Origin of the sequence: Paraclostridium sp., assembly GCF_051656405.1 — a bacterium.
GTDB lineage: Bacteria > Bacillota > Clostridia > Peptostreptococcales > Peptostreptococcaceae > Paraclostridium.
This window is the reverse complement of the sequence record NZ_JBOGBV010000056.1, coordinates 1-84519: the sequence shown is the minus strand read 5'-3', so window position 1 is coordinate 84519 and position 84519 is coordinate 1. Positions and strand designations below refer to the sequence as shown.

At 25.8% G+C, this 84519-nt stretch carries 101 protein-coding genes and 1 pseudogene; 49 read left to right on the top strand and 53 right to left on the bottom strand.

Features of this window, described 5'->3' with window-relative positions:
• Nucleotides 1-37 precede the first annotated feature (37 nt).
• A complete protein-coding gene (locus ACRDDE_RS08185) occupies nucleotides 38-643 on the top strand; it encodes a recombinase family protein (protein ID WP_438626788.1) in 606 nt (201 codons plus the stop codon).
• A 712-nt stretch (nucleotides 644-1355) separates the two neighbouring features.
• Nucleotides 1356-2972 (top strand): murein biosynthesis integral membrane protein MurJ, encoded by a 1617-nt coding sequence (murJ, locus tag ACRDDE_RS08180; RefSeq protein WP_438626787.1) that lies wholly within the window; start codon nucleotides 1356-1358, stop codon nucleotides 2970-2972.
• 67 nt (nucleotides 2973-3039) lie between these two features.
• Here the strand turns inward: murJ and ACRDDE_RS08175 are convergent, their stop codons facing one another.
• From ACRDDE_RS08175 to ACRDDE_RS08155, 5 genes are all read right to left on the bottom strand, one after another.
• On the bottom strand, nucleotides 3040-3258 hold the full coding sequence (locus ACRDDE_RS08175) for a hypothetical protein (protein ID WP_438626786.1): 219 nt from the start codon (nucleotides 3256-3258) through the stop codon (nucleotides 3040-3042).
• 136 nt (nucleotides 3259-3394) lie between these two features.
• Nucleotides 3395-4189, bottom strand: a complete 795-nt coding sequence (locus tag ACRDDE_RS08170) for a DUF3169 family protein (protein WP_438626785.1) — start codon at nucleotides 4187-4189, stop codon at nucleotides 3395-3397.
• Nucleotides 4182-4397, bottom strand: a complete 216-nt coding sequence (locus ACRDDE_RS08165; protein ID WP_438626784.1) for a helix-turn-helix transcriptional regulator — start codon at nucleotides 4395-4397, stop codon at nucleotides 4182-4184. The genes ACRDDE_RS08170 and ACRDDE_RS08165 overlap by 8 nt, the downstream gene beginning before the upstream one ends.
• A 247-nt stretch (nucleotides 4398-4644) precedes the next feature.
• Complete coding sequence (locus ACRDDE_RS08160; protein WP_438626783.1) at nucleotides 4645-6969, bottom strand: immunoglobulin-like domain-containing protein; 2325 nt, start codon at nucleotides 6967-6969, stop codon at nucleotides 4645-4647.
• A gap of 209 nt (nucleotides 6970-7178) precedes the next feature.
• A complete protein-coding gene (locus ACRDDE_RS08155) occupies nucleotides 7179-8495 on the bottom strand; it encodes an RNA polymerase sigma factor (RefSeq protein WP_438626782.1) in 1317 nt (438 codons plus the stop codon).
• 1559 nt (nucleotides 8496-10054) lie between these two features.
• On the opposite strand from ACRDDE_RS08155, the gene ACRDDE_RS08150 reads away from it, so the two are divergent.
• The 7 genes from ACRDDE_RS08150 (at nucleotide 10055) to ACRDDE_RS08120 (ending at nucleotide 16219) form a co-directional block, all read left to right on the top strand.
• Nucleotides 10055-11125: an amidase domain-containing protein gene (locus tag ACRDDE_RS08150; protein ID WP_438626781.1), complete on the top strand. Its 1071-nt coding sequence runs from the start codon at nucleotides 10055-10057 to the stop codon at nucleotides 11123-11125.
• A gap of 96 nt (nucleotides 11126-11221) precedes the next feature.
• On the top strand, nucleotides 11222-11521 hold the full coding sequence (locus ACRDDE_RS08145) for a hypothetical protein (protein ID WP_438626780.1): 300 nt from the start codon (nucleotides 11222-11224) through the stop codon (nucleotides 11519-11521).
• 588 nt (nucleotides 11522-12109) lie between these two features.
• Nucleotides 12110-12487: a hypothetical protein gene (locus ACRDDE_RS08140; RefSeq protein WP_438626779.1), complete on the top strand. Its 378-nt coding sequence runs from the start codon at nucleotides 12110-12112 to the stop codon at nucleotides 12485-12487.
• Between the two features lie 718 nt (nucleotides 12488-13205).
• Nucleotides 13206-14318 (top strand): hypothetical protein, encoded by a 1113-nt coding sequence (locus ACRDDE_RS08135; RefSeq protein ID WP_438626778.1) that lies wholly within the window; start codon nucleotides 13206-13208, stop codon nucleotides 14316-14318.
• Between the two features lie 15 nt (nucleotides 14319-14333).
• Nucleotides 14334-14555, top strand: coding sequence for a hypothetical protein (locus ACRDDE_RS08130; protein ID WP_438626777.1), 222 nt, complete (start codon nucleotides 14334-14336; stop codon nucleotides 14553-14555).
• Between the two features lie 71 nt (nucleotides 14556-14626).
• Complete coding sequence (locus ACRDDE_RS08125; protein WP_438626776.1) at nucleotides 14627-15622, top strand: CPBP family intramembrane glutamic endopeptidase; 996 nt, start codon at nucleotides 14627-14629, stop codon at nucleotides 15620-15622.
• A 393-nt stretch (nucleotides 15623-16015) separates the two neighbouring features.
• Nucleotides 16016-16219 carry a hypothetical protein gene (locus ACRDDE_RS08120; RefSeq protein WP_195418825.1) on the top strand — a complete coding sequence of 68 codons (204 nt, stop codon included), beginning with the start codon at nucleotides 16016-16018 and terminating at the stop codon, nucleotides 16217-16219.
• A 314-nt stretch (nucleotides 16220-16533) separates the two neighbouring features.
• Here the strand turns inward: ACRDDE_RS08120 and ACRDDE_RS08115 are convergent, their stop codons facing one another.
• Nucleotides 16534-17124 (bottom strand): hypothetical protein, encoded by a 591-nt coding sequence (locus ACRDDE_RS08115; protein ID WP_438626775.1) that lies wholly within the window; start codon nucleotides 17122-17124, stop codon nucleotides 16534-16536.
• A 249-nt stretch (nucleotides 17125-17373) separates the two neighbouring features.
• On the opposite strand from ACRDDE_RS08115, the gene ACRDDE_RS08110 reads away from it, so the two are divergent.
• The 5 genes from ACRDDE_RS08110 to ACRDDE_RS08090 all read left to right on the top strand — a co-directional run bounded on the left by ACRDDE_RS08110 (nucleotide 17374) and on the right by ACRDDE_RS08090 (nucleotide 19525).
• The gene (locus ACRDDE_RS08110) at nucleotides 17374-17595 is read left to right on the top strand and encodes a hypothetical protein (protein ID WP_438626774.1); all 222 of its coding nucleotides are present in this window, start codon (nucleotides 17374-17376) and stop codon (nucleotides 17593-17595) included.
• Nucleotides 17596-17697: 102 nt separating this feature from the next.
• Nucleotides 17698-18096, top strand: coding sequence for a hypothetical protein (locus ACRDDE_RS08105; protein ID WP_438626773.1), 399 nt, complete (start codon nucleotides 17698-17700; stop codon nucleotides 18094-18096).
• Between the two features lie 158 nt (nucleotides 18097-18254).
• Nucleotides 18255-18635, top strand: coding sequence for a hypothetical protein (locus ACRDDE_RS08100; RefSeq protein ID WP_438626772.1), 381 nt, complete (start codon nucleotides 18255-18257; stop codon nucleotides 18633-18635).
• Between the two features lie 109 nt (nucleotides 18636-18744).
• The gene (locus ACRDDE_RS08095) at nucleotides 18745-19059 is read left to right on the top strand and encodes a hypothetical protein (protein ID WP_438626771.1); all 315 of its coding nucleotides are present in this window, start codon (nucleotides 18745-18747) and stop codon (nucleotides 19057-19059) included.
• A gap of 61 nt (nucleotides 19060-19120) precedes the next feature.
• On the top strand, nucleotides 19121-19525 hold the full coding sequence (locus ACRDDE_RS08090) for a hypothetical protein (protein ID WP_438626770.1): 405 nt from the start codon (nucleotides 19121-19123) through the stop codon (nucleotides 19523-19525).
• Between the two features lie 69 nt (nucleotides 19526-19594).
• On the opposite strand, the gene ACRDDE_RS08085 is transcribed toward ACRDDE_RS08090, so the two are convergent.
• The 4 genes from ACRDDE_RS08085 to ACRDDE_RS08070 all read right to left on the bottom strand — a co-directional run bounded on the left by ACRDDE_RS08085 (nucleotide 19595) and on the right by ACRDDE_RS08070 (nucleotide 21386).
• Nucleotides 19595-20056: a YcxB family protein gene (locus ACRDDE_RS08085; RefSeq protein WP_438626769.1), complete on the bottom strand. Its 462-nt coding sequence runs from the start codon at nucleotides 20054-20056 to the stop codon at nucleotides 19595-19597.
• A 78-nt stretch (nucleotides 20057-20134) separates the two neighbouring features.
• On the bottom strand, nucleotides 20135-20770 hold the full coding sequence (locus ACRDDE_RS08080; protein ID WP_438626768.1) for a hypothetical protein: 636 nt from the start codon (nucleotides 20768-20770) through the stop codon (nucleotides 20135-20137).
• Between the two features lie 80 nt (nucleotides 20771-20850).
• The gene (locus ACRDDE_RS08075) at nucleotides 20851-21216 is read right to left on the bottom strand and encodes a hypothetical protein (protein WP_438626767.1); all 366 of its coding nucleotides are present in this window, start codon (nucleotides 21214-21216) and stop codon (nucleotides 20851-20853) included.
• Nucleotides 21213-21386, bottom strand: coding sequence for a hypothetical protein (locus tag ACRDDE_RS08070; RefSeq protein WP_438626766.1), 174 nt, complete (start codon nucleotides 21384-21386; stop codon nucleotides 21213-21215). Before ACRDDE_RS08070 ends, ACRDDE_RS08075 begins: the two co-directional genes overlap by 4 nt.
• Nucleotides 21387-21803: 417 nt before the next feature.
• Between ACRDDE_RS08070 and ACRDDE_RS08065 the strand changes: the two genes are divergently transcribed.
• Nucleotides 21804-21926, top strand: coding sequence for a hypothetical protein (locus ACRDDE_RS08065; RefSeq protein WP_257440349.1), 123 nt, complete (start codon nucleotides 21804-21806; stop codon nucleotides 21924-21926).
• Between the two features lie 60 nt (nucleotides 21927-21986).
• On the opposite strand, the gene ACRDDE_RS08060 is transcribed toward ACRDDE_RS08065, so the two are convergent.
• Both ACRDDE_RS08060 and ACRDDE_RS08055 read right to left on the bottom strand, forming a co-directional pair.
• On the bottom strand, nucleotides 21987-23108 hold the full coding sequence (locus ACRDDE_RS08060) for a hypothetical protein (RefSeq protein WP_438626765.1): 1122 nt from the start codon (nucleotides 23106-23108) through the stop codon (nucleotides 21987-21989).
• A gap of 211 nt (nucleotides 23109-23319) precedes the next feature.
• The gene (locus ACRDDE_RS08055; protein ID WP_438626764.1) at nucleotides 23320-23616 is read right to left on the bottom strand and encodes a hypothetical protein; all 297 of its coding nucleotides are present in this window, start codon (nucleotides 23614-23616) and stop codon (nucleotides 23320-23322) included.
• A 1041-nt stretch (nucleotides 23617-24657) separates the two neighbouring features.
• On the opposite strand from ACRDDE_RS08055, the gene ACRDDE_RS08050 reads away from it, so the two are divergent.
• The 5 genes from ACRDDE_RS08050 to ACRDDE_RS08030 all read left to right on the top strand — a co-directional run bounded on the left by ACRDDE_RS08050 (nucleotide 24658) and on the right by ACRDDE_RS08030 (nucleotide 29010).
• The gene (locus tag ACRDDE_RS08050; protein WP_257440363.1) at nucleotides 24658-25464 is read left to right on the top strand and encodes a ParA family protein; all 807 of its coding nucleotides are present in this window, start codon (nucleotides 24658-24660) and stop codon (nucleotides 25462-25464) included.
• A 2-nt stretch (nucleotides 25465-25466) separates the two neighbouring features.
• A complete protein-coding gene (locus tag ACRDDE_RS08045) occupies nucleotides 25467-25844 on the top strand; it encodes a hypothetical protein (RefSeq protein ID WP_419743350.1) in 378 nt (125 codons plus the stop codon).
• Nucleotides 25845-26195: 351 nt separating this feature from the next.
• Entirely contained in the window at nucleotides 26196-26450 is a 255-nt protein-coding gene (locus ACRDDE_RS08040) for a Mor transcription activator family protein (RefSeq protein WP_021431471.1), read from the top strand.
• A gap of 104 nt (nucleotides 26451-26554) precedes the next feature.
• Nucleotides 26555-27409, top strand: coding sequence for a GNAT family N-acetyltransferase (locus tag ACRDDE_RS08035; RefSeq protein WP_438626763.1), 855 nt, complete (start codon nucleotides 26555-26557; stop codon nucleotides 27407-27409).
• A 530-nt stretch (nucleotides 27410-27939) separates the two neighbouring features.
• The gene (locus tag ACRDDE_RS08030) at nucleotides 27940-29010 is read left to right on the top strand and encodes a linear amide C-N hydrolase (protein WP_438626762.1); all 1071 of its coding nucleotides are present in this window, start codon (nucleotides 27940-27942) and stop codon (nucleotides 29008-29010) included.
• Between the two features lie 732 nt (nucleotides 29011-29742).
• On the opposite strand, the gene ACRDDE_RS08025 is transcribed toward ACRDDE_RS08030, so the two are convergent.
• Together ACRDDE_RS08025 and ACRDDE_RS08020 are read right to left on the bottom strand one after the other, a co-directional pair.
• The gene (locus tag ACRDDE_RS08025) at nucleotides 29743-30255 is read right to left on the bottom strand and encodes a hypothetical protein (RefSeq protein WP_438626761.1); all 513 of its coding nucleotides are present in this window, start codon (nucleotides 30253-30255) and stop codon (nucleotides 29743-29745) included.
• A gap of 127 nt (nucleotides 30256-30382) precedes the next feature.
• Nucleotides 30383-30844 (bottom strand): GNAT family N-acetyltransferase, encoded by a 462-nt coding sequence (locus tag ACRDDE_RS08020; RefSeq protein WP_438626760.1) that lies wholly within the window; start codon nucleotides 30842-30844, stop codon nucleotides 30383-30385.
• Between the two features lie 555 nt (nucleotides 30845-31399).
• On the opposite strand from ACRDDE_RS08020, the gene ACRDDE_RS08015 reads away from it, so the two are divergent.
• Nucleotides 31400-32050 (top strand): YidC/Oxa1 family membrane protein insertase, encoded by a 651-nt coding sequence (locus ACRDDE_RS08015; protein WP_438626759.1) that lies wholly within the window; start codon nucleotides 31400-31402, stop codon nucleotides 32048-32050.
• Between the two features lie 121 nt (nucleotides 32051-32171).
• On the opposite strand, the gene ACRDDE_RS08010 is transcribed toward ACRDDE_RS08015, so the two are convergent.
• On the bottom strand, nucleotides 32172-33035 hold the full coding sequence (locus ACRDDE_RS08010) for an AraC family transcriptional regulator (protein ID WP_438626758.1): 864 nt from the start codon (nucleotides 33033-33035) through the stop codon (nucleotides 32172-32174).
• A 328-nt stretch (nucleotides 33036-33363) separates the two neighbouring features.
• Entirely contained in the window at nucleotides 33364-33765 is a 402-nt protein-coding gene (locus ACRDDE_RS08005; RefSeq protein ID WP_438626757.1) for a DUF6608 family protein, read from the bottom strand.
• Nucleotides 33766-33966: 201 nt separating this feature from the next.
• Here ACRDDE_RS08005 and ACRDDE_RS08000 point away from each other — a divergent pair, with 201 nt between their 5' ends.
• The gene (locus ACRDDE_RS08000; protein ID WP_438626756.1) at nucleotides 33967-34260 is read left to right on the top strand and encodes a YciI family protein; all 294 of its coding nucleotides are present in this window, start codon (nucleotides 33967-33969) and stop codon (nucleotides 34258-34260) included.
• Between the two features lie 136 nt (nucleotides 34261-34396).
• Here ACRDDE_RS08000 and ACRDDE_RS07995 read toward each other — a convergent pair whose 3' ends face one another.
• The 3 genes from ACRDDE_RS07995 to ACRDDE_RS07985 all read right to left on the bottom strand — a co-directional run bounded on the left by ACRDDE_RS07995 (nucleotide 34397) and on the right by ACRDDE_RS07985 (nucleotide 36855).
• The gene (locus ACRDDE_RS07995; RefSeq protein WP_438626755.1) at nucleotides 34397-34909 is read right to left on the bottom strand and encodes a GNAT family N-acetyltransferase; all 513 of its coding nucleotides are present in this window, start codon (nucleotides 34907-34909) and stop codon (nucleotides 34397-34399) included.
• A gap of 241 nt (nucleotides 34910-35150) precedes the next feature.
• Complete coding sequence (locus ACRDDE_RS07990; protein WP_438626790.1) at nucleotides 35151-35594, bottom strand: GNAT family N-acetyltransferase; 444 nt, start codon at nucleotides 35592-35594, stop codon at nucleotides 35151-35153.
• Nucleotides 35595-36300: 706 nt separating this feature from the next.
• On the bottom strand, nucleotides 36301-36855 hold the full coding sequence (locus ACRDDE_RS07985) for a hypothetical protein (protein ID WP_438626754.1): 555 nt from the start codon (nucleotides 36853-36855) through the stop codon (nucleotides 36301-36303).
• Between the two features lie 212 nt (nucleotides 36856-37067).
• On the opposite strand from ACRDDE_RS07985, the gene ACRDDE_RS07980 reads away from it, so the two are divergent.
• Nucleotides 37068-37712 (top strand): HAD family hydrolase, encoded by a 645-nt coding sequence (locus tag ACRDDE_RS07980; RefSeq protein WP_438626753.1) that lies wholly within the window; start codon nucleotides 37068-37070, stop codon nucleotides 37710-37712.
• Between the two features lie 183 nt (nucleotides 37713-37895).
• Here ACRDDE_RS07980 and ACRDDE_RS07975 read toward each other — a convergent pair whose 3' ends face one another.
• Together ACRDDE_RS07975 and ACRDDE_RS07970 are read right to left on the bottom strand one after the other, a co-directional pair.
• Nucleotides 37896-38318, bottom strand: coding sequence for a VOC family protein (locus ACRDDE_RS07975; protein ID WP_438626752.1), 423 nt, complete (start codon nucleotides 38316-38318; stop codon nucleotides 37896-37898).
• Between the two features lie 231 nt (nucleotides 38319-38549).
• A complete protein-coding gene (locus ACRDDE_RS07970; RefSeq protein ID WP_438626751.1) occupies nucleotides 38550-38756 on the bottom strand; it encodes a helix-turn-helix domain-containing protein in 207 nt (68 codons plus the stop codon).
• A gap of 354 nt (nucleotides 38757-39110) precedes the next feature.
• Between ACRDDE_RS07970 and ACRDDE_RS07965 the strand changes: the two genes are divergently transcribed.
• Genes ACRDDE_RS07965 through ACRDDE_RS07955 form a run of 3 tightly spaced genes read left to right on the top strand, consistent with a single transcriptional unit; the run spans nucleotide 39111 to nucleotide 40697 of the window.
• Complete coding sequence (locus tag ACRDDE_RS07965; RefSeq protein WP_438626750.1) at nucleotides 39111-39722, top strand: TlpA family protein disulfide reductase; 612 nt, start codon at nucleotides 39111-39113, stop codon at nucleotides 39720-39722.
• The gene (locus ACRDDE_RS07960) at nucleotides 39709-39852 is read left to right on the top strand and encodes a CD1871A family CXXC motif-containing protein (RefSeq protein ID WP_438626749.1); all 144 of its coding nucleotides are present in this window, start codon (nucleotides 39709-39711) and stop codon (nucleotides 39850-39852) included. Before ACRDDE_RS07965 ends, ACRDDE_RS07960 begins: the two co-directional genes overlap by 14 nt.
• A complete protein-coding gene (locus tag ACRDDE_RS07955) occupies nucleotides 39852-40697 on the top strand; it encodes a 4Fe-4S binding protein (protein ID WP_438626748.1) in 846 nt (281 codons plus the stop codon). The genes ACRDDE_RS07960 and ACRDDE_RS07955 overlap by 1 nt, the downstream gene beginning before the upstream one ends.
• A gap of 59 nt (nucleotides 40698-40756) precedes the next feature.
• Here ACRDDE_RS07955 and ACRDDE_RS07950 read toward each other — a convergent pair whose 3' ends face one another.
• Nucleotides 40757-41215, bottom strand: a complete 459-nt coding sequence (locus tag ACRDDE_RS07950; protein ID WP_438626747.1) for a GNAT family N-acetyltransferase — start codon at nucleotides 41213-41215, stop codon at nucleotides 40757-40759.
• Nucleotides 41216-41398: 183 nt separating this feature from the next.
• Between ACRDDE_RS07950 and ACRDDE_RS07945 the strand changes: the two genes are divergently transcribed.
• Nucleotides 41399-41785 carry a hypothetical protein gene (locus ACRDDE_RS07945; protein WP_438626746.1) on the top strand — a complete coding sequence of 129 codons (387 nt, stop codon included), beginning with the start codon at nucleotides 41399-41401 and terminating at the stop codon, nucleotides 41783-41785.
• A 485-nt stretch (nucleotides 41786-42270) separates the two neighbouring features.
• Here ACRDDE_RS07945 and ACRDDE_RS07940 read toward each other — a convergent pair whose 3' ends face one another.
• The 3 genes from ACRDDE_RS07940 to ACRDDE_RS07930 all read right to left on the bottom strand — a co-directional run bounded on the left by ACRDDE_RS07940 (nucleotide 42271) and on the right by ACRDDE_RS07930 (nucleotide 43968).
• Entirely contained in the window at nucleotides 42271-42582 is a 312-nt protein-coding gene (locus ACRDDE_RS07940; protein ID WP_438626745.1) for a hypothetical protein, read from the bottom strand.
• Between the two features lie 380 nt (nucleotides 42583-42962).
• The gene (locus tag ACRDDE_RS07935) at nucleotides 42963-43163 is read right to left on the bottom strand and encodes a cold-shock protein (RefSeq protein WP_438626744.1); all 201 of its coding nucleotides are present in this window, start codon (nucleotides 43161-43163) and stop codon (nucleotides 42963-42965) included.
• Between the two features lie 127 nt (nucleotides 43164-43290).
• Nucleotides 43291-43968: a hypothetical protein gene (locus ACRDDE_RS07930; RefSeq protein WP_438626743.1), complete on the bottom strand. Its 678-nt coding sequence runs from the start codon at nucleotides 43966-43968 to the stop codon at nucleotides 43291-43293.
• 262 nt (nucleotides 43969-44230) lie between these two features.
• On the opposite strand from ACRDDE_RS07930, the gene zupT reads away from it, so the two are divergent.
• Together zupT and ACRDDE_RS07920 are read left to right on the top strand one after the other, a co-directional pair.
• Nucleotides 44231-45052 (top strand): zinc transporter ZupT, encoded by an 822-nt coding sequence (gene zupT, locus ACRDDE_RS07925; RefSeq protein WP_438626742.1) that lies wholly within the window; start codon nucleotides 44231-44233, stop codon nucleotides 45050-45052.
• Nucleotides 45053-45376: 324 nt separating this feature from the next.
• The gene (locus ACRDDE_RS07920; protein WP_438626741.1) at nucleotides 45377-45721 is read left to right on the top strand and encodes a hypothetical protein; all 345 of its coding nucleotides are present in this window, start codon (nucleotides 45377-45379) and stop codon (nucleotides 45719-45721) included.
• A gap of 140 nt (nucleotides 45722-45861) precedes the next feature.
• On the opposite strand, the gene abc-f is transcribed toward ACRDDE_RS07920, so the two are convergent.
• The 5 genes from abc-f to ACRDDE_RS07895 all read right to left on the bottom strand — a co-directional run bounded on the left by abc-f (nucleotide 45862) and on the right by ACRDDE_RS07895 (nucleotide 49618).
• On the bottom strand, nucleotides 45862-47430 hold the full coding sequence (gene abc-f, locus ACRDDE_RS07915; RefSeq protein ID WP_438626740.1) for a ribosomal protection-like ABC-F family protein: 1569 nt from the start codon (nucleotides 47428-47430) through the stop codon (nucleotides 45862-45864).
• A gap of 549 nt (nucleotides 47431-47979) precedes the next feature.
• A complete protein-coding gene (locus ACRDDE_RS07910) occupies nucleotides 47980-48351 on the bottom strand; it encodes a hypothetical protein (RefSeq protein ID WP_438626739.1) in 372 nt (123 codons plus the stop codon).
• A gap of 57 nt (nucleotides 48352-48408) precedes the next feature.
• A complete protein-coding gene (locus ACRDDE_RS07905; RefSeq protein WP_438626738.1) occupies nucleotides 48409-48579 on the bottom strand; it encodes a hypothetical protein in 171 nt (56 codons plus the stop codon).
• Between the two features lie 305 nt (nucleotides 48580-48884).
• Nucleotides 48885-49136, bottom strand: coding sequence for a hypothetical protein (locus ACRDDE_RS07900; RefSeq protein ID WP_438626737.1), 252 nt, complete (start codon nucleotides 49134-49136; stop codon nucleotides 48885-48887).
• 170 nt (nucleotides 49137-49306) lie between these two features.
• Complete coding sequence (locus ACRDDE_RS07895; protein ID WP_438626736.1) at nucleotides 49307-49618, bottom strand: hypothetical protein; 312 nt, start codon at nucleotides 49616-49618, stop codon at nucleotides 49307-49309.
• Nucleotides 49619-49981: 363 nt separating this feature from the next.
• On the opposite strand from ACRDDE_RS07895, the gene ACRDDE_RS07890 reads away from it, so the two are divergent.
• Nucleotides 49982-50344, top strand: a complete 363-nt coding sequence (locus tag ACRDDE_RS07890) for a DUF3796 domain-containing protein (RefSeq protein WP_438626735.1) — start codon at nucleotides 49982-49984, stop codon at nucleotides 50342-50344.
• A gap of 5 nt (nucleotides 50345-50349) precedes the next feature.
• On the top strand, nucleotides 50350-50553 hold the full coding sequence (locus tag ACRDDE_RS07885; RefSeq protein WP_438626734.1) for a helix-turn-helix transcriptional regulator: 204 nt from the start codon (nucleotides 50350-50352) through the stop codon (nucleotides 50551-50553).
• Nucleotides 50554-50747: 194 nt separating this feature from the next.
• Here ACRDDE_RS07885 and ACRDDE_RS07880 read toward each other — a convergent pair whose 3' ends face one another.
• Nucleotides 50748-50936 (bottom strand): hypothetical protein, encoded by a 189-nt coding sequence (locus ACRDDE_RS07880; RefSeq protein WP_438626733.1) that lies wholly within the window; start codon nucleotides 50934-50936, stop codon nucleotides 50748-50750.
• A 125-nt stretch (nucleotides 50937-51061) separates the two neighbouring features.
• Between ACRDDE_RS07880 and ACRDDE_RS07875 the strand changes: the two are divergent.
• Nucleotides 51062-51604, top strand: a pseudogene (locus tag ACRDDE_RS07875) (DJ-1/PfpI family protein); the annotation flags it as partial.
• 384 nt (nucleotides 51605-51988) lie between these two features.
• Here ACRDDE_RS07875 and ACRDDE_RS07870 read toward each other — a convergent pair.
• The 4 genes from ACRDDE_RS07870 to ACRDDE_RS07855 all read right to left on the bottom strand — a co-directional run bounded on the left by ACRDDE_RS07870 (nucleotide 51989) and on the right by ACRDDE_RS07855 (nucleotide 53415).
• The gene (locus ACRDDE_RS07870; RefSeq protein ID WP_438626732.1) at nucleotides 51989-52189 is read right to left on the bottom strand and encodes a cold-shock protein; all 201 of its coding nucleotides are present in this window, start codon (nucleotides 52187-52189) and stop codon (nucleotides 51989-51991) included.
• A gap of 315 nt (nucleotides 52190-52504) precedes the next feature.
• Nucleotides 52505-52660, bottom strand: coding sequence for a YvrJ family protein (locus ACRDDE_RS07865; RefSeq protein WP_021430642.1), 156 nt, complete (start codon nucleotides 52658-52660; stop codon nucleotides 52505-52507).
• A gap of 181 nt (nucleotides 52661-52841) precedes the next feature.
• On the bottom strand, nucleotides 52842-53075 hold the full coding sequence (locus ACRDDE_RS07860; RefSeq protein ID WP_021434414.1) for a DUF2922 domain-containing protein: 234 nt from the start codon (nucleotides 53073-53075) through the stop codon (nucleotides 52842-52844).
• Nucleotides 53076-53166: 91 nt separating this feature from the next.
• Nucleotides 53167-53415 carry a DUF1659 domain-containing protein gene (locus ACRDDE_RS07855; RefSeq protein ID WP_438626731.1) on the bottom strand — a complete coding sequence of 83 codons (249 nt, stop codon included), beginning with the start codon at nucleotides 53413-53415 and terminating at the stop codon, nucleotides 53167-53169.
• Nucleotides 53416-53648: 233 nt separating this feature from the next.
• Here ACRDDE_RS07855 and ACRDDE_RS07850 point away from each other — a divergent pair, with 233 nt between their 5' ends.
• From ACRDDE_RS07850 to ACRDDE_RS07830, 5 genes are all read left to right on the top strand, one after another.
• The gene (locus ACRDDE_RS07850; RefSeq protein WP_438626730.1) at nucleotides 53649-54308 is read left to right on the top strand and encodes an N-acetylmuramoyl-L-alanine amidase; all 660 of its coding nucleotides are present in this window, start codon (nucleotides 53649-53651) and stop codon (nucleotides 54306-54308) included.
• Between the two features lie 170 nt (nucleotides 54309-54478).
• Complete coding sequence (locus ACRDDE_RS07845; RefSeq protein ID WP_438626729.1) at nucleotides 54479-54829, top strand: hypothetical protein; 351 nt, start codon at nucleotides 54479-54481, stop codon at nucleotides 54827-54829.
• 175 nt (nucleotides 54830-55004) lie between these two features.
• Entirely contained in the window at nucleotides 55005-55523 is a 519-nt protein-coding gene (locus tag ACRDDE_RS07840) for an NUDIX hydrolase (protein ID WP_438626728.1), read from the top strand.
• A gap of 210 nt (nucleotides 55524-55733) precedes the next feature.
• The gene (locus ACRDDE_RS07835) at nucleotides 55734-56051 is read left to right on the top strand and encodes a hypothetical protein (RefSeq protein WP_438626727.1); all 318 of its coding nucleotides are present in this window, start codon (nucleotides 55734-55736) and stop codon (nucleotides 56049-56051) included.
• Between the two features lie 664 nt (nucleotides 56052-56715).
• A complete protein-coding gene (locus tag ACRDDE_RS07830; RefSeq protein WP_438626726.1) occupies nucleotides 56716-57186 on the top strand; it encodes a GNAT family N-acetyltransferase in 471 nt (156 codons plus the stop codon).
• 138 nt (nucleotides 57187-57324) lie between these two features.
• On the opposite strand, the gene ACRDDE_RS07825 is transcribed toward ACRDDE_RS07830, so the two are convergent.
• Nucleotides 57325-57639 carry a DUF3784 domain-containing protein gene (locus ACRDDE_RS07825; protein ID WP_438626725.1) on the bottom strand — a complete coding sequence of 105 codons (315 nt, stop codon included), beginning with the start codon at nucleotides 57637-57639 and terminating at the stop codon, nucleotides 57325-57327.
• A 477-nt stretch (nucleotides 57640-58116) separates the two neighbouring features.
• Between ACRDDE_RS07825 and ACRDDE_RS07820 the strand changes: the two genes are divergently transcribed.
• From ACRDDE_RS07820 to ACRDDE_RS07805, 4 genes are all read left to right on the top strand, one after another.
• A complete protein-coding gene (locus ACRDDE_RS07820; protein WP_438626724.1) occupies nucleotides 58117-59253 on the top strand; it encodes a replication initiation protein in 1137 nt (378 codons plus the stop codon).
• A gap of 769 nt (nucleotides 59254-60022) precedes the next feature.
• The gene (locus ACRDDE_RS07815; RefSeq protein ID WP_438626723.1) at nucleotides 60023-61171 is read left to right on the top strand and encodes a replication initiation protein; all 1149 of its coding nucleotides are present in this window, start codon (nucleotides 60023-60025) and stop codon (nucleotides 61169-61171) included.
• Nucleotides 61172-61523: 352 nt separating this feature from the next.
• The gene (locus ACRDDE_RS07810) at nucleotides 61524-62327 is read left to right on the top strand and encodes a Fic family protein (protein WP_438626722.1); all 804 of its coding nucleotides are present in this window, start codon (nucleotides 61524-61526) and stop codon (nucleotides 62325-62327) included.
• Between the two features lie 76 nt (nucleotides 62328-62403).
• Nucleotides 62404-62595, top strand: coding sequence for a hypothetical protein (locus ACRDDE_RS07805; protein ID WP_142730759.1), 192 nt, complete (start codon nucleotides 62404-62406; stop codon nucleotides 62593-62595).
• A gap of 31 nt (nucleotides 62596-62626) precedes the next feature.
• Here the strand turns inward: ACRDDE_RS07805 and ACRDDE_RS07800 are convergent, their stop codons facing one another.
• Nucleotides 62627-63085 carry a DUF6773 family protein gene (locus ACRDDE_RS07800; protein ID WP_438626721.1) on the bottom strand — a complete coding sequence of 153 codons (459 nt, stop codon included), beginning with the start codon at nucleotides 63083-63085 and terminating at the stop codon, nucleotides 62627-62629.
• Nucleotides 63086-63087: 2 nt separating this feature from the next.
• Nucleotides 63088-63282 carry a helix-turn-helix transcriptional regulator gene (locus tag ACRDDE_RS07795; RefSeq protein ID WP_438626720.1) on the bottom strand — a complete coding sequence of 65 codons (195 nt, stop codon included), beginning with the start codon at nucleotides 63280-63282 and terminating at the stop codon, nucleotides 63088-63090.
• A 216-nt stretch (nucleotides 63283-63498) separates the two neighbouring features.
• On the opposite strand from ACRDDE_RS07795, the gene ACRDDE_RS07790 reads away from it, so the two are divergent.
• Genes ACRDDE_RS07790 through ACRDDE_RS07780 form a run of 3 tightly spaced genes read left to right on the top strand, consistent with a single transcriptional unit; the run spans nucleotide 63499 to nucleotide 65451 of the window.
• The gene (locus tag ACRDDE_RS07790; protein ID WP_438626719.1) at nucleotides 63499-64302 is read left to right on the top strand and encodes an ABC transporter ATP-binding protein; all 804 of its coding nucleotides are present in this window, start codon (nucleotides 63499-63501) and stop codon (nucleotides 64300-64302) included.
• Nucleotides 64296-65045 carry a hypothetical protein gene (locus ACRDDE_RS07785; RefSeq protein ID WP_438626718.1) on the top strand — a complete coding sequence of 250 codons (750 nt, stop codon included), beginning with the start codon at nucleotides 64296-64298 and terminating at the stop codon, nucleotides 65043-65045. Before ACRDDE_RS07790 ends, ACRDDE_RS07785 begins: the two co-directional genes overlap by 7 nt.
• A 10-nt stretch (nucleotides 65046-65055) precedes the next feature.
• Nucleotides 65056-65451 carry a YxeA family protein gene (locus ACRDDE_RS07780; protein WP_438626717.1) on the top strand — a complete coding sequence of 132 codons (396 nt, stop codon included), beginning with the start codon at nucleotides 65056-65058 and terminating at the stop codon, nucleotides 65449-65451.
• A gap of 132 nt (nucleotides 65452-65583) precedes the next feature.
• On the opposite strand, the gene ACRDDE_RS07775 is transcribed toward ACRDDE_RS07780, so the two are convergent.
• Nucleotides 65584-65796, bottom strand: a complete 213-nt coding sequence (locus tag ACRDDE_RS07775) for a helix-turn-helix transcriptional regulator (protein ID WP_053832887.1) — start codon at nucleotides 65794-65796, stop codon at nucleotides 65584-65586.
• A complete protein-coding gene (locus ACRDDE_RS07770) occupies nucleotides 65797-66207 on the bottom strand; it encodes a hypothetical protein (protein WP_438626716.1) in 411 nt (136 codons plus the stop codon).
• Nucleotides 66208-66758: 551 nt separating this feature from the next.
• On the opposite strand from ACRDDE_RS07770, the gene ACRDDE_RS07765 reads away from it, so the two are divergent.
• Nucleotides 66759-67094, top strand: a complete 336-nt coding sequence (locus ACRDDE_RS07765) for a hypothetical protein (RefSeq protein ID WP_438626715.1) — start codon at nucleotides 66759-66761, stop codon at nucleotides 67092-67094.
• A gap of 391 nt (nucleotides 67095-67485) precedes the next feature.
• Here the strand turns inward: ACRDDE_RS07765 and ACRDDE_RS07760 are convergent, their stop codons facing one another.
• The 4 genes from ACRDDE_RS07760 to ACRDDE_RS07745 all read right to left on the bottom strand — a co-directional run bounded on the left by ACRDDE_RS07760 (nucleotide 67486) and on the right by ACRDDE_RS07745 (nucleotide 70762).
• Nucleotides 67486-67923 carry a GNAT family N-acetyltransferase gene (locus tag ACRDDE_RS07760; protein WP_438626714.1) on the bottom strand — a complete coding sequence of 146 codons (438 nt, stop codon included), beginning with the start codon at nucleotides 67921-67923 and terminating at the stop codon, nucleotides 67486-67488.
• Between the two features lie 491 nt (nucleotides 67924-68414).
• Nucleotides 68415-68714 (bottom strand): hypothetical protein, encoded by a 300-nt coding sequence (locus tag ACRDDE_RS07755; RefSeq protein ID WP_438626713.1) that lies wholly within the window; start codon nucleotides 68712-68714, stop codon nucleotides 68415-68417.
• A gap of 372 nt (nucleotides 68715-69086) precedes the next feature.
• The gene (locus ACRDDE_RS07750; RefSeq protein ID WP_438626789.1) at nucleotides 69087-69311 is read right to left on the bottom strand and encodes a GNAT family N-acetyltransferase; all 225 of its coding nucleotides are present in this window, start codon (nucleotides 69309-69311) and stop codon (nucleotides 69087-69089) included.
• Between the two features lie 38 nt (nucleotides 69312-69349).
• Entirely contained in the window at nucleotides 69350-70762 is a 1413-nt protein-coding gene (locus tag ACRDDE_RS07745; RefSeq protein ID WP_438626712.1) for a metallophosphoesterase, read from the bottom strand.
• Nucleotides 70763-71292: 530 nt separating this feature from the next.
• On the opposite strand from ACRDDE_RS07745, the gene ACRDDE_RS07740 reads away from it, so the two are divergent.
• Nucleotides 71293-71784 carry a DUF4829 domain-containing protein gene (locus ACRDDE_RS07740; protein WP_438626711.1) on the top strand — a complete coding sequence of 164 codons (492 nt, stop codon included), beginning with the start codon at nucleotides 71293-71295 and terminating at the stop codon, nucleotides 71782-71784.
• A gap of 187 nt (nucleotides 71785-71971) precedes the next feature.
• On the opposite strand, the gene ACRDDE_RS07735 is transcribed toward ACRDDE_RS07740, so the two are convergent.
• The 7 genes from ACRDDE_RS07735 to ACRDDE_RS07705 all read right to left on the bottom strand — a co-directional run bounded on the left by ACRDDE_RS07735 (nucleotide 71972) and on the right by ACRDDE_RS07705 (nucleotide 78688).
• A complete protein-coding gene (locus ACRDDE_RS07735; RefSeq protein WP_438626710.1) occupies nucleotides 71972-72256 on the bottom strand; it encodes a hypothetical protein in 285 nt (94 codons plus the stop codon).
• A gap of 46 nt (nucleotides 72257-72302) precedes the next feature.
• Complete coding sequence (locus tag ACRDDE_RS07730) at nucleotides 72303-72815, bottom strand: ClbS/DfsB family four-helix bundle protein (RefSeq protein ID WP_438626709.1); 513 nt, start codon at nucleotides 72813-72815, stop codon at nucleotides 72303-72305.
• A gap of 62 nt (nucleotides 72816-72877) precedes the next feature.
• The gene (locus tag ACRDDE_RS07725; protein ID WP_438626708.1) at nucleotides 72878-73303 is read right to left on the bottom strand and encodes a hypothetical protein; all 426 of its coding nucleotides are present in this window, start codon (nucleotides 73301-73303) and stop codon (nucleotides 72878-72880) included.
• Nucleotides 73304-74251: 948 nt separating this feature from the next.
• The gene (locus tag ACRDDE_RS07720) at nucleotides 74252-76138 is read right to left on the bottom strand and encodes an ABC transporter permease (protein WP_438626707.1); all 1887 of its coding nucleotides are present in this window, start codon (nucleotides 76136-76138) and stop codon (nucleotides 74252-74254) included.
• Nucleotides 76125-76883 carry an ABC transporter ATP-binding protein gene (locus ACRDDE_RS07715; RefSeq protein ID WP_278633357.1) on the bottom strand — a complete coding sequence of 253 codons (759 nt, stop codon included), beginning with the start codon at nucleotides 76881-76883 and terminating at the stop codon, nucleotides 76125-76127. The genes ACRDDE_RS07720 and ACRDDE_RS07715 overlap by 14 nt, the downstream gene beginning before the upstream one ends.
• Before the next feature lie 124 nt (nucleotides 76884-77007).
• The gene (locus ACRDDE_RS07710) at nucleotides 77008-78003 is read right to left on the bottom strand and encodes a sensor histidine kinase (protein WP_438626706.1); all 996 of its coding nucleotides are present in this window, start codon (nucleotides 78001-78003) and stop codon (nucleotides 77008-77010) included.
• Nucleotides 77993-78688 carry a response regulator transcription factor gene (locus tag ACRDDE_RS07705; RefSeq protein ID WP_278633354.1) on the bottom strand — a complete coding sequence of 232 codons (696 nt, stop codon included), beginning with the start codon at nucleotides 78686-78688 and terminating at the stop codon, nucleotides 77993-77995. The genes ACRDDE_RS07710 and ACRDDE_RS07705 overlap by 11 nt, the downstream gene beginning before the upstream one ends.
• 423 nt (nucleotides 78689-79111) lie before the next feature.
• On the opposite strand from ACRDDE_RS07705, the gene ACRDDE_RS07700 reads away from it, so the two are divergent.
• The 3 genes from ACRDDE_RS07700 (at nucleotide 79112) to ACRDDE_RS07690 (ending at nucleotide 82688) form a co-directional block, all read left to right on the top strand.
• A complete protein-coding gene (locus tag ACRDDE_RS07700) occupies nucleotides 79112-79582 on the top strand; it encodes a ferritin-like domain-containing protein (RefSeq protein WP_278633352.1) in 471 nt (156 codons plus the stop codon).
• Nucleotides 79583-79886: 304 nt separating this feature from the next.
• Nucleotides 79887-80696 (top strand): FMN-binding protein, encoded by an 810-nt coding sequence (locus tag ACRDDE_RS07695; protein ID WP_278633351.1) that lies wholly within the window; start codon nucleotides 79887-79889, stop codon nucleotides 80694-80696.
• Nucleotides 80697-81719: 1023 nt separating this feature from the next.
• Nucleotides 81720-82688: a metallophosphoesterase gene (locus tag ACRDDE_RS07690; protein ID WP_438626705.1), complete on the top strand. Its 969-nt coding sequence runs from the start codon at nucleotides 81720-81722 to the stop codon at nucleotides 82686-82688.
• Nucleotides 82689-82809: 121 nt separating this feature from the next.
• On the opposite strand, the gene ACRDDE_RS07685 is transcribed toward ACRDDE_RS07690, so the two are convergent.
• On the bottom strand, nucleotides 82810-83802 hold the full coding sequence (locus ACRDDE_RS07685; RefSeq protein ID WP_438626704.1) for a S41 family peptidase: 993 nt from the start codon (nucleotides 83800-83802) through the stop codon (nucleotides 82810-82812).
• A gap of 111 nt (nucleotides 83803-83913) precedes the next feature.
• Nucleotides 83914-84105: a hypothetical protein gene (locus tag ACRDDE_RS07680; RefSeq protein WP_438626703.1), complete on the bottom strand. Its 192-nt coding sequence runs from the start codon at nucleotides 84103-84105 to the stop codon at nucleotides 83914-83916.
• Nucleotides 84106-84519: the final 414 nt, after the last annotated feature.

Genomic DNA, 84519 nt, shown 5'->3' with positions numbered 1-84519 from the left:
TTGAAAGAGAAAATGACACTTGAAAGGATAAACCTGTATGAGAAAATTTTTTTATGCAAGGATAAGTACAAAAGACCAAACTTTAGAAAGACAAATTGTAGAAGCAAAAAAATTAGGAATTGATGAAAGTTATATATTTCTTGAAGTTGCGAGTGGAAAAGATTTTAAAAGGCCTGAGTACCAACTTTTAAAAAGGATGCTTAGAGAAGGGGATGTACTATACATAAAATCATTAGATAGACTTGGAAGAAATAAGCAAATGATATTAGATGAATGGAATGAATTAGTAAAAGTTAAAAAAGTAGATATAGTAATTTTAGATATGCCACTTTTAGATACTACTAAATACAAAGATATGAACGGATTAGAAAATTTAATATCAGATATAATTCTTCAACTTTTAAGTTATATGGCTGAGGATGAAAGACTGAGAACAAAAGAAAGACAAAGAGAAGGGATCAAGATAGCAAGAGAAAAAGGTATTAAGTTTGGTAGACGAAAAATAGATCCAGGAGAAAAATTCGAAGAAGTTTATCAAGAATGGAAATCAGGACAGATTACTGCTGTAAAAGCTATGGAAATTCTAGGATTAAAGAGTAATACATTTTATAGAAGAGTTAAGGAATATGAATCGAAAAAATAAAAAACCGGATAGATCTATCCGGTTTTTTATTTTTTTATATTAACTATGTGTAGGGTAGTCAAAGTATTAAAATATATGTGAATATAACTACTAAAATCATAATTAAATGAATTAATAACATTTTTGCTTTAGAAAGCTTATTGTTTCTATAACTTAAGAAAACTCCTTTTGATATAGCTAATGAGGTTAGTATTTCTATAAAAATAACAAAAATTAAATAAAAACTCAAGTTTAAATTCCTCCTGATAATTAATTTAATAGCGGTATATAGATAATTCTACTTTCAACGGACGTATGGGATAAAGTGAAGTGAATTTTTTATATTGAAAAATTAGCATTGTATTTATAGTATATAAGTTTTTATTAATTTAGAAAATAAAAAATAAAGATATAAAGTAGTATGATTTTACATATTCCTATGGCTCATATTGAATTGATTAAAGCCTTATAAAAGGAATTAAGAAATCAAATGATGTAGTAATTGCAAGCGTAGAGAATATTTTATTATTTAGTCAAATGGTAAAAAATGTAAAAGTTGTAACTTGAAATGATATAAAAAGATGTATAATATAATTCTATTAAATTATATAGTTATAAATTTAACTTTTTTTAAGTGAAACTATATAATTAAAAAGCTTATATAAGTTAAAAAAACAGAGTTACTTAATGTTGGAATTTAAATTTATATAAGTTTAAAAAAGGAGAAATATTTATGTCAAAGGTAGCAAAAACAACGATAGGATTGATGATAGCTACATTAATAGCAAAAGTATTGGGATTTGGAAGAGAATTAACTTTAGCTGGAGTATACGGAACACAGGGGATAAGCGATGTGTTCAAAATATCTATGACTATACCAATAGTTATATTCGCAGCAGTAGGAACATCTTTAGATACAGCTTTTATTCCTTTATATCAAGAAGTACTTAAGAATAATGGAGAAAAGGAAGCAAATAAATTTACAAATAACGTATTAAATACAGTTATTTTAATTTGTATGGCATTTTCTATATTAGGATTGATATTTACACCTCAAATTGTAAAGGTATTTGCATTTGGATTTAAAGGCGAGATATTTGCTCAAACAGTATACTTTACTAGAATTATGATAATAGGATTAGCATTTTTAGGAATGAGTTATATTATGACAGCTTATCTTCAGGTAAAAGGAAACTTTGTAATACCTGGGCTTATGAGTGTGCCAAATAATATTATAGTTATAACATCTATAGTTTTAAGTTCAATAATAAATATACATTTACTTCCGTGGGGGGCTTTAATAGGATTATTATTACAATTCTTATTCCAACTACCATTTGCTAAAAAAAGTGGATTTAAATACAATCTATTTGTTGATTTTAATGATAAATATTTAAGGAAAATGCTGTGGCTTGTAATACCTGTTTTAATAGGGGTTGCAGTCAACCAAGTTAGTATTGTTGTAGATAAATCAATAGCATCTAAACTTGCTGAAGGGAGTATATCAGCACTAGATTATGCGGCTAAATTAAATCAATTTGTAATGGGGATGTTTATAGTATCAATTTCTTCTGTTGTTTATCCACTATTAGCTAATTTAACAACACAAAACAATAAAGAGGAATTTTATAAAGCTATAAAAACATCAGTAAACACAGTTACACTTTTACTTATACCTATATCATTAGGTGCGATGATACTTGCAACTCCAATAGTTAAAGTACTTTTCCAAAGAGGAGCATTTGATGCAAAATCTACACAAATGACAGCAATAGCAGTAGTATTTTATTCAATAGGTACAATAGGCTTTGGACTTAGAGATATAATTGGAAAGGTATTTTACTCATTACAAGATACAAAGACACCTATGGTAAATGGAATAATTGCTATTGTATTAAATATAGTATTAAACTTATTCTTTGTAATATTTACAGATATGGAGCATGCAGGGTTAGCTTTTGCAACTAGTATTTCTGCAATAGTTACCGTAATATTATTATTTATAAGTTTAAGGAAAAAAATTGGACCATTTGGCGGTAAATCAATTATAATCGTTTTAATAAAATCAATTGTATCAGCATTATTGATGGCTGTTGTAACACTATTTGTATATAATTCCTTAAATGAAGCGGTACCTACTTTATTAGATGGAGTATTGCCAGATTTATTACATAAAATATTACCTGCTTTCTTAGAGAAAAAAATAACTGCTGAAAAGATATATGATATTATTTCATTAGGTGGATCAGTAGGATTTGGGGCATTAACTTATGGTATATGCATAATTCTTTTAAAAGTAGATGAAGTGAATTTAATTTTAGATAGTATAAAAAATAAAATAAAGAAATAGCAAAAAACTGTCTTAAAATAAGTTAATATTTTAAGACAGTTTTTTATTTAGAAACTATTTTTATCATTTATTTATGAGAAATAGCTTTTTTGCAATAGACAATATATAAAGATTGAATGACTAGTAAAAGTATTACAATTCCTAAAGATATTAATAACCACTCAGGAAATTTTTGACCTATAGACATATACAATGTCATTGATGCTGCTCCGAAAAGCCATCCAAATAAATTAAAAGTTTTCCATCTTACTTTAGTAAGTTTTTCTATCTTATTTTTATCTTCCATGCCCATTACCCCTTTAGTAAAAACTTGTTTTACCAAATTCTAACACGAAAAGTATTTTCTTTCGATACTTTTTAATTTGTGTAACCATACTGTAATAAATTGGAATTAAAATTTTTATATTATAATATACGAATCCTTATTTTGCCTTTGAGTATTTAATTGATTCTAAACAATAAGAAATTGTTTGAACTAACCATATAATAGTTACTATTACTATAGGCATGATACCAAAGTTCCATAAATCATAACCTACTATGCAAAATAGCCAAAGTATAATACATGTTATATATACAGATTTAAATGCTTTATAAGCACTTTTGTATATACCTAACTTTATAGATTCGTCACAACTATCTACCCATTTTTTAGCAAGTTTTATATCATATACACTTCCTTTTAATAGCGGGTTAATTTCTTTTCGTAAATTTATTATTTTCTTTTGAATTAATATATTAGATGTAATACACAATATCAATCCTATAAAAAAGCAAATAAATTTTATGACACTAAAATTACCATTTATATCATCAAAAGGTAGTAACATGCATCCTATTCCAATAAAGAACATACCAATAATATTAATTACAGACGAAAATAGACATAAATAAGATAAATTTTCTTCAATTTTGTCTATACGGTTGTCATCTTCATTTGATTTTTTCCATAACTCATAACTTTTTCTTGAATCAGTGCATATTATTTTGCCTACTAATATCAACAATATAGAAAGAATAATGTTTGCAAATGGTGTAATATATTTAAGCATAGTTATTAATGAACTAGATAGATTCTTACCCATAATTTGTTTTAAATTTTCAGACATTCCCCCTAAGAAGCCTCCAGCAATAGTAGCTATTACTAGTATAACTATAAAATTTTTAAAAGCTTTCTTATCTTCTTTTTTAATTGCATCAATACATTTATTACTCATTAACCCCATCCTCCTCATAACTAAAAATATCCTCTACACTTACATTAAAAATCTTTGCTATTTTTAATGCTAAAGTAACCGAAGGAGAGTAATCCCCTCTCTCAATTTGGCTTATTGTCTGTCTAGATACGCCAACTAATACTCCCATTTCAGTCTGATTCACATTAATTTTAGCTCGATATTCTTTCAAGTGATTATTTAATGGCATATGATTCCTCCTGACTATTTTTATTGTCACTATGACAACTATATTTGTCAATATTAACTATAGCTTATGACAACTATATTTGTCAAGCTCATAAATCTTAAAAAAAGCTGTCTTAAAATAAGTTAATATTTTAAGACAGCTTTTTGGTAAATCAAAGTACTTTTAATTAGAAGTCTTTATCTTTGTTCAATTCTTTAATAATCTTGATAAGTAGTTCAACATACATGTATTTTATACTCCTTCAATATTATTTTCTATATTTATTTCTTCTATTTAAAAACAATCCTAATGCAGATACTACACCTACAAATAAGAATGTTTTTATACCTATATCTATTGTTTTAGGATTTAAACTAAGCACCTCTTTATTATCATCTAAACTAGAAATAGTTACTTCTAATGTCTTTTTATGTTCTTGAGGTGAATTAGGTTTATTTATAGCGGGTTTTGTATCAGTAGCACTAGGTCTATCTGTTGAATTAACATTATCTCCAACATTTGGAGTTTTATTATCTTCTTTTATTTCAGGTAAATTACCCATATCTGGATCTTTAGGAGTTACAGTTATAGTTCTTTTAGTAGTAGTAGAATTTCCATTTTTATCAGTTACAGTATATGTTAGTTGATATGTTCCAGGTTTATTAGTATCTACACTTCCAGTAACTTTCATATGCTTTGTTATATTGCCATCTTCTTTGTCAGTAGCAGTAACTCCTTTCATTGAATCAAATGGAGTTCCTTCCTTTAAACTAGTACTATCAGCCCCACTTATTACTGGTTTATCATCGCTTTTTACAATTACAGCTATAGATTTAGTTGTTGTAGCTCCATTACTATCAGTTACTTTATATACAACTTTGTATGCACCTGCTTTATTTGTATTTACTGTGTTTTCTATAACTTTAATATGTTTTGTTATATTACCATCTTCTTCATCAGTGGCAGTAACCCCTGTCATTGGATTAAACTTGTCTCCAACTTTGATAGTTTTATTCTTTGCATTTATCACAGGTAAATTATTTATATGTAATTCTTTAGGAGTTACAATTATAGTTCTTTTAACAGTATAAGTGTTTCCGTCTTTATCAGTTACTTTATATGTTAGTTCGTATTTTCCAGGTTTATTAGTATTCACATTTCCAATAACTTTGATATGCTTTGTTATATTACCGTCTTCAGTGTCAATGGCAGTAACTCCATCCATTGGATCAAATGAAGTTCCTTCTTTTATACTATTATCATCAGCACCGCTTATTATTGGTTTGTCATTACTCCTTACTGTTACTAATATAGACTTAGTAGTTGAAGCCCCTTTACTATCAGTTACTTTATATTTAACTTTATATATACCAACTTCACTTGTATCCACTGTATTTTTTATAACTTTAATATCCTTAGTGATATTGCCATCTTCTTTATCAATAGCAGTAACTCCATCCATTGGATTAAATTTATCTCCAACTTTAATAGTTTTGTTTTCTGCGTGTATCTCAGGTATCTTATTTAAAGTTAAGTCTTTAAGCTTTACAGTTACAGTTATGTGTTTAGTAGTTGTAGCCCCATTGCTGTCAGTTACTGCATATACAACTTTATATGTACCAGCTTTGCTTGTATCTACTGTGTTTTCTATAACTTTTATATCTTTAGTAATATTACCATCTTCTTTATCAATAGCAGTAACTCCAGTCATTGGGTTGAATTTATCTCCAACTTCTATAGTTTTGTCTTCTGCATGTATCACAGGAGCATGGTTTGGTGTTCTTTCATAAAAATGAATCATATTTGAATTTATATCAGAAACCCAAGTATCTCCGTATTTAGTTGTTTGATATCCTCCTATAATAAGATGTTCAGAATTTACAAAGTCTTTAGGAATATTAATTGGTTTAAAAGCATATTCAACATTTAATTTAGGATCTTCATGTCCTGAAATAGTAGATTTTAAAGTTACTCTAAAAGCTACAAGATTCTTTAATTCTGGAACATCGGTAGAGAAAGAACTTCCATCAGTTGAATATTCAAGAGTGAAAGCACCTTGTGAATCTTCTTTTATTACTGGTAGCTTAGTAAATTCTACATACTTTTTACCTTCTTGAGTATGGTTTGTAAATGTATAAGAGTATTCACTAAGCATCCCATTAGTTAAAGTGAAGTGCCAATTTGTATGGATATCTTCTCCTGTAGATAAATTATAGTGTAAATGTCCATGTTTATTATCAGAGTAACTAGTTTCAAACCTATATCCATTTCCATATGCAGTTTTTTCATTTTTATTTAATTCTTTATTATTTTCCGATGCAACTTCTGGTTTTTCCAGGGGTTCTGTTGTTATTGGGAGTTTATCTTTTTCCTCAACATTATTAACTTCGATATCTGTATTCTCTTTTTCAGTTGGATTATTTGTGATTTCATTTGTATCGTTTGTTACTGGATTAGTTTCTACGTTGTTAGTATCTTCCGTTGATACATCTGGTTTAATTTCATTTGCATAAATACTTAGAGGCATTGGGTTCATTAATATTGTGGTAGCCATTGCACCTGCTACTGCTTTTTTAATTTGCTTGTTTTTCATTTAAGATGTCTCCTTATTACAATGTTATATTTATATACCCTTACTTTTGTGTCTTCAACTTAAAAAAATTTATATACTAATTAATAAGGTAGAGTTTTGTTAAAAAGGTTCAAATTCTCTAAAAAAAAATACTATTTTAAATAGTATTTTTCTATAAATATAATAATTATTTTACATTAAAGTCAATTTACATCATATTAAATATATTATTATTTAAACTTTATATTAATCAAGTATTTAGATAAATTTCCAGCCTTATCATACAAGTACAATGTAAAGTTAGTGTTATATTTACTTGTTTTTAACTTAATTTCATTTTTATTTTCATTTGAAAATATTTCAACTTTATTTCCATTTCCATCAGTTATATATGTTTTCTCATAATCTATATTTGATAAATTATCAGTTACGTTTATAGCTATTTCCTCTTCATTATATTTATAATCTATAATTTGAGGCTTTGTTTTGTCAATACAATTAACATTTATATCTTTTTTATTTGTTTTATTAAAAATAGATTTAGTATATATTTCATAAGATCCATTTTCTGTTATAACCGCTGAAACTTTATTATGTTTTGATTTACTGCTATAAATTTTATTTCCATTGCTATCTAATATGTATATTTCATTTAAAAATGCAGAGTTGTTCAATGTAATTTCCAGTTCTAAATCTTTATTTATATATTTACTATCATTATAAGATATAGATTTTATGTTTGGAGCTATTCCTATAGTAGTTAATAAAATACCAGAAGTTACAATTGTTGAGGATACGGCTATAAATTTGAATTTATTGCCTATATTTATATTACTTGAGCCTCCTAAATAGTTTGTGCTTACAGTTGCATTTTTGGATAAATATATGTTTTTAGTTAGAGCAGGAATTGTAATGTTCTTTGTAGTATTATAATAATGGATATTTAATGACTTTGATATACTTGGAATAAAAATCATTCCATAGAAATTATCACTTAAATACATAGATTTTAGTTTTTTCTTTGCATAATGCAGTCCGCTTTTTACCGTTCCTAGAGGCATATCCATTATAAATGCTATTTCCTCACTTTTTAAGCCTTCATAATATTTAAATAGTATTAAATTCTTATGCTGCAATGATAATTTATCTATTAATGATACAAGATATGTGTGTTTTTCTTTCTTTTCATATGTATGTTCTATCACATTATCAACTTCAGAGAAATTATCATTTTTCAAGGTATCTTCATAATTGCAGTATGCAAGCTTTTTAGAAGAATTGATTTCTTGAAGACATCTATTATATGCAATTTTTTTCACCCAAGCTATAAACAATTTTGGATTTTTAAGATCATTTATAGACTTCATTACAATTAAAAATACATCTTGAGATATATCTTCTGCTAAGGTGTCATTTTTTAAAATAGATAATACATAAAAATATACATTTTTATATGTTGTACTATATAATTCTTCGAAGGCTTCATTATCCCCGCTCTTTGCTTTAATAACTAATTTTTCTATTTGCTTGTAATCATATTTTTTCATAAACCATCCTTTTCTAAAATAGTAGTTATTTTTTCTGTATTTGTCTAAAGCATTATATAATTAATTTTTGTAGTTTTTTTCTTTGATTGTATATAATATTATACCTTTAATAAGATCTGTTTTTATATAAAATAGTTCGAATTTCTAACATATTATTTCGATATCATTATTTATACTCTTTCTAAATTGATTTAAATCAGTTTTATATCAATTTTTAACATATATTTTCAACATATTTATAAAATAATATATGATGTAACTTTAAGTATATAGGCATAAATTATTGAACTATTTATAAGCTAAATATATTGGAATAACTATAAGTATAATATGAATGACTAAAAATTCCAATTATATATAGATAATAATTAGTTATATACATTAGGGATAAATTACTGTTTGATCATTTTTAGGATATTAAACTCTATAGATTTTGCATATTAAAAATTTAAATAAATACTATTATATATTTGAATTTTTATATATGCAAAGGTAGATGATATAATGATTACAGAGCAAATAGATACACTTATATACATTGTTTACAACTTATTTATCAAAGAAGTGCATGTTATTAAATTCCTTATGATTTTTTTATTTAACCAATAAAAAAATATTTGTTCATTTGTATAGTAAAAATTAATGAACAATAAACATTTTATATGTGTTGTTAATAAAAAGAGAGAGTACATAAATTAGAACGACATTTGCTCTATGTGCTCTTTTTTTTTACAAAAAATTAATAAATTTCTGAAAAATTTAAACTATATTTATGCGCGTTTAGATAAATATAACTAAGGTTATACTTGAAGAATTTGGAGGGATATATGTTTACTTTCCTACTGAAAATATTATATATAAATAATCTCGTGATAGAAAGATTATAGAAAAGTTTAATGTAAATGAATTAGTTATCAAGTATAGTATGTATGAAAGTTATATTAGATATATTATTCGCAAAAACAAGTAATCAAGTTGATTTTATAGTAATAGAAAAGGCGTTGACGACATGAAAGTATTGAGATTTAATTATATTATCAAAGACTAGATAAAGTTTCAGATTTATAACAAAATACAATAAAAAAGAAGAGTTTAATATAAAAGATTTAGGCATTTCTTTTTTATGTAAACCAAGTTAATTATCTACCTGACAATGTGACTTAGATGAAAGGACTGTTTTAAAAATATAAAACTTTTCACATAAATCGCATAGTTTTTTTACATGTAAAACTGTATAGCTAAAAGGTTTATACTGAAATATCAACTAGATTTTTTAAATACAAAAATGCATTTCTACTATTATAAATTCTTATTAATTACAAATAAATTTAAATGAATTTTATAATTAAATATGATATTTATACATTTCACTCCATTATATTACCATTTTATTCCATTTATATTGCTAAAAAAGAAAAATTTTGTATAATTATGATTAATCTAAAATGTGTTGATATTAAGAAAATTTTCATTTTAAAATAATTAAAGTATTTTATATGTATTTTTTAAGATTAGGACATATTGGTTTAATAAAAATTCGTATTAAATGGAGGAATAAAATGAAAAAAAAGTTTTTAAAAAGTACAGTTATTGTACTAACTATGTTTTTTCTTACACTAACGAGTGTAAATGCTCAACCACCGGAAAGTAATGATTTGAAAGATATTCTGATAAAATATTTTTCTCATACATTTGAAGTTAAAAAAAATTTAGAAAATGTAGACAATCAATATATAGTACCTGATAGTTTATTGAAAAAAGAAGATAATCTGAATTCAAAGTTCTTAGCTGATTATGCCAATCAAATAGGTGAGAAAATTATTAATTATAATTTAGATTTAGACATGAATGTTATTTCACAAGATAATGAATCTATAAAGGTAGATGTTGTTACCAAAACAAATTTTAATTATTTAGATTGTGAAGATGAAAGTTATTCCGAAGAGCATCATATAGTATACCTTAAAAATTATAATGGTAGGATGCTTGTTGAAAAAGATGTTTTTGATTCAGACAGAGACTTAAATAGTTTAGACACAGCTATTAGCTCAGATGATGCTTATACAAATTATATGAATGAAAAAATTAATAACTTAGAGAAAAAGATCAATGGAATGGACAGTATTTTAGAATCTGAAAAAAATGTTACTCCAGAACAACCTTCTAGATCTAAGAGAAGCGTTAGAAGTTCTTCTGGATACAATGGAAGTAAAGGTGCTCAATGGGCTAAAACTTATGCACATCCAGGTAGAGACAAAGAAAATAAATATAGTGCTGACTGTACAAATTTCGCATCGTGGACATTGTTTAGAGGTGGAATGAAGACTGATAAAGTATGGTATCATTATTCTAATGCATGGATACGTGTTATAGAACTAAGAAATTGGCTAGTAAATAAGGGGTACGCTACAGAAAGAGATAGTTACAAATATGCAAGACTTGGAGATATAATTCAATATAAAAGTAAAGCTGGTGTATGGAGACACTCTGTGGTTGTTACAAGTAAAACATCTAGCTACCCGTATGTTAGAGTAAGTGCGCATTCAAAGAATAGAAGTGATGTAAATGTTAGTGGATTATATTATCCAAATGGAGAATTTGTAGGATACAGAGTTTTATGTATTAGATAACATAGCTGCCACAATTTCTTTTGAACCAATATGGTAGCTATGTTACAAAGGGAACAAAAAAAGGATTTAAATCACATTAGGAAAGGAGGAATACTTTTGAATAATAAGGTTAAGTATATTACAGTTATATTTATAATTTTAGGACTACTTTTATATTTATTGGGGACACCAAAAGGAGCTTTAAGGCTAGCTCTTTTAAGATATGGGTATCCCCAAAATGCTTTACATCTTTCAATGACAACTGATTCATATAAAACCCCTGCTGATATTGGGAAAAATCAAACTATATATACTATAATTAATCCTCCAGTCGAAAAAGATACTCAATCACCTTTAGAAAATTGGATTATATCAAAATATGGACCTTTTTACTGGGGAGAATATTACGGATGGTAATTAACTTATATTGAAAAAAACATTTAAAGATATCTAGCAAAAAGGTGTATCAATTGAATTTAATTGATACACTTTTTATTTCTTATTATTTAATATATATACTGGAACTCAGTGAATTTATGATAGCACTTAAATTTTCAAGTGTATCTTTTATTATATTTAACAGGTACGTTGTAACTATAGTATAAAAACATAAATTTGACACTAGAGCATATTTACCCAAATAATTTTTAAAATTAGTTAGAAAACTTTATATTTATTACTATATAACTGAGTCATATACAGTAGTTGCAGTTTAAACTACTTTTACGTCTATATCTGGCTCAAGCTCTTATTCGAATAGCAAAATTTAGAGAAAGTATTAAACTGGACATTTTTAAATTTATAGTATTATGTAGCCAAAATGAGAACATGAAAGATTTTAACCCTAAAAAGTATGAAAATTTATTTGATAATGAAGACTTTAAATTTAAAGTCTTAGTTAGAGAAAATGGGTTATTTGATGTGAAATTAATTTCATTTTAAAAAATAATTGGCGAGTATCCTAATTTAACATATATGAATGTATATAGCTTTATAGAAAATATTATGGGTAGAGAAGTGGGCGATTATGAATTAATAAAAAAGTTATTTAATGAAAATAAAGAATGTATAGAAGATGATTTTATTATAATAGACAACTACTTAGTGGATGCTCTAAGTAAATTTTTTATAGAAAAAATACAGTATATAAATGCAGAAAAAGAAATATTTATATACACAATAAATATAAATAATAATGATAGTAAAAAAGTAGAAACTGATTATAAAACAAGAAAATATATTATTAAACAACTAGCTATAAACAATAATAACAATAAAGAATATATGAAATATGGACAAAATAAAGTTAGATGTTCAATTCCAGTTATAGAAGGATATGAAAAATTAGCTTTAGATAGAAATTTTTATAAAACATATTATTGAAAGACAAGACTATAAAAATTTAGTTGATATTGCATTCAATAATCAAATTTCTGATGAGAAGATTAATAAAGATGAAATTTCAACACTTTACCAGAAGTTAATTGGTGAGTTTTTTGAAACTATAAAATGTTAACAGTAAAATAATCTATTTTTAAGCACTTAGTAAAACTAAGTGCTTTTTATTGTATATTAAAAAAATTAATTAACCCTTTAATCATCAACATGTTCTAAAAATTTAAAAATAATTTAAAATTTTGGACGAGTAATTTGTATTAGAAAATATAATAAGCTCCTATTTTATATACGAAAATATCGATTTATGTTAAAATTTAATTAAAGAAATCGATATTTAAATGAGAAAAAGCCAGGACACACTAGTTTTTAGGCTTACTCCTGACTAAAAAAACACTCTAGATAAGAGAGAACTCTCATCAGAGACTTTTTAATTATTAATAATAGAATATTAACACAAAACGTTGCGAGACGACGAGCTCTCCTTATCCTTAGTATTGATTAAATCTTTAAGATGTTATTCGATTTACTAAAAATATAGGAGCTTTTTTACGTTCAAGGAAATTGTAATTACTAAAGTTTGTGTATTACATATGAAATTTAGTTTTATCAATATTGGATGTTTTTAACGTAAAAAAGCTTTTTGAGCAACGGACGAAGTCATTTGAGTAACGGGACACGAACTTGCTGAGTGCGCGTTGACGACATGGAATTTGAGCGACAGGAGCGAAGTGAGTTTTTTATGGGGATGAAAGAGTTTTGTGATCATTTATACGATGATAGCACAGATGGGTATATACAGATTTTAAAGTTAAACAATGAGGAAAATAAAGAAAGTTCTAACACAAATTCAACTAAAAGAACTATTGAAATATATAATACTAGGAATGAGGAGTTAAGAGACATTGTAGAAGTGCTTCATGAAGAAAATGATGTATTTGTAGCGCCAAACACAATGTACATTCCAAGGAGAAGGGTAAAAAACATAAGACAGTTTAGATCTTTGTTTCAAGATATAGATTGCCAAAACGTAGGTTTAGAAAAAGCTGAAACTGTGTATTTGGTTTGGGAATTATACTATGAAGGTAAAATTCCCAAACCAACTATGGTAACAGATAGCGGAAGAGGTATTCATTTATACTGGAGAATAAAAAATGCTCCATATGGAGCTTTAAATACATGGCAAGAACTAGAAGATTACATATATTACAACCTGAAACATTTAGGAGCAGATAAAAAAGCTACAGATAGTGCTAGGGTCCTTAGATTACCAGGAACTATAAATTCTAAGAACCAATTAAACTGCGAAGTTTTATATATAGATGATGAACTCGAATATACTATGTATGAATTAAGAGATAAGTATTTAAATTATAATCCTAAATCATATCAACTACAGATTCAAGACGCTAAAGGACAAGGTAACAAAGTCATTTCAAATAGATTCTTTAATTCATATAGCTTGCATATGCAAAGAGCCTGTGATTTACAAACCTTATGTAAACTCAGAAACTTTGATATGAAAGGTTATAGAAATATGATTATTCATTGTTATTCATATTGGAAAGGAATATATACTAGAAATCTAGATGAACTTAAAAATGAAGTTATTAAGTTAAATAATTCTTTTAAAGAACCTCTTAAACATACCGAAGTACAAGCTATTCTAAGGTGTATTTCAAAAGCTATTGAAAAGTTTATAGAGTATGAGCAAGGTTTAAGAAATGGAGAGATTAAAAAAGTATCTAAAAGAATGATGGATAAGGAAGGATATTGGTATAAAAATACTGCTTTAATTGAACTATTAGGAATTACGTGAAGAGAGCAAAAGCATATGATAACTATAATTAACAAGGAGGAAAAGTACTACAGAAATAATAAAAGAAGAAGGTTAGAGAGAAGAAATGAAGAAGGGTTAACTAAAAGGGAACAAGAAAAAGTTGATAATATAAATAAGATTAAAGAGTTTGTAGAACTAGGATTTAAAAATAAAGATATAGCTGAAAACCTAGGGTTATCAGTGCGGCAAGTTCAACGTTTGAAAAAGGACCCCTAGGGGTGACATGAAATGGCTCTTTATAAATATGTGGGGGTTTATTTTTAATATAATTAATTGGGGGATTCTATATGGATACAGATATTAAAACTATAAAACAGGAGATCAAATATTTCTTGTTAATAAATTTTGGACTTATTGCTTTTATATCTATTTTTCTATTTATATCAGCATCAAAGCCAGATAGTAGTAAGTGTATACATAACTTCACTGCAATGTTTATGTATATTCCGGCATTTTCGGGGATTGTTGTTTTAAAGAAAATCTCTAAATGTGAGTTTAATTCAAATGTAGAACAGTTTTTAAGGGTTTTTACCATATTTACATTAGTAAGAATAATTACATCAATAATAGATACATTTGTGTTTAAAAGTATATTTATATCATCATTGATAGATACATTTATATCTTTATATCTCGTAATGCTTGTTCTATTTAAAGGCTCTGACTTTGAAATACTTAATTTAACTTTAACTAAAAATCTTAAAAAAATTATATTCGTAGTATTACTATTTTTATTATTAACGATTGGGAGAATTTACGTTGGATCTATATTAGATGGGTCAAGCACTGTAGATATGAAAGCTAATTTTTTAGCAATGATATGTAGTTTTCTTCTGAATTTTTGCTTTGGATTTAATTTGTTTTTTGGAGAAGAATTCGGATGGAGATATTTCCTTCAGCCAAGGCTTCAAAAGATTTATGGAAAAAGATTTGGAGTACTAATCTTGGGGTTTATATGGGGGATTTGGCATTTACCACTTTGTTTTACTTTGTACAGTCCTAAAACCCCTGTTTATGGCGTAATTAACCAAGTAGCATTTTGTATATTATTTGGTGTGTTTTTTGGATATGCTTATATGCACACTAAAAATCTTTGGGCTCCAATATTAATACACTTAGTAAACAATGGGGTTATAATGCTGGGTGAAAGTTATGAGTCTGTAATTACAATAGATTCAATTTTAATATGTATTGTAGTTAATTCTATATTCTTTTTACCATTCTTATTTACAAAAGAATATAAATCTAACATTATTGAGGAAAGCTCAACAATGGATTTATAGCCTATTTATACTAAATTTAAGAAGTTAATTGAAATGGTGCAACAAATTATAAAACAAATTTATTGTATATTTGTTTTATAATTTGTTGCACCATTTGTTATTCAAGTTCTTGGAAACAGAGTTCAATACTAGTAATTTCAAGTATCTTTTATTTTAAGTTGATTAATTTTAAATATCCTAATATTAAAATTTCACATTAGAGATTTTCAAAACTAAATACACATTTATAAGTAATTTATAATCCAAATTAATATAGGAAATTTTTATGAAATATTTTTGGACAACCTTTTATATAAAATTATATATCATAATTTTTTCTAGTTAGCATATATATAATTTGTTGGCGAAAAAGCTAAAATTTATATGTGCAGAATGTATGGGGGAGTGATGTAAATGAACAATTTAAATTTAGATGAGTATGTAACTACAAGTCAGTTTAATAATATGTGTTTAAAGGAAAGGGTAGATGTAGTAAATGAGATGTTAGAGTATTATGATGTAAAAACTATAAGTAACTGTTTAGGGATAGATGTAGGCTTCTTATTTTGGCTATTTAATTATAGATTAGAAGGTAATAAGTTTGTAGAAAAGAGGTAAAGGGTTAGAAATGTAATGAATGATTATACAATTGATTTAGTACTTAAATACATTAAAAATTTAAATAAATACTATAAGATATTTGAATTTTTAATAACATAAAGATAGATGATATAATAAAAACATAGCATATATATATTTTTACAACTTATTATCAAAAGAGTGCATGTTATATTAAATTCCTTATTAGTTTTTTATGTGGTTTATAAAAAACATTTATTCAATTGTATCAACGAACGCGAAAAGTTAATATGTGTTGTTTACTAGTAAAAGTAGTGCATAAAGTAGATTTATATTTACTTTATGTACTATTTTTAGTTATAACCATTTAATTTGTGAGCATAAGCTTTGTCATATATTCCCTGCAACATTTTCATATCTTTATCATTGAACTTTCCTTTTAAATAAATATAAAGAGGTTTATTTTTAGATGATTTATAAATCTTTTGATAAAATACTCCATCATCATAAATATAACCTTCAAACAACTGATAGTTTGAATATAATGAATCACTGTCAACTGAAAAAACTACTTTATATTTAATTTTTGAGTAAATATCTTTATTTTTTGTAAAAAATGGCGCTCTAAATTCAGCTTTAGATGTTACACTTAACTTAGAATTTAAATACAACTTTTTCAACTTCTCATTATTGTTTTCATCTAAAATTTGAGCTTGAAATTTATTAAGCTCTTCTACATTTGCTTGCAAAGGATTTTTATTAGTACCCATTTTTTTTGCATCTAATAAAACCCCTACTCCGTTATCTCCAATCTCTTCTGTGAATTCTATTGGTTTAACGTTCCTTATAGATTCTTTATTTTCATTTTTAGATTTAGAAAATAGATGGTTTATACCTATAAATAAGATAATTAGAATTATCAAAAACATGCTTTTTCTTCTCATTAAATTCCCCCTCAAGCTTTTTATAAGCGTATATACCTACATTATTCGCTGTGATATATTACCATTTATTTACATTTAAATCTATGAATAATCTAATATACATAATTTTGAAAAAACTTAGTTAATGTATTTAGGGCTTATATTTTAGTAATCAGTACTAAAGTACACCTATTTGCTCAAGGTTTAGTATATAATATATATTACTGAATTAACGTAGCTTAGGATATAAATTAAAAGGAGATAAACACAATGAATAATGGTCAAGAGAGATTCTTTAATTTTATAATGGAAAGAGTATCTTTAGAAAATCAAGAAAAAGCAAAAGAATTACTAAATGAAAGTTTTAAAAAGCAAGATGAAGGAACTTTTAACAAAGATTATATGATGAGTTTTATCCCAAGAATGTTGGAGTTAATAAAACCTGAGTGTATAGAAGAAGTTAAAAATATAATGGCTAATCATAAGGCTTAATAAAACTAGGTATAATCTTATACCTAGTTTTTATAATTTATAGCATATATTTATTGAAACTTATTGATTTTCATATATAATCTATTTTACGGAGGATTATATATGGAAATTATTAACAAAATTCTAAAAACTTTAGTTTATTTAAGTAATACATATTGTATAATTGGGTATGCATTTATGTCTATTTATTTAGGATCTATAAGTGATTTCGATTTATATCTATTTATTGTATTAGGAGAAATTATAGTGGCTTTAGGCTACATTTATTTAACTTGTCTTTTTTATAAAAATATAAAATTAAATAAGAAAAATGATTTTAAGATAATTGTAATATCAATTATAACTACTATCATTGAAACTAGTATTTTGATTTTTTCATACAGGAATTATATAAATGTTATATCTTTAGTAATATATTTTTTATGGTATTGTTTACCAAAGGCATTAATGTTAATATCTGTAAAATTTAATGAATTATATATGAATAAGTTAAAAAGTTAGAAAAAATCTTATAAAAAATAGCCTTTTTCAAATGGAAATAATGATAAATCCATTAAAAGAAGGTTATTTTTATTTAGGCAAACCTATATTTTATAAAAATATTTACATATTGAAACTTATTAATTTTTATATATAATCTATTTTATGGAGGATTATATATGAAAATAATTAATAACATTTTAAAAACTTTAGTTTATTTAAGTAACACATTTTTTATAATTTCTTATATATTTTTATTTATTTGTTCAAGAGCTTTGAGTAATTTTGACTCATATCTATTTATTGCATTAGGAGAAATTATAGTAGTTTTAGGCTATATTTATTTGACCTATCTTTTTTATAAAAATATACATTTAAATAAGAAAAATGATCTTAAGATAATTATAATATCAATTATAACTACTATCATTGAAACTAGTATTTTGATTTATCCATACATGTGTGCATCTGGTATATTCCCAGAAATAAATTTCTTGTGGTATTGTTTACCAAAGGCATTAATGTTAATATCTATAAAATTTAATGAAACGTCCTCTTAGTATTGGGGGACTTTAGTCCTGTACCGCCTTTAGTTTCTACATAATATGAAATATACTATAATATAAGTAACTATATAGAATTTTATTTTACATAAAGGGGTGTGAATTATTGAAAAACATTACAAAAATCACTTTAGCTATAGTTTTATTATTTATACTTACGCTAGGGTATAAAGTATCTAAATTTAACTTTAGCTCCTTAGAGGATCAAGAGCCTCCTATCATAGAAGAAAGTGACAGTTTTAGTAATGCTCAGAAAATATTAGAGGACTATGGGTATAATTTAAAAGATGTTCAAGATAATGAAAAAATTCAAGATAATATGCCTGATTTAAAAACATACAGATATGAAAGAAAGAATGGAATTATATCTATATTAGCAAACGGAGATTATATTTACATGGTAAACTATTATGAAGAATAACTCTTAATTTATCACTTTCATTGCTTAACAATTAATCCATATAGATTTAGAGGGGAATAATATGAGTAAAAATAAAAAATCAAATAAATACATAAAGCTATTAATTGTATTACTCTTAATTAGTCTTACAATAGCAATTATAGGAAGCCTAATTAAACAAAATTTAGGATATGAATATGTATTTCATTCCTGGTTGAGTGCAGTTCATATGCTTTCATGGATTTTAGTATTTGGATTAATAATCCTAATACCTTTAACTTATATCAATAGTTATTTTGGTATTATAATTATTCCAATTATTTTATTTATAATGTTTACTGCATTTGGATTTACTTACACAAAAGAGGTTAAATCTGATCAATATATAGTAGTAGAAGTTCAGGGTCTAGGAGAAAAATTAGTTTTTTATTATACTGATATTAATAAATTTATAATGAAAAGGTCTCATGAAGAAATTCTAAGGTGATATGCCAATGCTCCGCAGTTAATCTAGAATTTCTAATTATACTAATAAAAATGGAAGGATTAATACTTTTTAAGTCATTAATCCTTCCATTTTTATTAGAAACTCATCTTTTTCTTTATCGTCTTTAAATACGCTAGTTGGTATTACTAAAAGTATTATATACTCTTCTCCAAATATGTAAATATAATTATTATCTTCAACAACTTTATAAATTTGACTAAATAAAATTTCATTTCTATTATTTCCTTGCTCGCACAAAAAGCTATTATCATCTACTGTACAAGTTACTTCTTTAAATTCACCATATCTAGCTTTAACTTTCTTTTTTATTGATTTTAATAAGTGTTTTTCACTTCTAAATAATAGTATTAATATCAAAATCAAAACTAAAGTATTTAAACAAGTCTCTATAGATAAAGAAGTTAGATAAAGTACTCTAAATCCATATACAATTTGTATAATACCTACAATACACACTAACTTTGGAAGTATATGAAATAGAAAAAAAAGATTTTTTCTGAGTCTAATCATAAGCTTGTATCCATTTACATACTCATCCATTGTATTAATAAATTTAAACTCGATAATAAACACCTCCCCGTAGTATCTTTATTTTATTGCTTTAAAGTATTCGATAGATTGTATCTTATTATCATCATAATCATACAAAATCATTGGAAAAGGACTTTTCTTAGATACAGTCTTTTTATATTCTAAAAAAGCTATAAAAGTATCTTTATCTGTTTTATATTTAATAAATTCATACTTCTCAAACTTAGTGTTATAAACTTCTTTTGCATTATCAGGTAAAATAGATTTAACTTTACTTATTGCTTCATCTTTAGTAAATGATTTATCTAAATCATAGTATGAATATCCTAATAAAATTTGTCCATATTTTTCATTATTTATAGGTTTTAAATCTAAGAAAGTATAAACTTTTTGAGCAAATGCATTTTCAAACTCAAAAAAGTAGTTTTCTTTTACATTCTTCCTTGCCAGTTTGTATGTTAAAACATTTTTATTTAGTACCTTATGTCTTCTGTTAATTATTTTATTATCTATAGAAGGTGTGTCTGTCTGAGATTCTGATTTACTATTAAATAATTTAGATTTAAATGGTATATCATTTTCTATGCTTTTAGAAAGGTCCATATTTAATTGAATTCCTCGAATAGATATTACTAATACTATTGATAACGCCATGAAAATACTTAATATCTCTTTATATTTTTTAAAAACCAAGTTTTTACACCTCCCCCCAGACTAAATGATTAAAAACTTAGCTAATTGTATCTTGGACTATAAGACATATAATAAAATGTCTATGATTTTGCTTTTTCCTCTTTTTTATAAATTTTTTCGATTAAATTAAATTCATCCTGGCTCATTTTACCTTTTAGATATATCGATTTTCCATTACTTTGGTTAAATGCATCTACATAAAATGTTAAATTATTTTCTATTATAATATTTGCAGGATAACATCCAGTTTTTTGTTTATTAGCATCCATAAAAATATATAACCAAAATCTATCTGTATTGTAAGTATTATCCCAGTATTGATCAAAAATGCTTTTTTCAATAGGTATAAGTTTGCCGTTGTTTAATATGTTTGTTATAGATTCAATATCTTTTTTATCCTTAGATGTTACTTTAATTTTAGCGTTTTCTAACTGAGTATAATTCATTGGAGATTTTTTTCAGTCCACTTATCTATATCTAAAATTCTATAGAATTCTGGATTTATAAAAGATTCGTTAAATATCTCTATATCTTCTTTTTTATTAAATCTCTTGTTAATTAATGAAAACACCAACAAACCTATTATTATACTTAATATTATCTTTTTTTTATTCATAAATAACCCTTTCGATATTATTTAATAATTGAAATATTCTAATTATTGTATTGGTAATTTTTACCTTTTAATCTGAATCTATAGTATCATTCATTCAAATACTAATCCAGTAATTTATTTAAAGTCATAATATTGAAAAAAGTTAAACTTGAAAAGTATGGAACTTAATATTTACACTTGAAATATTTATCTTATTATTTAAGTATCAAAGTATGTCTAAGGAGAGATGTAGAATAAAAATAGAAAATCTATATGATATTATAATTAATTCTAGTGTATGAAATTAAGATGCTGCGTTTAAAATTTAGATATTTGTAAGTTTATTTATGTTATAATAATAAATGGAAATTACAATCTAAGAGTGACTGTTTCTATACGAAGGATAAAACCTACTTCCAATAGGAAGGAGGTGGAAGTATGGAAATTTTAAGATTATTTTTAAACAATTCCGACGCTATATTTTTTAGCATAGTCGGATGTTTTATTTATGATAAGTTAAAAAGTCACTCTAACGGCAATAAGAGTGACCTAAATAAATAGATATTTTATTTACATAGAAACTTCGCTCTATACCACTAGATTGTAGTTTCTTTTTTTTTACTATTCTAGATTAGATATTCCATCACGCCCAGAGTAAAAAACTTCTCCAGTATACATATGAACGGCAAAAGCATCGCCTCCATCATATACAATTTGGTAGTAATCTCCTTCTAATGTGTTAATGACGCTACCAGGAGATTCAAATTCACGGAAATTTAGTTCTTTAAGTCTTTTATCGCATAGAATAATCGCTTCGCTTTCTGATATCTTCTTTCTTTCTGTTGTATCTTCATTCTCTTTGATTGTAGGCTCAGAATCGCTAATACTTTTATTGTTTGCGATATGTGTATCAATATCTATCAATTTACCTATATTAGCAGAGTCTTCATAGTATATTGATCCATCACTTTCTTTAACGCAGTATCTGTAATCAGCAGCTATTCCATCTATCATGTAATACACATATATGTATCTAACTCCATTGTATTTACCTCCTGAAGGCATACCAGGTGTATTTTTTCCTAAAGTAAGATAGTCAGCATTTATAAAGCCTGATAACTTGTTTTTACATAATTGTAATGCTTTTTCTGATGATATAGTGTTTTCATCAGAACTTGTGCTAGTTTGAACTGATCCAAAAGTTTTAGTGAACAACTCTTTTGTTAATCCTAAATCATCACAGTTTTGATCTTGAACATAATCAGGATTAACTTTAGCTATAGCTTTTACACTCTCTTCTGTAGTTAGCATATTTAAACTTTTAGATAGCCTTATAGCTGCATCATTTGTTTTTTCTATTTTCAATTTAGATTTAATTATAATTTCAGGGGAACCATGTTCATTACTTCCAAGTTCGAATAAAGCAGTATTTGTATCAGTGGATGTTTTTTTAATTTTATTTACATCCGCTTCATATGGGTATAGTGCTACTACTTCATCTTTATTGAAACAGAATACTGTACCTATTTCACTATCAACGCTATCATCATATAAGTACTTACCTTCTAATAATTTTGCTAATGTTTCTTCTTTATTTTTTGTAACCTCGCCAGTGTCTACTTCTTTTACAACCTCATCTTTAGTAATTTTTTTAGTTTTAGATATTGGCCTCAGAACTAGAGTACATCCAACTATTACAACAACTACTCCTAGTGCTATTAAAATTCCTTTTCTGCGATTCATTATAAATCCCCCGTTTCTTTTTATTGTGAAATTTAATTCACAATAAAGTGACGTTTCGCAACCTTAAAAATAACTACAAAGGATATTATACATATATAGTTTATCTAAATTTGTAATAATTTGTAGCCTACAAATAAAAAAATAATGCCTTGTTAAATTAACTAGAATTTAGCAAGACATTTTTTTAAAATAAAGTAACTAAAATAGGATGTTATTGATTTATATTTTGTTTGCAGTATTTACATATTGTAGCATCTTTTAATATACGTTCCTTACAATAAGGGCATATAATTTCATTCTTATATTTTGAGCATATTAAAAAAGTATAAATAAGTGCGACAGGCAATGCTAATAAAAGACCTAGCAAAGTACCACATATACCACAAACTATAAGGGCTTGTGTAGCCATTTTTATTTGATTTTTATTTTTACCTATGAAATATGGTATTAATCCTGCAATGATACCTGCTAAACCTCCAACGATAACAGTTTGTAGAAAGTCCATCATAATTCCCTCCTTATACATATGAATTGTATATATAAATTGTATGACGCAGCTTTTTTAAAAATACATGAGGACAAATTGTAATAAATCTCTAATGATATTTTGGAACCTTTTTATGGGCATGTGTATTAGGAGAATTAATCGTAAGTATCGCTGGTATAGTAATATCATCTAAAAGATTAAAAAAGTTAATTGTAAGACTTGCAAAATAGTTTATGGTTCTCTTTTTTAGCATAGTCTGATGTTTTATTTATGATAAATCAAAAAGTCACTCTAACGGCAATAAGAGTGACCTAAATAAATAGATATTTTATTTACATAGAAACTTCGATCTATACCACTAGATTGTAGTTTCTTTTTTTTTTATTTCTATATTTATATTATACTATAAAATTTAGAAAATTAAACACGAAAATTAAATAAACTATCAACACGTTAAATTTTTCAATAATTTAAGTTTAATTGTATTTTGCCTATCTTACAAATTTGTTCGGCAGTCTTACACTTTGTACATGATATCATATACTCAAATACTAAGCAGGAGAATTGAACATGAAACAAGATACGAAGGTTTTAATTATAGAGATAACAAAACTTATAGTATCTATATCTTTAATCATTCTATATCTTAATCAACTAATGAAATGATTAAAAGTGTATTTACTTTAAGTAAGACTTTTAACGTGAGGTGCCAAAATGAAAAAGAGATACAAAGAAAATTTACTTATAACTTATAAATTAATACTTCTATTAATTTCACTTATGATGGTTATATATTTAATCTTAAAAAAATAAAAATCATCTAAACTTAAATTTAATTAAAGGATTTTAAAGTATTATATCGTAATTACTATTAATAGAACTATTCCGAATACATTCGATTATTTTATTGACAAACCATAACTCAACTTGATAGACTAGTTATACAACAATTTCTAAATGAAATCTTGAAACAAATAAAATTACAAATACAATAACAATTTGTTAAACTAATTATTAAACATATTGTTATTGTATTTGTTCAACCATAGAGGAGGAAGTATTTTGAAAATATGTTCATTTTTTAATGTAAAGGGTGGAGTTGGAAAAACAACTCTAACAGCTTTAACAGCAATTAAATTAAGCAAAGAGGGCAATAAAGTTCTAATCATTGATGCAGATACACAAGCAAACTTAACTCAGTTTTTATATAAAGTATCACATAGCGATAAAACGATGTTTGAAGCATTAACAGATAACTCAAGTGCAGATGAGGTTATAATTAAGGCTCCACTTCCAAAGTATTCAAATATAGATTTAATACCATCTGATTTAAGTTTAAGTGTTCTTTCTGAGTTTCTTACAACTAAGACTAATAGAGAGAAGTCAGTTTGGAGATGGTTCAAATCTAATATAGAAACTTTAAAAAATTATGACTATGTATTTATAGATTTATCTCCATCTTATGATCTAATTGCTAGAAACTTTATGATAGTATCAGATTCAATTATAACTCCTTTAGAATATCAAGATATTGCATCGATAAGAGGGTGCGAATTATTTTATAAGAAGTTTAATCAAGACTTAGTAGATATGGAAATGGAAAACACAGCTAAAAGAGCTGTAATTATAAATTCATACACTGAAAGAAAACTTTCTACTGCAGATATATTTAATGATTATTTAGATCAATTTGAAGATATAAAACAAGATCTATTAGAAAGCAAATTAAGTGATACAACTTTAATTAAGAATGCGATACTAAATAAATTAGACATAGAAGATTATTGTAAAAAAATTAAAAGAAGCCATAAGGTTAGGGAAGAATTTGGTGAATTAATAGAAGAATTAAAAGAAAAGGAAGTGTTATAAATATGGGAATAGATAAATTTTTAGTAGATGAGGAAAAAGTTGAATTACCTAAAAAAAATTATAAGTCAAAAGTAGATGATAAGTTAAAAACTAAATTCGAAGAAGAAGAGGTAAAACCTAATTCAATTAACTTATTAGAAATGGAAGAAGACAAGAAATCAAGTAAGAAAGTTTCTATGTCTATATACTTTGAGGATGATGATTTAAAGCTATTAAAGGCTATATCAAAGTTTAAAAATACAACTGTAAACAAAACAGTAATGAGTATACTAGAAGGGCCTTTAGAAACAACTAAAAGCAATTTGCCAAGTGATTTTAACATAGATAAATTAGCAAAGGATTATGATAAAACTAGCAGAAACAAAAAGGCTAGAAGATAGTAATACTAATGATTTAATTACAAATTAAATAACAAATTCAAAATAAAATGGTGTAACAAATTATAAAACAAATATAAATGTATTTGTTTTATAATTTGTTACACCATTTGTTGTTTTAAAGCTTATTCAAATATATCTTATTAAGAGTAATATTATATAGATAAAATTAAGTAACTAGTAAAAGTATATTCCTCTTATTTAATGACTATTATTTTTAGAGATTTTTTCATAAAATATTTTATTTAGTAGGAAATCTAAAATATTTGTAGAATATCCATATAAATAGGCTTTTGAGCAAATGATACAATCTAAAGCTTAAAGTGAAACGAATTTTTACAGGAGGCTATTTTTATGGATTTAAAAATAAGTGATTTACCTCCACAATTTGAAAGTATAGCTATGAAGGTTGGAATGGATATAACCAAGATGCTATTTAAAGAATTTGGAGGAACATCTGTGTACTTTCCTACTGAAAAGATGATATATAAAGATGCTCGTGATAGAGAGATTATAGAAAAGTTTAATGGATTTAATGTAAAAGAGTTGGCTAGTAATTACAATATGTCTGAGAGTTATATTAGATCTATTATCCGTAATAGTAGATAGTTATAATATATTGTATAAACACCAGTGCTATATTTAAATAGGTAGTAATCGTTATATTTAGAAAGATAATATATACATAATTAGTTATTTAGGAGGATTTGATAATGGTCAATTACGACACACTTGAAAATGTAAGTATTGAAAGACTACATAATACATTCATGGAGGCTTTTTCAGATTATGAAGTAAAAATAGATATGCCTATTTTAAAGCTTAAGCAAAGGCTTCAGCGAACAGGTTATTTTACACAAGCCTCAATGGGTGCATCTGATAACAATGTATTAGTTGGTTTCCTATTAAATTCAATTAGAGAATGGGATGGTAAACTAACTGCCTATGATACTGGAACTGGTGTTATAAAGGAATATCGAAATAAGGGTATAACAAGTGCTATGTTTTTAAATGTACTGAAAAACCTTAAAGAAATGGAAGTTAAACAATATTTGCTTGAAGTGATTCAATCTAACACATCTGCAGTTCATTTGTATAAAAAACAAGGATTTGAGGTATCAAGAGAGTTTGAATGTTTTAATTTAGAGAAAAAACTATTTACTTGTACACCAACACATCAAGTCCAACACATTAATGACATTACAGAAATAGATTGGGTTAAATTAATGAGTTTTTGGGATTTTAACCCATCATGGCAAAATTCAATTGACTCAATAAAAGCTGTATCAGATGCATTCATATGCTCTACTGTTAGTATTAATGATGAAATTGTTGGATATGGAATAATTGATAAAAATACAGGAGATATCCCACAAGTAGCAGTTGATAAAAATTATAGAGGTAAGGGTATTGGAAGTAGTATATTGGTAGACTTAGTGAAAAATACAGAATCATCTACTCTTAATGTTGTTAATATAGATAGTCAATGTATTTCTGTGAAGGATTTCTTATTAAACTTAGGTTTTAAACTAGTAGTTAAACAATATGAAATGATTTTAGCCTTATAATAATGAAAAATAGCTCATTAATCTAAAATATTAGATCAATGAGCTATTTTTGTGTACATTTACTTAGCTACATAAAAAACTATTACTATAATTAACTTATTAGTTTAAATTTTATATAGCTAATTAGTAAGTGACTTATCTATATAAAAAGGGATTTGGGAATTTCGTTAAATACATTTTATCAATTAATTATCTATATAAAGTTTATTATTGGTTTGCAACTTCTAATTCTGAGCTTACTAGCCCTGCTCCTACTGCTAATATAAATGGACCTATCATTAAACTTCCTAAAATTATTGTCATTTGTAATTCCTCCTTTTAGTTATCTTTCATTTGATAAGTTTATTATACAGCTATAACATTAAAAGAGCCTGACACAAAGCTTAAATAATTCTTACATTTTTGATAGGTAAGGTTTCACATATAAATCTAAAGGTAAACTATGTTCATACTAATTTTGAATTTATTTTACATAGATTAAATAAAAACAGTAATAATATAACTATATTGCATAAAAATGGAGTGATTATATGTGTACAAATGTTACCGTTAAATATAATGATGGTTATGTTACAGCTAGAACTAACGAGTTTGGAGTTATAGTGAACTCTAATATATTTACTATGAAAAAAAATACTCCTCAGAGAGGGTTCTGTACAGAAAAAAATAAAGGATTATCATGGAAAAATAAATTTGGATTTGTAGGATTCGATGGTGGAATTCTTACCCCTGAATTAATAGCATTAGATGGTATTAATGAAAAAGGATTATCAGTCCAAGGACTATATTTTCCTAAATATGCAAGTTATCAAATTACTGATAATTATGATAATGCTATTACAAATTTAACTTTTACAAATTATGTGCTAGGTTGTTTTGACAACGTAGAAGATGTTAAAAGAGGATTAGATGGATTAGTAATATGCGGAGAAAGTATTCATGGTGATCCCAGTCCATTTCATTTTCAAGTAAATGATAAATATGGAGGATGTATCGTTGTAGAAATAGAAAATCAAATAAATATATATGATAATAAAATAGGAGTAATGACTAATAGCCCTAGTTTTAATTTCCACGAAACTAATTTCAAAAATTATATAAATTTATCACCTTATAATGTTGAACAAATTGATTTAAATGGATATATATTATATCAGGCAGGGCAAGGAAGTGGACAATTAGGATTACCTGGGGATATGACCCCTCCATCAAGATTTATAAAAGCATCGTTCAATCAATTATGTGCTATTAAATGCAGTTCTAATGAAGATGCTGTAGATATGGCCTTTCGTATATTAAATTCTTTTGATATAGTTCCAGGAACTTGCAGACATAAGGCCTCTAAAAGTGAGATTGATTTAATAGGTAGAGATAAGTTAATATTAACTGATAAGTATGATATATGTGAAATTACTCAAATGTTTGTAGTTAAAGATTTAAATAATTTCACTATATACTATAAAGATTATTTTAATATGAATATAAAAAAAATAGACTGTAATAAATTTGATTTTGAAGATGATTCAAATCCTATAAAAGGTAAACTGTATGATAATTATTGTAATAAATACATTGATATAACTGATAATTTAACTAATTAATAGCTATTCAATTTGATTAATAAAGAGTAAATAGAACAATCCCTGAGCGGATTCTCTTATTTGCTCTTTTGCTGTTTCTGTTCTTATTTTTTCATTTTAGTTCAAATTTTGTATATTTGGGTCCATTTTAAAATTAAAAGTTGTAATATATGCTATATTTAAATAAATAAGAAAGATATGTTCTTTATTTAATAGTCTTGAAGGTGAGTGAACGCAAATGTCAATTATAAATGTATTAATGGTTATTTGGTTTTTTAATAGAAGTTATAAGTTAAAAGAAACTAAAGATATAGAAAAATATGTATTAACATGCCCTAGAAAAATCAAAGATCGAGATGGATATATAAAATTTTACTCCAAAATATATTATAGAAGCGGAATTTCTTTAATTATATTCGAAATATTTTGTATGCTAAATAAATATTATTTTGATTTGCCTATTAAGGTATTATTTATACTGTTTTGTGTATTATTCATATTGCTTTTTATACAATCAATTTTAATTGAAAGAAAGAGTAAAAAATTCATTTATTAAAAAGTAACATCGTTAAATATAATAAAATGAATTTACGATAGTATAGGCTTTAATTACCATATTAGGCCTATACGCGTTGATATTACTTATAAACACTTTGAAAATTTATATAAAAATAAATTCAAAATAAGCTAAAAAGAGTGCTTATATTGAAATGTAATAATTTCAACGAAATCACTCTTTTTATATACAAAATTTTATAGAACTACTTCAAATTTATAATTATTATCTATTAGAATATAATCACAATTATATTTTTTACACATATTAAGATTTAACTCATTATCTTTTATAAGATCTTCTTTTATACAACTCGAATCATCTAAACGCTTTTCTATAATATTTGCATAATTTTTTATATCTGAAAAATTATCTTCTATATATTTTTTAGTCATTATAAGGCAAATATATTTTATTTGTTTAACGTAGTCTTTATCCAAGCTCTCTTTCCAATTAAATGGAATATAGCACCCTTCGATAATAAGATTTTGTTTATTTTCAATAGCTGTTTTTACTATTTCTCTAACAATGGGCCAAAGATAATCCGTTAATTTATCATCATCTTCAGGGGTTAAGTCAGTATTGCCACTTCGTATAAGTCCCATTTTTAAATGATCTATAGATATATACGGAAACTTATACTTATCAAGTAGTTTTTGAGATAATAATGTTTTTCCAGAATGCGAGCTCCCTGCAATTAAAACTATCATACTTCTAATCCTCCTAAACGTTTAATATGTAACAAACTCATTATTAAAAACTTATCTAAAGGTCATTAACTTTATCTCAAATACATAATAAATCTTTAAAGTAAAATTTTAAGACTTGTAAAAAAAATCAGATATTTTTAATCATTTTAAAGTTAGTAAATACTTGACCACGTAGTTCTACTTGTTGTTCTTTTATGACTTTATATCCTTTATTTTCAAAGAAAGGCTTAGCTGTTATTGACGCATCTGTTATTATAGATTTTACACCTTTATTAAATACATAATTTTCTAATTCAGTGATTAAATTTGATGCAACTTTTTTTCCTTGATGATTTTTATGAACATATAACCTATCTAGATAACCTGTTGAATCAATATCTCCAAATCCAATAATTTGAGTATCTTCCTCTACTACAAGGCTATAATTTTTATTTAATGATTCAATCCACTTTAATTTATCTAACTCTTTTGGGGCCCATGCTTTTAATTGCTCTTTAGCGTAATCTTTAGAGTTTACACTATGTACAGTGTCATAAAATAATTTCAATATTGATTCTATATCTTCATTTTTAAAATTTCTTACATTCATAAATATCCTCCTAAAATTTGATTATAGTTTATATATTATCATAATTGTATTCAAATAAAACTATGATAACTAATCCTTAAAAACTTGTTTAAAAAGTTGTAGTAAAAAGCCCTTAGAATCCATTTATTTAAATTCTAAGGGTTTTTTACTTATGTAAATACTAAATCTAAAGTGAAATTTTAATATGAGGTGAAAATTTTAAATAGATATTTTTATATAATTGTAGTATTATCTACTATAAGTAAATTAATTGTGAGGTGAAATAATGAGACCTGATATAGATAATATAATTTATATATTAATCTATGCGGCATTTTTAATTTCCATAATAGGCTCTCTAGTTTACTTCTGTAAAGAATCTATATGTTCTAAAATTAATGATACTTTTATAAAGACTGTTTTTTATAATAGGCTAGAGTATTTTTATAACTTAATACCAAAACAGTATTTTGTATTTCAAAAATACGATGTTTGGAGGTATCGTAGTCTATTCTAATTTGAAATGAAATTTTTTTAATCCAAAATATTAAATTACAATTAAAAGGAGAAAATAAAATGAATTTCATTTCAAGTATATTACAAGATTTATTAAGTATATTATTTAGTTTTACAGGAGATTTAGGGGTTGCAATAGTCGTTGTAACATTAATGGTTAAATTAATACTTATGCCGTTATCTATGAAACAAAAACTCTCTATGAGAAAACAACAAGACATGGCTGATACGATGAGTACATTAAAGGAAAAATATAAAAATAATCCTACTGAGCTTGAAAAGCAGATGCAATTACATGCAACTGAGAGCATGAAAAGTATGTTGGGTTGTTCTACTTTATTGCTTCAAATGCCAATAGTATTTGCGCTTTATAGAACATTTTCAAGTATGCCACAGGATTTTTCTAGTTCTATAGTTCCTTGGATAAATAACTTAAGCATGTCTGATAATTTATTTATAATACCTTGTATATATACGTTAATAATGTTAGCTCCAAATTTAATAAACTATATCCCTTATTTTAAGACTAGTTCTCAAGTAGCACTTAATAAACATATGGCTATAATCACAGTAGTTATGAGTTTTATATTAACTGCAAGAACACCAGTTGCATTAGGTTTATATTTTATAACTAGTGGTGCTTACGCATTAATTGAAGATATATGCTTTAGAATTTATTTTAAATCAAAAAATAAATTGGCATTAGAATAAATGAAAGCACTCCTAGGAGTGCTTTTTACTCGTTCCGAAAAACTTATTCCAAAAGTAGTATCAAAAATGCCGTTAGAATCCATTTATTTGGATTCTAACGGCTTTACCTTTATTCTAAATATTATTTTATAGCAACCCATATCTCACTGTAAACATTTGATAAATTAGACATGTCTCCATTAAAAGATATTCCTGGTGCATCTACTAGTTCATAACCTGAAGATGGTAACCACTCAGAGGCTATTTTAGCATATGTGTCCTGCATTAAATTTGGAAATTGACCCTCACATGAAAATATGGCCCATGTATGACTAGGTACTTCAACTACATCAAACTCTCCAAAGTCTAAATCTAACGTAGTTATTGACCCTATTAAATGATCTAAGTTTCCTTTTTCTTCATATACTCCATCATCAAGATTGAAAGACGCATTAACTACAGTTTTTACCTCTGTGTCTCTGTACGACTGTAATCTTTCCCTTTGCTCTTGTGTTATACTCTGAGCTATCTTCATTATTTCTGGATTTTGTCCTTCAAATACAATAGGAACTCTTTTTTTAACTCCTACTAGTTTAAATGGATTTTTCTTTTCTATGCGATAATTCATATTGCTTCCTCCTCTAATGGTTAATTGAAATGTCATACTAGGATAAATTTTAAAATCTTTATGATTCTTTAATTCTGATGGATTAACTCCAAACCACTCTTTAAATGCTCTTGTAAAGCCATCTGCAGAATCATATCCATACTTAATTGCAACATCTATAATTTTCATTTTATTATTAATTAAATCAAGACTTGCTTCTGATAACTTTCTTTTTCTAATATAGCTACTAAGTGTCATTCCCGAAAGGTAAGAAAATATCTTCCTAAAATGAAACTCGGATACACCTGCAATTTGAGAAACTTTTTTGAAATCTACTTCATTTTCTAAATTTCGATCTATATATTTCATAGCTTTATTAAAATCATTAATCATATCCATATACAATCACCTCTTATTAACATTATTATAATTTTAATTATTATCAATTTATCGATATTATCTATACAAAAATTATCGATTATATAATTAATTAACTAGTTTCTAAAAACATTTAAAGATAACTAGTTAAAATGACCTTAAAATATATTTGTTTAGATTTTAAGGTCATTAACTTTATGCAAAGTGCATGATTAAATTAAATTATATTATCTGATTTGAAAAAATTTAATTTTTCTCTTAAAAACGTAAAAAAGAAGAACTGAATTTAAGTATATCAATTCTTCTTTTTTATTTTCTTTGTTTTTTGAGAGCTAAGAAGCACCACCCATTAATGCTCCTTAGTTCTCGATATGTATACTCTTTTTTTAATTTTATTAACTATATCTATAATAAAATACACAACAATATATGCTATGGTATCATTTAAAAATACATCACGATAAGCATTTGGATGTAGATCGCTCCAAAAACCGCTTATAAAAACATATAAAAGTGCAATTGATATGAATACAGAATAAGGTGCAATAAATCTAATCAACTTATTTTTAAATTCTAATTGTGTCATTAAAATTAGAACTAATGCCCCAATTAACGTTAAAGCTCCTCTATCTAAAATATGTTCATTTGTATCTGTCATCCTACCCATTAACAACTGTAATGAACTACTCAATATAGTCACCACTGTAAATACTATACAAAATAGTTGTGCTGTTTTTTTCAATATATTCATTTAAGACTCCCCTTCGCAAATTCCTATTTATTTATATTGTATTAAAATAAGCTTTATTTAACAACTTGTACACTAAAATACATGTAAATCAATAACTTATTACCTATAGTGAAAGTTCAAGGATAGTTTAGTACTTGACTTTTAAACATAAAAAGATTAGTTTGAATACAGTAAATATATTTTATAAAAGGGGATGTACATATGGTAATAGTAAACATAACGTATACAGTTGAATTAGAGAAAATTGAACAAAATTTAGAGGAACACATAGAATTTTTAAATAAATATTACGCAAATAACAAATTTATATGTTCAGGAAGAAAGAGCCCTAGAACAGGTGGAATAATTTTATGTAACGCCGATAAAGAAGAAGTTAGTGAAATTATAAAAAAAGATCCATTTTATATCAATAAATTAGGTAACTATGAAATAATTGAATTTGAAACATCAAAAATCAATAAGGAATTAATAACTGAGGAACTAGAAAATTTATAGATAATGCAAATCAGTTGATTTATAAATTCAATGCCCTTAAACTCCATTTATTTGAATTTTAAGGGCATTAAATTTATCTCAAATACATAACTAGTCCCTAAAGAAAAATTCTAAAGATACTATATTTTGACTATGATTAATTATAATTTTTTAATCTCCACCAAAAACATTCATCATCTTCTTTATAAAGTTTCATTCCAATTTTCTTTAATAAATTTTGTGATGTAACATTAGATTTTAAAGTGTCTGCCACAATACATTTTACATCTAGATTTGAAAATATCCAGAGCATAAGGTTATTAATTGATTCACTCATGTAGCCTTTTTCTCTATAATGTTCTTGCATATAATAACCTATGTTTACTTCTCCTTGTTCATTTGGATACCCTTTTATCATTATATGACCTATAATTCGGTTTTCAGATTTTAAAATTACTATCCAAGTCGTATACCACATATACTTTGAGTTATTATTTTTAACATCATTGAGCCTTATTTTAAATACATTTTTTTCCCTTAACCCAATATTTTTATTAGTAACTGTCAGTCCTAATGATTTCTCCATTTTATTAAAATTAGTTATCGAAAGCTCTAAGTTATATTCATTTAAAGGTACTATTTTTAATCTTTCCGTATTAACTTCGAACATTTTAAAATCTCCTTTTAATTTCATAATATCAGATTTTTAACTAATCCTAAAAAAACATTTAAAGATGTCTAGTAAAAATGCCATTAGACTCCATTTATTTGGATTCTAAGAGCATTAACTTTATTTTAAATATAGCTAGTCCGTAGTCAGGAATTTTAGGACTTGTTGTTTTGAACGCAAAATAGAGTAATAATATTATTACTCTATTTATCTTTATTTAGTTATACTCTAATTTATATTATTATTTTAATTTCATATGCAGTATAGGGAATGGATTACCCTGTTCGTCGAACTCAGATTTTTTAAAGACTTTAAACCCCATATGCTCATAAAAGCCTAATGCTTGTGGATTTTGCTCATTTACATCTACATAATTTACATTTAATACTTCTATTGCATATTCTACAAGCCTTTTACCAACTCCATGTCCTCTACTTGCATTACTTACAAATAACATTTCAATTTTAAAATCATGTATTCCTATAAAAGCTTTTATAATACCGTTATTGTCTCTTACACATAAAAGTTTACTAACATATTTAGCACCTTCCATAACTTGAGGCTTTATTGATATTATATCTTCTTCACTTAAAAAGTCATGTGTTGCTCTTACTGATGACTCCCATGTATCTAGTATTTCTTCCATATCCTTATTATTAATAATATTTAAATTTTCAATTTTCATCACTTAACAATTCCTCCTAAGTAAGTATTTCACTTAATATTATATGTTAAATACGATTTGAAAAGTTTATTAAGAACATTTCTGTACTAACTATAAACAATTAAGTATTTTTATTATTTTTATAGCTATATAATATTCTCCTAATACTACTTTCAGATAAAAAGTAATCTGTAGACAATTGACTGCACAAAACATCTATTTTATTGCTCCTTACAAACTATGCTTTGACATTATTGCAGTTTTTGCTTGGAGCTAAATTAATTAATCTAATTTTACAAAACATGCTTACACCTATCTTTTTGCATAATTACATTATTATATCATAGTTTAAATTTTAAAACTAAATGTCCATTAAATAGGTGTTTTCATAGATAATTTTAACTAACATCTAATGTGAATTTTTAAGTTGAGTTCACTATAGATAGGTTTTATTGGATATACTTTAAGTATATTGTGCTTGAGAGGAGGTTTTAGTTATGGAATTAGTTTTAGAAATAGGCTTAATTGTTTCAGACTTTGTAATATCTATATTTTCAGGAGACGAGTGGAAAAAATTCGCCAAATGGATAAAATCTAGACTTTAATATTCTCATAATGTTAACAGCTTATTTCAAGATCAATATTAAAAGACCACTATAATACTTTCCTTAGAGTTATAGTGGCTTTACCTTTATCTAAAATACTTTAATAGTCTTTAAAGTGAAATTTAGTAACTAGTTAAATTTAAAATTTCATTTTTAATATATTCAGGCATTTGTAAATTCAGATTACGGATTAATATATTCTTATGACTCACTCCGTTCTTCTCGAAATATTTACTTATCAAATGAGTTCTATCCTTAGGATCACCTAGAACATGATAAATTACAAACCAATCTTCAAGTGACATTAGATTAATTTTAACTTCATCATTCATAACCGTTGAAACTATTGATTCTTCATCAAATATAACTTCATATAAACTATCTTCACATTTTATTCTAAATCCAACCATAAACTCAACTTCTGTACCATCTACATCATATCTAAAAAAATCATCAGACTTAAATTTATCACTGTTATTTACGACCTCAAGCGGTCTACCTATTTTATTCATTGCTAATTTCACATTTTCTGTATCTTTAGGATTAATCAATATATCTATATCTTTAGGCTCATCTACTAGTCCATAATGATTCAATAGAGTAGACCCGCCAATTGCCCACATACAGTTAAAATCATTTAGAGACTTTGCAACCTTCTTTAAAACTAAATTATTCATAAGTTCCTCCAGTAAATTTCTAGATTTCATATACTCTTAATTATATCAAACCTGCTTTATAACATTAATTTAATAAATGAAAAATTTGATTAGTATTTAAAGTATACATTTTGCGTGCCCTAAGCTATATTTCTATACCAAGATATAAGGTTATGATATAGTTATCTTAATAAAGGAGTTTACAAACAACAATTTACAGGGGGACAATCGATATGAATTTAAAACATTATATATTTGATTTAGATGGAACATTAATTGATACAGAACATGCTATATTAAAAACATGGCAAGATACATTAAAAGAATATGGATATGAGCACACATTAGAGGAAATAAGAGTAGTTTTAGGGGTTACAACAGATATAGGTCTTAAAAAATTAAATGCTAACGTTGATGAAAATTATATAGGTAAATGGCAAGTAAATTACGAAAAGTATTGTTCTAATGCAGACTTTTTTGATGGAGCAAAGGAAATGCTTGAATTTTTAAAAGAAAATAATTGTTCTTTAGGAGCTGTATCATCAAGAAGTAAAAATGAGTATGATAAGTACTTTAGAAAGTTTAATTTAGAAGAATTTTTTACAACTATTGTTTTAGAGGATGATACAGAAAATCATAAGCCATATCCAGATCCACTATTTAAATATCTGGAGTTAACAGGAGTAGATAAAGATTCATGTATTTATATTGGTGATATGCCAACTGATATTCAATGTGCAAATAATGCAGGTATTATATCAGGATTGGTAACTTGGAATAATTCAGGGGTTTCTTGTTCAGATGCAAAAATGAGCTTTAGTGATCCAAAAGAAGTTTGTGATTTAGTAAATGCTACAGTTTGTAGTTCTTCATACTAAAAACAAAAAAATATTTATTAAAAACTTATTATAAATATCAATAATAAAATGACCTTAAAACCCAAATAAATGGGTTCTAAGGTCATTACCTTTATGTATTATACATAACCTAATTCTTAAAGTTAAATTTAATTACTAGTTTCATATATGCTGTATATTTATCCGTACAAAAATATACTTATTCTACTTTACTCTTTTAAACATGGGATGATTTTCTCTAAATTGAAGTAAATCCCATAAGTTTCCGTATAAATCTTTAAATACTGCTACAGTTCCATAATCTTGCTCTTGTGGCTCTCTAACAAACTCTATACCTTTTGCTACCATGTCATTATAGTCTCTCCAAAAATCATCTGTACCAAGGAATAAGAATACTCTTCCCCCTGTTTGATTTCCTATAAAAGAAATTTGTTCCTCTTTTGATGCCCTTGCAAGCAATATTGCAGTTCCGTTTGAACCAGGTGGCGAAACTACAACCCAACGCTTATCTTGTTCTGGTTGATATGTATCTTCTATCAAATTAAACTTAAGTTTCTTAGTGTAAAAGTCAATAGCCTCATCATAATCATTAATAACTAAAGAAATATGTACTATAGATTGTATCATTATTTTATCACCTCTATATAATTTTGTTTATTAATACTATCATAGCATTATGAAAAAGTTCAATAGTTTATAGATGAATGTTTATTAAGTAAATTAATAGACAGTGATAGTTCAAAAAAATAACTATTTTTTAAAAACATATCTAAAATATATTTAATAAAAGAGCCCTTAGAATCCATTTTTTTAGATTCTAGGGGCATTAATTGTATCTAGCCTATAAAAAGTATTTTTTTAATCTTCAACATATTTCAATATATCACCTGGCTTACATCCTAATACATTGCATATATTGATTAACGTAGAAAGCCTAATCGCTTTCGCTTTATTTTTCTTCAATATTGAAAGGTTTGCCATTGTAATCCCTAGTTTTGCGGATAACTCAGTTGAATTCGTTTTTCTTTTTGCCATAATAACATCTAAATTAATTATAATGCTCATATTTTACCTCCTATACGGTTTTATAATTTTCATATTTTATTTCAATAGACACATCAAATAATCTTGCTAATACAATACTTAAAAATCCGATATCTATAGAAGTAAATAATACAAAAACCATTGAAATTATATTTAATGCATATAAGTACATTCCAATTATCTAAATAATTTTTTCATATATTAACATCTCCTATTTAAATTAAGATATATATATTATACAACAATATATATTGAAATAAAATACTTTATTATCGAAAAACAATAAAAATATATTGACTAAAATAAAAAAGCATTATATCATAATACATGGAAAATCAATTTTAAAAATAAGAATAGATTAAAGAGGAGAAAAAAATGAAAAAAATAATAAAAGTATTAACTATAATTGGAATCTTGCTTGTAGGAGTATTAGGAACTCTAAGTCTAATGGCTCCGGATGATGTGGTTGTACTTTCAGAGGAAGAAGAAAAGAAACAACAACAAATGCAAGTTGAACAATTTAGTGATGTTAATCTTTCAGGATTTAAAGCAACCGATTTAAGTGGAAATCAAGTAACTTCAGATATATTTTCTAAAAACAAATTAACTATGGTTAATATATGGGCGACATGGTGTGGGCCTTGTATTGACGAAATGCCTGAAATATCAAAGTTATACAATGAATTACCAACTGGAACTAATGTAATATCTATATGTACAGATTCAGGAGATGATAATGAGAGTTTAGACCTTGCTAAGGAGGTTATGAAAAAGTCTAATGCCAAGTTTAAAACATTAATACCAGACAAGGTTTTAAAGAAAAATCTTACTAAGAAAATACAAGTCTTCCCAACTACGATTTTTATAGATAGTGAAGGAAAGGTTATTGGATCTCCACACTTTGGAGAGCCTACAGCAGAAGGATTTAAAAAATCTATAGATGAAAATTTAAAACTAATGGAAGAAAATAAAAATGAAAAAAATTAAACATTTTACAAAATTTTTTTTGTTACTTACATCTATATGCTTTATATGTATAGGTGCTATAAGACAAGAGCAGTTTACAGTTTTTAAGAAATCTATAAAAATTTGTCTTGAATGCATAGGAGTCGGATAATGAGAAGAAGTTATATACAAATTTTGTCAACAGCACTTTCAAACAGTTATATTTTAGGTTTTTTTAAAGGCCTAATATATACAGGTAAAACTAAATTTATTTGTACACCTGGGCTAAATTGTTACTCTTGTCCTGGGGCGATAGGTTCTTGTCCCATAGGATCTTTACAGGCTATTCTAGGGGGAAGAAGTTTTAACTTCTCATACTATGTATTTGGATTGATGATGTTGCTTGGAGTAGTTTTAGGTAGATTTATATGTGGGTTTTTATGCCCATTTGGCTTTTTACAAGACTTACTATATAAAATAAAAACCCCAAAGTTAAAGATTAAAAGGAAAATTGATGAACCTTTGAGGTTTTTAAAATATTTGTTTCTTATCATACCTGTTATAATTTTGCCTATTTTTTTAACTAATGAATTTGGAACTGCACAGCCATTTTTTTGCCAATGGATTTGCCCGGCAGGAACCTTAGAGGGTGGAATACCTCTTTTAATAAAAAATGAATGGCTAAGGAAAATGGTAGGGTTTTTATTTAATTGGAAGTTATTTTTACTTGTGCTAACTATAGTCGGATCTGTCCTTATATATAGGCCGTTTTGCAAGTATATTTGCCCTTTAGGAGCATTTTATTCGATATTTAATAAATTAAGTTTTTACCAAATGAGTATAGAAAATAGTAAGTGCAATGGGTGTAAGGCTTGTGAAAGAGCTTGTAACATGCAAGTAGAAGTAACTAAAGATTGTAACTCAATAGAATGCATTCGTTGCGGAGATTGCAAAAAAGCATGTCCAAAAGGGGCTATATCATCAACGTTTAATATGAAGTTTAAAAATCAAGAATAAAAAACTATCTATGAAAAAGCGCTTAAAATCCTATAAAATGGATTCTAAGCGCTTTAATTTTATTTATTAAGTGTTGCTTCATATATACGAGATTCCTCTCCCCATGGGTGGTACCCAATACCTATGTAATCGAAGTGATAACGTTCATAATATCCTATGTGGTCAGTGCATAAATATAGTTTATCAAAGCCACCCTCTTGTGAATCCTTCTTTGCTTCATCAATCAGCAGCTTACCGTAAGAATTCCCACGATATTTTTCTTCAATATATAATGCACACACCCAAGGATATAAATCCATTCTACTGATAAAATCATTAGTAATTAAACCTGCACACCCAACAATTTCATCATCGTTATAAAGAAGATACCACTGCGGAAGTGGCCCCTTTGCTGTTATACAGTTATTTATACAATTTTCATATACTTTTAGACTATCTTCACTTGCCCACTTTTCTTGAAAGTATTTTATTGCGGCCGAAGCATATTCTGGCTGCTTTTTAACAGATATAATATTCATTTTTCCCCCTATTAATTTCTATTGTTTAATTCATTTCTTTCAAAAATCTCTATTTGCAAATCTATTAAATAATATACTTATTAAGTCAATTATATATTACTTAATTGAAATTAACTATATTTGTACTTTTTGTATATTATTAGTATTATTTGTATTGAATATATAAATAGGGAGATTTTGCAAATGAGTAAAAATAAAGCTGAGATAAAAGAAGAACTTAACGATGCCAAAATTCAATTAAAAGAGGGAATTGAAAAAGTAAATAAAGATTATAAAATGAACGTTCAAGAAAGAAAGAGAAAAATAAAAGAAAAGAAAGATAGAGAAAGAGAAGAATATGCAAAAACTAAAAAAGTAAATTATTGTAGTGATACTGCTTGGGAAACTATGAGTTCTAAAAAATTAAAGATAATTAACATATTATTAAAATGTCTTGGTGTAGTTTTTCTTTCATTTGGACTAATCCTTTTATTTAGTGCAGTAGAAATGTCAGGTATTCTAATTTTAGCAATTGGTTTATATTTTTTATGGTTTAACCCTAGAAATTTTTCTGATCCGTCTAAAAAGTAATACGAAGCACTACTTATGGTCATAAATTGATTTTTTATCAATAATATAAAAACAATATGAATACAAGGATAGATTTTATTATATAATGATCCAGTTCGTAAGAGTAACTTATCTAAACCGTAATACCTAAAGCCTATAAAATCCATTTATATGAAGTTTATAGGCTTTACTTTTATTTTTAAAATAACAACAAGCCTTAAACTCAAACTTTAAGGCTTATTATTTTTAATTCCAAACACTTTATTTATCTTTAACGATAGAGTTAAAATTACTAATGGGATTAACGATATAATTCCTAAAAGAATAGTACCGTTTATGTATAAAGAATATACCCCTATAGCAATATAAGCTATTCCTGAAATAAAAATCAAAAAAAATGATAAGTTAATACACTTATGAGAGTCTGAATATTTACTAAAGTACATTTTACTAAGTATGTATTTAAATTCAATACTACTTATTATGAATCCAAATACTTTTGCACTTTACATCCCTGAATTATATGCAATAATATATAGCATAACCATTGATATATATAGTGTTGCTACTAAGCAATAATGAACTACCCTATTTATCTTTTTATTTATTATCCAATATACTCCTGCTAAAAAACAATATATTAAAAATACACCCGCTATAATTATAGGAATATTATCTGGATAATCATAAACTGTTGCCATTATAGGAATAGTATATGGTTTGTTTTTAAGAAACCAATCAGGTATTTCTAAAAAAGATATTGCTACTATCCCTGCTATAATCCAATCTATCATCTTCCAATCATTATACTTGATCATTCTAAATATCACTCCATTCAAGTTAATTTATTCTATCTAGATTATTGACCTTGTGTACTCCAAAGTTTTAACTCATATGGGGCTACAATTCCATATTTCTTATAAATTACTATTGAAAATCTAAATATATAAAATCCGGTACATCATCTAATCTCATATTGTGTAAGTTAAAAAGAACTTAATTTTCAAGTCTAGCTAGTAATTATACAAAATAAAGTACAAAAAAAGTTAAAAATGGACTAAGATTAGTTTATCCAGGAGTAAAATACAAAAGATATATTTAAGTAAATATACTTATTTTAGGTTATGGGGAGTATTCAATCTTAAATTTTGCATAAAAAAAAGACACACGATGTGTCTTTTTTCCGAACATATATATATTATAATACAGTTACATTCTCTGCTTGAGGACCTCTAGCACCTTCAACTACATTAAAGTTTACTCTTTGACCTTCTTCTAATGATTTGAATCCATCAGTTTGTATAGCTGAGAAATGTACGAATACGTCTTCTCCACCTTCTACTGATATAAAACCAAATCCTTTTTCATTGTTAAACCATTTTACTGTTCCATTCATCATTTGATAATACTCCTATGAACCTATTTCTAGGTCTCTTAAATTTATTTGTGTATTTCTACAAATATTATTATATCACAGATTTATAATAATAGATAGCATTTTATTAATAAACCTGTTTATCTGATCCTTAATCTTTATTTAATTTATATTTTAATTTTGATTCAAGCTCTGTAATTTCATTAAAAGTACTCTTTAGCTCCTTGATTAGTGGATTGTTTCGAGTATCATATACCTTTTTTAAAATTACCTCTTTCTCCGCCATCTTGAACATATCATTGCCATACATTTTTTTATACATAGATATTTTATCATCAATGATCTCAGACTGTTCACTTAACTCTTTAGCTAAAACTTTGCTGTCCTTTAATTCACTTTTAGTTTCAGATATCTTTTTATTTATATCTTCAAGATTAATTTGTTCTTCGCTAAACAAATTCTCTTCTTCACTGAGAGATGCTTCTTTTTTAGATTTAATTTTTTCTGTGCTCTTGATATTGATATCAACTTTAGTATTTTCTGTTACATCATTCTCTTTATCTTTATTTTCAATCATACTTTTTATTTCAGTAAGTTTAGATAATTTATGCTCTAAAGATTCTTGAAATTTGTGATTTATACTTGAGTTATATGTAGCATCTAAGTTTTCTCGAGCTAACTGTTTCCCTTTACTAAAAATATGCATTTCTTTTACAGGTATACCTATATCTTTTTTATTAGTAGTCCCATTAATTTTTATATTTTTTAAAGAGCTACTGTTGTAACTTTTTAATATAGAACTCCCACTACTTAAGTTTAAAATATTCATATATTCATCCCCTTATTTAATAACTCCCTTTTAAACATAGTTCATTATAAATGTACGACTTATTAAAGCTCCACCTTTAGCTAATTTACCTAAAACATAAAAATAATAAATAGTTTCTTAAATGATAAAACAGATTGTTAATCAAATAGGGTTTTATTTTGTATATTGAAATTTTTAATATACTTTATAGTATTATCATGCTATAATTTTATAAATGATAATAATTATCATTTATAAATCACTTTCAATTCAAGGAGGGCTTATGGATAACGTTGGATTTGCTTTTTTACTTACATTAATTGCAGGATTATCAACTGGAATCGGAAGTTGCATTGCTTTTTTTTCTAAGAATACTAATAAAAAATTCTTGTCTTGTAGCCTAGGTTTTTCAGCAGGGGTTATGATATATGTTTCAATGATTGAAATATTTGTTAAGGCTAAAGATTCTTTATCATTATCATTTGGAGATAAAATGGGAACTGGCGCTACCATACTAGGTTTCTTTGGAGGGATTTTAGTTATAGCCTTAATAGATAAATTTATACCAAAGGATACTAACCCTCATGAAGTAAGAGATGTTGAGGAGTTAGATCAAATCTCTTCAAATAGTTTAAATACATCAAAAGCTAAAATGAAGTTAATGAGAACTGGAATTTTTACAGCATTAGCAATAGCTATTCATAATTTCCCTGAAGGTCTAGCAACTTTTATTGCTGCACTTCAAGATTCAACTATAGCTATACCTATAGTTGTTGCAATAGCTATTCATAATATTCCGGAAGGAATTTCTGTATCTGTTCCAATTTATTATGCAACCGGTAGTAGAAAAAAAGCCTTTTTATATTCATTTATTTCTGGATTAGCAGAACCTGTAGGAGCATTAGTTGGTTATATGATTTTAATGCCAATTATGAATAACACCGTATTCGGTATATTATTTGCATCTGTTGCAGGCATAATGGTATTTATTTCTATTGATGAATTATTACCTTTAGCTAAAGAATATGATGACGCCCATTATTCTATATATGGCTTAGTTTTTGGAATGCTAGTTATGGCGATAAGTTTATTTTTATTTATGTAAAAATTCAATACAATATAAAATAAAGGAAAACAAAGTAAAAGTATATAATTTGAAAAAATTGATATGGTTAAGTTAACTTTCCCTAAAATGTATAGATAGTAACTAATTTTTAAAATGGTAAAACAAATTGTTAATAAATTTGTTTTACCATTTTTCAATTCCAATTTAAATAGATCTTCATTGTAGGTTATATTGTTATATTAGGCTTTAAAACTTTTAATTTGATATCACCTCTTGTATATCAATGACCAAATGTTAACTTAAAGTCTCTATGATTTTTATAAAAAAATATGTAATATATAGTTAACAGGGGTGATGTATAATATGAAAAATGTATTTAATGCTTTTAAATGTCTATTGATTATATTTGTACTAATATTATTAGTTTATGATAAAGTAAAAGTAAATTTCATAAAAAAATCCAGTTATATTATTGAGAAATCTGTTACTTATACCGTCTATGATAAACACAGGCTAAAATCTGGAATGTATTTAGACTTACACTATAATAATTATTCGCTGGACATTAAAATTGAAGATTTAAATCAATATAAAAATTCAGAGAATGGAGATGAGCTTACATTAGATTCTAATCTATACTATGATAAGAAATCCGATAAGCTTAAGTTCATTGAAGTAAAAGGTTTCAAAACTGAATTTTACAATTAGATTTACTTGCAATATATAATCAAATCTAAAAATGGTGTAACAAATTATAAAACAATTTAAAATTGAATTTGCTACACCATTTGTTTAAATTTCTATAACTTTCAATTGCTCTTAATCACTATAATTGAAAGATAATTACTTTACTGTTTAAGCTCAAGTACTTTAGTTGAAATTCTTTCCCCAAAGAACTCATCATGTTCTACAAATAACATAGTAGGTTTAACCGATAAAATCAAATCCTCAATCTGCATACGACTTATAACATCAATAAAATTTAAAGGTTCATCCCAAATATAAAGACTAGCTCTATCACAAAGACTCTTGGCAATCAAAAACTTTTTCTTTTGGCCTTCGCTCCACGTACTTACATCTTTTTCAAACTGAATACTTTCAAATCCCATCTTATAAAGATTTGATTTTAAATGATTTAAATCTACACTATACGTTCTTGCTAGTTCATCCACATTACCTTTTAGATAAGATGTATCTTGAGAAATATATGATATATTTTTACATTTATAAATATCCCCATCATAAGAAATATCTTCACCAAGAATTAGTTTTATAAGACTTGATTTACCAGATCCGTTACTACCTTTTAACCAAACCCTATCTCCTGGATCTATCTTTAAATCTACTTCTTTAAACAATACTTTGTCATCATATCTGATACTTAAATTGTTTATCCTCAAGATTTTCTCTTCCATATCCTCACTAGTTTTTAATATGAGCTTATCATAATTCTCTAAGTTTTTAAGTAACTTAGATTTTTCTTCAATAGCATTATTTTGCCTTTTCTCAATAGATTTAGCCCTTTTCATCATCTTAGCAGCCTTATGCCCAATAAATCCTCTGTCAGTAGGTCCATTTCCAATCTTTGATGCTTCTGTTTTATCTGACCACATAGCTTTTTGTTTTGAAGCCTCTTGAAGTCTTTTAATATCTTTTTTAAGTTTTTCATTTTCAAGTTTTTCAAATTCATCTTGTCTATCCTTGTTAAGTTGCCAAGTTGAGAAATTACCTCTTTGAACTTCTATATTTGCCTTGTTTATAGACAGCACGTGATCAACTATCTTATCTAAAAATGATCTATCATGAGAAATTAATATAAACCCAGATTTTGATGCTAGATAATTTGATATGACCTCTCTTCCTTCTATATCCAAATGATTTGTTGGTTCATCAATTAGTAAAAAGTGATTTTTTCTTAAAAACAATCCAACAAGAAGCAACTTTGTTTGTTCTCCAAAGCTTAGAGTAGAGAAGTTTCTTTCAAGTATTTCAACTTCTAATTTCATCTTTCTTATTTCTTTTTCTATTAATTCATTTATTATATATCCATCATTTTCAATGTATTTTTCTAAAATATCGCCATACTGATCTAACTTTTCTTCGTCATTTACATACTCATCCATTAATTCCTCCCAAGCTGTAAATGGAGCTATTGTGTTTCTAATTACTTCAAGAGAAGTCCTATCTTTATTTTCTATATGAAATGGAAAGTACTCAAAGTCTACAGAAGAAGATATAGTCCCTAAATATTTAAACTTCTTCATAAATAGATTTAAAAGCGTGGTTTTACCTCTTCCATTTCTTCCTATAAGTCCTATTTTCCAGTTTGTATCTATAGAAAAAGATGCATTTTTGAAAATATCATCTACGTGTGTATCGTAACTAAAAGTCAAATTGACTACGTTTATTTGTGCCATATATATTCCTCCTTGCGAAAGTTTTTTGCATAAAAAAACTTCCTTAAATTTAAAGTAAATTACACTTAAATTAAGAAAGATTGATTTTAAATATGAAACACAAATCATTTTATTGAAACTATATAAATATAAGTTATATAGCTGAAAGTTAAAAATAAGAAATATAATATAAATTTTATGTAAGCAAATTAAGCTTAAACACAATATATATCAAAATATAAATCTTTATTTTAATACTCTCACAAAACAATTTCATAAAGAAGTTTGATTTAAGGTTTCAATGAATTAATCTTATTCTTAATTTAAGACAGTTTATAAGCTCAAAAATAAAAGTATCTAAAAATACTTTTTAAGATTTATAAACTTTTTAAATAATTGAATAAAATTATCTGTTCATTATACCTAATCACCTCTTATATGTTTATTTATTAATATAATATGCCTATTTAAGTATGTTGTCCATAGGTTTTTTATTTTATGCACTAAAAAAGCCCTTTACATCCACTTGTTTAGATTATATGGGCTTTAAATTATAACTATTACTTAAATTTATTTTGAAGTCTCTTTAGATTTAGTTTTTTTCTTTACTAAGATTTTAAAAAATAGTTGTAGTAATATACTTAATATAGTTATAAAAATTATAAAATCATTATGCCAAAATGGTTTAAAATACCCATCCCATCCATCACTTGGTATTCTATTAGCTAATAAATATGATAATACAAATGATATGATGTTTCCTAAAAAAATAATAAATTTGTTATTATTAAATATATGTATACATGATAAGAATATATAGGCTGAAATCATAAGTAAATATCCTAGCATTGATCTTTGTGTATAATCCAAATACATTGATATAAATGCAAATGGAGTTCCATATATAAGTAAAATTAAAATACTTATTATGTGTTTTTTCATTTGTAACCCCCTTATATGAAACTAATCTCTAAATTGAAATTTTAAGACTAGTATAAATTAATTACATTTGTTTTTTGATGTGAACATAATCCTAATAAAAATAAATAGTGATATCAAACACAATGCAATTCTTGAATTATTTTCAGAAGAAATAATTAAATATAAATCTATTAGTATAAACCCTATTATTCCTAATTTTGACTTAAGATTTTTAGAAATATTTTTCATAAAGACGCCTCCTGTAAAATTTAAATGTAATAACTCATATTAACATTTTAAATTTAAAAAAAGTGTAAATTGGATTAATATCTGCTTATTCTGGATTAAAATATATAGCAAACCCCCTTAAAATACTATTATCTAGATTCTAAGGGGGTTATTTGTATTTGTTATGCAGTTTTTAAATCAAATTGTTTAACAAATATAAATATAATTACATCTACAATTTGTTAAACAATTAGTTATTGTATTTATAACTCTATTTGTTTAATTCTCTATATCTTTTTATTTTAATTTATAGTGTTATATAATAGCTACAATTTTATTTTCTTTCTACAACTTAAATAAATTCCTAAAAGAAAAATTGTTGGAATGTTACTAGAAATAAAAGCTTTTAATCCTATCTGAAATGTTGTTGCCTGAAATAAACATACAAGTGAATTTAAAAAAGCTACACCAGGCAAAATAAGCCCTGGCACTTTGCTTTTTTTCTTAGATAGAAATTCTTGTAAACAATATATACACCATATAATAAATAAAAGTATTAACAAAGAAACTATTACCATTTTATCCCCCTATTATTCTAACCTGTTTTTATATTTAAATTGATTTGAGTATAGATATATATACAACTAAACCAATTATAATTATCATCTCTATTAGCAAATTTCATGATAAATGCCAAGTATTAATTCTCAATATATTAATATTGTACATTAAATAAATCTAAATTATATTAACTGTTCCTAGAAGATACTTTCTTCTTAACTAAAAAACTTATTATACCTAAAATATTATATGCTATTAACAATTCAATACAACTTCCCATATTAAACCATAAATTTATAGGAATAATAAATGCTATTGAAGATAAAAGAAATCCTAAAAGTAGTTCCTTTTTAAAGTTCGAATACATTATTCCTTGTATAATAAATATAATTGGAAATAGTAAAAACAATCCAATTAATATATTCTTATCAGCCCTCCCCCATAAAGTTATTGCAAGTATTACAATACTTGGAAACATTATAGACAATATTTTTTTCATAAAATCCCCCTCAAAAATACCTCAATTTATCCAATAAGATATCTGTTTTCTTTAATATAACAAAAGCAATTATAAATCAAATATATAAGAATAAGAACTAAACTTATTATAATATAACTGCTCATATATCCCCCTTTCAAATTTAGTATATTACGTTACATCCTATAACAATCTTAGCCTTTGACTATATTATATATAATATTAAATTTTTTCTTGTAGTTCTATTTAAATATTTTAAAATAACTACCTACAAACAACTGAAAATGTCATACGTCTGTTTTATTTTTAGTCATAATATAAAAACAGCTGTGATATATATGTAATATAAAGATATAAATATATCACGTTTATGGAGGGATATTTATGAAAAAATTAAACAAGTATTCAATTTTATTTGCATTCTTTGGCTTATTAGGCATAAAACATATAAATAGTGACCCCTTAGGTCTTTTATGGTTTATGTTCTTTGCACAACTTTCTCATATTTGGTGGAGTAAGCTCGGAGATTGTGAAGATGAAAGATTAATTGCTAATAAACATAGAGCTGGAACTATAGCACTTTATACAGGATTTGTTGTATCAATTGTATCAAGTTATGCAATTAGACTATATACATCAGATTTATTAGCACTTTATAAATTGCAAATATTAATACTATCACTTACTTTTGCAATATCAGTAAATTTATGGGCATTTTTAACTTATAAATTTGATACAGGAAATTAAAATTTATGGCAACATTCATTAGTAATTTGAAAAAATATCGTCAATTTAATGAGTTAACTCAAGAGGAATTGGCTAAGAGAGTTAATGTAAGAAGAGAAACTATAGCTCGTTTAGAAAATGCTAAGTACAATCCTTCACTTGAATTAGCTGTTAGAATTTCAAAAGAGTTAAGTACTCCTATCGATGAGTTATTCATATTTGAATTTTAATTATTAGTAAATGTTAAATCAAATCTCTATATTTAAAATATATGCTAATTTTAAAATGGTTAAACAAATTATATAACAAATACTAATTTTATTTGTTATATAATTTGTTTAACCATTTGTTTTTATATGTGTAATTCAGATTAATATTCACCCTAAATATCATTGGAATTTCAATAAAAAACAAACTACTAACATTATAATTTTAGTCTATTTTTTATATTTAAAATCAATTTAGGTGTCAATAAATATGCAACTAATCCTACTATAATTATTAACTCAACAGATATATTTTTAAAGTAACTAAAGTACGTTATAGCAAAAAAACCTATAAAGAAAAGTCTAGATTTAACTATTATTTTTTTTATATCATTAATACAGTTCATTTTATTTTTATCCGCCATTAATTTTAGTAGAATATTTCAACACAAAATATTAGTATTAAAATATGCATATTTTAAAATATAGGAGGTAATCAGTATGGAAGTAAATGTTTTAGTTTGAAACTCTAGATGCTTTTGGACCAGTAGGAATACTATCTCAAATAAAAGATTTCAAGATAAATTATATCTCAAAAGATGGTACAGTTGTACATAGTTATCAAGGATTTAAAATTATTACAGAAGACGTTAAATCTATAGATAAAAATAGAATACTTGTTATTCCTGGAGGAATCGGTGTAAGAGATTTAGTTAATGATACAGATTTTTTAAATATGTTAAAACATTTAGCTGAAGAATCTCGTTTTTGCCTATCTATATGTACAGGCTCTGCGCTACTAGCAAAATGCGGAGTTCTTAATAATAGAAAAGCAACATCAAATAAAAAGGCCCTTGAATGGGTTAAACAAACAAATGAAAATGTAATTTGGATAGATAAAGCTAGATGGGTATTGGATGGTAAATTTTATACCTCTTCAGGTGTATCTGCTGGAATGGATATGGCTTTAGGCTTTTTATCTGATCAGTTTGGAAAAGATAAAGCATATGAGATTTCCGAGTTTATTGAATATATATGGAACGAAGATAAATCAAAAGATATTTTTTACGCTTAAAGAAACTATATTTAACTAATATTTATGGATAACTTATAAAGCATAGTGATACCAATACTTTGATGAAAGTAAAAAATGACATTTTGAGTAACGGGACACGAACTTGCCGAATGGACGTTGACGACATGGAATTTGAGCGACATGAAGTGGTTCGCAGACGTAGTCGCTCAAGCGAAGCAAATTTTTTATAATTTAGGAAATTAATATATCTAAACGTCTGTATTAACATGGAATTATTATGCATAAAGATGTTGAATATAAGATTAATTAAAGTATACTTAAATTAAAAGTTAAAATAGTAATTACAAAATAATAGAATAGAGATATTAAGGGTAATTCCAATAAAAAAAAGACACATCATGTGTCTTTTCCCGAACATATATATTATAATATAGTTACATTCTCTGCTTGAGGACCTCTAGCACCTTTAACTACATTAAAGCTTACTTTTTGACCTTCTTCTAATGATTTAAACCCATCAGTTTGTATAGCTGAGAAATGTACGAATACGTCTTCTCCACCTTCTACTGATATAAAACCAAATCCTTTTTCATTGTTAAACCATTTTACTGTTCCATTCATCATTTAAAAATACTCCTGTGAACCTATTTCTAGGTCTCTATTAATTTATTTGTGTATTGCTACAAGTATTATTATAGCACATGTTATTAACAATAGATAGTCTTTTATTAAAAATATTTCGAATTTTATAAATTTACAAAAAATTATCAAAAGCTAATTTTTTTAGATATTGGAATTACAAAGGAACAAATGGAAAATATGAAAATTGAAGATAAACATAAAACTAAACCTAATAAAAACCCAATTGTTATAAGAGAATAAGATAAACTAAGATCTTAAAAAAGAGCATCTTTTGAAAAAATTCAACAGATACTCTTCCTATTTCTTATTATTCAATTCATATATATTGCTACTTAATGAATTTATACTGGTACTCAAATTTTCAAGCTTACCTTCTATTCTAATTAACAAGTACATTGTAACGATAGCAGGAAATCCTAAATTTGATACTAAAGCCATTAAATCTAGTTCCATATAAAACATTCCTCCAATTTTATAAATTAAAGATATAAGTTTTGGCGAGCCTCAAAGCCTTTTTCAGCTTTGGAAGCAAAACTCACACTTTTCAAAACAAAATGTAAAAAGATATAAGTTTTAGCGACTTTTAAAGCATTTTTACAGCTTTAGGATCAAAACTTATATCTTTTTACTTACCCTATATAACTAAGTCATATCCAGTAGTTGCAGTTTGAACTACTTTTGCTTCTAACGCTGTTTCAAGTTCTTCTCCAAATCTAGGTGCAAATACATTTTTAGCAACTATTTGGTCCATAGCCTCTTTTATTTCTGCTTCAGTTATATCTTCTTTAGGATCTGATACAAATAAGCTTACTTTTCTTCCAAGAGTTGTAGAGAAAACCATTAATAATCTAGTTTCTATATTTCTCATTTTTTAATCCCCTTTCTTTTTTTTGAGCAACGGACAAAGTCGTTAGCGACATGAAGTGCTTCGCAGACGTAGTCGCTCAAGCGATCGAATTTTAATTTGCTGGTGTTAATTCTGTGTTGTCTATTTTTACTACAGATAGTACGTCATGTTTTTGTAGTGAATTTAATATCTCAGCTACATTGTAAACATCAACAACTTTTGCATCCTGTTTAATGTTTGAAAAACTTCTAGTTTTAACTATTGTTCTTCCATTTTCACCTAAACCACAGTCATATTTGATTCTTAAAGCTGACATTTGAGCAACTTCTGAAGCGTTTGGAGCTAATTTCATATCTGACATTTTCATTCCTCCTTTTAAAAGTTAATTTAACTTAAGTGTAATTTAGGCAAATAATTAAGTCCTAAAAGATATTTGAGAATTTTATAGGAGAGAAACTTTTTCTGAAAAAAGTTTTTATATTTTTACTTTAACTATTTTTCTTTAAGATTAAGATATTGCAGTAGTTTTATTCATTCAATTACTCTCAAATCCTATAATTAAATTATCTAGATAATGTTAATAGGAGGGATTTTATGAAAAAATTAGTTATTGATTTAGGTCATGGATCAAGTGATCCAGGAGCAATTGGACAAGCTGGAACTTGTGAAGCAAATATTGTTTTAGCTATAGGAAAGGAACTTAATGAGAATTTAAAAGGATTAGATTTAGATATTAAATTTACAAGGTTGTCAGATAAGTTTGTTCCACTTAAAGAAAGAGCTAGAATAGCAAATGAATTTGGAGCAGATTATTTTCTATCTATTCATATAAACTCGGCTTCTGACAAAAGTGTTAGGGGAGTTGAAGTTTGGGAGTATTCAATGGGTATTGAAAATTTAGATAACTTTTCAAAAGGAATTTGTGAAGATATTTCAAAGCTATTTAATATAAGGAATAGAGGAATTAAATTAAGTAAGGAGCTTTCAGTTTTAAAACATACTAAGATGCCTGCAGCTTTAGTTGAAGTTGATTTTATATCTAATATTGAAGGAGAAAAAGCTTTAAAAGATAGTAATAATATCAAATCTATAGCTTTAGCTATTAGAAATAATTTAATTAAGTTATTTGAATTAGAAGTTACTACAAATGATGTTTTGTATAAGGTTTGTATTGGAACTTATAGGGATAAAAACAATGCTTTAAACCAAGTTAGACTACCTAAAGAAAAAGGATTTATAGATGCTTATATTTAATTTTCTAGCTATATTTATAGCTTTATATTCCATCCTATTCTCCTTTATAAGTCTAAAATTATATATAATGTTTACTATATATTAATCTATATAATCTTACAAAAGTTTATAATTCATCAATCCTTTTTGATCTATAATCATAAATAAAACAATAACTAAGGAGAAATCTAATGAACGAATATACTAATCAGCAAATAGAAGATACTTTAAATATTATAAAGTCTACAATTAGTAACTGTGAAAAAATACAACCTAAATTCAAAGAAGGGTCACCACAACTATCCCTTTCTAGAAATCGTATAAAAGCTTTGTCTATTTCACAATCTTTAATTACAAATCAAAACAATGATTATACACAAGATGAACTTTTAAAATCAGTAACTCAAATAACATCTATTATTAATAAAAGTAAAAAGGCCATGATTAATGCAAAAGAAGGAACAGGAACATATACTCGTCTAAAAAAAATAATTGATGCAATGACAATTTCATTATCCTATATTCAAGATACGCTCAAGTAAAGAGATGTTATACTACTGAATTGAAGTAAAAAACTGTGCATGAAATTAAAATTACATGTACAGTTTTTTTTATTTAAAGCCGAAGAAAAGGAGTTTCAATATACATATATAATTTAAATACAATTGAATAACCAATTTTTAAAGTATATAAATATCTATTCTGAGAGGTGAACGTATGGAAATCTGGGATTTGTATGATAAAAATAGAATTAAAACTGGGGAAACAATGGTAAGAGGTAGCCAATTTAAAGAAAACACTTATCATCTAGTAGTTCATGTATGTATTTTTAATTTAGAAGGCAAAATGCTAATTCAACAAAGGCAGCCATTTAAAGATGGATGGCCAAATATGTGGGATATTACTGTTGGAGGTAGTGCTGTATCAGGCGATACAAGCCAATTGGCAGCAGAGCGTGAAGTTTATGAGGAAATTGGATATAAGTTATCCTTAGATGGAATAAGACCAGCTCTTACAATAAACTTTGATAAAGGATTTGATGATATATATTTAATTCAAAAAGATATAGATATCTCAAAATTAAAACTTCAGTATGAGGAAGTTCAGTCAGTCAAATGGGCCTTAAAAGAAGAAATATTATCTATGATTGATGAAGATATTTTCATCCCTTACCATAAGAGTCTAATAGATCTACTGTTCTTTATGAGAAATAGCAAAAACTCACATACTAAGTAAGTTAAAATTTGTAGATATATATAAATTTAAGCTACTAATTATTCAGGTGAACAGGTTTAGGAAAAGAAAAATAAGTCAATTATTTAATAAATAAATAATGAAACTATGCAAGATCTTAGCGATTTATAGATCGAAGAAATTGAGCTTATACGAAAATTTATGAATTAAAGTTAATTTTTTAGGTATTAATATTAAAAAAAGGGTGATTATATGATAGTTAAAAACATAAGAATAGATTTAATCTATAAAAACATTAACAATATTGTGATGGTGCATGATAGTTTGGTAAATATATTGGATGTAGATAGCAGGCTTTTATATGCCCTTATTTCAAATTTTGAAGATGGTATAGATACAAAATGCATATATGAGCTTATGGAGCCTAAAGGATGGACAAGAGACGTTTTAAATAATAATATAAATTTACTATTAGAGTTAAATTTTATAGAAGATGTCGGAGACAACATAGATTTAGATAAAATTAAAACAGAATTTGAAAGTTTTAAAAAACAGTTATTTAGGATTTGATATTAGACACATAAAAATATGTGTCTTTTTTATTGCAAATTTCTATTCTATTTTAAGAATATCAATTTGATTTTTTTTTAATTTAAATGTATTATTAATAGCCTAAATAAAATTTTAGGTTTTTAACAAAATAGTAATAAAAAGAGCTCTTTAATCTATTTTTAGATTATCGAGCTCTTTTTATATATACTATGTTAATTAGCTAATTAACAAATTAGTTATTAAAATTGAATTTTATTGATTTTCACATATTAATTTAACTTTAAACATTGTTATATAGCTACTTAACAAAATATTTATCTATATAAAAATTAATTATTTTAAAACTCTAATTAAATATGTTTTTCTATAGTTGTTTCTATACAAAACTTATTGTTGATTTGCAACTTCTAACTCACTACTTACTAATGCAGCCCCTACTGCTAATATAAATGGAGCTATGATTAAACTTCCTAATAATATTGTCATGTGTAACTCCTCCTCTTGGATCTGTTTTATTTGATAAATTCATTATACCTGGTTCATCTTAAAATAGCCTGACACTAAGCTTAAACATTTCTTACATTTTTGAGAGATTATATTAACTTTTAAAATTCATTTTAAATATGGATTTTTGTTAATTGCTAGTATACAATTTATTGAAAATTACATTAGGGGGATTTATATGGATTTAAATCCGGTTAAGTTTACGGAAGAATTAGCTAAAGAAATAACTACATGGAAATACGAAGGGGATTATAGTATATACAATTTGCCTTCATGGGATGAAGTTGTAAAAAAACAAATATCATTATGTAAAAAAGAAAAAAGAGAAAATTTCATTGGATTTGCACATGGTAAGAATAATCTCGTTGGATTTGTAAATTTATTAGATGAGGGAGACTCTGTATTCTTTGGTATAGGTATTAGACCAGAATATTGTGGTATTGGAATAGGAAAACAAATAATTAGTATGGCTTTAGATGAATGTAAAAAAAGATATCCTAAAAAACTAATTATCTTAGAAGTTAGAAGTTGGAATAAAAGGGCTATTAGATGCTATGAATCTCAAGGTTTTAAAGTGATTGATAGAAAACATCAAGAAACTTGTCTAGGTACGGGTGAATTTTTTATTATGGAGTATATAAAAAAGTAAGATGGAATGCTTAGGCAGAAATACCCTTAAAATCCATTTATTTGGATTCTAAGGGTATTTTATCTAAAATACATAATCTAGTTAGCTTATACAAAATAATCGGCTTTCAAACGTAATTTTTAATTATTTTGTATATATCTACTTTTTAATTGTATTTTTTACAGAAACAACAAAGGTGTAAATAACAGTAAAAATTATCACTATAATTGCAGCTGTTAAAGTCCATTGTATTTTAAATATTTCTCCAACCGATATAAGCACAAGAGTTATTGATAGTAATAAGTATGTCTTGGCAATAAAATGATATTCTTTTTTAGTTTTCATTTTAGATCGGTCTTCAGCATTTGAAATATAATACATAGTTGTTAATAACGGACCCTTTTGCTTAAATGCACAAAATGAGTAAATGAAAAATATAATTGACATAATTAAACATATAATTCCCTCTACCATACCTATCCCCCCTTACTATTTATACTACTTCATTTTTAAAATAGTTTTAATATTTATTTCTATTCTTATTTATCTATATAAATATATTATTTTGATTTAAATTTTTTAGTACAAATAGTCTCTATGTAAAAAAATAGAACAGATTAGAATAGAAAAATGTCCTTTACTAGTCTTTAATAGTATTTAAGAAAGTATTTAATAGTATTTATAGTATTTAGACATATATGTAAGTATTGGTATTACTTAAGTTGAGGACTCTAAATATGACAAATGGGAAGCGAACTATGACATTTGGGAAGTTTAATATGACAAATAGGAAGTGCAACTATGACATTTAGGAAACTAAGTATGACAAATGGGAAATTTAATATGACATTTAGGAAGTTTAATTATGACAAATCAAAATTCATTGTCATAGTTAAGTGATTATAGTATTATTTATAATATATAATATAATCAAAATATCAGAGGTGAAAAATGGATAGAGAAGATTTAAGCAATCATTTTGGAACGGATGAAGATATAAAAGTGTTGATGAAACACAATTCTTTGATCAAAGCCAAGTACAACTTAACATTGGTTCAAAATAGAGTGTTTGAACTTTTATTATATAAATTTCAAAAGGAAAAAGACGGTATTTTAAGTTGTGAAATTCATAGGAATGAACTTAGAAATTTAATAGGCAAAGAAAAGGATAAAACTATAAAAGGAGTAAGTGATTTATTGGAATCACTTAGATTAAAGGAAATCTTAATTGCTGAAAGGATAAAGGATAAGGATAAATATAAATGGCATAGATTCGGGCTTATTAATGGATCAACTTATGATGAAGATAGAGATACTTTTATAGTAAAGGCTACAGAAGAAATATATACTTTAATTCAAAATTATTATGACAAAAGGGAAGGACACACCCCGATTAATTTAATTGTTAAACTTGGAATGAATAATTACTATGCTCAAAGATTGTATGATTTGCTAAGAGTTTGGAGTGGAACTAAACAAGTTATAAATTATGAAGTGTCAGAGTTAAAAGACCTGCTGCAAATAGAAGAAAAGTATAATTTATATGGTGATTTTAAACGAAGGGTCATCCTTCCAGCAATAAAGGAACTTAATGAAACTGGATATTTTGAAATAGAGATAAAAGAAAACAAAGTAGGTAGAAAGGTTGAATCTATTGATTTTTACGTTAAAGATTTGGACAAGAGAAAGTATTTTAGTAAAGATGAAATTATAAAAGAAATTCCTAGTATAGTACTTGAAGACGTTGAAATTACTTCTAATGATTATGAGAGTGACAATAAAGAAGAAATCCTTTTAAAAGAATTACCTAAAAAACTTGACCACTTTGTTCCTGATGAAACTATATTTACTAAGGGTACTTTAAGAAGTTTTAAGAAAGATTTTAAAGATATTGATTTTAAGAATGGATATATGGAAAGAGCTTTTGATGATGCAGTTATGATAACTCTTGATAGAGATGATGTTGAGACTATTAAAGCAACGTCATACAAGTTTTTCAAAGGAACTTTAGACAATAAGATTGTTGAATATAAGCTAGAAGAAAAAGAGGATCTAGATCATAAAAGAGAAATGGATACATTTTGGTAGATGAATTAAATCTAATAGACAATTGGAGTTAAATGATTATATAAATACGAAAAGGCAGAGAAATCTGTCTTTTTTGTGTAATTACCCAAGTTTATGAGTGTATGTTGACGACATATATGAATTGAATTTTAAAAGCGACAAATTAGGGATTTGCTTTATTGAAATAGGACAAATAGGAAATATAACTTAAACTGAGGTTAAGTAACGCAACAAGAATTCCTAAATTTTAATTAAATAAAGATATATTTATATTTTTTAAAAAGCGACAAATCAGGGATTTATTTATTAATAAGACAAGTGGGAAGTTTAAAAGTGATAATGTAATATAAACTTGACCATTTTGTTAAGTTATTATTCTTTAATTTAAAAACAGATTTAATATCTTAAATCTGTTTTTTTAATGCGACAAATCAGGGATTTATTTTTAATAGGACAGATTAGAACAGAAAAATGACCTTTACTAGTCTTTACTTAGTATTTAAAAAAGTATTTATAGTATTTAATAGTATTTAGGTATAGCTCAACCTATTGAAAACACTAGCTTTAAGAAGTTTAAAAGCGACAAATTAGGGATTTATTACGACGTATTAGGGATTTATTGCGACAAAACAGGGACGTAACTACGACTTATTAGGGACTAAAGACGACAAAACAGGGAGTAACTACGACTTATTAGGGAGTAAAAAAACGACATAATTAAAAATGTTGACGCAGTTAAAACCATTTGTTACTCTATAACTAGAATTAGTTTAAAAGGGGGAGAGTAAACGTGAATCTGATAGAAGAATTAGAAAGTAATCGCATATTGATGAAAAATAATATGCTGGTGAAGGCTAGGTATAGTTTAAGTTTAATTGAAAATAGAGTATTTTTATCTATGTTGTATAAACTTCAAAAAAAATCAGATGGAGTGTTAACTTGCTCAATTAGTCACTCTGAATTTAAAGACATAATTAAATTCAAGCAAAAAAACACAGTTAAAGGGATTTTAGAAGTATTAGAAGATCTAAGAAAGAAACCTATATACTTCAAAGAAGAAAAGAAAAATAAAAAAGGTAATTTATGGGGAGCATATGGATTTATAAATGGATATGAGTATGACGACGAATTAGGGATATTCAATATTGAAGCATCAGAGAAAATACATAACTTATTAAAAGAATACTTAAAAATGGGATATACACCTGTTAATGTGCAGATTTGGCTATCTTTAAACAATTCTTACGCTCAACGATTTTATGATTTATTGAGACTTTGGAGTGGGACAAAAGATACTATAAACTATAAATTGGATGAAATTAAAGAACTATTAATGCTAGAGGATAAATATAGTAAATACAATGATTTTAAGAGAAGAGTAATACTTCCAGCGATAAAAGAGCTTAATGAAACTGGATATTTTGAAATAGATATAAAAGAAAATAAAGTAGGACGAAAAGTTGATTCTATTGATTTTTACATTAAAGATTTAGACAAGCGTAAGTACTTTACAAAGGATGAAATTATAAAAGAAATTCCTGGTATGGTGCTAGAAGAAGTCGCAATTACTTCTGATGAAAATGATTGTGAAAATAAAGAAGAAATCATTTTAAATGATGAGGTAATTATTGAGCCAGAAATTATATCTGATATAAAAGATAATAAGTTGGAGATATTTATTCCTGATGAAAGTATATTTACTAAAGGGACTTTAAGAAGAGTTAAAATGGATTTTAAAGATGTTGATTTTAAGAATAAATATATGGAAAAGGCATTTGAAGATGCGGTGATGATAACACTTGATAAAGATGATGTTGAAACTATTAAAGCAACTTCATACAAGTTTTTTAAAGGAACTTTGGATAATAAAATTGTTGAATATAAATTAGAAGAAAAAGAAGATCTAGATCACAAGAGAGAAATGGATATGTTTTGGTAGATAAATTAATGCAATATAGGTATTTCAATTGTTAAGGTACAAATTGTATAACAAATTTAATATGTACTTGAAAAACAAATAATAAATGAAATTGAATAACAAATTGTTTAACAGGTTAAAGTTGAATTTCATTTATAATTTATTTAACAATTTTGCATTTAAATAAACTATAATGTCATAGTAAATGATTTGATATTTTTATAATTCTTAAATAAGCTTAAGTTTGGCATATTTAAGTTTATTTGCAATCATCGAAGATAGGCTAGACTTAAATGTAAATCTTATGATATAAGATATATACAGGATAATGAGAAAAATAAATAATTAACCTAGTGAAATAAGGGATTAAAATATGTACACAAAACCATCATATACAAAGTTGACAGAAGATAGAATTGATAAATTTGAAAAGAAAAATAACTGGGAAGTTGCTATAGGATTGAACGAAGTAGATAATTTAAAACCTTCAAAATATCTTATGCAACTAATGGAAGATTCAATAGAAGGCAAAAAAACATATAAAGAAGTAGAAAATGCTCTGTACTCTTACTATAAAGAACTTGATCCTAATGATGAAGCAATTATTCAAACTGAAGAATGTGATTTGGTATCTGTGAGAATAGTTCAATTATTAGAAAATGGAAGTTTTAAATTTAGTCCAATAACTTTAAAAAGCATTCATAGAGCTTTATTTAAAGATTTATTTAAAGGTGAACTAGAAAGGTATGTTGGAGAGTTTAGAGATTATAATATAAGTAAAAAAGAGCCGATACTTGGTGGAGATAGCGTAATATATGGAGACTATAATGATTTAATGGATATACTAGCTTATGACTTTGAAGAGGAAAGTAAAAAAAGTGCTAAGGTATCAGTGAGTAGATTAGCAAGATTTACATCTTCAATATGGCAAGTACACCCGTTTTGTGAAGGAAATACAATAACCACAGCAGTGTTTATTATAAAATACCTGAGAAGTTTAGGATATAACGTAAATAATGATTTATTTAAAAAGCATTCTTTATATTTTAGAAATGCTTTAGTTTTATCTAATTATTCAGATGTAAACAGAAATATTAGACCAGACTTTAAGTATTTGGAGCCATTCTTTGAAAAGTTATTAATAGATACTAAGATAGAATTAGAGCAAATGAAATAAAGATAAATTGAATAGAGTAAAGGTAAAATATTATAATAATATTATTATAAGAAGAATTATATTTGGAGGGGGATTTATGAATTGTTTAAGGTGTAATACTGAAATGAAGTTTTTAAAGGAGTATAGATTTGAGTCTAGGGAAAATGACAGGGGATTATTTAAAACTTTGTTTGATGTTGAAGAGCATTTAATTTTTAATATACATGTGTGTCCTCAATGTAAGCACACAGAATTTATATACAAAGGTAGTGTTGAAAGATTTGATTAAAAAAAGTTAGGATAATTTATCCTAACTTTTTTTAATCAATATCATCTTCATCAATATCTAGATCTCTTTTAATTTTATCTTGTTTTCTTTTACTAGCATAGTAAAAGAAATAAGTCATACCTCCGAAAGTAACAGCAAAGGTTAATCCACTAATTAAAAGGTTCCAAATATTTGTTTCACCTGTTATTATTGCAACTAAAATAACAGATCCTACTCCTGAAAATATAGTATTTTTAAGAAGTCTCTTCCTTGAATTACTATCATCTCCAAACAGATTGTTACCAATATTTAAATTACGAATAATATTATAAAATCCAGCGCCTATTAAACATAAAAGTTCAGCAATATACTGACTAGGCGGAGCTTGCAAAAATATTTGCTGAATTAAAACTGATAAAAATAAAGCATAGATTAATAATTGAAACCCATCACTTTGAATTTTTCTTCTTTGAGATATAACTCTTTCATCTTGATTTTGAACACTCTTCATTACTACTCCTCCCAAAATAAATCATCTAAAGTTTTATTTAAAGCCTTACATATTGAGATACAAAGATTTAGAGTTGGATTATAGTTTCCAGACTCTATTAATCCGATAGTCTGTCTTGTCACCCCTACAGCTTTAGCTAAATCATCTTGTTTCATGTCACATTCAATACGAGCTATTTTCATTCTTTTATTTTTCATATAAACCTCCTTATATTTAAATAGTATTATAAATATAACAAAAAGTAAACTATACATTGCATTATGACTTGTAAAATTTACATTTAGTTAATGTGAATTTATTAAATTTAAATTAACTAAAAAAGTAAGGTTTATTTAAGGTTGGATTTATCTTTAGTTAAGAATGAATGTATAAAATAGAGTTAAATAAAGCACGGATTAAGAAAAGGAGAGAATATGATAAAGTTAAAAAATATTAATAAATATTATGGCAAATTTCATGTCACTAAAAACTTGAGTTTGAGTGTAAATAGTGGTGAAATCTATGGGCTTGTAGGAAAAAATGGAGCAGGTAAGACAACAATTTTTAAAGTTATATTAGGATTATCAGAATTTAGTAGTGGAGAATTATCAATAAAAGGTAGTAAAGATAAAAATGAATTGCTTACAAATAGGAAGAAAATAGGATTTTTCATAGGGAAAAACTTCTTTGATTATTTAGATGCTAGAGAAAACCTAAACTATTATAGACAATTAAAAGGAATCAAGGATAAAGGAGAAATTGATAGAGTATTAAAAATAGTAAACTTACATGAGACAAAAGCAAAATATAAAAACTTTTCTATGGGAATGAAGCAAAGATTAGGAATAGCAAATGCGATACTTGGTAACCCAGAAATACTAATATTAGACGAACCTACAAATGGACTAGACCCACAGGGGATAGCGGATATTAGAAACTTAATAAAGAAATTAAATGAAGAGTACAAAATGACAATAATAGTATCTTCTCATATTCTTGGAGAATTAGAACATACTGCAAATAGATTTGGTATTGTCCATGAAGGAAAAATACTTAAAGAAATAGATAAAAACAATTTGGAAAGTGAATCAGATACTATAGAGATTAAAGTAAGTGATATTGAGAGAACAAAGAAAATTTTAAAGGAAAACAAAATAGAAATTTTACAAGAAAAATCATCTACAAAGACGTTAGAAGATTACTACTTTGAATTAGTAGAGGGGGCGAAGAAATGTTAAATTATTTAATAGCAGATTTAAATAGAATGAGTCGTAAAAAATCTTTAATATACACGGTAGCAACTTTTTTAGGATTATTCCTTACGATGGTATTTATAATATATACTCCAAATTTAGATGGAGGAGGATATCTTTCAAAAACAGATTTATTTTTAGGATTTTATCCTTTAGTAGTAGGAATACCAATATTTTTATCAATATACTCAGATGATTTTAAAAGTAAAGCAATGCAAATAGCTATAGGATATGGTATTGATAGAAATAAAATTATATTAACAAAAGCAATAGAAACGGTAATATTAGCAGTAATTTCAGGTGTACTGTTAGGTGTATTTGTAATAGGTGTACCAAAGATTTTAGGAATTACACTTACGCACGAACAGTTTTTAGAACTGACTTTTGGAGCAGGAATAGGAATACTAAAGATTATTGTATATGTAGGAATATCTACAATATTAGTTTATCATTATCAAAATGCAATGTATGGAACAATATCATTTGTATTGCTAGGATCAGGAACAGTAGGGATGATATTAAATCTTATACTTTCTCAAAAGTTTATAGTAGACTTGTTAGGAAATTTAACTGAACACTTGTTTACAACTTTATTAGCTATACAAAAGTTAAGCTATATATCAACTGGCAAATTTAATATAACTTCAATAATAGAGATTATACTATACATGGTAATTCCAGTGGTAGTTTCAATGATTATATTTAGAAAAAAAGAACTTGAATTTTAGGAGGTAGAATATGAAAAAAATATTAGGTATTTTAATAGCGGTAGTAGTAATTGGTGGTGGAGCATTCTGGGCAAAGGGATATTATAATAATAGATATGTAGCATCAGAAACTTATTACACACAAGTACCAACAGATGAAGTAAATAAAGATTCTTGGTTAGTAAATAGTGAAGGTAAAAAAGAAATAAAAGGAAAAGAGTATAAATTAATTGGATATGATAAAGAAGGAAATAAAAAAGATTTTAGTTTTGCTAAACAAGGGACTGCAAAAGATTATTATGCTCCAGGGACTTATATCAAGATAAGTGCTAGTAAAACAATTTCTCTTGGAGAAACTACAATTAATAAAGATGATGTACCTGCAAAAGCTTTAGAAAAGATAGAAAAAGAAGGAACTAGACAATAAAAGGTAAATACAGTTATTTCAATTGTTTTAATATGAATTGTTAAACAAACTATATATGAAACTGTATTACAAATTTAAAAAGAAATTGTATAACAAATTGTTATGCAATTTCTTTTTAATTTAAGTTTAGTATTATTCTTCTTCATCAACAAATTCAAATAAACTTTCAACTGAAGTATTAAAGACTTTTGCGATATCCATAGCTAACTTAAGTGATGGATTGTATCTACCATTTTCTAAATGAACTATAGTTTCACGTCTTACTCCAACTAATTGAGCTAATTCATTTTGTTTAATAAGAGCTTTTTCTCTATACTCTTTAATATTTGTTTTTAAAATAGGCATTTAATTATAAAGTCCCTTTCTATCATAGTATATATATGATAATAACCTAAAAATTGTAAGTAATAGTAATGTTATTATAATTACTAATCCAAGAATATTAACAGATTTAAATACATAAGAAGTATTAGGTGTTGTAGCAAACATACCAATTAAGGCTATAGATACAAGCATAAAATCTATACTCATTTTATTTACTTTTGATAATATAGTTTCAGATAATTCATCATTAATACCCCTGACTTTAAGGTGTGAAATTAACATAATTACTAACCATACATTCCATGCGAATGTTACATAATTTGAATATTGTGAGTCAAAATAAAGGTCAAATATTGAACTTAGTAAAATAAAGATCATTGTGAAAATATCCAGAATAAGTTGTGCTTTGATAGTAAATTGACTATTAGACATATAGTCATCCCCCTTTATAAGTGATATATTTATAACTTAATATGTTATAAATATATCACTTATGGAAATTTTTTTCAACTATTAATGTTAGAAATATATAACTTTTAAATCTTATAATATAAACTATTCTCTAAAAACACAAAGTTAGATGTCTTTAAAACATATATTATCATGAATATTTGTAACTGGAAGTTTTGATATAATTAAATAAACAATTACTTAGGGAGGAGAGATTAGCATAGAAATTAAATATACCAATACCTTGGAGATCAATACAATGATCTTAGAAAAAAGTTCTCAAAATGGGCAAATTTTGGATTAAATGAATATGGAGATATAAGGGACACTTATAAAATCTATAACTTTTTAATGATTATTATAAAGTATAAAAGAAATAGCATTATTTTATATTTCAACAATGTATGAAAAATTGGTAAAATATATTTTGAAATGTTATAATCATAGTTTTTATGAGGCTTAAAGCTATAAAAAATAAGTTAACAATTTCTATAGTGTATTAAAGTAAGTAATTAAATTTGAAAGGGGAATTTATGAGTACGTATATTATAGTAAGTGCAGTTTTTGTTCCTATTTATGTGATTTATAATTATAGATGTTACAAAAAAAATCAAATATCTTACTGGATAACACAAGGTATGTTGTGGGAGGATTCATTAAAAGTAATAGATAGTAGTTACTATGATTTTCAATACAAGAGCTGTATAAAATCTTGTGTTTTATTGTTTATTATAATTACTTTAGGAACTTTGCTTGATTGGGAAGCTACCTTTTTAATAGTATTTTTAATATCATTTCATGGGACAGTTTCAATGACAAAGTACTTTGCTTTTAAGAAGAACTATTTATTAAAAAGTAAAGAGAATTAATATATTATAAACACTTCGTATGATTATTTATAATTAAAATGAGGCAGTGTAAGAGGTATAATGATTAAGTATAAGTCTGTTAATCAGATATATAACAAACTTAATAAGTTAAAAGAAACTAGAAAAATGATTAGAAATTATTAAATAAATAAAGTTAATGAATGTTAGAATTTAAAACTATTAACTTAAGGTTAACTTAAAAAAATAAAGTTTTAATAACGTAGAAATGAGTATACTTGTTAAAATTAAGGAATTTAAACAGGTACACTCATTTTTGTTATAACTATTCCCTAAACCTAAATTTTGAGACTAATTTAATTATTACTAAAGTTTATTGGTTATTTTACAATATATAAATTAGAATTTAGTGCCTTCGTCTTTAAGATGTATATCACAGTTGCTTCTTTAATGTATATAGTTTGATATCATCGGGAAATCCATTGATTTCTCCGCAGATAACATACCCATGCTTTTGATAAAAAAGTGGAGCTTGAAAGGAATACGTAGTCAGATGGGCGAGCTGACAGCCAGATTCTTTTGACCTATGTTCTATTTCTGCCAACAAACGCGAGGCTATATTTTGCCCCCTGTAAGTTTCTTGCACCCAAAGGGCCTCTATTTCCAAGGATGAAAGATAGGTAGAACCAGAGACACCTCCAATAATAACACCTTTTTCGTTGCGAGCTACATTTACAAACTCCACATTTGGAACTTGTAATTTACCGTTTGTTTGCTTCATATTGTACTTAAGCAAACCGTTTAATCGAACTGAATTTAAAAACTCCTGCTCATCACAGCAGTTGGAAATGGTAATAAACATTTTTTTCATCCTCTCGAGAGATAATAATAAGTACTTAAAATTCCTATTTATTAAAATAATCCTATACAATTGTTAATTTAATTATAGCAGAATTCATAGTTTCATAAGTTCCCATTAAAACAGATGCTTTCTTGGACATTCCTAAGAAATATTATTCTCTAAAAACGTGTTTAAAGACATGTAGTAAAAATGTCCTTAGAATCCATTTATTTTAATCCTAAGGGTATTAACTTTACTCGAAACATGCAATTCTAGTCACTAAACGGAAATTTTAAGGATTAATAAAAATTAATAATATTTATTAATTTTTATTCTTTGTTTAAGTATACAATTTCTTTTAAACCACCATAGGATAGTTTATAGATACTTTTACTTTGATATCTATTTCATCACAATAAATAGCGTAGAGCATTTCTAAATATAATGATATTATATCTATTTTATTAAAAATAAATTGAAAAAGATTAAACCTAATAATATTAAAATTCTTATTATGTTTTTTATATACCTGATTGAACTGCAATAACATATAGTATAGTAATTGCTATATATATGGCTATTATTAAACTATAATGAACTACCATATTTATTTTTTTATTTATTATCCAGTATATTACTGATAAAAAGCAATATATCAAAAATAAACCGACTATCCTTTGAGGAATCTTATAGGGGTTACTATATAGACTTGGTTCATATAGATTTGGTTCAAAAAAATTTGAAGGTGCTAAATATATACATATAAGCCCAATTCCTCCTATAATCCAATCTATTAGTTTCCAGTACGTATACTTACTCATTTCTAAATTTCCTCCGTTCAAGCTGAAATCTCAAAGTATGAAATTTTTATTGTATAATTTCAGATTAAAATGTATTTTGTCTTATCCTTATTAATCTAATGAAAGTATATATAATTTTTATATTCTTGCAATTATATGTAAAATTCAAATGCTGAAATTTTCAAAGACTAGTTTAAATTATATAAAAGTTCAAATAAAAAGTATTGAAATTGGATTGAGATAGGTTTATTTAGGAGTGAAATATAAAAAATATTATACAAAAATTTAATTAAATAGAAGTAGTAAAAATGCCCTTAAAATCCATTTATGTGGGTTCTAAGGGCATCGACTTTATCTCAAATAAAAGTTAACTACTAGTTTATTAAAAGCTTTTCAACATATATGTAGCAGACAGTTTTTTCCAGACCACTCTAGTTCAATATCTTTAACTTTTTCAAATCCTAGATTAGTCCAAAATTCATAAATATTTTTATTATAATTATTTATTATATCAATTCTAATAGATTTGGAATTTGATGATTGTAAATATTGTTCAAATAAATTATAAATTTGTTTTCCAATACCTTTTGACTTGTAATCTTTATGGAGCATAAGTATAGATAAATTATCAATGTACCTTTAATATATAAGTTGTTTTATTTTATATGTTTTAACTTCATAAAAGACCACACTTTATCTAGTGTAACTTCAAACTTATCATTACTATTAGGGTATATAGTTACAACCCCATTTTTAAACTCGGATTTATCAAAATTAAAATCTGCAAACAGTAATTGTTCATAACCATATAGATGACAGACAACCTTTTTATTATTCATAAATATCATTTGAACCATATCTTCACTTTCAGCTTTCTTTATATCTTTCCACTTATAACCTATTGTTTTATATATTGTTTCAGGAGAAGTATTCGTATCAAATACATAGGCTTTGTCCCATTTAAACGGAGTTAATTTACTTAAACTAAGATTTTTATAAGATTTATCTTTTGGATTCTTTTCAACCTCCAAAGTTGTATTTACTAGTTTTCTAAAAAGCATATCAAAATTTTTATCTTCTTGACTTTTTTCAAAATTAGTTACTTTACTGGATTTTTCAACTATATCCCATTTATTATTATTTTTTTCTAATCGGAAATTAATTTTAGAAATGGCTTCTCCATATTTTCCAGGTTGAGTTACTATAACTTTTTCACCAGATTTATTCTTGTAATTATGTTGATCAAAATCTTTATGAGTGTGGCCTGCAACTATGGCATCTATTCCATCAACTTCTTGTGCTAATTCTTGTATTCTATTTTCAGGCAACTTATCACCTTTTTTCTTCTCTCCAGAATGGACAACAGCTAATATAATATCTGGATTTTCTTTTTTCATAACTGGAACCCATTTTTTAGTCTCTTCAACTAAATCACTCATATACAATGACCCATTAAAATCATCTAGTTCTTTTAATCCATCTCCTAAAGGTTTAACAGTACCATCTTTTAACGTTTCATATCTTTGACCTACTTCTTTTACAGTAAGACCTAAAATTCCTATTTTAACATCTCCATCAGGAGTAGAAACTTTTTTAATTGTATAAGGTTTTAAATAGTTATCACCATTTTTTTTATGAGTATTTGCCGATAATATATCAATATCTTGTTTTTTAAAATCAGAAACTATATCATCTAGTTGAGCTTTGCTATTAAATAGAAATTCATGATTTCCAAGCACTACAGTATCATAGCCTATTTCTTTAATTTCTTTTGCAAATGGAAATTCTACATATTTATGATTTCTATCATCATCACAGTCTCTATCAAAGCAATATTTATTCATATTTGAACCAGGTGTACCATAATCTATAAAGTCTCCTGCATCAACTACAATTGTATTTTTACGTTTAGATTTTTCACCTTGAATATAAGAAGATAACTCATAAGGCATAACCCCATGTAAATCAGAAGTTGCCAATATATTTATTTCTGAAGTTTTTGTTGAAGTACACCCTGTCATTAATAAAATAAACAGCCCTAAAAATCCTATTATTAATCTTTCTTTCATCAGATCCCCCACTAGTTGTGTCTTTTGTGCTAACTGGAATATTTTAACATATAATATTAGAGGGTTTATCAAACTTGGACTAAAATAGGACTATTTAGGACTAATATAATTATATTTATTTCAGACTTATATTTAGTGCTACAAGGAAAATCAAATTTATCTTTAACCTAAATTTTCATTTCTATTAGTATATATCGTAGTCACATAGTATCTTTATTTACTATAAGAATATTTGAATCCTTAATGTTTCCAATAAAATTTTTAAATTCATATTTAAAATCTGTAAAGTCTTAATAGTTAGTGAATGGTATTAACTTTATTCGAAATATGTAACTATAGTCCCTAAAGTGAAATTTTAAGACTACTTATCTTTTAGTCCAGAATTTATATGTTTTATTCCAAGTTTAAAAATTAAATTTATATATTTGTTATAATATGAAAGTTATTAAAGTAGGACAATTTATGGGGAACTAGATTTATTTCAAGCCATAAGATTACTTAAAATGAGATAATAATGAGGACTTTATTTTATGAAAAATAGAACAATAATTTTTTTAATATGCTTAATATTTTTAACTGGTTTTGTATTTTTCAAGGTAAAATATAAAAGTTTCGATAAGGAAAGTTTACCTGTAGATTGGAAAAAAGACGCCAAATCTGTTATGGAAGTATATATAAATGCAATGAATACAAACGACTTAGAGCTTATAAATGAGTGTATATTTAATATGGATGGTTATGATTATAATTATATAGGTTTTGATGGTCCAGCCAAAGGATCGCTTGATGATATACTATATATCAAATATCTAGATTCAGAAGAGGTTCCATTTAAAACTGTTGAAGGTAGGTTGAAAAATGGAAAATATCTTTACTTTAAAGAGGGAAAATCACTTGATGTTAAATATAAAGTTAAATACTTATTTGAAAATCAACCTGAAGAATCAGGTGTAAATTATCTAAGATACACTTTAGTTAAGAATAAAGATGGAGATTATAAGATAATATCGTGCGGATATTAGAAGTTAAATATTTTTAAAATATTTTAATTGAGAAAAAATCAGGAAATTTACTTATTAAAAATAGAATAAATTACACTTTAAAACTTGTTTAAAGAGTAATAGTAAAAATGACCTTAAAATTCATTTACTTTGATTTTAAGGTCATTAACTTTATTCGAAATATGTATAACCAAAACTTTAAGACTAATTACTTATTTTCTGTTACTTCTTTTAATAAATCTTCATGTAATTGTTTAGTTTCTTTTCTAGTAAAGAAAAAATGACACCATGTAAAGGTCATATAAATTAAAGTTAAAAAAGATATTAAAGCAGTATTCATTAAATTTTCAAAATCTTTATCATGAATTCTTAAAATTAACCACAATGGAGGTCCAGCGCAAATTAATGTAGTGCACACTAAATTAATAAGGCGGTTTCTATTATGGATTTTTATAGAATATTTTATAGATTTGATTTTCTCTTCGTTTCTCAATACACTCACCTACTATTTATTTTATAATATTTTCTCATTAACTTTATTATTGCTGCAACTTTTTCCACTTTCGTATTTTTGTCCTAAATGACTTGAAAGGTGCAACAGTATTTATATGAATCCACTTCCATATTGGCCAATTTGAAGGTGTTGATGATGACCACTTTCTTCCTCCTTGTTGAAACAATTCGGTATCTGTATATGTATTTATTAATTGTATAATTTTCTTTTCTGTTTCTACAAACATATCACATAACTCTACTAGAGTATATACATCATATTTCTTATAGAAACTTTCATATAAACCACCAAGATTATTCCATTTATAGTCTGGGGTTGGTGTTACAACAGTAATCCCCTGTTGCTCTTTACTTTCCCAATCAAGAATAAGATTCATCCATCCTAATTGATAAGCAATCATTTGAGCTGGTGTTTTATCTACTCCATCAATTAATTTATCTTTGTCTTTCTCATTAATACAATTAAATTCGTCTATGAATAATTTTGAACGATTTGAAATTTCTAAAATCAATTCTTCTCTGTTTTTGTATTCTACCAATGTACAATGCCCCTTTTAAAATTCAAATTTATCTATATTATATAGTAATTACTAACTTAATCTCAATTTTTTTCATCTGTATTTTCATTAAAATACAATGTGTAGCCCTCGCAGGAAATGACCAATGTATTTTCTTTTGTGTTATCTTCATATTTAGTAACACTTTTACTCAAAGTACCTTTTTTATTATTATCAAATATTACTTCGTAGATATCTTGAGAAGAATCCATTTTTGTACAGGTTCCAATCCATTTATTGCCGCTACTTTTATCTGTAATAGTAACAGAAGAACCTTGTAAAATGCAGACAACATCTTTAACAATCGCATTTGAATAAACATCTTTACTTCCATTTGAACAATAAATAACTGCTCCATTATTATCTTGAATAGATCTCATATTCCAAGTTGTTTTTTGATTATCATTACCACATCCACTTATACAAATACAAAACATACATAGTAAAATAGCTGTAATTATCTTTTTCATTAATTTTACCCCTTCGTAAAATATAAATAATATTTGTTCTTAATTATAACTATTGATTGAAACTAAAACCTTTCAAAAAATTTCTATTGTATATACACCTAGAGTTTAACAAAATAACCACTAAAACAGTTATTTTTTTATCTATTACTTTCGATAGAGAACAAATATATTAATCCAACACTAAATATTAAAGCTCCAATCAACATAAAAGAGTGAATAAATATATTTAATACAGTATATGTTTAATTTATAAAGTTCTGAATGGTTATTTTGGAGGTAGAATATCAAATGAGGTATCTTGAATATTTTTATCTGTAAGTTTTGTTATAATTAAATAAACAAAGATTTAGGGGGGATTAAGATAGAGTACACATTACTTGTGATTTCAGCAATTATAATACCATTAACTCTTTTTATATATAGTTTAATATCATATAAAAAGAAAACTATTATTTACACTAAAAACAATGAGAATATGAAGGTTAAAAAGGATTCTTATTATAGTTTGCAATTATTGTTTTCCATAACTACTTGTATTTTACTAGTTTTTGAAAGCGTAATGGCTATTAGTAGTATAGGTATTTTTATATGTTATTACATAGCTACAATTTTCTTAATGAATTATTTATTAAGAGTTATATCAGTTAAAATGAACTATTTAAGTGTTAATTAGTATTAGGAGTTTTAAACGTAAAAGATGGAGGGGATACCCTCCATCTTTTACGTTTAAACAAACTGTATTTAACTAAAATTTGTAGATAACCTATGGAGTATAGTACTATCAATATTTTGGTTTAAGATAGACTATATTTCAACAATTTAGGCACAAAGGAACTTATAGAGTTAAAAATAATTTTAAATAGTTAAATTTAGCTTACAACACACAAAAAGACTGTATAGAGATTTACTTTTACATAAATCAACTATACAGTCTTAAATAGAACTATTTTACATATCCGAATAAATTTTATTAAAAACAGCTCTTTTATATGATTTTTGAACAAATATAAATACACCGATTTGAATAATAGTAAATATAACAGTACAAGCAATTGACATCGGAACAATTGAAACAACATTAGATCTATCTATTCTAAGTATAAATATCCACATATACACTAGAGATAACACATAAGGTATTATTACAATTGTACTTACAAGTCCATTAAGAACTCTAGACAATTCTTTTTTAGATAAACCAACTTTAACAATTCCTTGATAATGTTTAGAGTCTTTATCTAAAGTTGAATACAATCTTGAATATAGGAAACTTGCAACTGCCAATAAAAATGAAATACACAGAATTCCGCCAATGTAAAGTATAAGATTTTTTATAAGTTGTTCATTTACATAAAGACTATATGCTGAAATAATTGTAGCCTCATGTTTTGAGATTAAGGGTTCAAAGTAATCATCTAATTTATTTGAGACCTCTTCATATTTAGTATAGTTATGAATGTCAAAAGCATAAATCGTAGATGTTTCTAATTTCACTTTAATTTTTTCTAATAAAGCATCCGGAACAACTATAAATTGATCTTTATATCCAGAAGGAATAATTAATTCTTTTTCTTTTTTCTTAATAGATACTTCACTTCCAGCATTTTTAAACAATTTGGAAATTTGAGGAGATATATCCATATAAGGTTGTTCTGGATTTCCAGTAACTATAATTACTTCATCTTTGTTTAATGTTACTTTTTTTCTATTAGTGAATTGCATGATTTTGTTATAATCGCTTTCTGTAACTAAAGCATTGAGTCCATAACCTTTCTCATTATATAGATTAAATCCAAGCTTTTTATATCCTGGCAAATTTCCTATAGTATCTTCGATTTTTTTAACATGGTCATCTATAGGTGCATCTTTTTCCCAAGCCTCATACATAAAAGCGTATGGTGTAGTTACTTCTACTTGTTTTTTAACATTAATAGCAGAAGAAATCATAAGAGTAATAGATACAAATGCTACTGTATATAAGGTTGCAGTTGTTGCCATACATTGTGTCGTAGACTTTAAAGAGCCTAAAATATTAGATAGAGCTAACATATTTGTCTTTTTATAATAAGAACCATTATTTTTAGCTAATGATATATAAACATTAATACCAACACTAAACAATAAATATGTTAAAGAAACGAGTGATAGAGATCCTAAGCATACAATTAACAATGAAAGTTCGTACAGTTCTTTTGCATTTAAAATGTACAATATGCAAGTACTTATTATAAAAACAATAAAAGTTATTCCTAATTTCTGTTTTTTCTCAATAACTTCATCTGATTTTAATAAGTTAATAATTTGTTGTTTTCTAACAAGCTTAGGTATAAGTATTGAAATAAGCAAGAATAAGCATCCAAGTACTACTATTGTTAATATAATAGCCTTTACTGGAAAGTAAAATGGAAAATCTATTTCTGCAATAGCCTTTGATGCAATGCTTAAAAATAGTTTTGAAATAACTAAACCAAATATAATCCCTGCAAATATAGCAGCAAAACCGATAATCATATTTTCGAAGAAAATTAACTTATTTAGTTGTTTCTTAGATGCACCTAATATAGTTAGAAGTCCAAATTGCTTATTTCTTGCAGATAAAAACTTACCAACTGAATACGAAATAAATGCAAATGAAAATATAACAGTAACAATCTCTGATGCTGTTAAAATTAAACTCGGAGCAGTATGATCCTCTAAAAAATTCAAACTTGGATGAAATGCAAGTACTGAAAAAAGGAAAAATATTAGTACAGCAAAAGTGCAGTTCAAAAAGTAATAAAGATATGTTTTTAGATCTCGAGTAACATTTTTATAGGCAAAATCAAATAAGGTCACGATTAGTACCTCCTAATAATGTCATTGCATCTATAATTTTTTGTTGGAATTTGATACGATTACCGTCACTATCAATTCTTTGATAAATAGAACCGTCCTTTATGATATAAACTTTTTTACAATAACTAGCCACAAATGAATCATGAGTTACCATTAATATAGTGGAATCATTGTTTTTGTTAAGCATATCAAAAATTTCCATAACATCTTTAGCTGATTTTGAATCTAAATTTCCGGTAGGTTCATCGGCTAATAATAGTGCTGGGTTTTGAATAACAGCTCTTGCTACAGCTACACGTTGTGCTTGTCCTCCAGATATTTCATAAACTCTTTTATTTAATAAACTTTCAATTCCTAGCTGTTTTGAAGTTGTAGCTACACGTTGCTTCATCTCTTTTGCAGAAACTCCTTCTAATGTTAGTGGAAGCATAATATTTTCTTCTACAGTTAATGTATTAACTAAGTTGAAACTTTGAAATACAAATCCTAATGTAGTTCTACGAAAATGGGCTAACTCTTGATCTGACATTTCATGTGGATTTTTACCATTAATTAATACAGTTCCACTTGATGGAGAATCTATTGTAGATACAACATTCAAGAAAGTACTTTTACCACTTCCTGATGGCCCCATGATAGCGACAAATTCACCCTTTTCAATATTGATATTTATATCTTTTAATGCTACAAATGGTATTTTAGCATTATAAATTTTTTCTAGTTTAGTTGTTTTTAAAATTGACATAATATAACCTCCTAGTATTTCCTTTCTAAATATTATTTTTGTATGACTTAGTATACACCATAAAAAATAATTAAAAAATTGATAAAGATTACTTTAAATTACGATTTTGTAATTTTTCTAATAATCATGAAATAAAGGTTATTGTAAATGTAGTTCCATTGTCAACTTGAGAAACTACCTCTATATTATGTCCTAAATGTTCCAATATTTTTTTTACCATATATAATCCTAGACCACTAGAATCTCCATGAGTTCTTCCATTTGTACCACAGAAAAATAAATCATAAATTCTATCTAATTCGTCTGGTTTTATTCCGCACCCAGAATCTGTAACTTCTAGTTTTACTCCGTTGTCAGTTTTAATTCCACGAATTACAACTAGTCCTTCTGATTTACTATATTTAATTGCATTAGTTAAAAGTTGATTAATTACAAATTTAAGCCATTTTCTATCAGAGATAATAACTATTTCTTTATCAATATCTAATTTAGGATATATATGATTTTTGATAAAAAAACTTTTAGAATCATTTACACAATCTCGTGTAAGTTCATATAAGTTAATTCTTTCAGATAAAAAATCATTTTCAATTGCATCTATTTTATACATATTTAGAATTTGATCTAAATTGTAATGCATTTTATCTACACTATTTAAAATTCTTATATACTCAGTATCTGATTTATGTTCTTCAGCAGTAAGCTGAATTACAGATAAAGGCGTTTTAATTTGATGAACCCATTGATATATCATTAGTTTATGATTGTTTTTTTCATCATAAAGACTGTTTATCTCACTTTTATGTAAAATTCTAATATTGTTAATTATATTTTGATAGTTTTCTTCCAATCTAGAATATTGATTTGATAAAACATAGTCATTTATATTATCACTCTTATTACAAAACTGTTCATATAAATTCCACGTTGCATATAATCTATATATCAATGTACAAAGTAAAATAAATGTACTAAGAAATATATAATATAAAATGTCAGCAAATTTAATTCCATATAGAGCTGAAAAGCTTACGAAAAAACCAATCGGTGCCATGAAAAACGTGATTATAACCCATATATGGTCCATAAAAAATTTTTTGATATGATTTTTATATTTCATTTGATGCTCCTACTCTATAACCAACTCCTCTTATAGATTTAATTATCATTTTAGAGCCGATTTGTTCTAATTTTTTTCGAGTTCTAAAGATGTTTACATTTAGAGTATTATCTTCCACAAAACTTTCACTATCCCATATTTCAGTTAAGAGTTCTTCTCTAGTAACTACATCAGGAGATTTTTCAAATAAAACATCTAGAATAATTGCTTCAGTTTTACTTAACTCCACACTACCTTTTGATCCTGATAATATAAACTTATTCTTTGAAAATTCACAATCACCATAACGTAAAATTTCTGATACTTGATTTGAATACTCTCCATAAACTCGTCTTAGCTGTGCATTTATTTTAGCTGTAACAACATTTGCCGAAAATGGTTTTGTTATATAGTCATCTCCTCCATTTGAAATTGCAAATACTTGGTCTATATCAGCATTACGAGCTGAAATAAAAATAATTGGGCAAGAAGAAACTTTTCTTAACTTAGAACACCAGTAGAAACCATCAAAAGCGGGTAGTGTAATATCTAATAATACTAAATGTGGCTTTATCAAATTAAATTCATCTACTACGGACTCAAAATTTCTACATATATATGAATCAAATCCAAACTTGTTTAAATGTGCGTAAAGTAATTCTGCAATAGATTTATCATCTTCTATTATCATAATTTTATATTTCATTGTACTATACTCCTTTACATATCTCTTTTATATTTTTTCAAATATACCCTTTAATATCCTTTATTATTGATATTATTATAAGATTAATTAAATAAAGGACATTTAAATGCTAAATTTCTATATTTTCATATCAATAAATATTGGATAGAAGATAGATTTAGACATAGGGGCTTTTTTAAGTGATAATAGTACCATATGATTCCAATTGTTACAATCTATATAAATTAAGAAATGTATTGAAATTTAAAACTAAAAAATATTGACATGCATAAATTTAGTTGAACCTAAAATTATAGTAGAAGATTCTCATATGCTAACTCATGATATTGAGGAGATTATAAGTTGTATGTAAAACAAAGAACACTATTGTCATATCCTGAATAAGATATATAGAAATGTATCATTTTAAGGGAGGCGTTTTAGTTGTTTAATTATAATTACCCAACATCAAAAGCATTTATGCAATCGCTAAATTTAATGCAACAATCTGTAGAAGGTGAAAAGTCAGATGCACTTTTCTATGAATGGTTAATAAACAATATACCTACAGATAGTTTAACTCAAGAAGAAGCAAAATCTATAAAAGATACTATTGAATCAATAAGAGAAGATGAAAAATCTCATAATAAAAGATTTAAGATAATGTATAAACAATTAACTGGATTAGATGCAAAGCCAGAAGAAACTGAGTTTATACCACCTAAAAATTTTACAGAAGGTATACTTAAAGCTCTTAATGGAGAACTAAATGCTGTCAAAAGATATAGAGAAATAATGAATGGAATGCCGAATTTATACTATAGAGATAATGTATTTAATATATTAACAGATGAATTAAGACATGCTAATTTATATAATTATATATATACAACAGTGTTAAATAATCCAAAATAGTTTAAATAAATATAGATGGATTTAAAATTAAGTCAATTGCAACTGGATTGTTACAATGATATTTAGATAATAAAAAAGTCAAGTTTGGGCCTACAAACTTGGCTTTTTTATTGTATAGTATTTCAAAAGTATAAACTTTAGTTGATGTTTTAAATAATAATATCTTTAATTAAAATAAATTTTAATTAAATTTTAATGTTAACCTAATTATGGTTTAATGTAGAATTAACCTTTTAGGAGTAATATTTAATCATTAGAGAAAAGATACAACTAGCATATAATAGAGTAACGGAGGCAGTAATATATGGACATAATACATAAAATTCTAAATGAGGGATTTGCATGGTTATCGGTAGCATTTGGGGTAATATTAACATGTAAATTTGTTGTTAGAATAGGAATTAAAAAAAGTGATATATACAGGTATGAATTAAAAAAGTTAAATAAATATATGGCAAATACTCATAAACTAATGGGCATATCACTTGTAATAACAGGGCTTATACATGGGATATTTTCAGGAGAATCAGTAATAAGTCTAAATACAGGAACAATATGTTGGATTGTAAGTATAACTCTTGGTGTAAACTGGATGGCTAGAAAAATGCTAAGAAAACAAGGAAGTTGGATTAAATACCATAGGCTTTTAACTATAATATTTTTATTAACATTAGGCTTTCATTTAATTGATGTAAAAATATTTGATAATAAAATTTCAACAAATATCCTTCAACATAAAAATCAGCAAGATAATGAAATTCAAGAGAATAACGAAACTAGCACTAATAGATATGAAAATACTTTGTTAACAGATATAAATGGATCATTAGATAAATATAAATTCAAGGATGGAACATATACTGGAGTTGCAGATGGGTATGGACCAGGACTTACAGTAGAAATAAAAGTAAAGGAAAACAAAGTAAGAGATATAAAGATAGTAGATCATAATGAAGAAGGAAGGCAACATTACCAAAGACCAATGGAGATGATTCCAAAAGAAATTATTCAAAATCAATCATTAGAAGTGGATGCAGTTTCTGGAGCAACGTATACCTCTGATGGAATTGTAAATGCAGTAAAAGATGCACTTAAACAGGCGATAATAAAGTAAAATTTATTATTGAAAATTAAGGTTAAAGGTTTAATTTTATAAAGTATAAACAAGTTTAAAATATAAGGAACTCTAAATTAGAGCTCAAAAGAGTGTAGACTTTGTCTACACTCTTTTATATTAAAATAAGAATTACAAGTACATGTTTGAAGTTTTTTTGTTATAAATTTAAATATTAGAATTAATTGAAGATTTCTATAAGATAGGATATTACTGGGATTACTACTAATGAGTTTTCACGATGAAAATATATATTGTCGAACTTTGCAATAATTTGAATTATGAATTGCATTGAAAGTCTATTGTATACAATGCAATAATATTAATTGTAAAATTTTTACATTATATATTTCATTTGGGGGTTTCACTTTATGAGATTTATAATGTTGGATTTAGGAAATAGCTAAAAATAAAATTAAAGTAAGTTAAGTGTATTCTTAGCTTACTTTTATAAAAAGGGAGATCATATGGAAATAAACAAGAGAAGCGTTTTAGGAATTGTTTTTATATTAATTTTTTGTTCACTGTTAATATTTATTTTAAATAGATATGGATTAACTCAGTTGTATGTAATTTTTCAAAGGATAATACATCTTTTAACATCATAATATATGAAAAGGAAAAAATAGATATATTAAATTTATATAGTAAAAAGCCCTTAGGATAAGTCAATCTTAAGGGCTTTAATTTTATTTTGAATAAACAAATTTTATAGTTACTCTAATCAAATTTATAGATATAACTCCGACTAAAATTAGTATAAGTTTGGTTAATAATGCTGACTCAATTATAATTAATAACAAAATAAACAATCCAATAAAAACATATGATATACCTATTGATTTACGAAATAAGTTCTCTCTTTTTGAGATAATTTTTGTAAACAAACTTCTGATATTTCAACAAACTTGAAATGCTTTAAATAAAGTTAAAACAACTTTTAAAAGGGATTTAAAGATAAATATATGATATATTAAAATAGAAAGTTATTTGGAAAATAATAACAATTTTGAGGGGGAAATTATGAAAAATAAGAAAATTATATTGTATTTATTTTTATTTTCAGCATTAATGCTATTGGGGTTTAGCAAAAAACAAACAGAGATTAATGTACTAGCAACTACAGATTTACACAGTCTAGTTCCTGAATCAATGGTACATTATGTAAATAAGGAGAGAAAAAAAGATAAGAACTTAACCGTAGTTGATGCAGGTGATTTTTTTGATATTAAGGATGATAAAATGAATAGATGGTTTTTTGGAGTTGACGCTTTGACTAGTAAAAAAAAGAATGAAAGATTAATACCTGAAAGAGAAGGAGAACCACCTATTGTAAAAGATATGTACCAACTAAAATATGATGCTGTAGTTCTTGGAAATCATGAGTTTATATCAAATGATAAAGAAGAATTGGATGACATTATTTCATATTATAAGAAATATAAGATGCCTATATTATCAGCAAATACATATAAAACTAATGGAGATAATTACACCAAACCTTATATTATAAAAAAAATTGAAACAGATGAAGGTACTATAAAATTAGTTATTTTAGGGCTTACAATTAAAGAGGTTGACGATGAAGGGTCAGGAGAATTAAAAGACCTTATTGGATATGAAAATAAACTATACATGAATGATTTAGTAAAAGATGCTAAAAAATGGACTAAAGTAATGAAAGAAAAAGAAAAAGCCGATATAATAGTAGCGGTAGCACATACTGGAGAAAAACCTAAAAAACCTAGACATCCAGGAAATAGAATCCAAGACCTAGCTCAGAATGTATCAGGAATTGATGCAATAGTTGCAGGTCATACTCATGTAGCATTTGAACAGCATGATTATAAAAACAAAAGTGGAGAAAAAGTAATTGTAACACAACCTGGAAAGCATGGAGAATGTATATCTAAAATCAATTTCAAAATTAAAAATAAAAATGGAAAGTGGAAAGTAATAGATAAAAATAGTAGTATAGTTAATTTTGAGTAATATTTACTTAAAAGATTTAGATAAATTGATTAGAAAAAACTTAATAACCTAAATTGAATGTATGTAAATACCCCCAATAGCATTAATACAAAAGCTATTGGGGGTATTTTAAAAATAATTGTTATTTACTTAAATTTAAATTTTTTACAAACTCATAACAAGTATCTATCCCATTTAAATAATCTGAATAGATTTGTCTTACCTCGAAATCAGGATTGACTCCACCGATATATCCCTTTTTGTAAATAGACTCTTTAAAAGGATAGTATATATTTAGATTTGAATTGGGTAATTGTAAACTTTGATTACAAGTTGTAAAAAGATTGACATTACCACCTGTAGTTTCACCCACAACAGTTGCTCCTAATGTACCTTGTAATTTCCAAGCTAGAGTAACTGATGCTGATTCTTTACCTGTTAGAATATATATATCCTCACCTTTTAAATCAGTTTGAAATTTTATCATATCAACTACAGCATTTAAAATATTAACATCTCCACCTCTATTTTCTCTTAAATCTATAATAAATTTACTGTAATTATGCTTATTTATTTCAGATATAAGACTTTTTTGGACTTCTCGGAAATCAGGGGGTTCCTTATCAGGTTTTTTATCTTTAAATAGATGAAAATTTGTAGTGAACTTATTAAGCCTAAAATATAGTATTTCATCTTCTTCAAAGTTTTTATACCAATAAACTTCATTTTCTCCACTTGGAACTTCATTAGTTTTCATGTTTTTTTTATTTTCTATTGCTTTTAATTTCAAAGATATTATTTCTTTTTTATCATTTTCAAAATTAAATATAGCTCTATCACTATCTACCACCTCAAAAAATTTTAAAATATCATAAATATTCATAAACTTTTTAGAGTAGACTAATGAACACTGTTCATTTTTATAATCATGTGAAATTAAAGTGGCTATATCACTTAAAATTTTATTAATATCTATATTATTTATGGATATTAATTTATAACCTAAAATATCTTTATATTTTGAGTCACATTCTACAACTCTAACGCCATCATCAAAGTATTCACATTTTATAGGAAATTCAACTACAGACTCAGATTTTATATATTTTTGCCCGAAAGGAGTTATCAAGTCCAAGGGATTAATGAATGTATGCCCATCGCCTAAAGATGCTATAATTTGAGATGTTCTTAGAATTATACTTGAATCAGAAAGTTTAGGTATATCGACTATAAGACTTTCTATACTTTAATTCCATTCATCTTCTTCAACATATTTGAATATATTGGGATGCTCTTTTCGTAAATTTGCATCTAAGTACTTTATATCTTCTATCCACTTTTCATTATTAAGCACGCGTTTTTCACTTAGTAAGGAGCTACATACTGATAAAAGAAAAATTATCAGTGAAAAAATAATTACATATAATATTTTTTTCATATAAAATTATCATTCCTTTACATATTCAATAAAATTAACTTTTATAAAAAATGGATATTAAAAGTTATACTTTGTTAACATTATGCAGGTAGTTTTATAAAAATTCTAAATATTGAAAAATCAAATATGGAATATATACATTAATATTTAATATGGATACAAAAGCAAGCATGTCAAAAAGTCTACTTTTTGACATACTTACTTTTCAAAAGTTATTCTCTTTCAAAAATTAAACAATTTTATATTTGCAACATTTCAAAATTAAAGTATACTTATTGAAAGAGAAAATGACACTTGAAAGGATAAACCTGTATGAGAAAATTTTTTTATGCAAGGATAAGTACAAAAGACCAAACTTTAGAAAGACAAATTGTAGAAGCAAAAAAATTAGGAATTGATGAAAGTTATATATTT

Bases quoted from the DNA above. Each gene is read 5' to 3' on its own strand.
- ACRDDE_RS07870 (WP_438626732.1), bottom strand. From the start codon at position 52,189: ATGATGAATGGAACAGTAAAATGGTTTAACAATGAAAAAGGATTTGGT.
- ACRDDE_RS07790 (WP_438626719.1), top strand. From the start codon at position 63,499: ATGATAAAGTTAAAAAATATTAATAAATATTATGGCAAATTTCATGTC.
- ACRDDE_RS08020 (WP_438626760.1), bottom strand. From the start codon at position 30,844: ATGAATGTAAGAAATTTTAAAAATGAAGATATAGAATCAATATTGAAA.
- abc-f (WP_438626740.1), bottom strand. From the start codon at position 47,430: ATGGCACAAATAAACGTAGTCAATTTGACTTTTAGTTACGATACACAC.
- ACRDDE_RS07800 (WP_438626721.1), bottom strand. From the start codon at position 63,085: ATGAAGAGTGTTCAAAATCAAGATGAAAGAGTTATATCTCAAAGAAGA.
- ACRDDE_RS07850 (WP_438626730.1), top strand. From the start codon at position 53,649: ATGAAAAAATTAGTTATTGATTTAGGTCATGGATCAAGTGATCCAGGA.
- ACRDDE_RS07820 (WP_438626724.1), top strand. From the start codon at position 58,117: ATGGATAGAGAAGATTTAAGCAATCATTTTGGAACGGATGAAGATATA.
- ACRDDE_RS08120 (WP_195418825.1), top strand. From the start codon at position 16,016: ATGAACAATTTAAATTTAGATGAGTATGTAACTACAAGTCAGTTTAAT.
- ACRDDE_RS07995 (WP_438626755.1), bottom strand. From the start codon at position 34,909: ATGTTCGAAGTTAATACGGAAAGATTAAAAATAGTACCTTTAAATGAA.
- ACRDDE_RS08135 (WP_438626778.1), top strand. From the start codon at position 13,206: ATGGAATTTGAGCGACAGGAGCGAAGTGAGTTTTTTATGGGGATGAAA.
- ACRDDE_RS07780 (WP_438626717.1), top strand. From the start codon at position 65,056: ATGAAAAAAATATTAGGTATTTTAATAGCGGTAGTAGTAATTGGTGGT.
- ACRDDE_RS07990 (WP_438626790.1), bottom strand. From the start codon at position 35,594: ATGAAAATTGAAAATTTAAATATTATTAATAATAAGGATATGGAAGAA.
- ACRDDE_RS08045 (WP_419743350.1), top strand. From the start codon at position 25,467: ATGGGAATAGATAAATTTTTAGTAGATGAGGAAAAAGTTGAATTACCT.
- murJ (WP_438626787.1), top strand. From the start codon at position 1,356: ATGTCAAAGGTAGCAAAAACAACGATAGGATTGATGATAGCTACATTA.
- ACRDDE_RS07755 (WP_438626713.1), bottom strand. From the start codon at position 68,714: ATGAGTAAGTATACGTACTGGAAACTAATAGATTGGATTATAGGAGGA.
- ACRDDE_RS08125 (WP_438626776.1), top strand. From the start codon at position 14,627: ATGGATACAGATATTAAAACTATAAAACAGGAGATCAAATATTTCTTG.
- ACRDDE_RS07725 (WP_438626708.1), bottom strand. From the start codon at position 73,303: ATGAAAAAGATAATTACAGCTATTTTACTATGTATGTTTTGTATTTGT.
- ACRDDE_RS07880 (WP_438626733.1), bottom strand. From the start codon at position 50,936: ATGAACTGTATTAATGATATAAAAAAAATAATAGTTAAATCTAGACTT.
- ACRDDE_RS08055 (WP_438626764.1), bottom strand. From the start codon at position 23,616: ATGATGGACTTTCTACAAACTGTTATCGTTGGAGGTTTAGCAGGTATC.
- ACRDDE_RS08175 (WP_438626786.1), bottom strand. From the start codon at position 3,258: ATGGAAGATAAAAATAAGATAGAAAAACTTACTAAAGTAAGATGGAAA.
- ACRDDE_RS07705 (WP_278633354.1), bottom strand. From the start codon at position 78,688: ATGAAATATAAAATTATGATAATAGAAGATGATAAATCTATTGCAGAA.
- ACRDDE_RS07825 (WP_438626725.1), bottom strand. From the start codon at position 57,639: ATGGTAGAGGGAATTATATGTTTAATTATGTCAATTATATTTTTCATT.
- ACRDDE_RS07985 (WP_438626754.1), bottom strand. From the start codon at position 36,855: ATGAATAATTTAGTTTTAAAGAAGGTTGCAAAGTCTCTAAATGATTTT.
- ACRDDE_RS08030 (WP_438626762.1), top strand. From the start codon at position 27,940: ATGTGTACAAATGTTACCGTTAAATATAATGATGGTTATGTTACAGCT.
- ACRDDE_RS08025 (WP_438626761.1), bottom strand. From the start codon at position 30,255: ATGATAGTTTTAATTGCAGGGAGCTCGCATTCTGGAAAAACATTATTA.
- ACRDDE_RS07895 (WP_438626736.1), bottom strand. From the start codon at position 49,618: ATGAAAAAAATATTGTCTATAATGTTTCCAAGTATTGTAATACTTGCA.
- ACRDDE_RS07740 (WP_438626711.1), top strand. From the start codon at position 71,293: ATGAAAAATAGAACAATAATTTTTTTAATATGCTTAATATTTTTAACT.
- ACRDDE_RS08115 (WP_438626775.1), bottom strand. From the start codon at position 17,124: ATGAGAAGAAAAAGCATGTTTTTGATAATTCTAATTATCTTATTTATA.
- ACRDDE_RS07855 (WP_438626731.1), bottom strand. From the start codon at position 53,415: ATGTCAGATATGAAATTAGCTCCAAACGCTTCAGAAGTTGCTCAAATG.
- ACRDDE_RS07810 (WP_438626722.1), top strand. From the start codon at position 61,524: ATGTACACAAAACCATCATATACAAAGTTGACAGAAGATAGAATTGAT.
- ACRDDE_RS08160 (WP_438626783.1), bottom strand. From the start codon at position 6,969: ATGAAAAACAAGCAAATTAAAAAAGCAGTAGCAGGTGCAATGGCTACC.
- ACRDDE_RS07910 (WP_438626739.1), bottom strand. From the start codon at position 48,351: ATGAAAAAACACATAATAAGTATTTTAATTTTACTTATATATGGAACT.
- ACRDDE_RS07980 (WP_438626753.1), top strand. From the start codon at position 37,068: ATGAATTTAAAACATTATATATTTGATTTAGATGGAACATTAATTGAT.
- ACRDDE_RS07920 (WP_438626741.1), top strand. From the start codon at position 45,377: ATGAAAAATGTATTTAATGCTTTTAAATGTCTATTGATTATATTTGTA.
- ACRDDE_RS07805 (WP_142730759.1), top strand. From the start codon at position 62,404: ATGAATTGTTTAAGGTGTAATACTGAAATGAAGTTTTTAAAGGAGTAT.
- ACRDDE_RS08040 (WP_021431471.1), top strand. From the start codon at position 26,196: ATGGATTTAAAAATAAGTGATTTACCTCCACAATTTGAAAGTATAGCT.
- ACRDDE_RS08005 (WP_438626757.1), bottom strand. From the start codon at position 33,765: ATGAATATATTGAAAAAAACAGCACAACTATTTTGTATAGTATTTACA.
- ACRDDE_RS07930 (WP_438626743.1), bottom strand. From the start codon at position 43,968: ATGAATATTTTAAACTTAAGTAGTGGGAGTTCTATATTAAAAAGTTAC.
- ACRDDE_RS08060 (WP_438626765.1), bottom strand. From the start codon at position 23,108: ATGAATCGCAGAAAAGGAATTTTAATAGCACTAGGAGTAGTTGTTGTA.
- ACRDDE_RS08035 (WP_438626763.1), top strand. From the start codon at position 26,555: ATGGTCAATTACGACACACTTGAAAATGTAAGTATTGAAAGACTACAT.
- ACRDDE_RS07965 (WP_438626750.1), top strand. From the start codon at position 39,111: ATGAAAAAAATAATAAAAGTATTAACTATAATTGGAATCTTGCTTGTA.
- ACRDDE_RS07935 (WP_438626744.1), bottom strand. From the start codon at position 43,163: ATGATGAATGGAACAGTAAAATGGTTTAACAATGAAAAAGGATTTGGT.
- ACRDDE_RS07775 (WP_053832887.1), bottom strand. From the start codon at position 65,796: ATGCCTATTTTAAAAACAAATATTAAAGAGTATAGAGAAAAAGCTCTT.
- ACRDDE_RS07940 (WP_438626745.1), bottom strand. From the start codon at position 42,582: ATGATCAAGTATAATGATTGGAAGATGATAGATTGGATTATAGCAGGG.
- ACRDDE_RS07955 (WP_438626748.1), top strand. From the start codon at position 39,852: ATGAGAAGAAGTTATATACAAATTTTGTCAACAGCACTTTCAAACAGT.
- ACRDDE_RS07715 (WP_278633357.1), bottom strand. From the start codon at position 76,883: ATGTCAATTTTAAAAACAACTAAACTAGAAAAAATTTATAATGCTAAA.
- ACRDDE_RS07960 (WP_438626749.1), top strand. From the start codon at position 39,709: ATGAAAAAAATTAAACATTTTACAAAATTTTTTTTGTTACTTACATCT.
- ACRDDE_RS08070 (WP_438626766.1), bottom strand. From the start codon at position 21,386: ATGAATAAAAAAAAGATAATATTAAGTATAATAATAGGTTTGTTGGTG.
- ACRDDE_RS08140 (WP_438626779.1), top strand. From the start codon at position 12,110: ATGGGTAGAGAAGTGGGCGATTATGAATTAATAAAAAAGTTATTTAAT.
- ACRDDE_RS07830 (WP_438626726.1), top strand. From the start codon at position 56,716: ATGGATTTAAATCCGGTTAAGTTTACGGAAGAATTAGCTAAAGAAATA.
- ACRDDE_RS07835 (WP_438626727.1), top strand. From the start codon at position 55,734: ATGATAGTTAAAAACATAAGAATAGATTTAATCTATAAAAACATTAAC.
- ACRDDE_RS07975 (WP_438626752.1), bottom strand. From the start codon at position 38,318: ATGATACAATCTATAGTACATATTTCTTTAGTTATTAATGATTATGAT.
- ACRDDE_RS07745 (WP_438626712.1), bottom strand. From the start codon at position 70,762: ATGAAAGAAAGATTAATAATAGGATTTTTAGGGCTGTTTATTTTATTA.
- ACRDDE_RS07795 (WP_438626720.1), bottom strand. From the start codon at position 63,282: ATGAAAAATAAAAGAATGAAAATAGCTCGTATTGAATGTGACATGAAA.
- ACRDDE_RS08130 (WP_438626777.1), top strand. From the start codon at position 14,334: ATGATAACTATAATTAACAAGGAGGAAAAGTACTACAGAAATAATAAA.
- ACRDDE_RS07695 (WP_278633351.1), top strand. From the start codon at position 79,887: ATGGACATAATACATAAAATTCTAAATGAGGGATTTGCATGGTTATCG.
- ACRDDE_RS07885 (WP_438626734.1), top strand. From the start codon at position 50,350: ATGGCAACATTCATTAGTAATTTGAAAAAATATCGTCAATTTAATGAG.
- ACRDDE_RS08110 (WP_438626774.1), top strand. From the start codon at position 17,374: ATGAATAATGGTCAAGAGAGATTCTTTAATTTTATAATGGAAAGAGTA.
- ACRDDE_RS07950 (WP_438626747.1), bottom strand. From the start codon at position 41,215: ATGAATATTATATCTGTTAAAAAGCAGCCAGAATATGCTTCGGCCGCA.
- ACRDDE_RS08090 (WP_438626770.1), top strand. From the start codon at position 19,121: ATGAGTAAAAATAAAAAATCAAATAAATACATAAAGCTATTAATTGTA.
- ACRDDE_RS07765 (WP_438626715.1), top strand. From the start codon at position 66,759: ATGAGTACGTATATTATAGTAAGTGCAGTTTTTGTTCCTATTTATGTG.
- ACRDDE_RS08065 (WP_257440349.1), top strand. From the start codon at position 21,804: ATGGAAATTTTAAGATTATTTTTAAACAATTCCGACGCTATATTTTTT.
- ACRDDE_RS07905 (WP_438626738.1), bottom strand. From the start codon at position 48,579: ATGAAAAATATTTCTAAAAATCTTAAGTCAAAATTAGGAATAATAGGG.
- ACRDDE_RS08000 (WP_438626756.1), top strand. From the start codon at position 33,967: ATGGTAATAGTAAACATAACGTATACAGTTGAATTAGAGAAAATTGAA.
- ACRDDE_RS07900 (WP_438626737.1), bottom strand. From the start codon at position 49,136: ATGGTAATAGTTTCTTTGTTAATACTTTTATTTATTATATGGTGTATA.
- ACRDDE_RS07860 (WP_021434414.1), bottom strand. From the start codon at position 53,075: ATGAGAAATATAGAAACTAGATTATTAATGGTTTTCTCTACAACTCTT.
- ACRDDE_RS08075 (WP_438626767.1), bottom strand. From the start codon at position 21,216: ATGAATTATACTCAGTTAGAAAACGCTAAAATTAAAGTAACATCTAAG.
- ACRDDE_RS08010 (WP_438626758.1), bottom strand. From the start codon at position 33,035: ATGGATATGATTAATGATTTTAATAAAGCTATGAAATATATAGATCGA.
- ACRDDE_RS08155 (WP_438626782.1), bottom strand. From the start codon at position 8,495: ATGAAAAAATATGATTACAAGCAAATAGAAAAATTAGTTATTAAAGCA.
- ACRDDE_RS07710 (WP_438626706.1), bottom strand. From the start codon at position 78,003: ATGAAATATAAAAATCATATCAAAAAATTTTTTATGGACCATATATGG.
- ACRDDE_RS07865 (WP_021430642.1), bottom strand. From the start codon at position 52,660: ATGGAACTAGATTTAATGGCTTTAGTATCAAATTTAGGATTTCCTGCT.
- ACRDDE_RS07785 (WP_438626718.1), top strand. From the start codon at position 64,296: ATGTTAAATTATTTAATAGCAGATTTAAATAGAATGAGTCGTAAAAAA.
- ACRDDE_RS08105 (WP_438626773.1), top strand. From the start codon at position 17,698: ATGGAAATTATTAACAAAATTCTAAAAACTTTAGTTTATTTAAGTAAT.
- ACRDDE_RS07680 (WP_438626703.1), bottom strand. From the start codon at position 84,105: ATGAAAAAAATATTATATGTAATTATTTTTTCACTGATAATTTTTCTT.
- ACRDDE_RS08150 (WP_438626781.1), top strand. From the start codon at position 10,055: ATGAAAAAAAAGTTTTTAAAAAGTACAGTTATTGTACTAACTATGTTT.
- ACRDDE_RS07945 (WP_438626746.1), top strand. From the start codon at position 41,399: ATGAGTAAAAATAAAGCTGAGATAAAAGAAGAACTTAACGATGCCAAA.
- ACRDDE_RS07845 (WP_438626729.1), top strand. From the start codon at position 54,479: ATGAACGAATATACTAATCAGCAAATAGAAGATACTTTAAATATTATA.
- ACRDDE_RS07690 (WP_438626705.1), top strand. From the start codon at position 81,720: ATGAAAAATAAGAAAATTATATTGTATTTATTTTTATTTTCAGCATTA.
- ACRDDE_RS07840 (WP_438626728.1), top strand. From the start codon at position 55,005: ATGGAAATCTGGGATTTGTATGATAAAAATAGAATTAAAACTGGGGAA.
- ACRDDE_RS08170 (WP_438626785.1), bottom strand. From the start codon at position 4,189: ATGAGTAATAAATGTATTGATGCAATTAAAAAAGAAGATAAGAAAGCT.
- ACRDDE_RS07760 (WP_438626714.1), bottom strand. From the start codon at position 67,923: ATGAAAAAAATGTTTATTACCATTTCCAACTGCTGTGATGAGCAGGAG.
- ACRDDE_RS08185 (WP_438626788.1), top strand. From the start codon at position 38: ATGAGAAAATTTTTTTATGCAAGGATAAGTACAAAAGACCAAACTTTA.
- ACRDDE_RS08165 (WP_438626784.1), bottom strand. From the start codon at position 4,397: ATGCCATTAAATAATCACTTGAAAGAATATCGAGCTAAAATTAATGTG.
- ACRDDE_RS07890 (WP_438626735.1), top strand. From the start codon at position 49,982: ATGAAAAAATTAAACAAGTATTCAATTTTATTTGCATTCTTTGGCTTA.
- ACRDDE_RS07770 (WP_438626716.1), bottom strand. From the start codon at position 66,207: ATGTCTAATAGTCAATTTACTATCAAAGCACAACTTATTCTGGATATT.
- ACRDDE_RS08015 (WP_438626759.1), top strand. From the start codon at position 31,400: ATGAATTTCATTTCAAGTATATTACAAGATTTATTAAGTATATTATTT.
- zupT (WP_438626742.1), top strand. From the start codon at position 44,231: ATGGATAACGTTGGATTTGCTTTTTTACTTACATTAATTGCAGGATTA.
- ACRDDE_RS07970 (WP_438626751.1), bottom strand. From the start codon at position 38,756: ATGAGCATTATAATTAATTTAGATGTTATTATGGCAAAAAGAAAAACG.
- ACRDDE_RS08085 (WP_438626769.1), bottom strand. From the start codon at position 20,056: ATGATTAGACTCAGAAAAAATCTTTTTTTTCTATTTCATATACTTCCA.
- ACRDDE_RS08100 (WP_438626772.1), top strand. From the start codon at position 18,255: ATGAAAATAATTAATAACATTTTAAAAACTTTAGTTTATTTAAGTAAC.